We start from the raw sequence: 115,343 nt of genomic DNA, 5'->3' as shown, positions 1-115,343 counted from the left end.
TCAGAAACGCGCGATACAAAGCTTGGGCCTGAAGAAATTACTCGTGAGATTCCAAACGTTGGGGAAGATGCCCTTAAAAACCTTGACGAAATGGGAATTATCCGTATTGGTGCCGAGGTTAAAGAAGGCGATATCCTTGTAGGTAAAGTAACGCCTAAAGGTGAAAAAGATCTTTCAGCTGAAGAACGTCTCTTGCACGCTATCTTCGGAGACAAGTCTCGTGAAGTGCGTGATACTTCTCTTCGTGTACCACACGGTGCCGATGGTGTCGTTCGTGATGTTAAGATCTTTACACGTGCAAATGGAGATGAGTTGCAATCAGGCGTTAACATGCTGGTTCGCGTCTACATCGCTCAAAAACGTAAGATCAAGGTCGGAGATAAGATGGCCGGACGTCACGGAAACAAAGGGGTTGTCTCTCGTATCGTTCCTGTAGAAGACATGCCTTACCTTCCAGACGGAACTCCAGTTGATATCATGTTGAACCCACTTGGGGTGCCATCACGTATGAATATCGGTCAGGTTATGGAGCTCCACCTTGGTATGGCAGCACGTACTCTTGGTATCCACATCGCAACACCAGTCTTTGACGGAGCAAGTTCTGAAGACCTTTGGGACACTGTCAAAGAAGCAGGTATGGATAGCGATGCCAAGACAATCCTTTATGATGGCCGTACTGGTGAACCATTTGACAACCGTGTATCAGTTGGTGTCATGTACATGATCAAACTCCACCACATGGTTGATGATAAATTGCACGCGCGTTCAGTCGGGCCTTACTCAACCGTTACTCAACAGCCACTCGGAGGTAAAGCTCAGTTTGGTGGACAACGTTTCGGTGAGATGGAGGTTTGGGCCCTTGAAGCCTACGGTGCGTCAAATGTCCTTCAAGAAATTTTGACTTACAAGTCTGACGATATTAACGGACGTTTGAGAGCTTATGAAGCTATTACAAAAGGAAAACCAATTCCAAAACCAGGTGTTCCAGAATCATTCCGAGTTCTTGTGAAAGAATTGCAATCTCTTGGTCTTGACATGCGTGTCCTTGACGAAGATGACCAAGAAGTGGAACTTCGCGACTTGGATGAAGGAATGGACGAAGATGTCATCCACGTAGATGACCTTGAAAAAGCCCGCGAAAAAGCAGCTCAAGAGGCTAAAGCAGCCTTTGAAGCTGAAGAAGCAGAGAAAGCAACAAAAGCGGAAGCAACAGAAGAAACTGCTGAACAAGAATAAGCAGTTCACTTAGAATAGAAAGGGAAGAAATAGTGGTTGATGTAAATCGTTTTAAAAGTATGCAAATCACCCTAGCTTCTCCAAGCAAAGTCCGTTCATGGTCTTATGGAGAAGTCAAAAAACCTGAAACAATCAATTACCGTACGTTGAAACCAGAACGTGAAGGACTCTTTGACGAAGTCATCTTTGGTCCTACAAAAGACTGGGAATGTGCTTGTGGTAAGTACAAACGCATTCGTTACAGAGGGATTGTTTGTGACCGCTGTGGGGTTGAAGTAACGCGTACAAAAGTTCGTCGTGAGCGTATGGGGCACATCGAGTTGAAAGCTCCTGTATCTCACATCTGGTATTTCAAGGGGATTCCAAGCCGTATGGGCTTAACCCTTGATATGAGCCCTCGTGCCCTCGAGGAAGTTATCTACTTTGCGGCTTATGTGGTGATTGATCCTAAGGATACACCACTTGAGCACAAGTCTATCATGACAGAGCGCGAATACCGTGAGCGCTTGCGTGAGTATGGCTATGGATCATTCGTTGCCAAGATGGGTGCCGAAGCCATCCAAGACCTTTTGAAACAAGTAGATCTTGAAAAAGAAATTGCTGAACTCAAAGAAGAGTTGAAAACAGCTACTGGACAAAAACGTGTCAAAGCTATCCGTCGTTTGGATGTTTTGGATGCCTTTTACAAGTCTGGGAACAAACCTGAATGGATGGTTCTTAACATCCTCCCAGTTATTCCACCAGATCTCCGTCCAATGTTGCAGTTGGATGGTGGCCGTTTTGCCTCATCTGACTTGAACGACCTTTACCGTCGTGTTATCAACCGTAACAACCGTTTGGCTCGTTTGCTTGAGTTGAATGCACCAGGTATCATCGTTCAAAATGAGAAGCGTATGCTTCAAGAAGCGGTTGACGCTTTGATTGACAATGGCCGTCGTGGCCGTCCAATCACAGGACCAGGTAGCCGTCCACTGAAATCATTGAGCCACATGCTCAAAGGGAAACAAGGACGCTTCCGTCAAAACTTGCTCGGCAAACGTGTTGACTTCTCAGGACGTTCCGTTATCGCCGTTGGTCCAACTCTTAAGATGTACCAATGTGGTGTGCCACGCGAAATGGCGATCGAGCTCTTTAAACCATTTGTCATGCGCGAAATCGTTGCCCGTGACATCGTGCAAAACGTGAAAGCGGCTAAACGCTTGGTGGAACGTGGAGATGAACGTATCTGGGATATCCTCGAAGAAGTTATCAAAGAACACCCAGTACTTTTGAACCGCGCACCGACCCTTCACCGTTTGGGTATCCAAGCCTTCGAGCCAGTCTTGATTGATGGTAAGGCCCTTCGTTTGCACCCGCTTGTCTGTGAAGCCTACAATGCCGACTTTGACGGGGACCAAATGGCCATCCACGTACCGCTTTCAGAAGAAGCCCAAGCAGAAGCTCGTATCTTGATGCTCGCTGCTGAGCACATCTTGAATCCGAAAGATGGTAAACCAGTTGTTACCCCATCTCAGGACATGGTTTTGGGTAACTACTACTTGACGATGGAAGAAGCTGGTCGTGAAGGTGAAGGAATGGTCTTCAAAGACCGTGACGAAGCTGTTATGGCTTACCGCAATGGCTATGTTCACCTCCACTCACGTGTTGGTATCGCGACAGACAGCCTTAATAAACCATGGACAGAAGAGCAAAAACACAAGGTCTTGCTTACAACAGTTGGTAAAATCCTCTTCAACGACATCATGCCAGAGGGCCTACCTTACTTGCAAGAACCAAATAATGCGAACTTGACAGAAGGACTCCCAGCTAAGTACTTCTTGCCACTAGGTGGCGATATCAAGGAAGCCATTCGCAACCTTGAACTCAATCCTCCATTCAAGAAGAAAAACCTTGGAAATATCATCGCTGAGATTTTCAAACGTTTCCGTACAACAGAAACTTCTGCATTCTTGGACCGATTGAAAGACTTAGGTTACCATCATTCAACACTTGCTGGATTGACAGTGGGGATTGCTGATATCCCAGTGGTTGAAGACAAGGCTGAAATCATCGAAGAATCTCATAAGCGTGTAGAGCAAATCACAAAACAGTTCCGTCGTGGTTTGATCACTGATGATGAACGTTACAATGCCGTTACAGCTGAATGGCGTGCAGCTCGTGAGAAATTGGAAAAACGCTTGGTCGATAATCAAGATCCGAAGAACCCAATCGTTATGATGATGGACTCAGGAGCCCGTGGTAACATCTCGAACTTCTCACAACTTGCCGGTATGCGTGGTCTGATGGCTGCTCCGAACGGACGTATCATGGAATTGCCAATCCTTTCAAACTTCCGCGAAGGTTTGTCAGTACTCGAAATGTTCTTTTCAACTCACGGTGCCCGTAAAGGTATGACCGATACGGCCCTTAAGACAGCCGACTCAGGTTACTTGACTCGTCGTTTGGTTGACGTTGCCCAAGACGTTATCATCCGTGAGGACGACTGTGGAACAGACCGTGGTCTCTTAATCCGCTCTATCGCAGAAGGAAAAGAGATGATCGAGTCTCTCGAAGAACGTCTCAATGGTCGTTATACTAAGAAAACTGTTAAACACCCAGAAACTGGCGAAGTCATCATTGGTCCAAATGAGTTAATCACAGAAGACAAGGCGCGCGAGATTGTCAATGCTGGTGTGGAAGAAGTGACTATCCGTTCCGTATTTACATGTAACACTCGTCATGGTGTCTGCCGTCACTGTTACGGTATCAACTTGGCGACTGGTGATGCGGTTGAAGTTGGTGAAGCAGTTGGTACAATCGCTGCCCAATCTATCGGGGAACCTGGTACACAACTTACAATGCGTACCTTCCACACGGGTGGAGTTGCCTCAAATACCGATATCACTCAAGGTCTTCCTCGTGTCCAAGAAATCTTTGAAGCCCGCAATCCAAAAGGGGAAGCGGTCATCACAGAGGTCAAGGGACAAGTTACCGCCATTGAAGAAGACGCGTCAACTCGTACGAAGAAAGTCTTTGTTAAGGGTGAAACTGGCGAAGGTGAATACGTCGTTCCATTTACAGCACGTATGCGTGTTGAAGTTGGAGACCAAGTTTCTCGTGGTGCAGCATTGACAGAGGGTTCTATCCAACCAAAACATCTCCTTGCTGTTCGTGATGTCTTGTCAGTTGAAACCTACCTTCTCGGTGAAGTCCAAAAAGTTTACCGTAGCCAAGGGGTAGAAATCGGTGACAAACACATCGAGGTTATGGTTCGTCAAATGATCCGTAAAGTCCGTGTCATGGATCCAGGTGATACAGATCTTCTCATGGGTACCCTTTTAGACATTAACGATTTTACAGATGCTAATAAAGATGTCCTTATCGCAGGTGGGGTTCCAGCGACTGGTCGCCCAGTTCTTATGGGAATTACCAAAGCCTCACTTGAAACAAACAGTTTCTTGTCAGCGGCTTCCTTCCAGGAAACAACTCGTGTCCTTACAGATGCGGCCATCCGTGGTAAGAAAGACCATCTCCTTGGACTCAAGGAAAATGTTATTATTGGTAAGATCATCCCAGCAGGTACTGGTATGGCTCGCTACCGTAATCTTGAACCACAGGCAATCAATGACGCAGAATATCTGGCTCCTGAACAAGAAAAGACAGAACTTGCACCAGTAGATGAAACTGTGGAAATCCAATCTGAAGAAACTGTAGAATAAAAGTAAATAAGAGAACCTTCGGGTTCTCTTTGCTTTGTTTCAGAAAATTTTCCCACTTTTTCATAAAGTGTGGTAGAATAGAAGAACTAAAATGACAAGGGGATTTATATGGAACAAACATTCTTTATCATTAAGCCAGATGGTGTGAAGAGAGGTCTAGTTGGCGAGGTTTTGAAAAGAATTGAGCGACGTGGTTTCAAACTCGAAAAATTAGAGTTACGTTCAACAGTTTCAGAAGATTTGATTGACCAACACTATCGCGACTTAGTTGGAAAAAGTTTTTATCCTCCTATCCGCCAATTTATGACCTCAGGTCCAATAATTGTGGGAATCATTTCAGGTCCCAAGGTAATTGAAAGCTGGCGTGACATGATGGGGGCTACTCGTCCAGAAGAGGCTCTTCCGGGGACCATCCGGGGAGATTTTGCTAAGGCGGCAGGAGAAAATCAAGCCATTCAAAACGTCGTACATGGATCAGATTCAGAAGAGTCAGCTAAACGAGAAATCGCCCTCTGGTTTAAGGATTAGATTAGAAGAGAACAGTTCTGTGAATGACGGAACTGTTTTTTGTACCGTTCAGCGTCCTAATGTGACATTTCGGAAGTCATTTATCATTTTCTAATCCTGTCAGAGTATAATTTCTTATACGGAGGAAGAAAAGGAAATGATGAAATCAATTCGTGTTTTATTATTATTAGCTGTCGCTCAAATTTTATTTGGAAGTTGTTTATTGTGGAAGGAATCATTTTTATCCTTAAGAGAAGGAAATGTCTATTTTTTAATTCTCATAGTGGGAGTTTCTGGTTTTTGTGCTGGGATTAATTACTTCCATACCTTGGGTCAGAAAAGTCATAGTATTTTGCATTCTGCAGAGAAAGTGAAGCTTATCCATAATCTTCTTTTAATCATCAATCTTTTAGCCAGCTGTTTCATTTTATCAGAAAGTATCCAAGTTGGTACTGAGCTTCAGCAGGATCTAGTTGACCTTTTTTTGCCTTCGTTCTTTTTCTTGCTGGGAGTAGATCTATGGATTTTCTTACCTTTTGATAAATATATTCGGGATATGGACAACCATCTCAACAAGAAGAGAACGGTTGTGATTTCCGTTTTAGGCACGATTATTTTCTTGAGAAATCCCGTAACGATCTCCTCCATTCTCCTTTATATCGGTCTCGGTTTTTTATGTGCGCGTTTCCTCTTTCCAAAATCCGTGCAAAGGGAAATTTCATTTTACGGACATGTGATTCGCGATGTTTTATTTGTTATTTGTATTTTTACCTTTTTCTGAGAAAGGCAAGGAGAACTATAAATTTAGCATAGTAAGTCTATAAAGAAAATTCACACAAAAGAAAACTTTTTGGTATAATAGTAACATGTACACAAAAAATGAAGAAGAGCTTCGAGCTCTCGGAGAAAGATTAGGTCATTTGCTTCAAAAAGACGATGTTCTGATCTTGACGGGAGAGTTGGGTGCGGGTAAAACAACCTTTACAAAAGGCCTTGCCAAGGGTTTGGATATCCGTCAGATGATTAAAAGTCCAACTTATACTATCGTGAGAGAGTATGAAGGGCGTCTGCCACTTTACCACTTGGATGTCTACCGTATCGAAGGAGATGCTGATTCTATTGACTTGGATGACTTTCTCTTTGGTGGCGGCGTGACTGTTATTGAGTGGGGGCATCTTTTGGGTGAGGATTTACCAGATTCCTATTTGGAATTGGAAATTTTGAAAGAAGCTGAGGGTCGTTGTCTTCATTTTACGGCTCATGGCCCTCGGGCTGAACAACTCATCAAGGAGCTTCATGATGGAGTATGAGTTGTGCATTCGTGAGGCAGAGACTTCAGATGCTACAGCTTTGATTGCATTTTTATATTGTGCCGGTCAAGAGACAGACCTCACTAGCCTAGATGAAAATGGTATCATGATGACAGCGTCTGAAATGGCTCTTTTTATCGAAAAACAAGCTGCATCGGAGAATCAAATTACTCTTCTCGCCTTACTGAATGATGAGATTGCAGGTATCTTAAATATCACAGCGGATCAACATTTAAGAGTTCGGCATATTGGAGATGTTTTTCTAGCAGTTCGCAAGAAATTTTGGAACCAAGGCTTGGCGACAATACTCCTAGAAGAAGGTATCGAGTGGGCTAAAGCCAGTGGTGTCTTGCGCCGTTTGCAACTTAGTGTACAAAAACGAAATGAGGCTGCTATCCACCTCTATTCAAAAATGGGATTTATCATAGAAGGCTTGCAAGAAAGAGGAGCCTATTTAGCAGAAGGGATATTTTTAGATGTTTGTCTGATGGGCAAATTGATAGATGAATAACAAGATGATTAAAAAATTAATTGGAATGGTTCTAGGTTTCCTAGCAGTAACAGTTTTAGGTGTAGCGGTTTATGGCTATACCATCTACCAACAGGGAACAGAAACCCTAAGTAAAAAGACTTACAAAAAAATCGGGGAAGAAACCAACGTTATCGAAGCGACGGAGCCACTGACTATCCTCTTGATGGGGGTAGATACGGGAAATTCGGAACGTACAGATCCGTGGGCAGGGAATAGTGATTCTATGATACTCCTGACGGTTAATCCCAAAACAAAGAAAACCACTATGATGAGTTTGGAACGGGATATTTTGACTAAGATCGAGAATGAAAATGGCCAAGTTCAGGAAGCCAAACTCAATGCGGCCTATGCCAATGGTGGTGCAGAGCTTGCAATTTCTACTATTCAAAAGATGATGAATATCCACATTGACCGCTATGTAATGGTTAACATGCAGGGACTTCAACAATTGGTGGATGCAGTTGGTGGGATCACCGTCAACAATACACTTGGTTTTCCAATTTCTATCACTGACCAAGAAGAGTTTAATAAGATTTCCATTGGTGTTGGGGAACAAAACTTGAATGGTGAGGAAGCCTTGGTGTATTCACGGATGCGTTACCAAGACCCTGAAGGAGACTACGGTCGTCAAAAGCGTCAACGTGAAGTCATTCAAAAAATCGTTGAGAAGGTTTTGAGCCTAAACAGTGTGAGTCATTATCAAGGTATCCTCAAAGCTTTGAGTGATAACATGCAGACCAATGTGGACTTATCAGCTAAGAGCATTCCACAATTGCTCGGCTATCAAGATTCTTTCAAAAATATTGAGACGCATCAATTGCGCGGAGAAGATGCTGAGCTACAAGGGATTTCTTATCAGATTGTCACTTCAGAACATATGCTCGAAATGCAAAATCTCTTGCGTAGTTCACTGGGTAAAGAGCCAGTGACAGAATTGGAAACCAATGCGGTACTGTACGAAACAGCCTTTGGTCGGACAGCGCCTTCAACCAGTACTAGTGTTTCAAACGAAGAGGTAGAATAAAACAAAGAATCAAATCGTGGGAAATTTCCTGCGATTTTTTCAAAAAAATTCGAATAGATAAATAGGAGGAAAAATGAAAGCAGAAATTATTGCTGTCGGAACAGAAATTTTAACAGGGCAGATTGTCAATACCAATGCTCAGTTTTTATCAGAGAAACTAGCCGAAATCGGGGTAGATGTCTACTTCCAAACGGCTGTTGGAGATAATGAAGCTCGTCTTTTGTCCCTGCTTGAGATTGCGAGTCAACGTAGCAATCTTGTGATTTTGACAGGGGGTTTGGGACCAACCGAGGATGATTTGACCAAACAAACTCTGGCAAAATTTTTAGGAAAAGCTCTAGTGTTTGACCCTCAAGCACAAGAGAAATTGGATATTTTCTTTGCTCATAGACCTGACTATGCTCGGACACCGAATAATGAGCGCCAAGCCCAAATTGTAGAAGGGGCAACTCCACTGCCAAATGAGACAGGTTTAGCAGTAGGAGGAGTGTCGGAAGTGAATGGCGTGACCTACGTAGTCCTTCCAGGACCGCCAAGTGAGTTGAAATCCATGGTCTTAAATCAACTTTTACCCAAGCTGATGACTGGCACCAAACTATATTCCCGAGTGCTTCGTTTCTTTGGGATTGGGGAGAGTCAGTTGGTGACCATTTTGGCGGATTTGATTGACCATCAAACGGATCCGACTTTGGCGCCTTATGCCAAGACGGGAGAAGTGACCTTGCGCTTGTCCACAAAAGCAGTCAGTCAAGAAAAGGCTGATCGAGTGCTGGATATCCTAGAAAATCAAATCTTGGATCGTCAGACTTTCGATGGACATTCACTGGGAGACATCTGTTATGGATATGGGGAAGAAACCAGTCTCGCAAGTGTCGTTGTAGAAGAGCTAAAGAAGAGACAGAAAAGCATTACTGCGGCAGAAAGCTTGACGGCGGGTCTCTTTCAAGCTACTTTAGCAGACTTTTCGGGCGTCTCAGCAATCTTTAATGGCGGTTTTATCACTTACAGCCTAGAAGAAAAGTCTAAGATGTTGGATATTTCCGAGCAAGAGCTAAAAGAACACGGGGTCGTTTCTGAGTTTACGGCTCGAAAAATGGCAGAGCAGGCACGGCTCAAGACTCAGTCTGATTATGGAGTCAGTCTGACAGGTGTAGCTGGGCCAGATAGCCTAGAGGGGCATCCAGCCGGCACAGTTTTTATTGGACTGGCACATGCAAAAGGGACAGAGGTGATCAAGGCTAATATCGCAGGACGGAGTCGAGCAGATGTACGTCACATCGCGGTTATGCATGCCTTTAACCTAGTTCGCAAGGCTTTATTAAGTGACTAAATTTTGATATAATAGTAAGTAGGTCTAAGGACCAGTAGAATATAGGAGAACAGAATGGCGAAAAAACCAAAAAAATTAGATGAGATTTCAAAAAAGTTTGGAGCGGATCGTGAAAAAGCCTTGAACGATGCTCTTAAATTGATTGAGAAAGACTTTGGTAAAGGCTCAATCATGCGTTTAGGCGAGCGCGCGGAGCAAAAAGTGCAAGTCATGAGTTCAGGGTCCTTGGCTCTTGACATTGCTCTTGGTTCAGGTGGTTATCCTAAGGGACGTATCATCGAAATCTATGGACCAGAATCATCTGGTAAGACAACGGTTGCCCTTCACGCTGTTGCGCAAGCACAGAAAGAAGGTGGTATTGCAGCCTTTATCGATGCGGAACATGCTCTTGACCCAGCCTATGCTGCAGCCCTTGGTGTAAACATTGACGAATTGCTCTTGTCACAACCAGACTCAGGAGAGCAAGGTCTTGAAATTGCTGGAAAATTGATTGACTCAGGTGCAGTTGACCTTGTTGTTATTGACTCAGTTGCGGCCCTTGTACCTCGTGCAGAAATTGATGGGGATATTGGAGACAGCCACGTTGGTTTGCAGGCTCGTATGATGAGTCAGGCCATGCGTAAACTTGGTGCTTCTATCAATAAAACCAAAACAATTGCCATCTTTATCAACCAGTTGCGTGAAAAAGTTGGGGTCATGTTTGGAAATCCAGAAACAACACCTGGTGGACGTGCTCTGAAATTCTACGCTTCAGTCCGTTTGGATGTTCGTGGAAGCACACAAATCAAAGGAACTGGTGACCAAAAAGATACCAATGTCGGTAAGGAAACCAAAATCAAGGTCGTGAAAAACAAGGTAGCTCCACCATTTAAGGAAGCCTTTGTTGAAATCATGTACGGAGAAGGGATTTCTAAGACTGGTGAGCTCTTGAAGATCGCAAGTGATCTCGATATCATCCAAAAAGCAGGAGCATGGTACTCTTACAAGGGTGAAAAAATCGGACAAGGATCTGAAAATGCTAAGAAATACTTGGCAGATCACCCAGAGATTTTTGATGAGATTGACCATCAGGTTCGTGTTCAATACGGTTTGATTGAAGATGAAGAGGGAACCGTTCCTACTTCTGTCGCAGAAGATCTAGCACCTAACCAAGAAGTGACGCTTGACCTAGGCGATGGACTTGAAATCGAAATTGAAGAATAAAGATAAAACTAGGGAAAGATTTCAAAATTATAAAAACGCATAATATCAAGTATTCATAACCTTGATATTATGCGTTTTATCGTGAGAAAGTTCATTAGACTTCTCTTCCTTGAAACAACTAATGATCACTAAAGCGTCTGTATTTGATATGAAAGTCAAAATAATGTTCATCTTGTAATTTTTGGAAGATGTCGCGATAGGCTTCCTCGTCGAAATGGTCACCGCGGTAGAGAATTTCAAAACTCAAGCCATCATACTCTAGAAAAGCGTTAGCTGTTTTAAAGCCATTTTGTTGATAGAAGCTCATACGAGCTTTTCTTTGTTCCAAGTTATCGCATTCTTCATCCAATCGCTCCACTTCAAGCAACATGGTCCGCTGGTAAAAATCAGTTAGTTTGTCGATAATTTCCTTCCCGTACCCGTGACTTCTTAAGTGAGGCATGATGGCAAAAAAGCTAATATAGAAGGCATTTTGGTTGGAGATGGCAAAAGCAAAGCCAACAAATTCTTCTTCGTTATAAAAAGCAAAAAAGTGGGCGTCATCTCGGTCCTGATAGCGCAAAAACTCAGAAAGAGGGACTCGTTCTTCCTCGGGGAAAGCTTCGTTATTTAGCTTTTCAACTTTATCAAGATCTGGAAACACATCGGTTATTAATTGACTGGTCAAACTCATAAATGACCTCCTTTTCTTGATTATAGCAAATTGTCTCTCTGTAAGCAATTGATTTCAGGATTCGTTAAAGAATCTTGTCGGTCCTCTGGAAAGCTGATATAATATCTTTATGAATAAAAAACGAACAGTGGACCTGATTCATGGCTCCATTCTTCCCTCACTTTTGAGCTTCGCCCTTCCAATTCTGTTGTCCAATATCTTCCAACAACTATATAATACAGCTGACGTCTTGATTGTAGGGCGGTTCCTTGGACAAGAATCCCTAGCAGCAGTAGGAGCAACGACGGCTATCTTTGATCTGATTATCGGCTTTGCCCTCGGAGTTGGAAATGGGATGGGAGTTGTCATCGCTCGTCTTTACGGTGCTCGTAATTTTGCTAAGATTAAAGAAGCTGTTGCAGCAACTTGGATTCTGGGTGCCATCCTGAGTGCTCTTGTCATGCTGATAGGTTTCTTCGGTCTTTATCCACTCTTGCAATATTTAGAGACACCTGTAGAAATCCTTCCTCAATCCTATGAGTACATCTCCATGATTGTTACCTGTGTAGGGGTTAGTTTTGCTTACAATCTTTTTGCAGGCTTACTGCGCTCGATTGGCGATAGCCTTGCGGCTCTTGCTTTTCTTATCTTTTCAGCTATCGTTAATGTGATCTTGGATTTATATTTTATTACGCAACTGCATCTGGGAGTTCAGTCTGCGGGTCTTGCAACCATTATCTCGCAGGGTTTGTCAGCAATCCTCTGTTATTTTTATATTCGTAAGAGTGTTCCAGAGCTTCTTCCGGGTCTCAAACATTTCAAATGGAATAAGGCTCTCTATGTGGATCTCTTGGAGCAGGGACTAGCCATGGGTCTGATGGGGTCAATCGTCTCTATCGGAAGTGTCATTTTGCAATCCTCTGTCAATAGTTTTGGTGCAGTCATTATCAGTGCTCAAACGGCAGCACGGCGAATCATGGCCTTTGCCTTATTACCAATGACAGCTATTTCAGCATCGATGACGACTTTTATCTCTCAAAACTTTGGAGCGAAACGTCCCGAACGTATTGTTCAAGGTCTTCGTTTAGGGAGCTATTTGAGTATGTCTTGGGCAGCCCTTGCCTGTATTTTCCTTTTTTTTGCCAGTCCTAGCCTAGTTTCTTTCCTAGCAAGTTCGACAGACAGCTACTTGGTAGAAAACGGGACCTTGTACTTACGTATCAGTTCTGTATTTTATCCATTTTTAAGTCTTTTATTGATTTATAGAAATAGCTTGCAGGGACTAGGCCAAAAACTTTTGCCCCTTATATCTAGCTTTATCGAGTTGTTTGGGAAAATTATTTTCGTAGCTTGGATTATTCCTTGGACAGGCTACACAGGTGTTATTCTCTGTGAACCGCTACTCTGGGTTGTGATGACTGTCCAACTTTACTTCTCCCTTTCCCGACACCCTTGGATAAAAGAAGGCAAGAAAATCGTGGCAGTCGGAGGGAAATCCTAGCTTGCTTTGCAAAAGAAAATCCATTTCCTCTAGTGAAAATCAGCTAGACTTGTGTTATAATAAGAAAGATTAAAATGTGAAAAAAGGAGATTCCTAATGGGACGTAAATGGGCCAATATCGTAGCCAAGAAAACGGCTAAAGATGGAGCTAACTCTAAAGTATATGCAAAATTTGGTGTAGAAATCTATGTAGCAGCTAAAAAAGGGGAACCAGATCCAGAATCAAACACTGCTTTGAAATTCGTTATCGATCGTGCTAAACAAGCGCAGGTGCCAAAACACGTTATTGATAAGGCTATCGATAAGGCAAAAGGGAACACAGACGAAACCTTTACAGAAGGACGTTACGAAGGATTTGGACCAAATGGTTCTATGCTGATTGTGGATACCTTGACTTCAAACGTCAACCGTACAGCTGCGAACGTTCGTGCTGCTTTTGGTAAAAATGGCGGTAACATGGGAGCTTCAGGTTCTGTTTCTTACCTCTTTGATAACAAGGGTGTTATCGTATTTGCTGGTGATGATGCGGATGCTATCTTTGAGCTTTTGCTTGAAGCAGACATTGATGTGGATGATGTAGAAGCAGAAGAAGGAACAATCACTGTTTACACAGCTCCAACTGACCTTCACAAGGCTATCGTTGCTTTGCGTGAGTCTGGTATCGAAGAATTTCAAGTTACTGAACTGGAAATGATTCCTCAGTCAGAAGTTGAGTTGTCAGGTGAAGATTTGGAAACCTTTGAAAAACTTTACAGCGTTCTTGAGGATGATGAGGACGTCCAAAAGATCTACACAAATGTCGATGGATTCTAATAAAAAAGCGAACAGCTAGCAAGTCTGTTCGCTTTTTATATTGGAACTTAGACTCTGGTTCCAGAATCTCTTTGCTGCTGGCTTTCTCCTAGGCCTACAGCTATTTTATGAACTAGTAAGAGTTGACCATTATCCTGTTTTACAAAGGTTAGAGTAACGGTCTTGATTCTATCATCAATGCCAATATAGGTAATTTTCTTTGTGTCGTAGCCCTCAATAGTGGAATCAAACTCGGAGTCTGGCAGTCCGTGTTTTTTGATAATATCCTTGTAGTTGGTACCACCTTTTCCTTTGTTATCAAGGTCACCTTCAATTAAAGCGTCGAACTGTTCTTGTGTCCAAGTGAAGGTATCGTCTTCTTCCTCCTCTTCAGGGAGTGAATCAATGGTATCATCTGTCAAGTCGCGTTCCATTGAGGAGCTAGCTTCTCTATAGGAACGGTTAAACTCTCTGATAAAATCTTTGTAGACATTAGCGTACAGTATCTGGGTCGTAAAGAAAAGTACAACAGAGGCAACTGCGAGAGATGTTCCGATAATGGCCATTGTTTTCCGTTTTTTGAGATTGGCAATAAGTCCGATAATACCTAAGATCAACGCGACAATAGCGATGAAAAACGATAGATAGTTAATAAACGGGATCCAGGACCCTAAAAGTGCGATGGCTCCAAAAATGGTTGCTAAAATCCCTAAAACTTTTTGTTCTTCTGGTTTCATTTGAACGTTTTCTCCCTTCATCAAGTGAATGGATTCCTATCCACGGTAGCTAGTGCTTATTATAGAGAAAATATTCTCCAATGTCAATTCAGACTAAAATAGTTCTCTAGGAAACTTTTTTCTTGACATCTCTTCTGAAAGTGATAAAATAGTTCTCATGGAAACTTAATTAGTTCTCCTGAGAACTATATTCAATCGTGAGAAAGGAGCAATCATGGACAAGCCGATGTTGATTTTTAAACGCTTTGGGCACCAGGTTCACCTGATGGTACAGAAAGAAGCTAAGAGATGTGGCATTGAATTTATGGGTGGACCGCAAGGGCAGGTTCTGCGTTTTTTAGATCATTGTGAACAAAAAGAGGAACTGGTCTTGATTAAGGATATCGAGCAGGAACTCAATATTACCAAATCTGTTGCGAGTAATTTAGTCAAGCGTATGGTGCAAAATGGTTTGGTCGAGTTAGAGGCGAGCCCGAGCGATAAGCGGGCAAAATTTGTTCGCTTGACGGATAAATCGCGTTCGCAGATGCAAAAAGTTAAGGCTTTTTTTGATCGGATTGATCAGAGCCTGCTAGAGGGTGTTTCAAAGTCAGACTTGGCAATCTTTGAAAAGGTACTCGGGCAATTGCAAGAAAATGTTGAGAAGATAGGAGGAGAGAATGAAGAAACTCGCTAAACGTATTACAGGAAAAGAGTGGGGAATGATCGTCCTTACGATTCTTTTCACTTGTTTCTCGGTCTATCTCGAGTTAGAGGTACCGACCTACATTTCACAAATTACAGAGTTACTCGGAACGTCTGGAACGCAGTTGGGTGAACTCTGGTTACCAGCTGCGAAGATGATTGGCTTGTCTTTATTGGCTTTCTTTTCATCTGTTATGGTTGGTTTCTTTGCCGCTCGCGTTGCAGCATCCTATACAACCCATCTACGCACTGATGTATTTCATCAGGTTTTGGATTTTTCGCAGACAGAGATCAAACGTTTTTCAATCCCAAGTCTTTTGACTCGGACGACCAATGATATCACTCAGATTCAGATGCTCTTTACTATGGGCTTACAGGTAGTGACTCGTGGGCCTATCATGGCCATCTGGGCCATTGGAAAAATCCTTGGGAAGTCGGAATACTGGCTCTGGGCAGTAGTGGTGGCAGTCATTGTCAATGTCTTGATGACCACTATTCTCATGACTCTGGCCTTTCCAAAACAATCTGTCATCCAAAAATTGACAGATAAACTTAATAGCATCACTCGTGAAAGCTTGACTGGGATTCGAGTTGTTCGTGCATACAATGCGGAAGATTACCAAGACAAGAAATTCGAAGAAGCTAATGATGAGTTGACTCGACTTAATCTCTTTGTCAACCGTTTGATGGCCATTATGAATCCCATTATGATGGGGATTTCGAGTGGATTGAGTTTAGCCATTTACTGGATTGGTGCCTATATCATCAACGACGCAAGTTTGGCAGAACGTTTGCCACTCTTTAGTGATATGGTGGTCTTCATGTCCTATGCTATGCAGGTCGTGATGGGCTTCCTTCTCATGGGAGCACTCTTTATCGTTCTTCCTCGTACCTTGGTTTCGGCAGGACGTATCAATCAAGTATTGGATCTGCATCCTTCTATTGAGAATCCTAGTCATGCACAGACGGCGGATCCTTCAATTCAGGGGCAGGTGGAATTCCGTGATGTGACTTTCCGCTACTCTAAAAATTCTGAAGCAGTCGTGGAACAGGTCACTTTCAAAGCAGAAACGGGTCAAACCGTAGCCTTCATTGGATCGACTGGATCAGGTAAGTCCACGCTTGTCAACCTCTTGCCTCGTTTTTACGACGTTTCAGATGGAGAAATCCTAGTGGACGAAGTTAATGTTCAAGACTATGACTTGGAAGATTTGCGCAACAAGGTTGGTTATATTCCTCAAAAAGCTGTGCTCTTCTCTGGAGATGTCAAGGGAAACTTGGACTTTGGCAAAAGCAAAGAAACTCCTCTAAGCGAAGCTGCTATGTGGCAAGCCCTTGAATTGGCCCAGTCTAAAAGCTTCATAGAGGATAAGGAAGCAGGACTTGCATCAGAAGTAGCCCAAGGTGGAACCAACTTCTCAGGAGGTCAAAGACAGCGTTTGGCCATTGCGCGTGCCTTGGCTCGTAAACCAGAGATTCTCATTTTTGATGACTCCTTCTCAGCCTTGGACTACAAGACGGATCGTGTCCTACGCCAAGAGCTAGCTGAGGAAACAAAATCCATGACCAAGCTCATCGTAGCGCAGCGCATTTCTACCATTATGGATGCTGACTTGATCTTAGTTTTGGATCAAGGTAAAGTCGTGGGACAAGGTACCCACAAGGAACTTCTTGCTACCAACGAAGTTTACCAAGAAATTGCCTACTCACAACTATCGAAGGAGGAATTGGAACATGGAAAATAAGAAAATGTCTTTTTGGAAATATTATAAACCTTTTCTAGCAGGTCTCCAAATTCCCCTACTAGTAGCGGTTGTAGCAGCTGTATGTTCAAGCATCATCACTGTTTATGGACCAACCAAGATTAAGGAAATTACCAACTTGATTTCAGATGGTTTGATGACAGGAATTGATTTAGAGGCTGTTTCAAGTATTGCTAGCTTTTTAGTGATTCTCTATGTACTTGGTGCTATCCTTAACTATACACAGGCCTATATCTTTTCATCGAGCATTCAGCATTTTTCAAAACGCTTGCGGACAGCAATCGCTGAAAAAATCAATCGTTTGCCACTTGGCTATTTTGACCGTCATTCACAAGGAGACACCCTTTCGCGCGTGACCAATGATGTGGATACAGCGGCGCAATCTCTCAACCAAAGTCTCGGAACAGTTATCTCAGCCAGCTTCTTGTTGATTGCTGTTTTGGTGACCATGTTTAGTATGAACTGGATTTTAGCTCTGGTAACGGTTGTTTCTACGTTTGTTGGTTTTGCGGCGGTTTCAGTAATTATGGCCAAGTCACAGGGTTATTTTAAAGCCCAACAAAATAATCTAGCAGCCGTCAATGGTTATGTGGAAGAGATGTACTCTGGCCACAATGTAGTGACCAGCTACAACGCAGTGGACACCTCCAAAGCGAGATTTGCAGGTTTAAACCAAGACTTGCATGATAGTATCTGGAAATCTCAGTTTATCTCTGGTATCATGATGCCAGCCATGTTCTTTGTTGGGAATTTTAGTTATGTTTTGGTCATCATCGTTGGGGCCGCGCTTGCTCTAGAAGGGCATATCACTATAGGGATTATTGTAGCCTTTATGGTTTACGTACGGACCTTCTCCCAACCCCTGTCACAGATTGCCCAAGGGATTACGAGCTTACAACAAGCGAGTGCAGCCATGGGACGTGTCTTTGAATTTCTAGGTGAAGCTGAGATGCAGGATGAATCCCATAAGGAAAGACAATTGACTGGCATGAGAGGAGAAGTGGTCTTTGATCGCGTATCCTTTGGTTATACACCAGAACGCACCATCATCCATGACTTTTCTGCGACAGCTCATGCAGGCCAGAAGGTCGCTATCGTTGGGCCTACTGGAGCTGGTAAGACAACCATTGTCAATCTTTTGATGAAGTTCTATGAGATTGATAAGGGAAGTATCCGTATCGATGGTGTCGATACCAAGGATATGAAGCGCTCAGAAGTACACGATGCCTTTTCAATGGTCTTGCAAGATACTTGGCTCTTTGAAGGAACGATTCGAGAAAATCTCATCTACAATCAAACGGGCATCAGTGATGAACGAATGATGGAAGCAAGCAAGGCTGTGGGAATCCACCACTTTATCATGACTTTGCCAGATGGCTACGATACTGTTTTGGATGACACCGTGACCTTGTCTGTTGGACAAAAACAGCTCTTGACCATTGCTCGTGCCCTTCTCAAGGATGCACCGCTCTTGATTTTGGATGAAGCGACATCCTCAGTCGACACACGTACAGAGGAATTGATCCAAAAAGCCATGGACCGTTTGATGGAAGGTAGAACTTCCTTTGTCATCGCCCACCGCTTGTCAACGATTCGTAATGCAGATTTGATTCTTGTCATGAAAGATGGAAATATCATCGAGCAAGGCAATCACGAGGAGCTGATGGCGCAAGGTGGCTTCTATGCGGATCTCTACAATAGTCAATTTACAGAAGACGAAGCAGAAGAATAAATCAAAAGAAGGCTTGACGGCCTTCTTTTTCTGCACTATACTAGAAGATAAACGTCTCACCAGTAGACGAAAACAAGGTAATGAATGAGAATTATAAATGAAAAATTATCAAGAATGGTATCGAAATATCAGCTCCAGACTAACTAGTCATCCCCCTCTTTTATTTCTGTTACGCAGTTTCAATCGTTTGATGACAGTCGCCATGCCCCTAGTCTATCTGATCTTGCTAGTCACCACTTGCCTGAAACTAGAACTTGGTCAGCAAGTTGGGGTTTATGTGCTTATTCCTGCATCAGGATTTGTGGTCTTGTCCCTGTTTCGTAAGAAAATCAATCACCCGCGACCTTATGAAACTTGGGATATCAGTCCCCTGCTTGAAAAAGATAGTTCGGGAAAGTCTATGCCTAGTCGCCATGTCTTTTCGGCAACCATCATCTCCATGGCCTGTCTGCATGCTAGTCTACCTGTTGGCTTAGCATGCTTGCTCTTCTCAGCTTTGCTGGGATTGGTGAGGGTTTTAGGGGGTGTTCATTATACCAAGGATGTCTTGGTTGGCTATGCTTGTGGTCTGGTGTGGGGATTCCTTTTCTTCCTATTCTGACATGTAAGTTAAGCTAGTCCTACAACCACTTACTGCTTCAAATTGACCACTTGCTTTTTTGCCCTTGTATTCCTAACTTAGCTTTGATATAGTAGAGTCAGAAAGGAGATGTGATGAAGTTACGAATTGAGATTGACGGCAATTTAGAGGAGACTGAAATTGTCATCAAGACCCCTGCTTTGACAGATGAAATTGCAGATTTGCAACGGCTCTTGCAAGAGTCAAAGGCTCCGAGGTTGACTTTTTACAAGGGGACAGGTGAATATTATCTAGACCTTTCAGAAATTCTCTTCTTTGAAACAGAAGGGAGCAAGATCTACGCTCATAACCAGAAGGAAGCCTATGAAGTTCGTCTCAAACTTTATGAGTTGGAGTCCATCTTGCCTCGTTATTTTAGTCGAGTGTCCAAGTCAACTATCGCAAACATCCGTCAGATTTACTCAGTGGACAAGTCCTTTTCAGGAACGGGCACCATTTCCTTTTATCAGACGCACAAGGAGGTTCATGTCTCACGACATTACCAATCCCTCCTAAAAGAAAATCTAAGAAACATGAGGTAAAAAACATGAAAAAGAAAGCATTTGGTATTGTTTTATTGGTTTTAGCAGCTTGGATCTTGCTGCAAGGGAATTTTGGCATTCCTTCTTTGGATGGTAAGATATGGCCTTTGATTGGTATCGCCTTTTTTGCTTACCAATCAGTTGAAGCTTTGCTTCGTCGTCATCTAACATCAGCAGTTTTTACCGCTCTAGTAGCCTTAATGATTGCGAATCATTTTTATAACATTTTTCCTATTCCAAACCAGTCTTTGTTTTGGGCTAGTATCTTAGCAGTGCTAGGAGTTGGCTATCTCACTCACTCAAGTAAGTTTTGGTATGGCAAAAAATGGTGGTACAACGGTGAACGAACAGTCGTTACGGATAAGGAAGTCGCTTTTGGTAGTGGGACCTTCTATAAGCAAGATCAAGATCTCGTAGATGACCAAGTTGAAGTTGCTTTTGGAGATGCAAAAATCTACTATGATAATGCAGAGATGTTAGGTGATTTTGCAACTTTAAATATTGAAGTGGCCTTCGGGAATGCAACTGTCTATGTTCCACAACACTGGCGTGTCGATTTGAAAGTAGAAACCTCCTTTGGTGCAGCTAAGGCAGATGCTCCTGTAGCGCCAACAAACAAAACCTTGATTATCCGTGGGGAAGTCGCTTTTGGTAAACTTGGAGTTGTTTACGTTAAATAAAAAAATAGTTTAGGCCCTTGATAAATTCGAGAAAGTGTGATAACATAGTACGGTATGTGGTGCTAGCACATCCGCTATATTAGATCTAATAGGAGGAAAACACAATGGCTAAAGTATGTTACTTTACAGGTCGTAAGACTGTATCAGGAAACAACCGTTCACACGCGATGAACCAAACAAAACGTGCCGTAAAACCAAACCTTCAAAAAGTTACTGTTCTTATCGATGGTAAACCTAAAAAAGTTTGGGCTTCAGCTCGTGCTTTGAAATCAGGTAAAGTTGAACGCGTTTAATAAAGATGAAAAGACCTCTTAGGTCTTTTTCTTTTGCTCCATGGATAAAATCATTTGAAAAATAGAGTAAATATCCGCCGATACAGCATTCTGCTTTTACACTTGGGCTGAAATATGATAAAATAGAGTATCAACTAGTTGAGGTAAAAAAAATGACTGTAAAAATTAATACAAAAGATGGTCAAATCGAACTGACAGATGAAGTGATTGCAACCGTAGTAGGTGGTGCCGCAACTGAGATTTTTGGAGTGGTCGGTATGGCTAGTAAAAATGCCCTCAAAGACAATTTCCAAGCCCTCCTTGGTAAAGAAAATTATTCTAAGGGTGTTGTCGTGAAGGCAGCCGAAGATGGTAGTATCGCAGTTGATGTTTATACCGTGTTGAGCTACGGAATAAAGATAAGCGAAGTGTCAAAAAACATTCAAGAGCGTGTTCGTTTTAGTCTAGAAAATCAACTAGGAATTACTGCTCAGACTGTGAATGTCTACATTCAAAATATCAAAGTTGTAGGAGAATAATCGTGTCAAAAATTACTACCAGTTTATTCCAAGAGATGGTGCAGGCTGCATCAACTCGTTTGAATAAGCAAGCAGAATATGTCAATTCATTGAACGTCTTTCCAGTTCCAGATGGAGATACTGGGACAAACATGGGAATGACCATTGAAAATGGTGCGAAAGAAGTAGCAGACAAGCCTGCTTCTACAGTTGGAGAAGTAGCGAGCATTCTTGCCAAAGGGCTCTTGATGGGTGCGCGTGGGAACTCAGGGGTTATCACTTCTCAGCTCTTCCGTGGCTTCTCTCAGGCTATCAAGGGAAAAGATGAATTAACAGGTCAAGACTTGGCTCTTGCCTTCCAATCCGGTGTCGAAGTAGCTTATAAAGCAGTTATGAAACCAGTCGAAGGAACTATTTTAACAGTTTCTCGTGGAGCTGCCATTGGGGCTAAGAAAAAAGCCGAGGAGACAGATGATGCTGTTGAGGTCATGCGTGCAGCCTTGGAAGGCGCGAAAGCAGCTTTGGCTAAGACACCAGAAATGCTTCCAGTCCTTAAGGAAGTTGGTGTGGTAGACTCAGGTGGTCAAGGTTTGGTCTTCATTTACGAAGGCTTCCTTTCAGCTCTTACTGGTGAATACAGTGCTTCTGAAGACTTTGTAGCGACTCCTGCCAACATGAGTGAAATGATCAATGCAGAGCACCACAAGTCTGTAGCAGGGCATGTGGCAACTGAGGATATTACCTTCGGTTACTGTACAGAGATCATGGTAGCTCTCAAACAAGGTCCAACTTATTCTAAGGACTTTGACTACGATGAATTCCGTAACTACTTGAATGACTTAGGTGACTCTCTACTTGTTGTCAATGATGATGAAATCGTCAAAGTTCACGTCCATACAGAAGATCCAGGTCTTGTCATGCAAGAAGGTCTTAAATATGGTAGCTTGATCAAGGTAAAAGTGGACAATATGCGTAATCAACACGAGGCGCAAGTTGAAAAAGAAGCAACTCAAGGAAACAAGCCTGCTGAAACAAAAGAGTATGCCCTTATCGCAGTAGTAGCTGGTCAAGGTTTAGCAGATATCTTCCGTGCCCAAGGTGTGGATTATGTCATCGAAGGTGGGCAGACGATGAACCCTTCAACAGAAGACTTTATCAAGGCTGTTGAACAGGTCAATGCTCGCAACATCATCTTCTTGCCAAACAACAAAAATATCTTTATGGCAGCTCAGTCTGCGGCTGAAGTGCTTGAACAACCTGCTGTTGTTGTAGAAGCACGTACAATTCCTCAAGGGTTGACCAGTCTTCTTGCCTTTGATCCAAGCAAATCAATCGAAGAAAACAAAGAACGTATGACTGCAGCCCTTGGTGATGTCGTAAGTGGTAGTGTAACAACAGCCGTTCGTGATACAACTATCGATGGATTAGCAATTCATGAAAATGACAATCTTGGTATGGTCGATGGGAAAATCCTCGTGTCAAACCCTGACATGCATCAAACCTTGACAGAAACATTGAAACATATGTTGAACGAAGATAGTGAAATCGTAACCTTCTATATTGGTGAAGATGGAAGTGAAGAATTGGCTAACCAAATCGCCCAAGAAATCACAGAAGAATTCGAAGATGTAGAAGTAGAAATCCACCAAGGACAACAACCTGTATATCCATATCTTTTCAGTGTAGAATAAAAATTTAATCGATTAAAAAGAAAGTTGATTTTGCAACTTTCTTTTTTTATGACATTTGTCATATTTCCTAGTGACAGAAGCATCTAGCTCCGCTAACTTCAAAAGGCTATAATTGAAGTATGAAATGGAGGAAGAAGAAATGAAAAATAAAATGATTGTAGCAGTGAGTTTAGTAGCAGCAGGAGTTATGACCTATCTCATGTTTTCAGGATTGGACAAGGGTTTCTATCATTTTCCTTGGGAGCTCTTTGCTGGCTTTGGAATGATGTCTTGGCTTGTCAGAGAAGGTTTGAAATTGGTCAGAGATGTGAAAAAGGAGTTTGAGGAATGAAAAAAGCGATCGTCTATCTCTTTATCGGCCTGTCACTCTTGGTATGGTTAGTGGAAATGTTTACTGGTTGGTTTGACCAAACCTTGCTTCGGCAATTCATTCGTGGTGCTTGGGGTTTTGGGTTTATGATTTTCGTTGTTTTCCCTATAGGAATGAAGTGGTTGAAAGGAGAATCTCATGACTGTGATTAAAGTTGAGAAATTGAGTAAGAAAATAAAAGACAAGGAGATCTTGCGGAACATCTCCTTTGAAATCAACGATGGTGAATGTGTCGCCTTGATAGGACCTAATGGAGCAGGAAAGACAACTTTGATTGATTGCCTCTTGGGTGACAAGTTCGTGAGCTTAGGTCAGGTAACCATTCAAGGATTTGCGCCAATCGATCCTCGATTAAAGCAGCTTGTTTCTGTCTTGCCTCAAGAAAATGCAGTTGTCCAAAGCTTGAAAGTGAAAGAACTTCTATCATTTTTCAAGTCACTTTATCCTAACAGTCTTTCAGACAAAGAAATTGATGATTTGCTAAGGTTTTCGGACAAGCAGAAAAATCAGCTAGCGGGCAAGCTATCTGGTGGGCAAAAACGTTTGTTCTCTTTCGTATTGGCTCTAATTGGTCGTCCCAAAATTCTATTCTTAGATGAACCAACTGCTGCCATGGATACCTCAACACGTCAGCATTTTTGGGAGATTATTGATCAGTTAAAGAAAAATGGTGTGACCATTGTCTATTCTTCTCACTATATCGAAGAGGTAGAACATACGGCTGACCGCATCTTGGTCCTCCACAAGGGTGAATTGATTCGTGACACGACGCCTTATGCCATGCGTGGTGAAGAACAAGAAAAACACTTTACGGTGCCTCTAACCTATCAGGATTTTATCAGCACTTTGGATCAGGTTCAAGAGATTGAAATCAAGCAAAATGCTCTTTCCTTCACCACCAAAGAAGCCAGCCAGGTATGGAAAGCCTTGCAAGAACAGGGCTGCACGATCGAAGAAATTGAAGTTCGCAATCGAACTCTCTTAGACAGCATCTTCGAAACGACTCAAGACTAAAGGAGATTGACGATGAAAAATATGACAAGTCTCATGAAAGTGGAAATCATTCTGATGAAACGGCAAGCCGTATACTACTTGCTTTCCATCGGACTTCCAAGTGTGTTTTACCTTATATTTTCTGGTATGATGTCAGGGTCAGATATTCCAGAGATCGCTCTTCAAGCCTATCTTTTTGCAATGACGCTCTTTAGTATCATGTCAAGCGCCTTTTTCAGTATCCCTAGTACACTCGAGTCTGACAAGACAAACAACTGGCAAAAATTGATTCAACATTCTCCCGTATCTATGGTAGAATATTATGTATCAAAACTGTTCAGTACGCTACTGACTTTCTTGTTATCAATTATAGTTGTCTTTTCAGTTGGTCATTTTGTCCGTGGAATTACGCTACCTTGGCTTGACTGGTTAGTAATCGGAGTTATTTTGCTGGTCGGAAGCGTTGTCTTTATCAGCATGGGGGTCTTGGTGAGCTTGCTTCCCAGTGCTCAATTGATGACGGTTATTGGAAATATTGCCTATATTGCTTTGGCTGTCCTAGGTGGACTCTGGTTCCCTTTGAGTTCCTTCCCAGAATGGCTCCAATCCATTGGAAAACTGACCCCAACCTATCAACTGATGCAGGTCGTCTCTACTTATTTGGAGCACCACGAATTTAATATTCTTGCTACCTTGGTTGTACTAGGTTATACAGTTTTCTTTGGTGTCTTGGTTATTCAACTGAAAAAACGGATCGAGGTAAAATAAATCTATGTTGGAAAAATTAAAAAACACTCATTATATGTTTCATATTTCAACAGTGTTTATCATCTTTCCTATAGCGGGTGTCATCATTGGAGAGTACCCGCTTTTAACCTTGTTATGGACTCTACTATTTGTCCTGGCTTTCTATTCGGTTTTAGTCAGTCAGAATCGCACCGTGCAGTGGCTAGCTTGGTGGATCATGCTTGCTTACATTTTTTACAGTTCCGTTTGGCTGAATGGGAGCTTCGCTTGGTTTATCTTTTATTTATCAAACCTCCTCATTTACCAACTGGATGAGATCTCTTTTCACTCTTGGCGTTTTGTCAGCTTTATTGTCTTACAACCGCTGATTTTGACAGGGATTTATATGGTCGATCAAGTTAGTCCCTGGCAACTGCTCTTTTTCTTGGTGACCTTTGTCTTTTCTGATGCCTTGACTTTTGGTCTCTATCGAATTCGGATGGCAGAAGAACTAAAAGAAGAAAAGAGAAAACAAAATGCAAAGCTCAATCTCTTCTTGGCTGAAAATGAACGCAGTCGTATCGGCCAGGATCTCCATGACAGTCTAGGCCATACTTTTGCTATGTTGAGTGTGAAGACGGATCTTGCCCTCCAGTTACTTCAAATGCAGGCCTATCCTCAAGTGGAAAAAGAATTAAAAGAAATTCATCAGATCAGTAAGGAATCCATGAATGAAGTCCGTACTATCATTGAAAATCTTAAAACTAGAACCCTTGCCTCCGAGTTTGCAACTGTTAAAAAAATGCTGGAAATTGCAGGAATTGAAACGGAAATTAACCACCAATTAGATACTGCTAGCTTAACTCAAGAATTGGAGTCAACAGCTTCCATGATTTTGCTTGAGTTAGTGACCAATATCATCAAACACGCCAAAGCGTCTAAAGCCTACTTAAAATTAGAACGGACAGAGAAAGAACTCATTTTAACAGTGAGAGATGATGGCTGTGGCTTTCCTTCACTAAAGGGGGATGAACTCCATACAGTCCGAGATCGTGTCCTTCCATTTTCGGGAGAGGTAAAGGTGATCAGTCAGAAGTATCCAACAGAAGTGCAAGTACGACTACCTTATAAGGAGAGAAACTAAGATGAAACTACTTGTTGCAGAAGACCAAAGTATGTTGCGAGATGCCATGTGCCAGTTGCTAGCCTTTCAAGCGGATGTGGAGTCTGTCCTACAAGCCAAGAATGGACAAGAAGCCATCCAACTCTTAGAAAAGGAGTCTGTAGATATCGCCATCCTTGACGTAGAAATGCCTGCTAAGACAGGCCTCGAAGTCTTGGAGTGGATACGAGCAGAAAAGCTAGAAACAAAGGTAGTTGTAGTAACGACCTTCAAGCGCCCCGGCTATTTTGAACGCGCGATTAAGGCAGGAGTGGATGCCTATGTCTTGAAAGAAAGAAGCATTGCAGACCTCATGCAAACCTTGCACACTGTCCTCGAAGGGCGCAAGGAGTATTCGCCTGAATTGATGGAAGTGGTTATGACGCATCCCAATCCATTGACAGAACAAGAGATTGCTGTCTTAAAGGGAATCGCTCAGGGATTATCCAATCAAGAGATTGCAGACCAACTCTATCTATCAAACGGAACTGTCCGAAACTATGTCACTAATATTCTTTCCAAGCTAAATGCAGGCAATCGAACAGAGGCAGCCAACATCGCAAAAGAATCAGGTTGGCTTTGATAAGAATGCTAAAAACATCTCAAACGAATGTTTAATCGAAGGAAATCCATACAAGAAAGGAGGAGGCAATTTTGCCTCCTTTTTGGTTTAGAAAAGCGGTTAGAACTAGTGTCAAAGAGATAAAAGATCAGAATAAAAACGAAAAAAATATTGACAAGGAAAGAAAAAATGTGTTACAATAATAGACGGTACTTTTTACTTTTGGTCTCTCAAAAGTGTACAGGGACGTGCTGACAAATGTTGCAAAAGTACACACAGATGGTAGCTGTCACCAAGTGTATCATCACCAAAAATAAAAAAACACAGGAGAATGTAGATGCCTACAATTAACCAATTGGTTCGCAAACCGCGTAAATCAAAAGTAGAAAAATCTAAATCACCAGCTTTGAACGTTGGTTACAACAGTCATAAAAAAGTTCAAACAAACGTTTCTTCACCACAAAAACGTGGTGTTGCAACTCGTGTGGGAACAATGACACCTAAAAAACCTAACTCTGCCCTTCGTAAATTCGCTCGTGTACGTTTGAGCAACCTTATCGAAGTTACTGCCTACATCCCAGGTATCGGACACAACTTGCAAGAGCACAGCGTGGTGCTTCTTCGTGGTGGACGTGTAAAAGACCTTCCAGGGGTACGTTACCATATCGTCCGTGGTGCACTTGATACTGCAGGTGTTAACGATCGTAAACAAGGCCGTTCTAAATACGGTACTAAACGTCCAAAAGCATAAGGAAAGGGGATAAAGAGAAATGAGTCGTAAAAATAGAGCTCCAAAACGTGACGTATTGCCAGATCCGCTTTACAATTCACAACTAGTTACTCGTCTTATCAACCGCGTTATGCTTGATGGTAAACGTGGTACAGCTGCTTCAATCGTTTACGGTGCTTTTGAGCAAATCAAAGAAGCTACTGGTAACGATGCACTTGAAGTATTTGAAACAGCTATGGAAAACATCATGCCTGTACTTGAAGTACGTGCACGTCGTGTTGGTGGATCTAACTACCAAGTCCCAGTTGAAGTTCGTCCAGAACGTCGTACAACACTTGGACTTCGTTGGTTGGTAACCATCGCTCGCCTTCGTGGTGAACACACAATGCAAGACCGTCTTGCAAAAGAAATCTTGGATGCTGCGAACAACACTGGTGCAGCAGTTAAGAAACGTGAAGACACTCACCGTATGGCTGAAGCTAACCGTGCCTTCGCACACTTCCGTTGGTAAGATAGGATGCGAAAGCGTTAAGAAAGTCCCAGAGAAAATAGGGAATCGAAGCAGGTTGCGATTGCAACCAATGAGATTCATCTTTTTCTCCAGACTTTTAGCTTGAGCTCAACTAGATCATGATGCTAGGAACGGTAAGGATGCAAGGTGAAAATAGGAAACTGACGCAGTATTCGACGAATACAAGGAAGTTTATCTTTTTCACACAGCATCCCGTTCCGGCTCAAATCGGCTAGCTAACTTTAGCCCGAGTTCAATTCAACTTGTCTACAAGTTGAAACCAACAAAAACAAGATAAACATTGAGAACGGGTAGGTCCTGCCTATCCGTTTTTATTAAAATCGTGTTATAATAGAATAGAAATTAAAAATAAATAGGAGAAACAAACCTCATGGCACGCGAATTTTCACTTGAAAAAACTCGTAATATCGGTATCATGGCTCACGTCGATGCCGGTAAAACAACAACTACTGAGCGTATTCTTTACTACACTGGTAAAATCCACAAAATCGGTGAAACTCACGAAGGTGCGTCACAAATGGACTGGATGGAGCAAGAGCAAGAACGTGGTATCACTATCACATCTGCTGCGACAACAGCTCAATGGAACAACCACCGCGTAAACATCATCGACACACCAGGGCACGTGGACTTCACAATTGAAGTACAACGTTCTCTTCGTGTATTGGACGGTGCGGTTACTGTTCTTGACTCACAATCAGGTGTTGAGCCTCAAACTGAAACAGTTTGGCGTCAAGCAACTGAGTACGGAGTTCCACGTATCGTATTTGCCAACAAAATGGACAAAATCGGTGCTGACTTCCTTTACTCAGTAAGCACACTCCACGACCGTCTTCAAGCAAACGCACACCCAATCCAATTGCCAATCGGTGCTGAAGATGATTTCCGTGGTATCATCGACTTGATCAAGATGAAAGCTGAAATCTATACAAACGACCTTGGTACAGATATTCTTGAAGAGGATATCCCAGCTGAATATCTTGAACAAGCACAAGAATACCGTGAAAAATTGATCGAAGCAGTTGCTGAAACTGATGAAGATTTGATGATGAAATACCTCGAAGGTGAAGAAATCACTAACGAAGAATTGAAAGCGGGTATCCGTAAAGCTACTATCAATGTTGAATTCTTCCCAGTATTGTGTGGTTCTGCCTTCAAAAACAAAGGGGTTCAATTGATGCTTGATGCGGTTATCGACTACCTTCCAAGCCCACTTGACATCCCAGCGATCAAAGGTGTTAACCCAGATACAGATGAAGAAGAAACTCGTCCAGCATCTGACGAAGAGCCATTCGCAGCTCTTGCCTTCAAGATCATGACAGACCCATTCGTAGGTCGTTTGACGTTCTTCCGTGTTTACTCAGGTGTTCTTCAATCAGGTTCATACGTATTGAATACTTCTAAAGGTAAACGTGAACGTATCGGACGTATCCTTCAAATGCACGCTAACAGCCGCCAAGAAATCGACACTGTTTACTCAGGTGATATCGCAGCTGCCGTTGGTTTGAAAGATACGACAACTGGTGACTCATTGACTGATGAAAAAGCTAAAATCATTCTTGAATCAATCGATGTTCCAGAACCAGTTATCCAATTGATGGTTGAGCCAAAATCTAAAGCAGACCAAGATAAGATGGGTATCGCCCTTCAAAAATTGGCTGAAGAAGATCCAACATTCCGTGTTGAAACAAACGTTGAAACTGGTGAAACAGTTATCTCAGGTATGGGTGAGCTTCACCTTGACGTCCTTGTTGACCGTATGCGTCGTGAGTTTAAAGTTGAAGCGAACGTAGGTGCTCCTCAAGTATCTTACCGTGAAACATTCCGCGCTTCTACTCAAGCACGTGGATTCTTCAAACGTCAGTCTGGTGGTAAAGGTCAATTCGGTGATGTATGGATTGAATTTACTCCAAACGAAGAAGGAAAAGGATTCGAATTCGAAAACGCAATCGTCGGTGGTGTGGTTCCTCGTGAATTTATCCCAGCGGTTGAAAAAGGTTTGGTAGAATCTATGGCTAACGGTGTTCTTGCAGGTTACCCAATGGTTGACGTTAAAGCTAAGCTTTACGATGGTTCATACCACGATGTCGACTCATCTGAAACTGCCTTCAAGATCGCGGCTTCACTTGCCCTTAAAGAAGCTGCTAAGACTGCACAACCAGCTATCCTTGAACCAATGATGCTTGTAACCATCACTGTTCCAGAAGAAAATCTTGGTGATGTTATGGGTCACGTAACTGCTCGTCGTGGACGTGTAGATGGTATGGAAGCGCACGGTAACAGCCAAATCGTTCGTGCTTACGTTCCACTTGCTGAAATGTTCGGTTACGCAACAGTTCTTCGTTCTGCATCTCAAGGACGTGGTACATTCATGATGGTATTTGACCACTACGAAGATGTACCTAAGTCAGTACAAGAAGAAATCATTAAGAAAAACAAAGGTGAAGAATAATCTGTCTTCGCAATAGAAGGAAGTCACTTAGTGGCTTCCTTTTTTTGTCTTTAACTATTCATTTTTGCTGAATATAGTATACAAATTTGGTCGCTAAGTGAGAGAGTTACTAATTTTATCCAGAAAGAAAATATTCTAATTTGATAAATTAAAGTAAATAAAGGTTCCTAATTCCGTAGAAAAGTTAATAAAAATGAGAAAAAGATTCATAAATACACTTTTAGATAGAAAATTCAGAAAATTGCTTCTTTTATCTTGAAAAATTTTGAAAAAATGGTATGATAGTAACAAGCTATTTTTAAGAGAAGAGAAAGGGGAACAATGGAGAAAATCAGTTTAGAATCTCCTAAGACGGGGTCGGACCTAGTTTTGGAAACACTTCGTGATTTAGGAATTGATACCATATTTGGCTATCCTGGTGGTGCAGTCTTGCCTTTTTATGATGCGATATATAATTTTAAAGGCATTCGCCACATTCTAGGACGCCATGAGCAAGGTTGTTTGCACGAAGCTGAAGGATATGCCAAATCAACTGGAAAGTTGGGTGTTGCTGTCGTCACGAGTGGACCGGGAGCTACAAATGCCATTACAGGGATTGCAGATGCCATGAGCGATAGCGTTCCCCTTTTGGTCTTTACAGGTCAGGTGGCGCGTGCAGGGATTGGGAAGGATGCCTTTCAGGAGGCAGACATCGTGGGCATTACCATGCCAATCACTAAGTACAATTACCAAGTTCGTGAGACGGCAGATATTCCTCGCATCATTAGGGAAGCTGTCCATATCGCAACGACAGGTCGTCCAGGGCCCGTCGTGATTGACCTACCAAAAGACGTATCTGCCTTAGAGACAGATTTCATCTATTCACCCGAAGTGAATTTGCCAAGTTATCAACCGACTCTAGAGCCAAATGACATGCAAATCAAGAAAATCTTGAAGCAATTGTCAAAAGCCAAGAAACCTGTTTTATTGGCAGGTGGTGGAGTTAGTTATGCAGAAGCAGCTACAGAACTCAGTGAGTTTGCTGAACGTTACCAAATTCCAGTCGTGACCAGTCTTTTAGGGCAAGGTACGATTGCAACGAGTCATCCCCTCTTCCTAGGGATGGGAGGCATGCACGGTTCTTTCGCGGCCAACATTGCAATGACTGAAGCGGACTTTATGATTAGTATTGGTTGCCGTTTCGATGACCGATTGACTGGAAATCCCAAGACCTTCGCGAAGAATGCTAAGGTTGCTCACATTGATATTGACCCAGCTGAGATTGGTAAGATTATCAGTGCAGATATTCCTGTGGTGGGGGATGCTAAGAAAGCCTTGCAGATGTTGTTGGCAGAGCCAACTGTTCATAACAATACCGAAAAATGGATTGAAAAAGTCACTAAAGACAAGAACCGCGTTCGTTCTTATGATAAGAAAGAACGTGTGGTTCAACCCCAGGCTGTTATTGAACGAATCGGTGAATTGACAAATGGAGATGCCATTGTTGTCACAGACGTTGGTCAACACCAAATGTGGACAGCTCAGTATTACCCATATCAGAATGAACGTCAATTGGTAACTTCAGGTGGCTTGGGTACCATGGGCTTCGGAGTTCCTGCAGCTATTGGAGCCAAGATTGCAAATCCAGAAAAAGAGGTTATCCTTTTTGTCGGTGATGGTGGCTTCCAAATGACCAACCAAGAACTAGCTATTTTGAACATTTACAAGGTACCGATTAAGGTCGTGATGCTGAATAACCACTCCCTAGGAATGGTTCGTCAGTGGCAGGAATCCTTCTATGAGGGTAGAACTTCCGAGTCAGTCTTTGATACACTTCCTGACTTCCAGCTGATGGCACAGGCTTACGGCATCAAAAACTATAAATTTGATAATCCAGAGACGATAGAGAAGGATCTAGAAGTCATTCTGGAGGATGCGCCGATGTTTATCGAGGTGGATATTTCTCGTAAGGAACAGGTTTTACCGATGGTACCGGCTGGTAAGAGCAATCATGAGATGTTGGGGGTGAAGTTCCATGCGTAGAATGTTAACTGCAAAACTACAAAATCGTTCGGGAGTCCTCAATCGCTTTACAGGTGTCCTATCTCGTCGTCAGGTCAACATTGAGAGTATCTCAGTTGGTGCGACAGAGAACCCCAATGTATCTCGTATCACCATCATTATTGATGTAGCTTCTCATGATGAAGTAGAGCAAATCATTAAACAACTGAATCGACAGATTGATGTGATTCGCATTCGAGATATCACAGATAAACCACACTTGGAAAGAGAAGTTATCTTGGTGAAGATATCTGCTCCTGCTGAAAAACGTGCAGAAATCTTGGCCATTATCCAACCTTTCCGTGCAACGGTAGTAGATGTGGCTCCAAGCTCCATCACTATCCAGATGACTGGAAATGCTGAAAAGAGTGAAGCTTTATTGCGAGTGATTCGACCATACGGTATTAAAAATATCGCTCGTACGGGTGCAACTGGATTTACCCGCGACTAAAAATCCAACTTAAATTTGTTAAACCAGCCTATGAGGCAATAAAAAATAGAAAAGAGAGAAAAACTATGGCAGTTCAAATGGAATACGAAAAAGATGTTAAAGTAGCAGCGCTTGATGGTAAAAAAATCGCCGTAATCGGTTATGGTTCACAAGGACATGCGCATGCGCAAAACTTGCGTGACTCAGGTCGTGATGTCATCATCGGTGTACGTCATGGTAAATCTTTTGACAAAGCAAAAGAAGATGGATTTGACACTTATACAGTAGCAGAAGCAACTAAATTGGCTGACGTTATCATGATCTTGGCACCAGACGAAATCCAACAAGAATTGTACGAAGCAGAAATCGCTCCAAACTTGGAAGCTGGAAATGCAGTTGGATTTGCTCATGGTTTCAATATCCACTTTGAATTTATCAAAGTACCTGCAGACGTGGATGTCTTCATGTGTGCCCCTAAAGGACCAGGACACTTGGTACGTCGTACTTACGAAGAAGGATTTGGTGTTCCAGCTCTTTATGCAGTCTACCAAGACGCTACAGGAAATGCTAAAAACATTGCTATGGACTGGTGTAAAGGTGTTGGAGCAGCTCGTGTTGGTTTGCTTGAAACAACTTACAAAGAAGAGACTGAAGAAGATTTGTTTGGTGAACAAGCCGTACTTTGTGGTGGTTTGACTGCCCTTATCGAAGCAGGCTTTGAAGTCTTGACAGAAGCAGGATACGCCCCAGAATTGGCTTACTTTGAAGTTCTTCATGAAATGAAATTGATTGTTGACTTGATCTATGAAGGTGGATTCAAGAAAATGCGTCAATCAATTTCTAACACTGCTGAATACGGTGACTATGTATCAGGTCCACGTGTGATTACTGAGCAAGTCAAAGAAAATATGAAAGCTGTTTTGGCAGATATCCAAAATGGTAAATTTGCAAATGACTTTGTAAATGACTACAAGGCTGGACGTCCAAAATTGACTGCTTACCGTGAACAAGCAGCTAACCTTGAAATTGAAAAAGTTGGTGCTGAATTGCGTAAAGCAATGCCTTTCGTTGGTAAAAACGACGACGACGCATTCAAAATCTATAACTAATTCTTGTGAAGAAAAACAGAAGGCGAGTTGGGGGTACCTGACTCGCTTTTTATCTTAAAAAGTATTTGAGGAGGAGACAATGCTAAGTGCAAAAGACGTGGTGAAAGCCCACAAAGTATTGAGTGGTGTAGTAGTCAATACTCCACTTGATTATGATCATTATTTATCGGAGAAGTATGGTGCTAAGATTTATTTGAAGAAGGAGAATGCCCAGCGTGTTCGTTCCTTTAAGATTCGCGGAGCCTATTATGCCATTTCTCAATTAACAAAAGAAGAACGTGAGCGTGGTGTAGTCTGTGCCTCTGCAGGAAATCACGCCCAAGGTGTCGCCTATACTTGTAATGAGATGAAAATTCCTGCAACCATCTTTATGCCCATCACAACACCTCAACAAAAGATTGGACAGGTCCGCTTTTTTGGTGGTGATTTTGTGACAATTAAGTTAGTTGGGGATACCTTTGATGCTTCTGCTAAGGCAGCACAAGAATTTACAGTTTCTGAAAGCCGCACCTTCATTGATCCTTTTGATGATGCGCATGTTCAGGCTGGTCAAGGAACAGTAGCTTATGAGATTCTTGAAGAAGCCCGTAAAGAGTCTATTGATTTTGATACAGTACTTGTACCAGTAGGCGGTGGCGGATTGATTGCCGGTGTTTCTACTTATATTAAGGAAACCAACCCGACTATTGAAGTGATTGGGGTAGAAGCCAATGGAGCCCGCTCTATGAAAGCTGCCTTTGAGGCTGGGGGACCAGTTAAACTCAAAGAAATTGATAAGTTTGCTGATGGGATAGCTGTACAGAAAGTTGGACAATTAACCTATGAAGCGACCCGTCAGAATGTTGAAACGCTGATTGGGGTGGACGAGGGCTTGATTTCTGAAACCTTGATTGATCTTTATTCCAAACAAGGAATTGTAGCAGAACCAGCCGGGGCTGCTAGTGTTGCAGCCTTGGAAGTTTTATCAGACTATATCAAAGGCAAGACGATTTGTTGTATTATTTCTGGAGGAAATAACGATATCAACCGCATGCCAGAGATGGAAGAACGTGCCTTGATTTACGATGGAATCAAGCATTACTTTGTAGTGAATTTCCCACAGCGCCCAGGAGCTCTCCGAGAGTTTGTAAATGACATTTTGGGGCCAAATGATGACATCACTCGTTTTGAATATATCAAACGAGCAAGCAAGGGGACAGGCCCTGTATTGATTGGGATTGCTCTTGCCAATAAGCATGATTATGCTGGATTGATTCATCGTATGGAAAAGTTTGACCCGTCTTATATTAATTTGAATGGAAACGAAACATTGTATAACATGTTAGTTTAAACTAAAATAAAATTATTATCATATTATTTGCGTAATGATAACGATGGTGTTATAATGAGGGTGATGAAAGGGGGAGATTCCCATGGTTTTACAAATTTTACTTGTTTTATTGTTTTTAGTGGTGATTGCATCAGTGATTACGATTAGTTCTGTATATGTGGTTCGACAACAATCTGTCGCTATCATAGAACGCTTTGGTAAATACCAAAAGTTGAGCAATAGTGGTATCCATTTGCGGGCTCCCTTTGGGATTGATAGGATTGCGGCAAGAGTTCAACTACGCTTGTTGCAAAGTGAGATTGTTGTAGAGACAAAGACGCAAGATAATGTATTTGTGACGATGAATGTGGCAACTCAGTATCGAGTGAATGAAAATAACGTCACAGATGCCTATTATAAATTGATGCGTCCAGAAGCCCAAATTAAATCCTATATTGAAGATGCTTTGCGTTCATCTGTACCAAAGCTAACCCTAGATGAGTTGTTTGAGAAGAAGGATGAAATCGCCTTAGAAGTTCAAAAACAAGTGGCTGAAGAAATGTCTACGTATGGGTATATCATTGTCAAAACGCTGATTACTAAGGTTGAACCTGATGCTGAAGTAAAACAATCCATGAATGAAATTAACGCAGCTCAACGTAAGAGAGTTGCAGCGCAAGAACTTGCTGAAGCAGATAAGATTAAAATTGTGACCGCAGCAGAAGCAGAAGCAGAAAAAGATCGCCTACATGGTGTAGGGATTGCAGAGCAGCGTAAAGCAATTGTTGACGGACTAGCTGATTCTATCAAAGAGTTAAAGGGAGCTAATGTTGAGCTAACTGAAGAACAAATCATGTCTATCCTATTAACGAACCAGTATTTAGACACATTGAATAATTTTGCAGAAAAAGAAGGAAATAATACAATCTTCCTACCAGCAAATCCTAATGGAGTTGAAGATATAAGAACTCATATATTATCGGCTTTAAAAGCCAAATAAAAATATGCAGAATAATATAGTTGTGATGAATATATGTTTTTTTATTGACAGATAAAATAAAAACGTATACAATTAGGAATTGTAAAGAATAATTCAGGAGAAGAACATGGTTAAGTCAAACTTTGAAAAGGTAGAAGCAGTTGTTGGCTGGGTTCGTGATAAGAAGATCACAGGTTACCGTATCTCTAAAGAAACGAATGCGCGTGAAATGTCTATCATTGCCCTAGCGCAAGGACGCGCAAAAGTTAAAAATATTTCATTTGAAACAGCTCTTAGTTTAATCGATTTCTATGAAAAAAATCATGAAAAATTTGAAGATTGAACTGTGGTTACAGGCAGATTTCTGAATCGAGTCTGCCTTTCCTTTACAATTACAAACTAAAAAGACTGCATTCTGTATGCAGTCTTTATTTATTAATTGAGATAACGCTGAAGGAATTCTTTTGTCCGTTCTTCTTTAGGGTTCGTGAAGAGTTCTTCAGGTTTACCTTCTTCTGCAATGATTCCCTTGTCCATGAAGATGACACGATGGGAGACGTCGCGAGCAAATTCCATTTCGTGGGTTACAACAATCATGGTCAAGCCTTCTTGAGCTAGGTCCTGCATAATTTTGAGGACTTCTCCGACCATTTCGGGGTCAAGGGCAGATGTTGGTTCGTCGAAGAGAATGGCGTCAGGATTCATGGAGAGTGCACGAGCGATAGCTACACGTTGCTTTTGTCCACCTGAAAGTTGCTTCGGCTTGGCTTGCCAGTAACGTTCTCCCATACCAACTTTTTCAAGATTCTCTTTGGCAATTTTTTCAGCTTCAGAGCGTTCTCGTTTAAGGACAGTCGTTTGGGCGACGATGGTATTTTCGAGGACATTCAGATTTTCAAAGAGATTGAAAGATTGGAAAACCATACCGAGCTTTTCACGATAATGGGTGAGGTTATAGCCTTTTTCCAGGACATTTTCTCCGCGATAGAGAATCTCTCCTCCTGTAGGTGTTTCTAGTAAATTAATCGAACGAAGGAAGGTTGATTTTCCGCTTCCCGAGCTTCCGATGATGGAAATAACCTCTCCTTTATGGACGGTGAGAGAAATGTCTTTTAGCACTTCATTTTGTCCATAGGATTTTTTTAGGTGTTTGATTTCAAGGATTGGTTGTGTCATTTTTTCAAATCCCCCGTTTGCATTTGGTTAGCACCTGTAGTGTAAGTGTCCATGTCCATATAGCGTTCGATAAAACGTAGGACACGGGTCACAGTGAAGGTGAGGACAAAGTAAATCACTGCAATGATGGTAAAGGTCTGGAAGTATTGATAGGTTTGAGTCGCTACAGTATTTCCTGAGAAATAAAGCTCGACAACTGAAATAACGTTCAATACAGAGGTATCTTTGATATTGATGACAAACTCATTACCAGTAGCAGGTAGAATATTACGGACAACCTGAGGAAGGACAATCTTACGCATGGTTTGATTGTGGGTCATACCAAGAGCAGTTGCAGCTTCGAACTGTCCCTTGTCAACTGCTAGAATACCACCACGAACGATTTCTGTCATGTAGGCACCCGTGTTGATTGAGACGATAAAGATAGCAGCCAGTGTCCGGTCGAGATTGATACCGAAAGCTTGAGCAGTCCCATAGTAGATAACCATGGATTGAACAATCATCGGTGTACCACGGAAGATTTCAATATAGACATTGAGAATCCAACCGACTAGTTTTTGTAGGCCGTAAATGGCTTTGTTTTCAGAGAGAGGAGCCGTACGGAAGACACCAATGGCAAGACCGATAATGAGACCTACGATAGTTCCGATGATTGAGATTAAAAGAGTGACACCTGCACCACGCAAGAGCTGTTGCCAGTTTTCAGAAAGAATTTTAGCAACTTGGCTGAAGAAATTACTGCTACTTTCTTCAGTTGCTGTTGCTTCGGCAGGTTGCTCCTGAATCATACGATCCATCAGTGCAACTTGTTCATCTTTGGAGATGGTTTCAATACTAGCATTAATTTGGCTGATACGACTGTCATCTTTACGAAGTCCAATGGCAATAGCAGTATCTTCTTCTCCAGTCTTGAAACCTGGTTCTACTTGGACCATCTTGAACTTAGAGTTAGCGGCTTCGGCAGTCAGTGCTTCAGGGCGTTCCGAAACATAGGCATCAATAACACCAGCCTCAAGAGCTTGGCGCATTTGGGCAAAGTCGCCCATAGCTGTTTCTTTCTTGACACCAGGGATTTGGGAAATCAAATCATAAAGGTAAACACCTTGTTGAGAAGTGATTTTTGCTCCGCTAAAGTCCTCTAAAGATTTGGCATTCGCATAGGCAGAGTCCTTTTTGACCAATAGAACTGGCTCGCTAGTATAGTAACTGCTTGAAAAAGCAATTTCTTGTTTGCGTTCAGCGGTTGGGCTCATACCGGCAATGATCATATCGATTTTGCCAGAAGTAAGGGCTGGAACAAGTCCTTCCCACTTGGTTTTCACGACCAAAGGTTCCTTACCCAGATCTTTGGCAATCTTTTTAGCGATTTGAACATCATAGCCGTTGGCATATTGGTTGGTACCGTCGATTTTGACAGCACCATTACTATCGTCGTCTTGGGTCCAGTTGAAGGGAGCGTAAGCTGCCTCCATTCCGATGCGTAAATATTCGTCGGCTTGGACTTGGCTAGCTAGTCCTAATGTAAGGGCTAGGCTAGCAAGAATAGATAAGCATAATTTTTTCATGTTTTCTCCTATTTCTGGTCTAAAAATGACTTCTCTCTATTGTATCTAAAAATGGTGAGATTTTCAATACAAGTAAGCCTTTACTTATAAAAAATGATATAATGATAGCAAAGATAAAAAGGGGGATTGTGTTGTGAAAAAGAATTTTTTCGTGCTTTTATTTAGCTTGTTTTGTATTTTACCACTCTCTGTTTTTGCGGTTGATTTTAAGATTCGCTCTTATCAAGGTGATTTGTATATTCATGCAGATAATACAGCAGAATTTAGGGAGAAAGTAGTCTATTATTTTGATGAAGACTTTAATGGACAACTAGTAGGACTTGGCCGTTCTGGTAAGATGCCAAAGGGCTTTGAAATAGATTCCAGTCCGAAGATTCAGGTATGGAAAAATGCTAGCGCCATTGAAAATGTCAATAGTGAAGTAATAGAAGGAACAGAAGGGTATACTGTAAAAGTGTATAATCCAGGCCAAGAAGGGGATACCGTTGAAGTGGTAATCACATGGCAACTAAAAAACCTCCTATTTCTATATGATGATATCGCGGAACTTAATTGGCAACCCTTGACAGATAGTTCAGAACCTATCGAAAATTTTGAGTTTCGGGTAACAGGCTTTAATGGAGCTGAAAAACTTTTCTTTCATACAGGGAAACTCTTTACAGAGGGCAAGGTAGAGAAGACAGGTGGTGATTATCGTGTTCATTTGCAGAACCTACCTCGTCAGCGTGGGGTTGAATTGCATGCCTATTGGCCTAGAAAAGATTTTGGAACAGCTTTGGATCAGGGATTGAAGGGCAATCGTTTAGCAGAATTTGAAAAAATAGAGGAGTCCATTGCTGCTGAAAAAGCTCAAAGCAAAGCTCTGGTTACGTGGGTTATCCCTTTTTTACTCTCGCTTTCTTTAGTCTTTAGTGTCATTTTCTATCGCATTTACCGAAGAAAAACCTCCCCATCGAAGAAACATGCTAAAAATCACCGTCTCTACGAACCGCCAATGGACTTAGAACCGATGGTTTTATCGGAATCTGTTTACTCCACTTCTTTAGAGGAAGTCAGTCCCTTGACCAAGGGAGGAGGGAAGTTCACCTTTGACCAACTCGTTCAGGCAACCTTATTGGATGTGATCGACCGTGGAAATATTTCAATCATCTCAAATGGAGATGAGGTCCGTCTAAAAGTCGTAAAAGAAAAAGGATTGGCAAGTTTTGAAAAAGATTGTCTTAATTTGGCCTTTTCAGGAAGAGAAGAAGTGCTTGTTTCAGACTTGTTTGCAGATTACCAAGTGTCAACTAGTCTTTACCAAGGTGCAAAAGCAGCTGATGAAAAAAGGATTCAGAAAACAGGACGTAAGCTTAAGTCTTCTTTCGAGCAAGCTCTGAAGCAGATGCAGGATGGGGTGAGAAAGCGGGTTTCCTCTTTGCAACTTCCAGATTATTATCGTCCACTGAGTAATGGGGAAAAAATCCTGCGATTGACGATAGGTGTCTCTACACTTCTACCTGCTTTCGTTGGTTTTGGCTGGTTCTTGTACAGTTTGGATGCTCACGGGTATCTTTCCCTGCCACTTCCTATCCTTGGGTTTGTGAGCTTGATGTTAGCTGCCGTCTATTATTGGACAACCCGATTTGATACTCGTGATGGTGTTTTAAACGAAGAAGGACTAGAAGCGTACTATCTCTGGACTAGTTTTGAAAACATGCTTCGCGATATCGCCCATCTAGACAAGGCAGAATTAGAGAGTATTGTTCTTTGGAATCGCCTCCTTGTCTATGCTACTTTATTTGGTTATGCGGACAAGGTGAGCCATTTGATGAGATCTTATCAGATTCAGGTCGAGAACCCAGATATCAATCTTTATGTAGCTTATGGCTGGCACAGTATGTTTTACCATTCAACTGCTCAAATGAGCCACTATGCTAGTATTGCAAATACAGCAAGTACCTACTCCGTCTCTTCTGGAAGTGGAAGTTCTGGCGGAGGATTCTCAGGAGGCGGAGGCGGTGGTAGCATCGGGGCCTTCTAGAAAAATCTATCACAGAATCTGAAATTATGCTATAATAGAGGACAGAAAAAGGAGTAATACATGTATCTTATTGAAATTTTGAAGTCAATCTTTTTTGGGATTGTTGAAGGAATTACGGAATGGTTGCCCATTTCAAGTACTGGCCACTTGATCTTGGTTGAAGAATTTGTGCAATACAAGGACCAAAATGAAGCCTTTATGTCCATGTTTAATGTTGTCATTCAGCTTGGTGCCATTTTAGCAGTTATGGTCATTTACTTTAATAAGCTTAATCCTTTCAAACCTGGTAAAACTAAGGTAGAAGTTCGTAGAACTTGGCAATTGTGGTCAAAAGTTCTCGTTGCAACCTTGCCTTTACTATTGGTCTTTAAGTTAGATGATTGGTTTGATGCCAACTTCCATAACATGGTTTCGGTTGCCATTATGTTGATTATCTATGGTGTTGCCTTTATCTATCTTGAAAAACGAAATAAGGCGCAAGCCATTGAACCAACAGTAACAGAGCTAGACAAGTTGCCTTATAAAACAGCTCTTTACATTGGGCTCTTCCAAGTCCTCGCCCTCTTCCCAGGAACGAGCCGTTCAGGTGCGACTATCGTTGGTGGTTTGTTGAATGGAACAAGTCGCTCTGTCGTAACAGAGTTTACCTTCTATCTCGGAATTCCTGTTATGTTCGGAGCCAGTGCTTTAAAGATTTTCAAATTTATTAAAGCAGGTCAACTCTTGAGTTTTGAGCAACTGTTCTTGCTCTTGGTTGCTATGGGTGTTGCCTTTGCGGTCAGCATGCTTGCTATTCGTTTCTTGACCAGCTATGTGAAGAAGCACGACTTTACACTCTTTGGTAAATACCGTATCGTACTCGGTAGTGTCTTGTTGCTTTATAGTTTTGTGCGTTTATTTGTATAAGAAAAAGCTTGAAGGGAGATTCCTTCAAGCTTTTTAAAATCCTGTCACTGTAATTCCTAGTAGACGAACGCCTTTCTCTTTTTCAGCTAGTTCTTCGTAGAGTTGAAGGGCAGTTTGAGAAATCTGACTAGCATCCTGTGTTGCTTGTGGGAGGCTTTTCCGTCTAGTTAGAGTAGAGAAGTCAGCATATCGTATTTTTAGGATAATGATTTTTCCAGCTTTGCCTTGTTGGCTGAGATTGTGAGCTACCTTTTCTGAGAGAAGAGTTAGCTCTTTTTTGATGTCTTCTTCTACTTGCAGGATTTTTCCGTAGGTTTTTTCCTTGCCAATGGACTTGCGAATACGATTGGCCTTGACCGGTGAATTATGAATGCCCCTAGCCTTTCGATAAAGATCAAAACCGAGTCTGCCAAACCGATCGATTAAAGTGACTTCAGAAACAGCCAATAAGTCTTCACCAGTATAAATGCTCATTTCATGAAGGCGTTCAACTGTTTTTTTGCCCACACCGTGAAATTTAGCAATGTCCATTTGTTTGAGAAAATCCTCAGCCTGATCTGGGAGGATGACTGTTAAACCATGTGGTTTTTGATAGTCACTAGCCATTTTAGCTAGGAATTTGTTATAAGAAACACCTGCAGAAGCAGTCAGGTGTAGTTCCTGCCAGATATCTTGTTGGATGAGACGGGCTATTTTGACGGCCGACTTGATACCGAGTTTATTTTCCGTCACATCTAAGTAAGCCTCGTCAATACTCATAGGTTCGATCAAATCCGTGTAGCGTTTAAAAATAGCTCGAATCTGAAGACCCACTACCTTATACTTTTCATAATTTCCAGAGATAAAGACGGCTTGAGGACAACGTTCATAAGCTTCTTTAGAACTCATGGCTGAATGAACACCAAAAGCTCGCGCCTCATAGCTACAGGTAGAAACGACGCCACGCCCACCTGTTTGTCTGGGGTCACTCCCGATGATGACAGGTTTGCCCTTTAACTTAGGATTATCTCTGATTTCCACCGCAGCAAAAAAGGCATCCATGTCGATATGGATGATTTTTCTTGACAAATCATTAATCAATGGAAATATGAGCATTTGGCTTCCTTTCTAGTGTCGTTTTCTATTCATTATACCTTTTTTTCTGAAAAAATGGAAAAGAGTAATTTTCCTTTCAAATATATAATACAGATTGTATTGAAAAACAGACTGTATTATAAAAGAAAGCGCTAAAAAGGCTGTTTTCCCCTTGATGAAATCGGTTACTGTATGGTATACTTGTCTCATGAATGTAACAGATACTTGTTACTAGAAAGAAAAATGAGGACATTAACATGGTTGTTAAGACAGTTGTTGAAGCGCAAGATATTTTTGATAAAGCTTGGGAAGGCTTCAAAGGCGTAGATTGGAAAGAAAAAGCAAGTATTTCTCGCTTCGTTCAAGCTAACTACACACCTTACGATGGAGATGAAAGTTTCCTTGCTGGACCAACAGAACGTTCACTCCACATCAAAAAAATCGTAGAAGAAACAAAAGCACACTACGAAGAAACTCGTTTCCCAATGGACACTCGTCCAACATCTATTGCTGATATTCCTGCTGGATTTATCGACAAAGAAAACGAATTGATCTTCGGTATCCAAAACGATGAACTCTTCAAATTGAATTTCATGCCAAAAGGTGGTATCCGTATGGCTGAAACTACTTTGAAAGAAAATGGATACGAACCAGATCCAGCTGTTCACGAAATCTTCACTAAATATGTGACAACAGTTAACGACGGTATCTTCCGTGCTTACACTTCAAACATCCGTCGTGCTCGTCACGCTCACACTGTAACTGGTCTTCCAGATGCATACTCACGTGGACGTATCATCGGTGTTTATGCACGTCTTGCTCTTTACGGTGCAGACTACTTGATGCAAGAAAAAGTAAACGATTGGAATGCAATTGAAGAAATCGATGAAGAAACAATCCGTCTTCGTGAAGAAGTAAACCTTCAATACCAAGCATTGCAACAAGTCGTTCGCTTGGGTGACCTTTACGGAGTTGATGTCCGCAAACCAGCGATGAACGTTAAAGAAGCCATCCAATGGGTTAACATCGCCTTCATGGCTGTCTGCCGTGTTATCAACGGTGCTGCTACATCTCTAGGACGTGTGCCAATCGTACTTGATATCTTTGCAGAACGTGACCTTGCTCGTGGTACATTTACTGAATCAGAAATCCAAGAGTTTGTTGATGATTTCGTTATGAAACTTCGTACAGTTAAATTTGCTCGTACAAAAGCATATGACCAATTGTACTCAGGTGACCCAACCTTCATCACAACTTCTATGGCAGGTATGGGTAACGACGGTCGTCACCGTGTTACTAAGATGGACTACCGTTTCTTGAATACTCTTGATAACATCGGTAACTCACCAGAACCAAACTTGACAGTTCTTTGGACTGACAAATTGCCATACAACTTCCGTCGCTACTGTATGCACATGAGCCACAAACACTCTTCTATCCAATATGAAGGTGTAACAACAATGGCTAAAGACGGATATGGTGAAATGAGCTGTATCTCATGCTGTGTGTCACCACTCGACCCAGAAAACGAAGAACAACGCCACAATATCCAGTACTTCGGTGCTCGTGTAAACGTATTGAAAGCCCTTCTTACTGGTTTGAATGGTGGTTACGACGATGTTCACAAAGACTACAAAGTATTTGACATCGATCCTATCCGTGACGAAGTTCTTGAATTTGAATCAGTTAAAGCGAACTTTGAAAAATCTCTTGACTGGTTGACTGACACTTATGTAGATGCTTTGAACATCATCCACTATATGACAGACAAGTACAACTACGAAGCTGTTCAAATGGCCTTCTTGCCAACTAAACAACGTGCAAACATGGGATTCGGTATCTGTGGATTTGCCAACACTGTTGATACATTGTCAGCAATCAAGTACGCTACAGTTAAACCAATCCGTGACGAAAATGGCTACATCTACGATTACGAAACAATCGGTGAATACCCACGTTGGGGTGAAGATGACCCACGTTCAAACGAATTGGCAGAATGGTTGATCGAAGCTTACACAACTCGTCTACGTAGCCACAAACTTTACAAGAACGCAGAAGCTACAGTATCACTTTTGACCATCACATCTAACGTTGCTTACTCTAAACAAACTGGTAACTCACCAGTCCACAAAGGTGTATACCTCAACGAAGATGGTTCTGTGAACTTGTCTAAACTTGAATTCTTCTCACCAGGTGCGAACCCTTCTAACAAAGCTAAAGGTGGATGGTTGCAAAACTTGAACTCACTTGCTAGCCTAGACTTTGGTTACGCAGCTGACGGTATCTCATTGACAACTCAAGTTTCTCCACGTGCTCTTGGTAAGACTCGTGATGAGCAAGTTGATAACTTGGTAACAATCCTTGATGGTTACTTCGAAAACGGTGGACAACACGTTAACTTGAACGTTATGGACTTGAACGATGTTTATGAAAAGATCATGTCAGGTGAAGATGTTATCGTGCGTATCTCTGGATACTGTGTAAACACTAAATACCTCACTCCAGAACAAAAAACTGAATTGACACAACGTGTCTTCCACGAAGTTCTTTCAATGGATGATGCATTGAGCTAAGATTCAATTAGAATAGAAAGAAAGCCAGTTAATCTAACTGGTTTTCTTGTGCTCTAAAAACTTTTTAAAAATAGTCAAATTTGGTCAAAAAGTTATTGACTTTTACTGACCAATGTGATATAGTAGAAACATAAGGAAAATGAACTCCTTAGAAAGCTTCGTTTTCAATGAACCATTCCTTGAGAATGAGGTATAGAATCCCAAGAAAGGGGTGAGGCCTATGTTTAATCTAACAGACTTTGAAAAGAAGATGATAAAAGGCTTATTTAAAAAAGAAAAACCAGAAATTATTCTTAGGGTAGCAAGTTAGCTAGTCTAAATTTTTTAAAACAAAGGTCAAAGATAGTCAATATCAGAAATCGCAAATCATAAACAATAAATGAGGTAAAAAATATGAACAACAACTTTAATAACTTTAACAACATGGATGATTTATTTAACCAATTGATGGGTGGTATGCGAGGATACAGTTCTGAAAACCGTCGCTACTTGATTAATGGACGCGAAGTGACACCTGAGGAATTTGCTCAGTATCGTGCAACTGGGCAATTGCCAAGAAATGCAGAGTCTGATGCGCAAATGCAACAACACGCTTCAGGTATGAAACAAGACGGTGTCCTTGCTAAATTAGGTCGTAACTTGACAGCGGAAGCTCGTGAGGGTAAGTTGGATCCTGTTATTGGACGAAACAAGGAAATTCAAGAAACATCTGAAATCCTCTCACGTCGTACCAAGAACAATCCTGTTCTGGTAGGAGATGCAGGTGTTGGTAAGACAGCTGTCGTTGAAGGATTGGCGCAAGCCATTGTGAACGGAGATGTTCCAGCTGCTATTAAGAACAAGGAAATCATTTCCATTGATATCTCAGGTCTCGAGGCTGGTACTCAATACCGTGGTAGCTTTGAAGAAAACATTCAAAATCTTGTTAGTGAAGTGAAAGAAGCGGGAAATATCATTCTCTTCTTTGATGAAATTCACCAAATTCTTGGTGCTGGTAGCACTGGTGGTGATAGTGGCTCTAAGGGACTTGCAGATATTCTCAAGCCAGCTCTCTCCCGTGGTGAATTGACTGTTATTGGGGCAACAACTCAAGACGAATACCGTAACACTATCTTGAAGAATGCGGCTCTTGCTCGTCGTTTCAACGAAGTTAAGGTCAATGCTCCTTCAGCAGAGGATACCTTTAAAATTCTTCAAGGAATTCGTGACCTCTACCAACAACACCACAATGTCATCTTGCCAGACGAAGTTTTGAAAGCAGCAGTAGATTATTCTGTCCAATACATTCCTCAACGTAGCTTGCCAGATAAGGCTATTGACCTTGTCGATGTTACAGCAGCTCACTTGGCAGCTCAACATCCAGTAACAGATGTTCATGCTGTTGAACGTGAAATTGAGGCAGAAAAAGACAAGCAAGAAAAAGCAGTTGAAGCAGAAGACTTCGAAGCAGCTCTTAATGCCAAAACACGTATTGCAGAATTAGAAAAGAAAATCGAAAACCACACAGAAGATATGAAGGTAACTGCCACTGTCAATGATGTGGCCGAATCTGTGGAACGGATGACAGGTATTCCAGTATCACAAATGGGAGCTTCAGACATCGAACGTTTGAAAGATATGGCTCATCGCTTGGAACACAAGGTTATCGGCCAAGATAAAGCGGTTGAAGCTGTAGCTCGTGCTATCCGTCGTAACCGTGCTGGTTTTGATGAAGGCAATCGCCCAATCGGTAGCTTCCTCTTTGTAGGTCCTACTGGGGTTGGTAAGACAGAACTTGCTAAGCAATTGGCGCTCGATATGTTTGGAACTAAGGATGCTATCATTCGTTTGGATATGTCGGAATACAGTGACCGAACAGCTGTATCTAAGCTGATCGGTACAACTGCCGGTTATGTGGGGTATGATGACAATAGCAATACCTTGACAGAACGTGTTCGTCGTAATCCTTACTCTATCATTCTATTGGACGAAATTGAAAAGGCGGATCCTCAAGTCATTACCCTTCTCCTCCAAGTTTTGGATGATGGTCGCTTGACAGATGGCCAAGGAAATACCGTTAACTTTAAAAACACTGTCATTATCGCAACATCAAATGCTGGCTTTGGCTATGAAGCCAACTTGACAGAAGATGCGGATAAACCAGAGTTGATGGATCGCTTGAAACCATTCTTCCGTCCAGAGTTCCTCAACCGCTTTAACGCTGTTATCGAGTTCTCACACTTAAATAAGGAAGATCTTTCTAAGATTGTGGACTTGATGTTGGCTGAAGTCAACCAAACCTTGGCTAAGAAAGATATTGATTTGGAAGTCAGCCAAGCCGCTAAGGACTTTATCACAGAAGAAGGTTATGACGAAGTCATGGGTGTTCGTCCTCTCCGACGCGTGGTTGAACAACAAATCCGTGATAAAGTAACGGACTTCCACTTGGATCACCTAGATGCCAAACACCTAGAAGCAGATATGGAAGATGGCGTTTTGGTCATTCGTGAGAAAGCCTAACTCGAGATTTTGAGAATAAAAAAGAACCAGTTATTGTAACTGGTTCTTTTTCTTTTAGATGACATGACGTTCAAAGGCATCATCTGAGATCCCTTGTTCTAGGATAAGTTTCGCCCATTCTTTAGCAGAAAAGAGGCTGTGGTCCTTGTAGTTTCCACAAGATTCGATAGTTGTTCCAGGAACATCTTCCCAAGTAGTGGTCTCAGCGATTTCCTTGAGCGAATCCTTGATAACAGCAGCAATCTCAGCACTGGTATGGCGCCCCCACATAATCATATGGAAACCAGTACGGCAACCGAAGGGCGAACAGTCAATCATGCCGTCAATGCGGGTACGGATGAGTTTTGCCAAGAGGTGCTCGATAGTGTGAAGACCAGCGGTAGGGATAGAATCCTCATTTGGCTGCACCAAGCGAATATCAAAGTTGGAGATGATGTCTCCCTTTGGCCCTGTTTCTTCCCCAATCAAGCGGACATAGGGTGCTTTGACAATGGTGTGGTCAAGTTCAAAACTTTCAACAATAACTTCTTTTGACATGGTAAATCCTTTCAGTTTTCTTCTTTCATTATATCATAAAGCTAGCTCATGAAACAGAGAGAAAACCTCTCCGAGCGTGGAGAGGTTCGAATCGTTACTTACGATACAAGCGGTCGTATTGGTAGAATGGGTCGAAGGTCACGTTGATACCTAGTTTACGAAGGACGTTCTTGTCTTCATCGGTCAAGATGATGGTAGAGTGGGCTTCGCTACCTTTGAGGTTACCAAGTTCTTCCATGGCACGCGCGGCGTCAGGATTTTCCATAGCTGTGATGGCAAGTGCAATCAAAATTTCATTTGAGTGGAGTCGCGGATTGCGGCTACCTAGATGATTGATTTTAAGACCTTGAATTGGTTTGACGACTTCAGGCTCGATTAGTTTTACTTCCTTAGCGATGTCAGCTGATTTTTTAATAGCATTTATCAAGGCAGCAGCTGTAGGACCAAAGAGTTCAGAGTTTTTACCAGTTACAATGTCGCCAGATGGCAATTCGAGAGCAAGGGCAGGCCCGCCGGTTTCTTCAGCTTTTTGACGTGCAGCGACAGCAACCTTACGGTCTGCAGGTGTGATACCGAGGTCGTTCATGAGAAGTTCAATCTTCTTGACAGCAGTTTCTCCGACTTTTTCAGCTTTAAAATCAAGAACAGTTTGATAGTAGCGACGGATGATTTCTTGTTTAGAGGCTTCGATAGCAGCCTCATTATCTGTAATAGCGAAGCCAACCATGTTGACACCCATGTCTGTTGGTGAAGCGTATGGAGATTCACCGAGAATGCGTTCCAACATACGTTTGAGTACTGGGAAGATTTCGATATCACGGTTGTAATTGACAGTGGTTTCTCCGTAGGTTTGGAGATGGAAGGGGTCAATCATGTTGACATCGTCAAGGTCTGCTGTGGCAGCCTCATAGGCCAAGTTGACTGGATGATGAAGGGGCAGGTTCCAGACTGGGAAGGTTTCAAATTTAGCGTAACCAGACTTGATGCCATTGATTTGGTCATGGTACATGTTTGACATACAAGTTGCCAATTTTCCAGAACCAGGTCCAGGAGCGGTTACGACAATCAAGTTGCGACTGGTTTTGATGTAGTCGTTTTTTCCCATGCCTTCTGGAGAGATGATGTGGTCCATATCAGTCGGGTATCCTTTGATCGGATAATGAAGATAGGAATCAATCCCGTTTTTATCTAACTGGTTGCGGAAGGCATCTGCAGCGGGTTGGCCAGCGTATTGTGTGATGACAACCGAACCAACAAAAATTCCCAGTTCATTGAATTTGTCAATCAAACGAAGAACTTCTTGGTCATAAGAAATGCCTAGGTCACCACGTGCTTTAGAATGTTCGATGTTGCTAGCATTAATGGCGATAACAACCTCAACCTGCTCTTTCAATTCTTGCAAGAGCTTGATTTTATTGTCAGGCTCATAACCAGGAAGTACACGAGCAGCGTGGAAATCTTCTAACATTTTGCCACCAAACTCCAAATAGAGCTTGCCATCAAATTGGTTAATGCGCTCCAAAATGTGGTCGCGCTGTAGATTCAGATATTGTTCAGAACTAAAAGCTTGTTTTTTCATTTTTTTACCTCTGACCTCTATTATAATAAAAAATTGGAAGTTAGGAAACTACGGAGCCAAAAAAGAAATTAAAAAGATTAGGCAAACGCTTGCACTAAGTTTTAAAAAGCGCTATCATAGACTATAGATTATTAAAATAATGAGGTAAACAGATGCAAGAAAAATGGTGGCATAATGCCGTAGTCTATCAAGTCTATCCAAAGAGTTTCATGGACAGTAACGGAGATGGAATTGGCGATTTGCCAGGAATTACTAGTAAGTTAGACTACCTAGCTAAGTTAGGAATTACAGCGATTTGGCTTTCTCCCGTTTATGACAGTCCGATGGATGATAATGGCTATGATATTGCTGATTATCAAGCGATTGCAGCTATTTTTGGGACTATGGAGGACATGGACCAACTCATCGCAGAAGCTAAGAAGCGTGACATTCGAATTATCATGGACTTGGTGGTCAATCATACCTCGGATGAACACGCCTGGTTTGTTGAGGCTTGTGAAAATCCTGGCAGCCCCGAGCGAGACTACTATATCTGGCGGGATGAGCCCAATGATTTGGAGTCTATCTTTAGTGGGTCTGCCTGGGAATACGATGAAAAATCGGGTCAGTACTATCTCCACTTTTTCAGCAAGAAACAGCCTGATCTCAACTGGGAGAATGAAAAACTTCGCCAGAAAATCTATGAGATGATGAACTTCTGGATTGATAAAGGAATTGGCGGTTTCCGTATGGATGTCATTGACATGATTGGCAAGATTCCTGATGAGAAAGTAGTCAATAATGGTCCCATGCTCCATCCCTATCTCAAGGAGATGAACCAAGCAACCTTTGGAGATAAGAATCTCTTGACAGTAGGAGAGACCTGGGGAGCAACGCCAGAGATTGCTAAACTGTACTCTGATCCCAAGGGACAAGAATTGTCTATGGTCTTCCAGTTTGAGCACATTTGTCTTCAATATCAGGAAGGGCAACCTAAATGGCACTATCAAAAAGAGCTGAATATCAGTAAGTTAAAAGAAATCTTCAACAAATGGCAGACAGAGTTAGGAGTTGAAGACGGCTGGAATTCCCTCTTCTGGAACAACCATGACCTTCCTCGTATCGTCTCTATCTGGGGAAATGACCAAGAATACCGTGAGAAATCTGCCAAAGCCTTTGCAATCCTACTTCATCTTATGAGAGGGACTCCCTATATCTACCAGGGTGAGGAGATTGGGATGACCAACTATCCATTTGAAACACTGAATCAAGTAGAAGATATTGAATCCCTCAACTATGCGCGTGAGGCTCTTGAAAAAGGCGTTCCGATAGAAGAAATCATGGACAGCATTCGTGTCATTGGTCGTGATAATGCCCGTACCCCAATGCAATGGGATGAGAGTAAAAACGCTGGCTTCTCAACAGGTCAACCTTGGTTGGCAGTTAATCCAAACTACGAAGAAATCAACGTTCAAGAAGCACTGGCAAATCCAGATTCAATTTTCTATACTTATCAAAAACTCGTTCAAATCCGTAAGAAGAACAGCTGGCTGATTCGAGCTGATTTTGAATTGCTGGATACAGCTGACAAGATCTTTGCTTATATCCGTAAGGATGGTGACCGTCGTTTCCTAGTTGTGGCGAACTTGTCCAATGAAAAACAAAACTTTTCAGTAGAAGGAAAAGTTAAATCTGTCTTGATTGAAAACACTACAGCTAAAAAAGCAGTTGAGAAACAGACCTTGGCTCCATGGGATGCCTTCTGTGTGGAAATGACTGACTAAAATGAGAGAACTTCAAGCTTCAAAAGCTTGAGGTTTTTTACTAAAAATTATATAGAAAACCCTTTAAAATATATTTGTTAGAATTTTCTAAAAAATCTGGCGAAAGTCCTTGCTTTTATGAAAAAATAGGGTATAATGGTGAAAACACTATCTTTAAGGAGATTACTTATGAAATCGAAAAAGTGGCTCTTAGGAGCAGGTGCTGTTTTGAGTGCGGCCCTACTGTTAACTGCTTGTGGGCAAAGTGAAAAGAAGGCGGATGCTCCCAAGACATTCTCTTATGTCTATGCAATAGACCCATCATCTTTGGACTACAGCGTGACGAGCAAGAGCTCAACATCTGACGTTATAGCAAACGTTGTTGATGGTCTTTTGGAAAATGATAAGTATGGGAACTTAATTCCATCACTTGCAGAAGACTGGTCTGTTTCAAAGGATGGTTTGACTTACACCTACAAACTGCGTAAGGGTGTAAAATGGTATACTTCTGATGGAGAAGAATACGCTGAAGTTAAAGCTAAAGACTTTGTTACTGGGCTTAAACATGCTGCTGACGGAAAATCAGATGGTCTTTCTTTGATTCAGGATTCTATCAAAGGTTTGGCAGAGTATGTTAGTGGTGAGAGCAATGATTTCTCTACAGTAGGAGTTAAGGCTGTTGATGATTACACGGTAGAATACACGCTCAACAAACCAGAAAGTTTCTGGAACTCTAAGGTCACAACTGCAACCATGCTTCCAGTTAATGAAGAATTTTTGAATTCTAAAGGGAGCGACTACGGTGCACCAACCCCATCAGGTATCCTATATAATGGCCCTTATTTCTTGAAATCATTGACTTCAAAATCAGTCATTGAATATGAAAAGAATCCAAACTACTGGGATAAGGACAATGTTAAGATTGACAATATTAAACTAACTTTCTACGATGGATCAGACCAAGAATCTTTGATTCGTAGCTTTACACAAGGAGCTTATACAACAGCCCGTCTCTTCCCAACAAGTTCAAATTTTGAGTCAACTAAACAAGAGTACGGCGATAAGATTGTCTACAGTCCACAAGAAGCGACTAGCTACTACCTCACTGTTAACGTAAACCGCCAATCTTACAATAAAACAGCCAAAACAGACGAAGCTCAAAAAACATCAACGAAAGAAGCTCTTCTCAACAAGAACTTCCGTCAGGCGCTGAACTTTGCCCTTGACCGTCATTCTTATACTGCTCAGTTGAATGGTGAAGAAGGTGCGAACAAGATTATCCGTAACAGCCTAGTGCCACATGACTACGTTCAAGTTGGTGAAAAAACCTTTGGAGAGTTGGCACAGGCAGAGCTCGTTTCATATGGAGACCAGTGGAAAGATGTAGCCCTTACAGATGGCAAGGATACGATTTACAGTCCTGAAAAAGCTAAGGCAGCCTTTGCTAAAGCCAAGGAAGAATTGCAGGGCAAAGGGGTTACCTTCCCAATCCATTTGGATATCCCCGTTGAACAAACAGATGTAATCGCGGTTCAACAAACCAACTCACTCAAGCAGTCAATCGAATCATCACTTGGTACAGAGAATGTCATTGTCGATGTCCTTCAAATGACCGATAATGAGAAAATGAGCATTACATCTCAAGCCAAGGTTCCATCCCAAAAAGACTATGACTTGAACGGAACTGGTTGGGGACCAGACTATCAAGACCCAGCTACCTACCTCAACATTCTTGATGCTAAGAAGGGTTCTGCCCTTAAACACTTGGGGATCAATCGCGGAAAAGATCCAGAAGTGATGGCTCAAGTTGGACTGGACAAATACAAGAAACTCCTGGATGATGCTGCAGCTGAAACCAGCGACCTTAATAAGCGTTATGAAAAATACGCTAAAGCTCAAGCTTGGGTGTCTGATAGCTCACTATTAATCCCAGTTGCTTCTTCAGGTGGTTCTCCAACGGTTAGCCGTACTGTACCATTTACAAAAGCTTACTCTCAAGTCGGGATCAAGGGGGATCCATTTGTGTTCAAAGGATTGGAGTTACAAAATGACGTTGTGACTGCAAAAGAATACGAAGAAGCCTTCAAGAAATGGCAACAAGAAAAAATCGAGACAAATGCCAAATACCAAAAAGAACTTGAAAAACACGTTAAGTAATCTATAAACAGGAAAGGAAGTTGCAGGGAACTGTGCTTCCTTTTTTGTTTTGAGACACCAGTTGTCATAAAAGTAGTAACTTTACATTTTTGAATAAATTTGATAAAATACGGTTATGTTATAAAACGTAACATTGAGGAGTAATTGAGGAGTAGATGATGAAAATGAAAAAAAGACTAATCGGGACAGGTCTTGTCTTAGCGACAGGGATTTTGCTTTCGGCATGTGGACAGTTCAACACAAATACTAGCACTTATTCATCAACATTTAGTGCGAATCCAACAACTTTCAACTATCTTCTAGATTATTATGCAGATAACACTGCCGTTATTACCAATCTCGTAGATGGTTTGCTAGAAAATGACAGCTATGGGAACCTCGTACCTGCTCTTGCGGAGGATTGGTCTGTTTCATCAGATGGTTTGACCTATACCTACAAGCTTAGAAAAGATGCCAAATGGTATACAGCTGACGGTGAGGAATATGCATCAGTCAAGGCTCAGGATTTTGTTGCTGGGATCAAATATGCTGCGGACAACAAGGGGCAAGCCATGGATCTGATCCAAAATTCAATCAAGGGATTGAATGACTATGTGACGGGTGTGACTAATGACTTTTCAACTGTTGGTGTCAAAGCTTTGGATGATTACACAGTCGAGTACACTTTAACTCGACCAGAACCGTACTGGAATTCAAAAACAACCAATAGTATCCTTTTCCCAGTCAACGAAGAGTTCTTGAAATCAAAGGATAAAGACTTTGGTACCTTGACACCAGACAGCATCCTTTATAACGGTCCATATCTGTTAAAAGATTTCACATCAAAATCTTCGATCGAATATGTGAAGAATCCACACTATTATGACCATGATAAAGTAACCATTGAAAAAGTTAAGTTAGCCTACTTTGATGGGTCAGATCAGGAGATGACCATTCGAAACTTTGAAAATGGCGCCTACTCGATTGCGGGAGTCTATCCAAATAGTTCGAACTATGCCAAGACAAAAGAAAAATACCAAGACAATATCGTTTATAGCTTGCAAGACAAGACATCTTGGTACTTTAACTTTAACGTCAACCGCAAAACCTATAATCATACCGCTAAAACAACGGACGAACAAAAGAAATCAGCTCAAACAGCTATCTTAAATAAAAATTTCCGTCAGGCTATCAACTTTGGTATTGATCGAACAGCCTACTCTGCTCAATCTAACGGTGAAGAGGCAGCGAGCAAAACCCTTCGTAATACTTTGGTTCCACCAACATTTGTTCAGGTGGGAGATAAGACCTTTGGAGAAGTGACAGCTTCTAAGCTTGTGAACTACGGAACTGAGTGGTCAGGTATCAATTTGGCAGACGCTCAAGATGCTTACTTTAACAAGGAAAAGGCCCAAGCAAAATTTGCGGAAGCTAAAAAGGAATTGGAAGCCCAAGGCGTGACTTTCCCAATCCATTTGGATGTCCCTGTTGATCAGACAAATAAAAATGCGGTTTCTGGTATGAACTCGGTTAAACAAACCCTTGAAACAGTACTAGGTTCTGACAATATCGTCATTGATGTTCAACAGCTTTCTACAGATGACTTTGGAAATGTTGCCTTCCTAGCGCCAAATCCAGCATCTCGTGACTACGACTTAAACTTTGATGGTTGGGTTGGTGATTACCAGGATCCATCAACTTATCTAGATCCCTTCAATGCTGAAACCGGCTTCTATCTCAAGATTTTTGGCCTTGATGCCAAGGAAGACCAAGAGCTCATCAAGAGTCTGGGGCTCGATACCTATACACAACTCCTGAAAGAAGCAGATGCCGAGAATAAAGATGTCGCTAAGCGTTATGAAAAATACGCTGAAGCCCAAGCTTGGATGATTGACAATTCTCTAATCATGTCTGCTATGTCAAATGGTGGGACAGCCTCTGTAACTAAAGTAACTCCGTTTACACGTGCCTACTCCCTAGTGGGTATTAAGGGTGACGGAAATAATTATAAGTACATGAGATTGCAAAAGGACCCTGTTACCAAGAAACAATTCGACGAAGCCAAGGCTAAGTGGGAAGCAGAAAGTAAAAAGGCTATTGAAAAGAGCCAAAAAGAATTTGAAAATCATATCAAATAAAAAGTTGAAATAAGGTCTCTTGCAAGGGATCTTATTTTTGTTTGTTCAAGCTCCTAAATAATGAAAGCGATCACTCTAAAATATAGTTAAAAAAATGAATGAAAACGCTGAGAATTAGGGGAATAAATGGAATTTATCCTACTTCTGTGGTATAATTAACTTAATTATTAACGTATAGGGGAATACCATGACTAAACGTTCAAAGCGATCTCGCTCGGGGAAAGTAAAGCGAAGTATTAATATAGCCTTATTAGCCATTTATTTATTATTGAGTGGCTCTTTGTTGTTCTTAATTTTTAGACATAACATCCTAGCCTTTAGGCATCTCAATATCTTAGCTGCAGTTCTGGTTTTACTATCTGCTGTCGCAGCTCTACTTTTAATAGTATATAAGAAAGCCGAAAAGTTCACGATTTTCTTTTTGGTACTTGCGGTGCTGACTAGTTCAGTTTCTCTCTATGCTTTGCAACAGTTTGTCGGTTTTACCAATCATATCAATTCGACGTCAAATTACTCAGAGTATTCAATCAGTGTGGTCGTTTTGAAAGATAGTGAAATAAATAATGTGACTCAACTGGATACGGTTACGGGGCCTACAGAGACAGACAATGACAATATTCAAAAGTTGTTAGCAGATATTAAAACCAGCCAAAGCAAGGACTTGACAGTTGAGAATGCGACTTCCTACCTAGCAGCTTATAAGAGTCTGCTTTCTGGTGAAGCCAAAGCAATCATCTTAAATAGTGTCTTTGAAAATATCATTGAAGCAGAGTATCCTGACTATGCTTCTAAAATCAAGAAAATATACACTAAAAAATTGACTAAAGAAGTTGCTGCGCCTAAGGTATCGAAGAATAAAGCTTTCAATATTTATGTGAGTGGTATTGATACCTATGGTCCGATTAGCTCAGTCTCACGTTCAGATGTAAATATTTTGATGACAGTGAACCGTGATACCAAAAAAATCCTTCTTACTACAACGCCTCGTGATTCCTATGTTCCGATTGCGGATGGAGGAAATAATCAAAAGGACAAATTGACTCACGCGGGGATTTATGGAGTAGACTCGTCGATTCATACCCTGGAAAACCTATACGGAGTTGATATCAATTACTATGTTCGTTTGAACTTCACTTCGTTCTTGAAGTTGATTGACCTTTTAGGTGGCGTAGATGTTTATAATGACCAGGATTTCACCTCTCTACACGGGAAGTTCCATTTCCCAGTTGGAAATGTCCACTTAGATTCTGAGCAGGCTCTGGGATTTGTTCGTGAGCGCTACTCTCTAGCAGATGGAGATCGTGATCGTGGACGCAACCAGCAAAAAGTCATTGTTGCTATCATTCAGAAGCTAACATCAACAGATGCTTTAAAGAATTATGACAATATTATTCAAGGATTGCAAGATTCTCTTCAAACCAATATGCCTTTGGAAACCATGATGGACTTGGTTAATACACAGTTGGATAGTGGTGGTCAGTATAAGGTCAATTCCCAAGACTTAAAAGGAACTGGAAGAACGGATCTTCCATCCTACGCTATGCCAGATAGCAACCTTTATATGATGGAAATTGATGAAAGTAGCTTGGCTGCTGCAAAAGCTGCTATCAATGATGTGATGGAGGGGAAATAGCATGATAGACATCCATTCGCACATCGTTTTTGATGTGGATGATGGCCCGAAGTCGATAGAGGAAAGTAAAAACCTTCTAAGAGAAGCCTATAGTCAAGGAGTGCGAACAATCGTTTCAACATCGCATAGACGAAAAGGTATGTTTGAAACTCCTGAAGAAAAGATCGCAACCAACTTTCTCATGGTGCGAGAAATGGCTAAGGAAGTTGCTGATGACCTAATCATTGCCTATGGGGCTGAAATCTACTATACGCCGGATGTCGTTGAGAAGTTAGAAAAGAAATTAATTCCCACGCTCAACGATAGTCGCTATGCTTTGATTGAGTTTAGCATGAATACACCTTATCGAGATATACATAAGGGATTGAGTGATATTCTAATGCTGGGTATTACTCCAGTCATTGCCCATATTGAACGCTATGATGCTTTAGAAAATAATGAAAAGCGCGTGCAAGAGCTGATTGACATGGGATGTTATACTCAAGTCAATAGTTCTCATGTCTTGAAACCGAAACTCTTCGGAGAAACTTATAAATTCATGAAAAAGAGAGCTCAGTATTTTTTAGATCGTGACCTCGTTCATGTAATCGCTAGTGATATGCACAACTTGGATCGTAGACCTCCTCATATGGAAGAAGCCTATGATATTATTGCCAAAAAATATGGTGAAAACAAGGCCAAGGAACTCTTTAAAGAGAACCCAAGAAAAATCATAATGGATCAACTAATTTAGGAGAAAAAATGAAAGAACAAAATATGATGGAAATTGATGTATTCCACTTGTTAAAAATTCTATGGAAACGAAAATTGCTGATTGTCTTAGTAGCATTCGTGACAGGAGCAGTAGCCTTTGCCTATAGTAGCTTTATCGTAAAATCCGAATATACCAGTACTACCCGCATTTATGTTGTCAACCGCAATCAGGGAGACAAACCTGGTTTGACCAACCAAGACTTGCAAGCGGGATCTTACTTGGTAAAAGACTATCGTGAAATCATTCTCTCGCAAGGCGTTTTAGAAAAAGTTGCGACTGATTTGAAACTGGATCTTCCTCCAAAAGATCTAGCTGGTAAAATTAAGGTGACAGTTCCAGCGGATACGCGTATTGTTTCTATCTCTGTTACTGATCGTTTGCCTGAAGAAGCGAGCCGTATCGCCAACTCTTTGAGAGAGGTTGCAGCTCAAAAGATTATTAGTGTTACACGGGTTTCAGATGTGACGACACTCGAAGAGGCTCGCCCGGCAACCTCACCATCTTCTCCAAATATCCGTCGCAATACCATGGTTGGCTTTCTTGCTGGAGCGGTTGTAATGGTTGTCACTGTTCTCCTAGTTGAGCTCTTGGATACACGAGTGAAACGTCCAGAAGATGTCGAAGATGTGATGCAAATTGCGCTATTGGGAGTAGTTCCAAATTTGGATAAATTGAAATAGGAGAGAGAGATGCCAACATTAGAGATTGTACAAAAAAAATTAGATTTGGCAAGAAAAGCTGAAGAGTATTACAATGCACTTCGCACCAATATACAGTTGAGTGGGAATAACTTGAAAGTTATTTCGATCACGTCTGTGAAACCGGGTGAAGGGAAGTCAACTACTTCTACAAATATTGCTTGGGCCTTTGCGCGTGCGGGCTATAAAACTCTTTTAATCGATGCTGATATTCGTAATTCTGTCATGTCAGGGGTTTTTAAATCACGCGAGAAGATTACTGGACTAACAGAGTTCTTATCTGGAACGACAGATCTATCACAAGGGCTATGTGATACCAATGTTGAAAACTTGTTTGTTATTCAAGCGGGCTCTGTATCACCAAACCCAACAGCTTTGCTGCAAAGTGAAAATTTTGCAACCATGCTTGATGCCTTACGTAAGTACTTTGATTATATCATCGTGGATACAGCACCAATTGGAGTTGTCATCGATGCAGCTATCATCACTCAAAAATGTGACGCTTCTATTTTGGTAACTGCAGTAGGTGAAACAAATCGACGTGATGTTCAAAAAGCGAAAGGGCAGCTCGAACAAACAAGCAAACCATTCTTAGGAATTGTGCTCAATAAATTGAATACCTCTGTTGAAAAATATGGTTCTTATGGGGCCTACGGTAACTACGGCAAAAAATAAGAAATATGAAATAAGTTAGGGAGATTACGATGAAAGGAAAAGGATTCAAATTGTCTCTGGCGGTGGTTCAGAGTATTCTTGTCATTTTATTGGCTTACTTACTTAGTTTTGTAAGAGAAACGGAGATTGCTTCAACAACAGTAATTATACTTTATCTCCTTCATTACTTCGTGTTTTATATTAGTGATTATGGACGAGATTTTTTTAAAAGAGGTTATCTAATTGAACTTGTCAAGACGTTAAAATATACTATTTTCTTTGCACTAGCGATCAGTATTTCAAACTTTTTCTTGGAAGAACGCTTTAGCATATCAAGAAGGGGCATGATTTATTTCCTGACTTTACATACTTTGCTGATTTACTTCCTAAATTTCCTGATTAAGAAATATTTAAAACAGCTTTATCTCAATTTTAAGGGGAGCCGAAAAATTCTTCTAATTACAGCGGCTTCTCGAATTGATAAAGTGATTGATAAGTTGAACGAATCAAATGATGTATTTGGTAAACTAGTAGCTGTTAGTGTTTTAGACAAACCAGATTTCAAACACGAAAATGTCACAGTAATTCCAGAGGATGAAATAGTTTCTTTTGCAACTCATGAAGTAGTTGACGAGGTATTCATAAATCTTCCGACGGAGCAATACAATATCAGAGAATTTGTATCACAATTTGAGACAATGGGAATTGATGTGATGGTCAATCTGAATGCTTTTGATAGCAGTCTTGCTCTTGACAAGCAAATTCGTGAAATGGCAGGACTAAGTGTTGTTATTTTCTCAACTAAATTTTATAAGATAAGCCATGTGATTGCAAAACGTATTATTGATATTATTGGTTCTATTTTTGGCCTACTAATTTGTGGGATTATTGGCATCATTTTGATTCCCTTAATTCGAAAAGATGGAGGGCCTGCAATTTTTGCTCAGACTCGTATCGGTAAAAATGGGCGTCGCTTCACTTTCTACAAGTTTCGATCAATGTGTGTAGATGCTGAAGAGAAGAAACAAGCACTCCTCGAACAGAACACTATGGAAGGCGGTATGTTTAAGGTAGATAATGATCCTCGTATCACGAAGGTAGGACGTTTTATTCGTAAAACGAGCCTAGACGAACTTCCTCAGTTCTATAATGTTCTCAAGGGAGATATGAGTTTGGTAGGAACAAGACCTCCAACAGTGGATGAGTATGAACAATATACACCTGAGCAGAAACGTCGTCTTAGCTTTCGACCAGGAATCACAGGTCTCTGGCAAGTTAGTGGACGAAGTGAAATAACGAATTTCGATGATGTGGTCAAACTTGACGTAGAGTATATTGATGGCTGGACAATCTGGAAAGATATTGAAATTTTATTGAAGACAGTTAAAGTTGTATTTATGAGAGATGGGGCGAAGTAGGAAATGAAAATATGTTTAGTTGGATCTAGTGGAGGTCACTTGACTCATTTATATCTATTAAAACCTTTCTGGAAAGATAAGGAAAGATTTTGGGTTACTTTTGATAAAGAGGATGCTCGGAGTGTACTCTCTGAGGAAGTTGTATATCCTTGCTATTATCCAACCAATCGTAATATAAAAAATTTAGTAAGAAATTCTTTTCTCGCCTATAAAATTTTAAAAAAAGAGAGACCAGATGTGATTATTTCGTCTGGTGCAGCTGTAGCTGTCCCTTTCTTTTATCTAGGAAAAATATTTGGTGCTAAGACAGTCTATATTGAAGTTTTTGACCGTATTGATGCACCAACCCTAACAGGGAAATTAGTATATCCGGTGACAGATAGGTTCATAGTACAGTGGGAGGAAATGAAAAAAGTATATCCGAAAGCAATCAATCTCGGAGGGATCTTCTAATGATTTTTGTGACAGTAGGTACTCATGAACAACAGTTTAATCGACTTATTAAAGAGGTTGATAGATTAAAAGGTGAGGGATTTATTCAAGATGAAGTATTTATTCAAACAGGATATTCCAGTTATATTCCGCAATATTGTGAGTGGGAAAAGATAATTTCTTATGAAAAAATGAATAAATTAATTGAGGGATCAGATGTTATCATTACTCATGGTGGGCCAGCGACGTTTATGGGGGTTTTTGCTAAAGGGAAAACCCCGATAGTTGTTCCTAGACAAAAAAAATTTGGAGAGCATGTGAATGATCATCAGATGGAATTTGTTGAGAAAGTATTAAATATCTATAATTTAACAGTCATTACGAATATAAGTGATCTTATGGCATGTATTTCAAAAATAAATGAACAACAAAGAACAGATTTGAAAACTAATAATAACCTGTTTATGGAGAACTTTATAGATATGATTGATGATTTAATGGGGACAAGCTATGTTAAGGACGAATAAGTTTATAAATATTTGTATCAAGTTGCTATTCATATATTCGTTATGTAGTGAGTTAATATATTCCTATTTTCCTTCATCACTATTGTTTACGATACCAGATTTATTGCTATTGGTATCGGTTTTATTTGTTATATTTGATTCCTATTCTTCGGGTAAGATTAAAATTAAAAATCCTCACGTCAGTATATCCTTTTTTATTTTCTTAATACTATTTTTATTAATTAGTTTTAGTTGGGGAAATCTCAATGTATATGATTTTGTTGCAAGAATAAGATATATACTAGGAGCATTTCTTGTTTATTACATGACGAACAGTTATTTAGATGACAGAACTTTTTCATCTTTAATTGATACTGCTTACGTTGCACAGATATTTAATTTATTGTTAGTTTTATACCAACATTTAGTATTACATTTACATCCTGATTTTACCAATGGTATTTTTGGTTTCACTAATTATGCAAATGGAATTCAAGGATTCTATTGTTTAGCCTTAAGTATTTTATCTATTGTTTATTATCTATATGGCAAATGGAAAGCTATGAAGTCGTTAATATTGATTGCTATTTCCTGTATAATATGTGCATTGGCAGAAATAAAGATTTTTTTTGTTATTTTTATATTCTCTATTTTCCTAATTTTCATATTTCAAAAGTCAAAAGCAGTTAGAAAAGCACGTATAATTAGTACAACTGTAGGAATATCTCTTCTTTTTTTGGTTGCCTATAAAATTATTGAAATGGTTTTGCCTGATAATTTGTATACTTTTTTTAATGTTACAAAGGCATTATCCTATGAAAACCGAACAGACTTTGCGGGACGAACCAATACTATTTCCTTTTTATGGGATAACTTATTTTATCATGATTATGTTAGTGCCATATTTGGAAAAGGTTTGGGGTCATACTCTGTTAATTATATCTATGAACTAGGTAAAATGCTTGCAGATGGTGGTTTTATTTCTGTAGTCCTTCTTTATTTATTTTTGTTATCATTATTTATAAGAGGAACTTTTACTAGAGATAAAGATATGCAATGTGAAAGACTGATTGTATCAATAATAGCTTTTGTAGTGATGATGAGCATTGTTGTGTGGAATAGTACATTTACGAGGTCTACATATATTGTATTTTTCTTTCTTGGATTAGGTAATGTTGTTTATAAATCTACTAATTCAATCAGAGGAGATTTAGATGAAAATTGAAGTATCAGTGGTTATACCAATATACAATGCTGAAAAAACAATAAAAAATTGTGTTGATAGTGCCCTAAAGCAAAATTTAGAATCTCTTGAAGTGATTCTGGTGAATGATGGGTCCAATGATTCTACAGCAGAAATTTTAGAACAGTATAATAGTAATCCCAAAATTAAGATTTTTCATCAGCTTAATAAAGGGGTATCTGCTGCTAGAAATAAGGGATTATCTCATGCAAGTGGAGAGTATGTATTTTTCCTAGATTCAGATGATGTTTTAGATGATGGTATACTTTATAAAATGTATCAGTTTGCTAAAAAAAATAAAATTGATCTTTTATCTTGTTGGCATAAAGAGCCTAATACAACACAATATGGTGGAAACGAGAACTGTTCAGCTTCATTTATTGCACGAACAAAAGAGGAAATAGGAAATCATTTTGTGGATATTTTTCCGAGAAGTGTTTGGGCTAAATTATTTCTTCGTAGAAGGATTGAGGAAAATAACATTACTTTTTCGACTGAGATGTCACTTGGGGAAGATATGTCATTTGTCTATCAATACTTGATGGTCTCAAGAAGTATTGCAGTAATTGATGGTGTGTATTATAATGTTCAAAATGTTAATCCCAAGTCATTATCTAAGCGTTATGTGAATAATATTGAACACTCCTTATTGATTCAGAATCAATTATGGAATCAATTATTAGAAGTTTATCCTAAAATTGAGGAGAACTACTATAAGCAACATATGGATTTTAGATTTTACCTTGCTAGTTTATATGTAAATAACTTATTTAAATTCGATTCTCCGTATTCCTCAAAAGAAAAATGGGATAATATTGCACAACAATTAAAAAAATATAGACCATTTTTAGATGAGAAAGTGAGTAAAGAAAAGAAGCCTAAAAATCTGAATGAGATGATTATTTTTTATTTGCTGAAGTCTAAAATTCCCTTATTAATCTATTCTTTTTACTCATTCAAAGAATGGTGGAAGAAAAAGCGATTAAAATATTGAAGGATGAATCATTTATGGAAGATTTAGTAAGCATTATCGTCCCAGTCTATAATGTAGAAAAATATTTAAAAAAATCAGTAGAAAGCATTTTGAATCAAACTTATGACAATATTGAGATACTATTGGTTGATGATGGAAGTACAGACAATAGTGGAAATATTTGTGATTCGTTTATTAAAATTGATTCTAGAATAAGAGTGTTTCATAAAGAAAACGGTGGTTTATCAGATGCTCGAAACTTTGGAATAGAACATATAAGAGGTCAATATGTATCGTTTATTGATAGCGATGATTATATATCTAAGGATTATGTGTGGAAGTTGTATCATTCTCTAAAAAACAATAATTCAGAGGTGTCTATATGTTCTTTTTCATTGGTTGATGAAACGGGTGAAAAGATAAAAGATGAGATACTAGATAATGATAAAATATGTTTATCTGGTCAACAAGTATTAGAAAAAGTGTTAACGTCAAATGGTTATCGTTATGTTGTTGCTTGGAATAAGCTTTATCGATCAACTTTATTTGAAAAGTTAAAATTTAAAAAAGGCATGTTGTATGAAGATGAATTTCTTAACTATCCTCTGTTTTGGGAGTGTAAAAGGGTATCAATTGTAGAGGAGCCGTTATATTTATACGTTCAACGAAAAGGAAGCATTGTACAAAGTAATATGACTTTAGAAAAAATAAAGATGAAGGATAAAATGCATACATCGCGTATTGAATTTTATGCAGAAAAAAAGAATTCCTTTTTACACCAACGTTCGTGTCAACAGTATTGTAATTGGATTGTTACAACAACCGCTAGTCATTACAATGTCTTGAATGTAGCTTTTTTAAAATACTTGCAACAACAGTTTAGAAAAATTGTTAAATATACACAGAACGACGATAAGAAGCTAATTGTACAGAATATTTTAGGATATATAAATATTCGTTTAGCAGCTTATGTAAAATCAAAAGTAATGTAGGGTGTGAGGAGAAATAATGCTGGAAAAAATTTTAGCTTCTATTAACAATCGCTCTTTTTTTAGTAAATTGAAAAATAAAATTCATAGAATGTTTCCGATATATGTTATCAGTAATCAAAATATAGCTTTTCAACAAGATATTGATATTGCTTATAGAAAAATGAAGCGACAATTTAGCCATATTTCGTTGACTGAAAGTGAACAGAAAAATGATATGAACATTTCGAATAAAGTTTGGATTTGTTGGTTTCAAGGTGAAGAAAGCGCTCCAGAGTTAATTAGAACATGTATTCAATCAATGAGAACATATTTTCCTGGAAGAGAGATTATAGTACTAACAGAAGAAAATATTAGTGATTATACAGATATCCCAGATTATATCATTGATAAATATAAAAAGGGCTGGATTTCTCGTGCTCACTATTCTGATATTCTTCGGGTAGAACTTCTATGTCGTCATGGTGGATTATGGGTGGATGCAACTGTGTTGAATACCGGAGGAGATTTTACAAATCTTGAATTACCCCTTTTTGTATATAAATCGTTAGATTTATCTCGGAAGGATTCCCAAGCCGTTGTTGCATCAAGTTGGTTAATTTCGTCATTTAGTAACCATCCTATATTACTGTATACGAGAAAACTTCTCTGGGAGTATTGGAAGAGAAATAATAGTTTATGTAATTATTTTTTATTTCACATATTCTTTACAATTGCTACGGAACATTATCCAGCAGAATGGATTGCTGTCCCTACCTTTAATAATCATTCTCCCCACACACTTCACTTTGAGCTAAATAATCAATTTTCGGAAAAACGATGGGAACAAATAAAAAATATATCAGTGTTTCATAAATTAAACCATCACCTCGATTATTCTAGTGGTATGGATACCTTTTATAAGTTTATAATTTCTTCGAAAGTTGAGACAAATGAGTAATAAGATCAGTAAAAATTTAGCTTATAATATGGGATATCAGTTGGTTGGTATTGCTGTTCCTTTAATAACTTCTCCCTACTTATCACGAGTATTAGGTGCTGAAAATCTAGGTATTCATTCTTTTACGATGTCAGTTGCACTTTACTTTATGATGTTTATGCTCCTGGGGATTGCAAATTACGGGAATAGAACAATTGCGACTGTTAAGCGAGAAGGAGAAGATATTCTATCAAAAACATTTTGGAGTATCTATTCTATCCAGTTAATAATGTCTATTCTGGTAACTATAACTTATATTGCTTATCTATATTTTGGGGCAGTACATTACAAGGTTATTGCAATATTACAACTCTTTTTATTGTTATCAAATGCTGTTGATATTACTTGGTTTTTCTATGGATTAGAAAATTTTAAACAGATAGTTTTTAGGAACACATTAGTTAAACTTTTAGGATTATTTTTAATTTTTTTATGTGTACGTCAAAGTACAGATCTATGGAAGTATACATTTATAAATGGGTCAGTAACTTTAGTTGGTCAACTTTTACTATGGGGACAATTAAAAGGAGTATTGTCTTGGAAAAAGATTCAATTAAAGGAATTATTACCTCATATCAAGCCAATTTTAATTCTTTTTATTCCTGTACTAGCCATTAGTATTTTTACTAATATGGATAAATATATGCTTGGTTTAATGGTTGACGTAAAGCAGGTTGGATTTTATGACAATGCAGGTAGAATTATTGAAATTCCTAAAGCTTTGATTGCGGCCTTAGGGGCTGTTATGTTGCCGAGAACTTCCTATTTACTAGCAGAAGGACAAGAAGAAAAGAGTAAATACTACATAGAGGTAACAATTTTATACGTGATGATTATTTCTAGTGTATTGATGTTTGGACTAATATCGGTATCTGATATTTTTTCCATTATATTTTGGGGAGAAGAGTTTCTTGAATCAGGAAGATTGATTGCTGCTATGTCTCCGGCTTTTGTCTTTTCTGTTTTAGGAAATATTATTAGAACTCAGTATTTGATTCCTAGAGCTAAAGATAAAGATTATGTAGTGTCTCTAATCGCGGGAGCGGTTGTTAATCTAGTGTTAAACTGTTTTTTTATAAAACCTTTTGGTGCTATGGGAGCAACAGTTAGTACAGTATTGGCAGAATTTGTGTTGTCTGGAATGCAGTTTTGGTCAGTTAGAAGAGACTTAAATTTAAAAAGATATTTGAAAAACGGTTTGATATTCTACCTATTTGGTCTGATTATGTACCTGGTTATTATAGCGCTCAAAACTCATTTACCCTATAATATAGTGAGTCTTATTTTACTCATAGCTTTGGGCGGATTCGTATATGTTGCTTTCAGTTGTAGCTATATTTTAATGTCAAGAAACTTACATTTTAAGTTATTGAGGGAAAAGATCAAACGAAAGATTGGATATGAAAAGATATTATAAATTATTATTAAAAAGATTAATGTTTTACCCATTTAGTTGGCTACCTTTAAATAAAAGAAAGCTAGTATTTGATAACTTTGGTGGTCGAGGATATGGGGACAATCCAAAGTATATTGCTGATGAACTATTAAAGCAGGATAAGAATCTTGATATAGTTTGGTTAACAAAGGATATGAGTACTTCTGTGCCTGATGGGGTTAGAAAGGTACGATATGGAAGTTGGAGAGCTTTTTTGGAGTGGAGTACAGCTAAAATTTGGGTCGATAATATCAGAAATTCCGATCGTCCTTGGAAAAGAAAAAAGCAAATCTACTTACAGACGTGGCATGGATCTGATGGCGTTAAATTAGTCGAAAAGGATGTAGAATCAACACTTTCAAAATCCTATCTTGTAATGGCGAAATACGATGGTAGGATATCTGATGGAATCATTTCTAGTTGCCAATTGCAAACAGAACAGTTTAAAAAATCATTTTGGCTAGATGACAATGTTGAAATTTTGGAATATGGTTTACCAAGAAATGATGATTTCTTTTATAGTGAGAAAGTAAGTCACACAAATCAAATCGTCAGAGCTAGATATAATATCTCTTTAGATGAACTAGTCGTTTTATATATGCCTACTTTTAGGGATAATGGATCAACAAAAGCGTATAATCTCGATTATGATAAGGTAATCAGTTCGTTTCAAAAATTCTATAATAAAGAAGTTAGAGTGTTGATTCGTTTTCATCCAAATGTTGATAATACATTTTTTAAAAATGATGATGAAAGATTAATTAATGTGACAGATTATCCGGATCCGCAGGATTTGATGTTTGCAGCTGATATTATGATTTCAGACTATTCATCAGCACCGATAGATTTTATGTTGTTAAATAGAACTATATTTTTGTATATGCCAGATTATGAGGAGTATACAAAATTAAGACCACTAAATCCAAATTTCAACAATCTTCCATTTATTAAATGTTATACAAATCTTGAATTAGTTGAACAAATTTCTAGATTTTCAAAAATGGATTATCATGAATGTATCGATGATTATAAGTTAAAGAACAGACGATTTGATGATGGAGATGCTGCAAGGAAGTGTGCAGAGTGGATAGTGAATCAATTATAAAGAAACTAAAAACGAAAGTTAGACAAGAGGAATAGGATATGAAAAGAGTAATTACTTATGGGACTTTTGATTTGCTCCATTATGGGCATATTAATTTGTTAAAAAGAGCAAAGCAATTAGGCGATTATTTAATTGTAGTTGTTTCAAGTGATGAGTTCAATTTAAAAGAAAAAATAAAATTTGTTATTTTAATTATGAACATAGAAAAAATTTAGTTGAGGCAATACGATATGTAGATCTAGTAATACCTGAAACTAGTTGGGAACAAAAAAAATCAGATGTAAAAGAGTATCATATTGATACTTTTGTAATGGGCGATGATTGGAAAGGTAAATTTGATTATCTAAAAGAAGAAGGCGTTGAAGTAGTCTATTTGCCCAGAACGAAAGAAATTTCAACAACTAAAATTAAAGAGGATTTAGCAGACTAAATATAGAGTGAAAATGTTGCATTTATATTTTTAATAATTTATTATAGAGAGCACATTGAGTCTAGAGTTTTGCGTTTTTAGGTGGAGGAAGATGGAGACTAAAGAGAATAAAGCAATGGATAATACCACTTTACATGCTATTAAAACATTAGCCTGTTTTAGTGTGGTTGCTATACATATATGGCTACCAGGAAAAATTGGAGCTGTTTATCAGATAATTGCACGATTTGCAGTACCAATGTTTTTTTTGATTTCTGGTTTTTATTCATATAATATTTCAAAGTCTAAAATACAGCAAAGAATAAAAAAAATATTTAGATTAACATTAATAAGTACATTTTTTTATGCAGCTATTTTTATCTATACATTATGGAAAGAAAATAATTTGCAATTTCCTTTTCAGACTTTTAGTTTCACGAATATCATAAGGTTTATATTTTTTAATAGAATATCAGATTTAATAGGTTCTCTGGCTACACCACTTTGGTATCTATATGCTATACTATATATCTATATTTACCTTTATTTTTCTAACAAGAGATTGCTGTTTAGGAAACAAGTGATTGCTATACTTTTGCTACTTACTTTTATTATTGAATTCATGATTAATGATTCAATTTTTTACAGAAATTTTTTGTTTATGGGAATACCGTTCTTTGGAATAGGGAATTTCTTGGCACAGATAAAAAAGAGGATCATTAATTGTCGAGTGATCAATAAATTATTAATCTTGGGAATGATTATATATCCAATGCTAGTATTTTTTGAGTATTACAGTTTAGGTAATTCTTTTGAACTTTATATAAGTTCAATACTTGCTGTAATAATGTTGATGTTATTTGCAATAAAAAAACCTAATGCTATTGACATTGGAATACTGAATGAAATTGGAGAAAAATACACCACTTTTATTTACATAACGCACCAGTTTGTTATTTTGATATTTACAGTGTTAATTTCTAATACTTACATTCTTAAATTTGGGACTATTTTTGTTTTTCTAATATGCTATGGTTTAGGAAAGCTATTTCAATTTGTAAAACAAATCAGATGAAAATAAATAATAGTTGAAAAAATGCAAAACGGATTATTAGTTGAGATCAAATTAGATTTCGTCATGATTATGATTTGTGTACAATGTAGAATATTATATAATCGAAAAGAGGGTTCTGGTGAACTTTCTTTTTGATTATTCCTAGAAGATTAAATATTTTCGGAAAAATGAAAAGGAAAAGTATGCAAAAAATTATAAGTACCCTAATTGTCAAGTCAAGTGCAACAAAGTTGTTCTTCTGATTAAGTGAGTATCTTTCAAGCTGTTTGAGTTAGCTCAAACAGCTTTTTTGCGGACTGATAGCCATGGATTCGTCTAGATCCTTCATTGATAGCCTTTGTATAGTCCTCTAAAAGATTCTGATTTAGTTCTTTTAACGAACACCCCTTCGGAATGAACTCTCTTAGTAGTCCATTGAAATTCTCATTTGTACCTCGTTCATAAGATGAATAGGCATGTGCAAAATAAACATCTAATCCCTCTATCTTACTCAATGATGAAAATTCGTTTCCATTATCTGCAGTTATGGACTTAATGGGATAAAGTTTCATACACTCTAAGACTGCTTGATTGACATACTCTGCTTTCTTTTCGACGAGTTTCTTTGTGACAGCATAGCGTGTTTGTCGTTCTACCAAGGTCAGAATAGAAGGTTCTCCTATTGTCTTTCCACCCAGAACAGAATCGATTTCCCAATCTCCAAAACGGGAACGATTATTGATTTCTTCTGGTCTTTCTTCAATTGACTTTCCTAGGAGTTTCTTGGTAGAGGGGCGCTTGGTAAATTTCTTGCAGATCCGCACCGCTCTTGGCAAATCAATGACCTTAATCTCTAACAATCCTTGATGGATATAGTTATAGAGCGTCTTGGTTGAAGGAACAACTGCATCTACATGTTGGAGTCTATAGGTATGAACAAAGGTATCCACGCTATGCACCCTTGGTTTCTCTCTCATTGCTTCTGTAAATTCTCTCAGAAAGTCATCCGATACACAATCCAGTTTCAGATAATAGCTGGCTTCTCTAGCATGACGATAACGGTTATGGGCAGCATCTGCATAATAGTGTTGGTAATAGACCTTCTGCCCATTTACTTTTTTCACTTGTGTTATGGCACGATTAATTTCACGAGTAATAGTAGAGCGATTTCTCCCTAGTCTACGAGCAATCTCAGCAGGTTTTAGTCCTACGCTTAAATAAGCTTCAATTTCCCCTCGCTCAGCTTCAGATAAGTGCTTGTATGATTGATTTGTGGTAGAATAATTAGTGGACATGTTCATCTTCCTTTATACTGTTTTTCGCAACTCTAGTATATCAGATGAACATGTCCTTTTTGTTGCACTTCATTTTACAACAGGGCATTTTTCAGAAAATGCTAAAATCATTCAAAAATTCTGAAAATTCTGTTGACAACTTTGTGAAAAGGGTCTATAATGGGATGTAAATTTTAAAGGAGAAAATGATGAAAAGTTCAAAACTATTTGCCCTTGCGGGTGTAACCTTGTTGGCAGCTGCGACCCTAGCTGCTTGCTCTGGATCAAGTTCAAGTGCTAAAGGTGAGAAAACATTCTCATATATCTATGAAACAGACCCTGACAACCTCAACTATTTGACAACTGGTAAGGCAGCAACTGCTGACATTACTAGTAATGTGATTGATGGATTGCTTGAAAATGACCGCTATGGTAACTTTGTGCCATCTATGGCTGAGGATTGGTCTGTATCTAAGGACGGCTTGACTTACACATATACGCTTCGTAAGGATGCAAAATGGTATACCTCTGAAGGTGAGGAATACGCAGAAGTCAAAGCTCAAGACTTTGTAACAGGGCTTAAATATGCTGCTGATAAAAAATCTGATGGTCTTTATCTTGTTCAGGAATCAATCAAAGGCTTGGATGCTTATGTGAAAGGTGAAATTAAAGATTTCTCACAAGTTGGTATTAAGGCTCTTGATGATCAAACAATTCAGTACACTTTGAACAAGCCAGAAAGCTTCTGGAATTCTAAGACAACGATGGGAGTTTTGGCTCCAGTAAATGAAGAGTTCTTAAACTCTAAAGGGGATGATTTCGCTAAAGGAACAGATCCAAGTAGCATCCTATACAATGGACCATTCTTGCTCAAATCTATCGTAGCTAAATCTTCTGTTGAGTTTGAAAAAAATCCAAACTACTGGGATAAGGACAATGTCCATATCGATAAGGTTAAATTATCATTCTGGGATGGTCAAGATACCAATAAACCGACTGAAGCTTTCAAAGATGGCAGCTTTACAATGGCGCGTCTCTTCCCAACAAGCGCTAGCTACCCAGAGACTGAAAAAGCATTTAAAGACAATATTGTTTACACACAACAAGATTCTACTACTTATTTAGTAGGTACTAATATTGATCGCCAGTCTTATAAGTATACTTCTAAGACAACGGATGAAGAAAAAACATCAACCAAGAAAGCTCTTCTAAACAAAGATTTCCGTCAAGCTCTTGCCTTTGGTTTTGATAGAACCGCCTATGCCTCTCAAGTAAACGGTGCAAGTGGTGCGACTAAACTGCTTCGTAACTTGTTTGTTCCTCCTACGTTTGTACAGGCAGATGGAAAGAACTTTGGCGAAATGGTCAAAGACAAATTGGTGACTTATGGTGATGAGTGGAGCAACGTGAACTTGGATGATGCTCAGGATGGACTCTACAATCCAGATAAGGCCAAAGCAGAATTTGCCAAAGCTAAGACAGCTCTTCAAGCAGAAGGTGTGAAATTCCCAATCCACTTGGATATGCCAGTAGACCAAACAAACACGACGAAAGTCCAACGTGTTCAATCCTTCAAACAATCGCTTGAAGCTACTCTAGGGTCAGAGAACGTCGTTGTCGATATCCAACAACTTCAAAAAGATGATGTCTTGAATATCACTTACTTTGCTGAAACTGCAGCTGGAGAAGACTGGGATATCTCAGATAACGTGGGATGGTCTCCAGACTTTGCAGACCCATCTACTTACCTTGATATCATCAAGCCATCTGTCGGAGAAAATACAAAGACTTACCTAGGATTTGACTCTGGAACAAACAACGCTGCAGCTAAGCAAGTTGGTTTGGAAGACTACGAAAAAATGGTTGTGGAAGCCGGGGAGGAAGTGAGTGACGTTTCAAAACGTTATGAGAAATATGCTGCTGCCCAAGCTTGGTTGACCGACAGTGCCTTGATCATCCCAACAACTTCTAAAACTGGTCGTCCAATGTTGTCTAAGATGGTACCATTCACACTTCCATTTGCATACTCTGGTAACAAGGGTACGAGCGAAGCCCTCTTGTATAAATACCTTGATGTACAAGATAAACCAGTGACAGCAGAAGAGTACCAAAAAGCCCAAGAAAAATGGATGAAAGAAAAAGAAGAGTCTAACAAAAAAGCTCAAGAAGATTTAGCAAATCATGTGAAATAACTTTTTAAAAATTAAAGGATTTAGCCATTGAGATGATGGTTAGGTCCTTTTTTATCTTTGCTATAAGACTCGGCACGATGAGAAATAGAATTTTTCAGAATAGAGAAAAAATTCTTCATTTTTAGGTTTTTCCTATTGCTTTCCTTTGCATTATTTGTTATATTAAAAGTACAATTATTTTTTATTTATGACACTTAAGCATTGCACTTTCGGAGGAAGGAGTATTTTTTAAAAAAGAAATGTAAACGCTTACGTGAAAATGAAAGGATTTAGGAGTTAATGGATAAACGATTTTTTGAAAAACGCTGTAAGTTCAGTATTCGTAAGTTTACACTTGGAGTAGCTTCGGTAATGATTGGGGCGACTTTCTTTGCTGCTACCCCAGTATTGGCTGATCAAGCAAGAGTTGGCTCAACAAATAATTTACCGAGCGAACTGGCTGATTTGGACAAGCGGGCTAGTGATGAGGGAAAAGATTTTGATCAGGAAGCTGCTGCTCTTGCAACAGCAAAAGAGAATGATGGGCGTGATTTTGAAGCACCAAAGGTGGGAGAAGACCAAGGGTCTCCAGAAGTTACGGATGGACCTAAGACAGAAGAAGAACTATTAGCACTTGAAAAAGCAAAATCAACTGGTTCAGATAAGTTACCAGAAGGCTTAGAGGGCAAATTAGATAAGGCTGAAGATAAAGGGAAAGAAGTTGATAAGGATCAATTAGCTAAGGATACTGAGAATCTCGTTCCAGAAGATGTGGCTAAGACTACCAACGGGGAATTAAACTACGGCGCGACTGTTAAGATCAAGACGCCATCAGGAGAAGGTAGCGGTATTGTCGTTGCAAAAGACCTTGTCTTGACGGTTTCCCATAACTTTATCAAGGACAGCCAAGATGGAAATATCCGTAAGGTTGTTGACAATGATCAAGGGGATGGAGATATTTATAGCATTTCCTACCCAGGTATGCCAGATGTTAAGTTTGGCAAGAAAGACGTCATCCACTGGGATCGTGAGGGCTATCTAAAAGGCTTCAAGAATGATTTGGCACTTGTGAGATTGCGTACGGTTCTTGAAAACACTCCAGTAGAAGTGACTAAAAAGCCAGTTGTTAAGAAAATCGGAGATAAACTCCATGTCTTTGGTTATCCAGAAGGGAAATTGGATCCGATTGTAAATACTACAGTTGATTTTGCAGAACCATATGGAGAAGGTGTTCAAGGAATCGGTTACCAAGGAGGTAAACCTGGTGCTAGCGGCGGTGGTATCTTTGATACAGAAGGAAAACTCGTCGGTGTTCACCAAAATGGTGTAGTTGGAAAACGTAGCGGAGGCATTCTCTTCTCACCAGCTCAACTAAAATGGATCCAAGACCACATGCAGGGAATTTCAAGTGTTAAACCAGCAGACTTGGAAGAGAAAGAAAAACCGGCTGAAAAAAAACCAAAAGAGGATAAACCAGCAGCTACTAAACCTGAAACACCTAAGACAGTGACTCCTGAATGGCAAACAGTAGCTAATAAAGAGCAACAAGGAACTGTCACTATTCGCGAAGAAAAGGGTGTTCGTTACAATCAATTGTCTTCAACAGCCCAAAATGACAATGCAGGCAAACCAGCCTTGTTTGAAAAACAAGGATTGACAGTTGACGCGAATGGAAATGCGACTGTTGATCTAACCTTCAAAGAAGATTCTGAAAAAGGCAAATCACGTTTTGGTGTCTTCTTGAAATTTAAAGATACCAATAACAATGTTTTTGTAGGATACGACGCAGGTGGTTGGTTCTGGGAATACAAAACCCCAGGAAATAGCACTTGGTATAAAGGCAACCGTGTAGCGGCGCCAGAAATAGGTTCTGTAAACCGACTTTCTATCACTCTTAAGTCAGATGGCCAGCTCAATGCCAGCAACAACGATGTCAATCTCTTTGATACAGTGACTTTGCCAGCAGCTGTTAATGAAACTCTCAAAAATGAGAAGAAAATCGTCCTAAAAGCTGGTTCCTATGGCAATGAGCGTACAGTTGTCAGCGTTAAAACAGACAATCAAGAAGGCGTAAAAGCGGATGATACTCCTGCCCAGAAAGAAACAGGTCCAGTTGTTGACGATAGCAAGGTGACTTATGATACAATCCAGTCTAAGGTACTTAAGGCAGTAATTGACCAAGCCTTCCCTCGTATTAAAGAATACAGTTTGAACGGGCATACCTTGCCAGGACAAGTCCAACAATTCAATAAAGTATTTATCAACAAACACGAAGTCACACCTGAAGTTACTTACAAAAAAATCAATGAGACAACTGCAGAGTACTTGATGAAGCTTCGCGATGATGCTAATCTTATCAATGCAGAAATGACGGTCCGTCTGCAAGTTGTTGATAATCAGTTGCACTTTGATGTGACCAAGATTGTCAACCACAATCAAGTCACTCCAGGTCAAAAGATTGATGATGAAAGAAAATTGCTCTCTACTATTAGTTTCCTTGGTAATGCTTTAGTCTCTGTTTCAAGTGATCAAGCTGGGGCTAAGTTTGATGGGGCAACCATGTCAAACAATACGCATGTCAGCGGGGATGATCATATCGATGTAACCAATCCAATGAAAGACCTAGCTAAGGGTTACATGTATGGATTTGTTTCTACAGATAAGCTTGCTGCAGGTGTCTGGAGCAACTCTCAAAACAGCTACGGTGGGGGTTCTTATGACTGGACCCGTTTGACAGCCTACAAGGAAACGGTCGGAAATGCCAACTATGTAGGAATCCACAGCTCTGAATGGCAATGGGAAAAAGCTTATAAGGGCATTGTCTTCCCAGAATACACCAAAGAACTTCCAAGTGCCAAGGTTGTTATCACCGAAGATGCCAATGCAGACAACAAAGTCGACTGGCAAGATGGTGCCATTGCTTATCGTAGCATTATGAACAACCCTCAAGGTTGGGAAAAAGTCAAGGATATCACTGCTTACCGTATCGCGATGAACTTTGGTTCACAAGCCCAAAACCCATTCCTTATGACCTTGGATGGTATCAAGAAAATCAATCTCCACACAGATGGTCTTGGGCAAGGTGTTCTCCTTAAAGGATATGGTAGTGAAGGCCACGACTCTGGTCACTTGAACTATGCTGATATTGGTAAACGTATTGGTGGTGTCGAAGACTTCAAGGCCTTGATTGAAAAAGCGAAGAAATATGGAGCACATCTAGGTATCCATGTTAACGCTTCTGAGACCTATCCTGAGTCTAAATACTTTAATGAAAATATTCTTCGTAAGAATCCAGATGGCAGCTACAGCTACGGTTGGAACTGGCTAGACCAAGGGATCAACATTGATGCTGCTTATGACTTGGCACATGGACGTTTGGCTCGCTGGGAAGACTTGAAGAAAAAACTTGGTGAAGGTCTCGACTTTATCTATGTGGACGTTTGGGGCAATGGCCAATCAGGTGATAACGGTGCCTGGGCTACCCACGTTCTTGCTAAAGAAATTAACAAACAAGGCTGGCGTTTTGCGATTGAGTGGGGCCATGGTGGTGAATACGACTCTACCTTCCAACACTGGGCAGCTGACTTGACCTATGGTGGCTACACTAATAAAGGTATCAACAGTGCCATCACACGCTTTATCCGCAACCACCAAAAAGATTCATGGGTTGGGGACTACAGAAGTTACGGTGGTGCAGCCAACTACCCACTTCTAGGTGGCTACAGCATGAAAGACTTTGAAGGCTGGCAAGGAAGAAGTGATTACAATGGCTACGTGACTAACCTCTTTGCCCATGATGTCATGACCAAGTACTTCCAACACTTCACTGTAAGTAAATGGGAAAATGGTACACCAGTTACCATGTCTGATAACGGTAGCACCTATAAATGGACTCCAGAAATGCGAGTGGAATTGGTAGATGCTGACAATAATAAAGTGGTTGTGACTCGTAAGTCAAATGATGTTAATAGCCCACAATACCGTGAACGTACAGTAACTCTCAACGGACGTGTGATCCAAGATGGTTCAGCTTACTTGACTCCTTGGAACTGGGATGCGAATGGTAAGAAACTTCCTACTGATAAGGAAAAAATGTACTACTTCAATACGCAGGCTGGTGCAACAACTTGGACCCTTCCGAGCGATTGGGCAAAGAGCAAGGTTTACCTTTACAAGCTAACTGACCAAGGTAAGACAGAAGAGCAGGAACTCACTGTAACAGATGGTAAGATTACCCTAGACCTTCTCGCAAATCAACCATACGTACTTTACCGTTCAAAACAAAGCAATCCTGAAATGTCATGGAGCGAAGGTATGCATATCTATGACCAAGGATTTAATAGCGGAACCTTGAAGCATTGGACTATTTCAGGAGATGCATCTAAGGCAGAAATTGTCAAGTCTCAAGGGGCAAACGATATGCTTCGTATTCAAGGAAACAAAGAAAAAGTTAGTCTCACTCAGAAATTAACTGGTTTGAAACCAAATACCAAGTATGCCGTTTATGTCGGTGTTGATAACCGTAGTAATGCCAAGGCAAGCATCACTGTAAACACTGGTGAAAAAGAAGTAACTACTTATACCAATAAGTCTCTCGCTCTCAACTATGTCAAGGCCTACGCTCACAATACACGTCGTGACAATGCTACAGTTGACAATACAAGTTACTTCCAAAACATGTACGCCTTCTTTACAACTGGATCGGACGTCTCAAATGTTACTCTTACTTTGAGTCGCGAAGCTGGTGATGAAGCAACTTACTTTGATGAAATTCGTACCTTTGAAAATAATTCAAGCATGTACGGAGAAAACCATGATACAGGTAAAGGCACCTTCAAACAAGACTTTGAAAATGTTGCTCAGGGTATCTTCCCATTCGTAGTGGGTGGTGTCGAAGGTGTTGAAGACAACCGCACTCACTTGTCTGAAAAGCATGATCCATATACACAACGTGGTTGGAACGGTAAGAAAGTTGATGATGTTATCGATGGAAATTGGTCACTCAAGACAAATGGACTGGTTAGCCGTCGTAACTTGGTTTACCAAACCATCCCACAAAACTTCCGCTTTGAAGCTGGTAAGACCTACCGTGTAACCTTTGAATACGAAGCAGGATCAGACAATACCTATGCTTTTGTAGTCGGTAAGGGAGAATTCGAGTCAGGTCGTCGTGGTACTCAGGCAAGCAACTTGGAAATGCATGAATTGCCAAATACTTGGACGGATTCTAAGAAAGCTAAGAAGGCAACCTTCCTCGTGACTGGTGCAGAAACAGGCGATACTTGGGTAGGTATCTACTCAACAGGCAACGCAAGCAATACTCGTGGTGATTCTGGTGGAAATGCCAACTTCCGTGGTTATAACGACTTCATGATGGATAATCTTCAAATCGAGGAAATTACCCTAACAGGTAAGATGCTGACAGAAAATGCACTGAAGAACTACTTACCAACTGTTGCCATGACCAACTACACCAAAGAGTCTATGGACGCCTTGAAAGAAGCAGTCTTTAACCTCAGCCAAGCAGATGATGACATTAGCGTAGAAGATGCGCGTGCAGAGATTGCCAAGATTGAAGCCTTGAAGAATGCTTTAGTTCAGAAGAAAACAGCCTTGGTAGCAGAAGACTTTGAAAGTTTGGATGCGCCAGCTCAACCAGGTGAAGGTCTAGAGAATGCCTTTGATGGCAATGTATCTAGCCTATGGCATACATCTTGGAATGGTGGAGATGTAGGCAAACCTGCAACCATGTTCTTGAAAGAACCAACTGAAATCACAGGCTTCCGCTATATACCACGAGGTTCAGGTTCAAACGGTAACTTGCGGGATGTGAAACTGGTTGTCACAGATGAGTCTGGTAAGGAACATACCTTCACTGCAACGGACTGGCCTGATAACAATAAGCCAAAAGACATTGACTTTGGTAAGACAATCAAGGCTAAGAAGATTGTCCTTACTGGTACCAAGACATACGGAGATGGTGGAGATAAATACCAATCTGCAGCAGAACTCATCTTTACTCGTCCACAAGTAGCAGAAACACCTCTTGACTTGTCAGGCTATGAAGCAGCTTTAGCTAAGGCTCAGAAATTGACAGACAAAGAAAATCAAGAGGAAGTGGCTGGAGTTCAGGCGAGCATGAAATATGCGACGGATAACCATCTTTTGACGGAAAGAATGGTGAAATACTTTGCAGATTATCTCAATCAACTACAAGATAAGGCTGCTAAACCAGACGCTTCTACAAGCAGCAAGGGTGAAGAACAACCTCCAGTTCTTGAAGTTCCTGAATTTAAGGGAGGAGTCAATGCGGCAGAAGCGGCTGTACATGAAGTCCCTGAGTTCAAAGATGGCGTCAATGCAGCGGAAGCAGCTGTACATGACCTAGCTGAGTTTAAGGGCGGTGTCAATACGGCAGAAGCAGCTGTTCATGACTTACCTGAGTTCAAGGGAGGAGTCAATGCAGTTCAAGCCTTGGTACACGAATTGCCAGAATACACTGGTGGTGTTAATGGAGTTGAGCCAGCCGTACATGAAAAACCAGAGTACACAGGCCCACTAGGTACAGCAGGCGACCAGCCAGCACCAACCGTCGAGAAACCAGAGTATAAATTAACACCAGCTCCACTAGCTGATTCAAAGACTCCAAAAGTTAAAGATACTCTGAAAAATGAAGAAAGCAAGAAGGCTCTTCCAGAAACAGGAGCAGAGCAGTCTGATACAGCCCTCTTCCTTGCAGGAATCAGCCTAGCATTGTCAGCAGCCCTCTATGCTGCTAAAAGTAAAAAAGAATAGATATTCTATACTATACTTACCTTGTTTGGATAAATGACTCGAACTCTATAGAAATCAGAGTCGGAAAATGAATCAAACACCCGGAGAGGACCTCTTGGTTCTCTCCTTTTTTCAAAGGAGAAATGATACCGCTTACTCATGTATGCGGATGAAAGGAATAGGAGAAAGATGGATAGACATTTTTTTGAGAAACGCTGTCACTATAGTATAAGAAAATTTGCAATCGGTGCAGCCTCAGTTATGATTGGTGCTAGTATCTTTGGAGCCAATATGGTTCAGGCAGCAGAAACAGTAGCACCTTCAGAAACAGAGGGAAGTATCACCCATGTTCAAGCACTGGATAAGTTACCCGATGATTTAGCTACTGCTCTTGAAAAGGCGGATGCAGAAGCTACAACAGCAGCAAGTCATGAGGAGACTCCAGCGACTGACGAAGGAACCAATCCTACACCAAGTGAAGAGGCAAAACCTGAGACAAGTCCTGCAAGTCCCAAGCCAGCAGAAACGCCGAAACCGGTTGAAACACCAAAGGCAGACAATCAACCTTCGGAAACCACTACACCGGCAGTAAAACCAGCTGAAACTGCTACTCCCGCACCACAACCAGCTGAAAAGCAAATCGAAGATAGAGAAGATGTCAACCATCTCGAAGGTGCTACTGCTCAGGCAAGCAACCATGAGACTGGTACCAACTTTACTGCGGATAAAGCTATCGACGGAGATGACAATACTCGTTGGGCTACGGACAAAGATGTACCAAAACCAACCTTCGAATTAACTCTTCCAAAAACTACCCTCATCAAACATGTAGAAATTGACTGGGATCGTCGTCTTCGCAATGGGCAAAATGACCCCAATATCAAATCTTGGAGTCTCTACTATGCAGGTCAAGAAGACGTGGGCGCTAATGGAGAAAAACAATGGAAACTCGCTCATACCAAGATTGGAGATCCAGTTTTAGACGAGAAAGTAGACCTAGCTGACAGTATCAAAGCTAAGTATCTCAAACTTGAGGTCAATGATTACCAAGCGGGAACAATGAACTGGAGAAACGTTGGAATCCAAGAAATTCGAGCCTATTCTAACGTTCCGGACCATAGTAAGGTAACGGATATCCGCCAAGTAACAGAACTAACAGTAGCAGAAGACGGACAGTCTCTTGTCTTGCCTAGTCTACCAGGGGAAGTTAGTCTTATCGGAAGCAATAAACAAGGTGTAATTGACCTTCAAAATCGTATCCATAAACCTCTGACAGATCAACGCGTTAAGGTTATGGTGCAACAAATCAAAGACAGCCATACTTTCACTAAGGAATTTGAAATAGTCATCAAGGGGCTACATCAGGACGAGGGTGTGGGTGTCAAACCAAAAGTAGCACCAGTTGTTCAACAATGGTATGGAAAAGAAGGTCAATCTTCTATCACTTCAGATACAGTTCTTGTGACAGGAGATTCGGGCTTTGATCAGGCTGCAAGCTTCTACCAGTCAGACCTTGCAAGCCGTGGATTGGAACTTGCAACAGGTGACAAACAGGCTCAAAAACGAATCGAGTTTAAAAAGGTTGAAAACAAAGGTTATGGCAAGGAAGGCTATGGCATCACTATCCAAGATGATGTGATTACCATCGAAGCTGCAACGAATACAGGAGCCTTCTACGCAACTCGTACTCTTCTTCAAATGGGAGAAACAGACCTACAAAATGGCGAAATTCGTGATTTCCCAAGTTTCAGCCACCGTGGCTTTATGCTGGACACAGGTCGTAAATTTATCCCTTATGACACTCTTGTAGACATCATGCTCAACATGGCCTACTACAAGATGAACGACTTGCAGTTGCACCTTAATGATAACTATATCTTCCTCAAGGAACACTTGGCAGGTAAGAATTTAACTCCAGAAGAACAACTCAAGTATGTACTTGAACATGCCAAAACTGGTTTCCGTTTGGAGACAGATATTGTCGGTGAGAATGGTCAAAAATTAACATCAGATGAGCATTATACCAAGGAAGAAATGCAAAATCTGATTAAATTGGCCAAGGCTCTTCATATCAACCTAGTACCAGAAATTGATACACCAGGACATGCACTGTCCTTTGTCAAAGTTCGTCCAGACCTCATGTATCAAGGACAACTAAGTACTAATAAGCATAATGTAGAGCGTGTAGCTATGCTAGACTTGGATAATAAGTACGAAGAAACTCTGGCTTTTGTCAAATCTGTCTATGACAAACTCCTAGATGGACCAGATGCTCCTTTGCATGGTGTATCCACTGTTCATATCGGAACGGATGAATACTATGGCAGCCGAGAAAGCTATCGTCGCTATGTCAATGACCTTATCAAATACATTAAAGGAAAAGGCTATACCCCTCGTATCTGGGGCTCGCTCAGTGCGAAACGTGGGAGCACTCCTGTTGATTGGAACGGAGTAGAAGTTGATATTTGGAGTATTCATTGGCAACGACCAAATGAAGCCATTGCTCAGGGAGCTAAGATTATCAACATCACGGATGTGCCTACCTATAGTGTACCAAGTGGAAGCAATAGTCAAGCAGCCTACGGGGACTATGCTAACTACGAACGTCAGTACAATAGCTGGACACCGAATGATTTCAGAACAGGTGGAGGTCCGCTTCTAGCAGCTTCTCATCCAAACATTCTTGGTGGTGGACACGCAGTTTGGAATGACAATATCGATCTTCATGAGACAGGTTTGACCTCTTATGATATCTTTAAACGCTTCTTCAAGAGTATGCAAACTACTGCAGAACGTACTTGGGGATCTGATCGTGCAGCTGCGACCTTTGCAGAACGTACCCTACCAACTAGCCCTTATGCCCCACAGTCAAATCCTGATAGAGCGATTGATCAAAGTGATTTGTTTACCATCAATCCTAAGACAGTGAAGGACTATGCAAGCAAGAAGGTGAAGACAAGCGAGCAAGGATTGGCATTTGAGAAAGACAGCAGCATCGAAGGCTTGGCTGGTGATGTTGGTCCAAGTCATGTCTTGAAGTTTGATGTGACTGTCACTGGTGACGGTGAACAAACCTTCTCAACAAGTGGGGACAATCGTATCTATCTAGCTGATAAAGATGGCTATCTTGCTTATCAATTTGAACAGTTCCATATCCAGTTCAAGAAAAAACTTGAAAAGAACAAACGTTATCAAATCTCTATCGTGACCAAACCACAATCAACGGAAGTTTATGTGGATGGTGAGAAGATTGAGCGTATCGCAAATCCAGAACACCCTCGCCTTGCTCACAATAGCTTGGTTCTACCGCTTGAAAGAATCGGTGGTTTCAAAGGAATCTTGCATAGTGCAGAGTTGTCAGACAAACCATTTGTAAATCCTCGTTTGATTTCAAATGATAAGATCACTGCAACCGCAAGCAGTCAGCAACTTCCAGGAAACGCGACTGAAGGCGCTGTTGAAAAGGCCTTTGACAATGATCCAAATACTTTCTGGCATACTAAATGGACTGGTGACACTGCGCCATTCACCCTTACTATGACCTTGAAAGAAGCAGAAAAAGTCAATGGCTTGACTTATCTCCCACGTCCAGGTGGTGGAAATGGTGTCGTTACTCGCTACGAAATCTACGCACAAAAAGATGGCCAAATGGTCAAGGTTTCAGAAGGAAACTGGGACAACAATGCCCAAGAAAAAACAGTTAACTTTGTGGCAGTACATACCAACAAGATTGAGTTGAAAGCATTAGAAGGCGTTGGTGGCTTTGCAAGTGCAGCCGAAGTTCATCTATTGAAACCTGCCAAAGAAGGACAAGAAACACCTGAACCAAGTCAGCCTCAACCACCATCTACTCCTGAAAAACCACAAGTAGACCAAACGGGTGATGGAACAGTTGAATTGGCAGATCAATTCACTGCAAGCAAGCCTGCTAGTGATGAGAGCATTGCAGCTGCTAGCAAGAGCAATGACTATCTTAAGAAAGAGTACAAGGTCTTCCCGACTCCACAAAAAGTGACCTATGGCGAAGGTGTTACGGCTCTTCGTAAGCAAGTCAATCTGGTTATGGGGGATCAACTCGATATCTATACTCGCAATCGCTTGAAGAGTGTCTTGCAGGACAATCAAGTATCTTATACAACTGGTAAATCTGCAGTTGCTGGCGCAACCAATATCTATCTTGGAGTACATGGACAAGGTTCACAAGCAGAACAAAACTTGTCAAAGGTTTCAGCAGGTCTCTTTGACAAGATTGATGCCTATGTTTTGAGCATCAAGGATAACTCGATTTCTATCGTCGGGAAAGATACAGATGCGGTCTTCTATGGTTTGACAACCTTGAAACATATGCTCAAGGAAAGTCAAGTGCCAGTCCTTCGCAATGTGACAGTAGAAGATTACGCAGAGCTCAAGAACCGTGGTTTCATCGAAGGTTACTATGGAAACCCATGGTCTAATGCAGATCGCGCGGAACTCATGCGTTTTGGTGGCGATTTGAAATTGAACCAATACTTCTTTGCACCAAAAGATGATCCATACCACAACAAGAAATGGCGTGAACTCTATCCAGAAGAAAAACTAGCTGAAATCCGTGAACTTGCTCGCGTCGGAAATCAAAGTAAAACTCGCTATGTCTGGACCATCCATCCATTCATGAACAACCGCATCCGCTTTGGCAATGAAGCGCATTACCAAGAAGATTTGGCAACTATTAAGGCTAAATTTACCCAGTTGATGAAAGTGGGTGTCCGTGAATTTGGTATCCTAGCAGATGATGCACCAAGTCCAGTAGGTGGTTACAATAGTTACAACCGCTTGATGAAGGATATGACGGATTGGTTGACAGAAATGCAGGGAACCTACAGTGGTCTTCGCAAAGAAATGATCTTTGTTCCTGGTCAGTATTGGGGCAATGGACGTGAGGATGAGTTGAAATCCCTCAATGAAAATCTCCCACGTTCAACATCCATGACCTTGACTGGTGGTAAGATTTGGGGTGAAGTCTCTGAAAGCTTCCTTTCAACCCTCAAGAATAATCTAACCGCAGGTGGTAAGACCTATCGCCCAGTTTCACTTTGGATTAACTGGCCAGTAACAGATAACTCCAAACAACACTTGATTTTAGGTGGTGGTGAGAAATTCCTTCATCCAAATGTGGATCCAAGCTTGCTATCTGGTATCATGTTGAACCCAATGCAACAGTCTGAACCATCTAAGATTGCCCTCTTTTCAGGAGCTCAATACTCATGGAAACAGTGGAAATCAGAAGAAGAAGCTAAGAAAATCAATGACATTGCCTTCAACTTTGTTGAAAATGGTCATTTTGAAGATAGCAAGGTATCGGCAGCCTTCCGTGAACTTGGTAAGCATATGATCAACCAAAACATGGATGGCCGTGTCGTCAAACTAGAAGAATCTGTAGACTTGGCTCCAAAATTGACAGACTTCATGACCAAGCTCAAAGCAGGTCAGGATGTGACTGCCGAACGTGCAGCCTTGCGAGCTGAATTTGCCAAGATTAAAGAAGCAGCCGAACTTTACAAAGCATCAGGCGACCAAAAGATGGTTGCCCAAATCCACTATTGGTTGGATAATGCAATCGACCAAATGAATGCTCTCGATGCCTTCCTTACAGGAGCTGAAGCCATGGCTACAAACGATGCAGCTAAACTCTGGGATAGCTACTATAAAGGTTTGAAATTGTACGAACAGTCTCAAACTCACACCTTCCATTATGTAGACCATATGGAAAAGGCTGAATTGGGTGTTCAACATATTCGTCCATTTATCCTATCCCTGAAAGAAGTTCTAGCGTCTGAAGTTCAAAAAGTCTTGCATCCAGATCAAATCATCAGTACCTTTATTACCAATCGAACAGGTGTAGAAGGTGGTTTGGCAGAAGTAACGGATGGCGACTTGGCAACCCATGCGATTATTAAATCACCAAACAGCATCAAGACAGGTGATTATATTGGTATGAAGTTCAACAAGCCGGTAGCGATCCAAACCTTGACCTTTGCAATGGGAACGCAGGCAAATCCACGTGATACCTTTAGTAAGGCCAAAGTGCAGTATTTAGATGAAAATGACAACTGGGTAACTTTGAAAGAGCCAAGCTATGTCGGAAATGAATCCCTGCTTAAGTTTGAGAATCTCAACATCAAGGCTAAGGCAGTTCGCATGATTGCGACAGCAGACCGCGAGAACACTTGGTTTGCAGTTCAGGAAATTGCAGTTAACCGTTCAGTTGAAAAATCTCGTAGCCAACAAGCAACGACAGTTAGTCTAAGCTCAAACTTAGTTTACAAACTAAATACCTCAGCCCGTCAAATCACTGATGGCAAGGATAATACAGAAGCCATGATGGCAAATGCTGACGGTAGCAATACGACACCAGTAGATGCTTGGGCACAACTTGACCTCGGTGAAGTCAAGTCAATCACTAAAGTTCGTCTTCGCCAAGGAACGGGTGATAAGCTTGCCGCAGGTGTACTTGAGTACTCTACAGATGGAACTTCATGGCAAGAGTTGGATCGCCTATCAGGAGAACAAACCAAGGAAGTGACCAGAGCGATCAATGCTCGTTACATCCGAGTACGCAATACCAAGGCCCTCGACCTCTGGTGGCGTATCCAAGACTTCTCTGTTGAGACACGCTCTGGAAATAGTGAGTTAACAGACACCAACGTCGACGCCTTGAAGGAAACACCAGTAGTGGATAGCTTGGGCAGTTACGAACTTCAAATTCCAGCTGGAACTAAACTCCCTGCTCATAGCTATCTAGGTATGAAGCTTGACCGTATCCATCAAATCAAGAGCATCCAGCTCCAAGGTCAGGCAAACCCTGCTCTTACTCTAGAGTACTCTGCAAATGCGCAAGAATGGATGCCAGCTAGCCAGTTGACTGATAGATCTGCAGCAAGCCACTTAGTACGTTATGTGCGTCTGGTCAATAAAACAGATCAGGAACAAGCTGTGACAGCCACTTCTCTCCTTGTAACAACCAAAGAAGTGCAACCAACCAAACTAGAATCTACAACTATGGGAATTCACCCAGCATATGGTAGCAATGATGTTCGTAAACTGAACAACCTAGATCAATTATTTGATGGTGTTTACAACAACTTCGTTGAATTTTCAGACTATGCTCGTAAAGATGGTCATGTGACCTTGAAACTTGGTAGCGAACGCACCATCAAGAAGATTAGAGCCTACATCCAAGACGGAACTCAAAACTATCTTCGTGATGGTAAGATTCAAGTCAGCCAAGACGGTAAAACTTGGACTGATGTCGTTACAGTAGGAGATGGTGTGGCCAATAGCACACACGATGATTCATTGACAGATGGTTGGACACATGATTCTAAGATGCCAGGAAATCGCTACATCGAGGGGGAATTGACAACACCAGTCAAAGCCAACTATCTCCGTGTCCTCTATACAGCAGACTATGATGCCCGTTTTGTAGGCTTTACAGAATTGGTCATCAACGATGGTGAATTTGTCAAACCAATCAATGATCCAACAGTAGAAGGAAGTGGTGGAGAAAGCCAAGGCAACCTTTATAATAATCTTGTAGACGGAAAAGTCTTGACTAGCTATAAGTCTGAAAAAGACAAGGGCGAGTTGGTTTATCACTTGTCTGAGCCGACCAATGCCAACCACCTTCGTCTTGTTTCCAGTCTTCCTGAAGGAGCGAAAGCACGTATTCTTGCTAGAACACTCAAGGATGGTCAAGACAGTTGGACAGACCTCGGTGCCATTACATCTAGTCTCCAAACCTTCGCTATCCGAAATGGTGGCTCTCTTCTAGACGTCAAATTAGTCTGGGAAGGTGGCAAGGCCGAGTTTTATGAATTGGCGAGCTTCTATCAAGAATTAACAGAAGAATCGGTTCAATCAAGTAAGGGCGAAGAGCCAGCACCTGTTCTTGAGGTTCCTGAATTCACAGGCGGTGTCAATGCAATTGAAGCCTTGGTACATGAACTTCCAGAGTACACAGGCCCAGTAGCAACGGTAGGCGACCAAGCCGCTCCAACAGTAGAGAAACCTGAGTTCAAGGGCGGTGTCAATGCAGTTGAAGCCCTAGTACATGAACTTCCAGAGTACACAGGTCCAGTAGCGACAGTAGGTGACCAAGCTGCTCCGACAGTAGAGAAGCCTGAGTTTAATGGTGGTGTCAATGCAGCTGAAGCCTTGGTACATGAGCTTCCAGAGTATACAGGCCTAGTAGCAACAGTAGGCGACCAACCAGCTCCGACAGTTGAGAAGCCTGAGTTTAATGGTGGTGTCAATGCAGCTGAAGCCTTGGTACATGAGCTTCCAGAGTACACAGGACCATTATCGACAGTAGGCGATCAAGCCGCTCCAACTGTAGAGAAACCTGAGTTTAAACTTAGCTCATTTGCTTCAGATGAAGATAAGACACCGGCACCGGATCTAAAACAAGAAGTGACGAAGCAAGAAACTGCTGAACAAAGCTTGCCAGCAACAGGTGAGAGCCAATCTGACACAGCCCTCTTCCTAGCAGGTGTTAGCCTAGCCCTATCTGCTCTCTTTGTAGCAAGAACAAAGAAAGACTAGTATTCAACAAAACCTCTTAACAAGATTACGAAATCAGTTTCCTATCTTTCCCAATGAGGTTTATAGTACGCAGAAAGCCTGAGAAGAAATCTTCTCAGGCTTTTGCTAATCATATAAATACGATACTGCTATGAAAAAATCACCCAGAATACTCTGAGTGATAAATGTTATGGTTGTGCTGGTTGCGGATTCTGGTTTTGTTGGCCAGGGGTTGTATTTGATTGTTGCGTATTATTGTTAGGATTGGTAGTCGTACTATTATTTGTGCTTGTATTTGTGCTTGGAGTAGTCGAGCTTGACTGAGAAGTCGAGCTCTCAGATGTTGAGCTAGAACTTTCAGGTGTTGGGGCTTGCTGTGGAGCAGGTGTAGTCCATGTAGAACGAGCACCATTTTTAAAGACAAATTCTCCACCTCTGTAGAGTCCTTCTGGCATAGTCCAGTCACCAGGATGATCATCTTCAGATAGATAAGTCATCATCGAACGGTAGACCTTAGCTGCAACATAGAAGCCATCACCAACGATAGGAGTAAGGCGGTTCGAGTAACCAGTCCAAACGGCCATTGAATATTTACGAGTATAGCCAACGAACATTTCGTCCGGAGCTACATAACCCGTATTTTTAATGTAGTTTTCAATCTCATCATCTGTATAGTTTGACGTACCAGTTTTACCAGCTTGTGGTAGCCAAGGGAGGTAGGCTCCTCGACCAGTTCCGTATGCCAAAACGGTTTTCATCATATCTGTCATCATATAGGCTGTCGTTTCTTTCATAGCACGTGTACCAGAATCAGAGAATTCTTTTGAACTGCCATCACTAAAGACAATCTTATTGATATACATAGGTTTGCGGTAGATACCGCCATTGGCAAAAGCAGCATAAGCCGCAGCCATCTTCTCGCTGCTTGCTCCATACTTTTTGTCAGATTCGGTTGTATTACTTGAAATAGCATTAGCATAGTGTATGCTTGGGTAGTCAATACCGAGTCCATTTAGAAACGTCTTGGCACGATCAAGTCCTACTTTCTCTAGCGTTTCTACAGCCGGCACATTCCGTGATTGCTGGAGAGCATACTGGAGTGTTATGTTTCCAAAGTAACTCTTATCCCAGTTATAGACAGGGGTAGAGGTTCCAGGATAATTATAAGGACTATCGTGAACAATCGAAGCAGTTGAATCATAAACGCCGTATTCCAAAGCAGGAGCATAGTCTGTAATAGGCTTCATGGTAGAACCCCAGTCACGGTTAGTTTCTACAGCCTGGTTTATTCCAAAGGAAACGTTACTTGATTGGTGGCGAGCACCTAATTGGGCAATGACTTTCCCGTTTGTGACATCAACGATAGTAGAGGCTACCTGTAACTCATCATCTGGATAGTTGACATACTCGTCCGTATTGTAAATATCCCAGAGACGTTGTTGGACCTTAGAATCAACATTTGTGTAGACTTCCATACCCGTAGTTAAAAGGTTGTAACCTGTTTCCTGTTCAACTTGGTCAATTACCTCTTTGAGGTAATTATCCATGTAAGGAGGATAACTGTTAGCTGATTTTAGGCTTTGAAGTCCATCTGTAATCGGAGTATTAATAGCTTTTTCGTATTGTTCGGCTGTAATGTAACCTTGCCCCTTCATCTCAGAGAGGACGAGATTACGGCGTTCTTGGGCGGCCTCCGGATGCGAGTATGGATCATACTGGTTTGGAGCCTGAGGCATTCCGGCAAGGAGGGCCAATTGGGGGATACTCAAATCTTTGAGGTCTTTGCCATAGTAACTTTGAGAAGCCGTTTGCATTCCGTAGTTCCCGTTTGACATGTAAACCTTGTTGATGTAGTAGGTCAAGATCTCTTGTTTAGTCGCTTTTTGTTCTAGCTGGACGGCGAGCCATGCTTCCTGAGCCTTACGAGAAAGGGTTTGGTCAGAAGTTGACGTAGAGAAATAGGTTAACTTGATCAACTGCTGCGTCAAAGTTGAAGCTCCTTGAAGGCCTCCGCCACCACGAAGATTTCGTAGGGTAGCACCTAGGATACGGATAGTATCGATTCCTCGGTGATTAAAGAAGCGATGGTCTTCAATCGAAACAATAGCGTTGACCAAATCGGTCGGTATTTCGTTTGCTTGCGCATTGACTCGACGTTCTGATCCAAGATCAGCGATGAGTTCATCGTTATTGTCATAAATTTTGCTGGACGTTGTAGCGACCAGTTTACTTTCAGATAGGGCTGGAGCATTGCTAACATAGTAGAGAAAGAGACCTCCGCCCAGCATAATAGCTGCGATAAATACAGTTAAGAAGCAGATACTGATATATTTAGCTATTCGCAGGATAGTTTGTTTGTTCATCTTGTTTTACCACCTAGTAAATGTTCTTTGATAATATCGAGATAGGGAATCTGGGGAAAGGCACCTAGCTCAATCCTATATCCATTTTCTCGAATATATCCAAGTGGCATTGACTTTTGTCCCTTATCTTGATGATAGAAACGAATCAGGTCAACAGCCGGCAATAAATAAGTTTCTTGCTGAGAAGCAAAGTGAAGAAGGACAAAGCAGATTCCTCGCTGGGCAAGGACCTGTTCCATATGCTGAATCTGATGGTGATGGAAATTCTTCATCGGAATCGCATGTTTTTGCCTAGTTTCCTTTGCTTCAAAGTCGATGTAATATCCATCATAAACCCCTGAATAGTCTGTGGTTGAAGCTTGTCTAAAGTAGGCTTCAACAATCTTTGCTCGACTTCGTTGGGGATAGTCGACACGTACGATTTGGATGGGAGTTGGTTTCTTGTGAATCACTGCCAACCCATGCGACAAGTAATAATCGTTCGTAGCGTTGATCATCTTTTCAAAAGACATTCCCCGATTTGCGAAATTTTTAGTTTGTGACGGGGGGGCTTGTCTCTTCTGTGATGAAATTTTATGTGGATAGTTGACCATAATTCTCCTTATTGGTACAATAACATCACTCTATTATATCATAAATTTACAAAGAAAGGGTTAAAAATGACAACAGCCTTGATTTTAGGCTATTCAGCCTTCGACCTTGGTCTCTTTAATGACAAGGATATTCGTGTTGATATAATCAAAACAGCCATTCGGAGAGACCTGGAACGTCTAGCAGAGGAAGGGGTGACCTGGCTTGTCTTTACAGGGACTTTGGGCTTTGAGTACTGGGCGCTTCAGGTGGCGAAAGACATGACAAAAGACTACGGATTTCAGCTGGCGACTATTTTTGATTTTGAAACCCATGGCAGTAATTGGAATGAAGCCAATCAAGTTAAGTTGAGCGAATTCAAACAAGTTGATTTCGTTAAATATGCCTACCCACAATATGAACACAAGGGACAACTACGTGATTATCAGAAATTTTTACTGGAGAATACCGATATTTGCTATCTTTTTTATGATGAAGAAAACAAAACTAAGTTACAATATTTTTACCAAATGATGAAAAATCAAGCGGACTATGTTACAAGGCAATTAACATTTGATGAGTTAAATGAATTAGCAGAAAATTTTTCTGAAAAGTAACCCTTTGACCTTGATTTTTACTTGTCTTTTTTTATATAATAATACTAGTAACCCAGAATGGAGAGAGACATGGCAAGTATTATATTTTCAGCAAAAGATATTTTTGAACAAGAGTTTGGACGCGAAGTACGTGGATACAGTAAAGCAGAGGTGGATGAATTCCTCGATGATGTGATTAAGGATTATGAAACTTACGCGGCTTTGGTTAAATCCCTTCGCCAAGAAATTGCTGATTTGAAGGAGGAGTTGTCTCGTAAACCACAGGCGGCTCCAACTCAACCAGACTCTATTGAAGTAACAGCTTCTACTTCAATGACAAACTTTGATATTTTGAAACGCTTAAATCGTCTCGAAAAAGAAGTATTTGGTAAGCAAATCTTAGACAACCAAGATTGATAATTGACTAAGGAATGAGTGCAATTTTTGGATAATCGCGTGAAGAGGTTCTCTTTTCATGAGGAAAGTCCATGCTAGCACAGGCTGTGATGCCTGTAGTGTTTGTGCTAGGCGAATTCATAAGCCTAGGGACGAGTGATCGTTACGGCAGTCGAAATGGCTAAGTCTTCGGATAGGTCAGAATAGGCTTGAAAGTGCCACAGTGACGGAGTCTTTCTGGAAACAGAGAGAGTGGAACGCGGTAAACCCCTCAAGCTAGCAACCCAAATTTTGGTCGGGGCATGGAGTGCACGGAAACGAACGTAGTACTCTGACTGCTAGCAGCTCCATGCTGTTAGCGGTAGACAGATGATTATCGAAGGAAGTGGTCCTAGTCACTTCTGGAACAAAACATGGCTTATAGAAAATTGCATATAGGTTGGGGCTGAGAATCTTTCTCAACCTCATTTTTTAAAGTGAACAAGAGAAAGGTCTTGCAAGACTAGAAATGAAAGAACAATTTAATTTAATCGCAACTGCTGCGGCGGGTCTCGAGGCTGTCGTTGGACGTGAGGTGCGAGACCTTGGTTATGATTACCAGGTTGAAAATGGGCGTGTCCGCTTCCAAGGAGATGTGAAGGCAATCATTGAGACCAATCTTTGGCTTCGTGCAGCGGATCGCATCAAGATTGTGGTCGGAAGTTTTCCAGCTAAGACCTTTGAAGAGCTTTTTCAAGGTGTTTTTGCTCTAGATTGGGAAAACTATCTCCCGCTAGGAGCACGTTTCCCGATATCAAAGGCAAAATGTGTTAAGTCTAAACTTCATAACGAGCCCAGTGTTCAGGCTATTTCTAAAAAAGCTGTTGTGAAGAAATTACAAAAACACTATGCCCGCCCAGAAGGAGTTCCTTTGATGGAAACTGGTCCTGAGTTTAAAATCGAGGTGTCCATTCTTAAGGATGTGGCAACTGTTATGATTGACACGACAGGTTCTAGCCTCTTTAAACGTGGATATCGTACGGAAAAAGGTGGAGCTCCTATCAAGGAAAATATGGCAGCGGCCATTTTACAACTCTCTAACTGGTATCCAGACAAGCCCTTGATTGATCCAACCTGTGGTTCAGGAACTTTCTGTATTGAGGCGGCTATGATTGCCAGAAAGATGGCGCCGGGTCTTCGCCGTTCCTTTGCTTTTGAGGGATGGAACTGGGTCAGCGATCGGTTAATCCAAGAGGTCCGTACTGATGCTGCTAAGAAAGTCAATCGTGAGATAGAGCTGGATATCATGGGCTGTGATATTGATGCTCGTATGGTAGAAATTGCCAAGGCAAATGCCCAAGCAGCAGGTGTTGCAGGAGATATCACCTTTAAGCAAATGCGGGTACAAGATTTGCGCTCAGACAAGATCAATGGCGTTATCATTTCCAATCCACCATATGGGGAGCGCTTGTCCGATGATGCAGGAGTTACGAAACTTTATGCTGAGATGGGACAGGTCTTTGCACCACTGAAAACCTGGAGTAAGTTTATCCTGACGAGTGACGAAGCTTTTGAAAGTAAGTACGGAAGTCCAGCAGATAAAAAACGAAAACTCTATAACGGGACCTTAAAAGTGGATTTGTATCAATACTTTGGTCAGCGTGTCAAACGCCAAGAGGTAAAATAGAAAGGTAAACTCATGAGCAAGAAAAGACATAATCGTCATAAAAAAGAACAGCAAGAGCCACAATTCGACTTTGACGAAGCAAAAGATTTGACTGTTGGTCAAGCAATTCGTAAGAATGAAGAGGTTGAGGCTGGAGTATTGCCTGAAGACAATATCTTGGACAAATACATCAAACAGCACCGCGAAGAGATCGAGGCAGATAAGTTCGAAACTCGTCAGTTTGAAAAAGAAGAATTGGCTTCTACTCGAAACTTAGAGGAATTGATCCAAGAAGTTCGTGAAACAAGTGAACTTTCTGGAGAGGTAGAAGGTTCAGATGTGGTTTCCGAGGAATCTGAGGAATCTATTGAAGAGATAGACAATGAAGAAACTACTCAGTTTGTTCCTCCACTTCAAGATGAAGAAAGTACTGAAATAGAGCCTCTCGTTTTAACAGAAACAGCATCCAAGGAAATGAATGAGGAAAATGAGGAACAAGAAGAAACCTATACTTCCCTATCACGATCAGTACAGACGGAACCTGAAACAGGCTCTAAAAAGAAACGTCTGATTACTATCGTTTCTGTGGTAGCTGCGATTCTTGTTCTTGCTGGGACGTATTATGTCTACCGTCAGGTATCTCGTTCAAACCAAGAAATTCAGTCTTCTCAAGCATCTTCAGGAAATCAAGAATCGCAAACCGACTTGCAAGAGTTCAATACGCTTTATGATGCCTTCTATACAGATGCCAATAAGACTACTTTAAAAAATAGCCAGTTCGATAAGTTTAGCCAGCTAAAAAACTTGCTAGATAAGTTAGAAGGTAGCCGTGATTATACACTAGCTAAGTCAAAATACGATAGCCTAGCAACTCAAATCAAGGCCATTCAAGATATCAATGCCCTCTTTGAAAGTCCAGCTATTACTGACGGTGTCTTGGATACCAATGCTAAAGCCAAGGCGGATGCTAAGTTCACGGAAGTTAAAACGGGAAATACAGAGCTTGATAAACTGTTAGCTCAGGCGATTAGCCTTGGTAAGAGCCAACAAACCAGTGCTTCCAGCTCAAGTTCCAGCTCAAGTCAAGCAAGTTCAAGTTCCGCTACAGAAAACAATGCAAGCAGTACGACGCCTTCAACAAGCACTACGGCACCAGCTAGAGATACAAATGGTGGTTTATCTGGTGATGGTGTAAATCTACAGAGAGGACTTAGTCGTGTACCGTATAACCAATCAGCTGTAGACGATAGCAACAATCCTGCCTGGACGTTTGCAGATGGTGTATTGGAACAGATCCTAGCAACATCACGTGCACGTGGCTACATCACTGGCAACCAATACATTCTCGAACGTGTCAATATTGTAAACGGAAACGGCTATTACAACCTCTACAAACCGGATGGAACCTACCTCTTCACTCTCAACTGTAAGACGGGTTACTTTGTAGGGAATGGTTCTGGTCATGCAGATGACTTGGACTATTAGGAGTCCATTACAAAATTCTTTCCTTTCATAGGTAAAAATGATAAAATAAAACAAATGAAATAAGAGGAGTGTCACATGACAAAAGCTAACTTTGGTGTCGTAGGTATGGCCGTAATGGGTCGTAACCTTGCCCTAAATATCGAATCTCGTGGTTATACAGTTGCCATTTACAACCGTAGTAAAGAAAAAACAGAAGACGTGATTGCTTGCCATCCTGAAAAGAACTTTGTGCCAAGCTATGACGTGGAAAGCTTTGTAAACTCAATCGAAAAACCTCGTCGTATCATGCTCATGGTTCAAGCTGGACCTGGTACAGATGCTACAATTCAAGCCCTTCTTCCACACCTTGACAAGGGTGATATCTTGATCGACGGAGGAAACACTTTCTACAAAGATACAATCCGTCGTAATGAAGAATTGGCAAACTCAGGGATTAACTTTATCGGTACTGGAGTTTCCGGTGGTGAAAAAGGTGCCCTTGAAGGTCCTTCTATCATGCCTGGTGGACAAAAAGAGGCCTACGAATTGGTTGCTGATGTTCTCGAAGAAATCTCAGCCAAAGCACCAGAAGATGGCAAACCATGTGTGACTTACATCGGTCCTGATGGAGCTGGTCACTATGTGAAAATGGTTCACAACGGTATCGAGTATGGTGACATGCAATTAATCGCAGAAAGCTATGACCTCATGCAACACTTGCTAGGCCTTTCTGCAGAAGATATGGCTGCAATCTTTACTGAGTGGAACAAGGGTGAGTTGGACAGCTACTTGATCGAAATCACAGCTGATATCTTGAGTCGCAAAGACGATGAAGGCCAAGATGGACCAATCGTAGACTATATCCTTGATGCTGCAGGTAACAAGGGAACTGGTAAATGGACTAGCCAATCAGCACTTGACCTTGGTGTGCCATTATCACTCATCACTGAGTCAGTATTTGCTCGCTATATCTCTACATACAAAGAAGAGCGTGTGCATGCTAGCAAGGTTCTTCCAAAACCAGCTGCCTTCAAATTTGAAGGAGACAAGGCTGAGTTGATTGAAAAGATCCGTCAAGCCCTTTACTTCTCAAAAATCATTTCATACGCACAAGGTTTTGCCCAATTGCGTGTGGCTTCTAAAGAAAATAGCTGGAACTTGCCATTTGCAGACATCGCATCTATCTGGCGTGATGGCTGTATCATCCGTTCTCGTTTCTTGCAAAAGATCACAGATGCCTACAACCGTGATGCAGACCTTGCAAACCTTCTCTTGGATGAGTATTTCTTGGATGTTACTGCCAAGTACCAACAAGCAGTTCGTGATATCGTAGCTCTTGCTGTTCAAGCTGGTGTACCAGTGCCAACTTTCTCAGCAGCTATTACTTACTTTGATAGCTATCGTTCAGCAGACCTTCCTGCTAACTTAATCCAAGCACAACGTGACTACTTTGGTGCCCATACTTACCAACGTAAAGACAAAGAAGGAACCTTCCACTACTCTTGGTATGACGAGAAATAAGTAGGTCTGCCATGGGGAAACGGATTTTATTACTTGAGAAAGAACGAAATCTCGCTCGTTTTCTCAGTCTGGAACTCCAAAAAGAGCAATACCGTGTTGATCTTGTAGAGGAGGGGCAAAAAGCCCTCTCAATGGCTCTCCAGACAGATTATGACTTGATTTTACTGAATGCTCGTCTGGGGGATATGACAGCCCAGGATTTTGCAGAGAGGCTTAGTCGGACAAAACCAGCCTCGGTGATCATGGTCTTGGACCATCGCGAAGAATTGCAAGACCAGATTGAGACAATCCAGCGCTTCGCCGTTTCTTACATCTATAAGCCAGTGATTATTGATAATCTAGTTGCTCGTATTTCAGCGATTTTCCGAGGTCGGGACTTTATCGACCAACACTGTAGTCAGATGAAGGTCCCAACGTCATACCGTAACCTACGTATGGATGTAGAACATCATACTGTTTATCGTGGCGAGGAGATGATTGCTCTGACGCGCCGTGAGTATGACCTTTTGGCCACTCTCATGGGAAGCAAGAAGGTCTTGACTCGTGAGCAGTTGTTGGAAAGTGTTTGGAAGTACGAAAGTGCGACAGAGACCAATATCGTGGATGTTTATATCCGTTATCTACGTAGCAAGCTTGATGTAAAAGGTCAAAAAAGCTACATTAAAACCGTGCGTGGTGTTGGGTACACCATGCAAGAATAGAAAAGCAGTTGCAGTTATGTAACTGCTTTTTTTGAGAAGTTTCTATATATTGACATACAGTAAAGTCTTTGCTACAATCAGTTATGGAGGAAAGATCGAATGAAAAAATTTAAAATAATGATGCAAGTTGGACTCGCGGTCTTTTGCTTTGCTTTGCTAGCGACAAGCACCGTCTTTGCGGATGATACTGATTCAGAAGGCTGGCAATTTGTCCAAGAAAATGGTAGAACCTACTATAAGAAGGGAGAACTCAAAGAAACCTACTGGCGAGTGATTGATGGGAAGTACTATTACTTTGATTCTTTATCTGGAGAGATGGTTGTCGGCTGGCAATATATCCCGTTTCCATCTAAAGGTAGTACAATTGGTCCTTACCCAAATGGTTTAAGATTAGAATATATGCCAATGCCAAAATGGTATTACTTTGGTCAAGATGGGGTACTACAAGAATTTGTTGGCAAGCAAGTTTTAGAAGCAAAAACTGCTACAAATACCAACAAACATCATGGGGAACAATATGATAGTCCAGCAGAGAAACGAGTCTATTATTTTGAAGATCAGCGTAGCTATCACACTTTAAAAACCGGTTGGATTTATGACGAAGGGTATTGGTATTATTTACAGAAGAGTGGTGGCTTTGATGCTCGTATCAACAGTTTAACGGTTGGGGAGCCAGTGCGTGGTTGGGCCAAGGATAACTCAACTTGGTACTATCTAGATCCAGAAACTGGTATCATGCAAACTGGTTGGCAACAACTTGGCAATAAGTGGTACTACCTCCATTCATTAGGAGCCATGGCAACTGGTTGGTACCAGGAAGGCTCAACTTGGTATTATTTAGATGCTGAAAATGGTGATATGAAAACGGGCTGGCAATACCTTGGGAACAAGTGGTACTACCTCCGTTCATCAGGAGCTATGGCGACTGGCTGGTATCAGGAAGGTTCGACTTGGTATTATCTAAACGCAAGTAATGGTGATATGAAGACTGGTTGGTTCCAGGTTGGAGGGAAATGGTACTATGCTTATAGTTCAGGTGCTTTAGCAGTGAATACGACTGTAGAAGGCTATTACGTCAATTATAATGGCGAATGGATCCAATAATGAAAGGGGCGATTGTGAAGGAAACAATCGCTTTTTTTGTGAAAATATAATAAAATAGATAGGAGGAAATACTACTGTATGAAAAGCAAGACGGTCTTTCCGTCTGGTTAAAGGAAAACATGATAAAAAAAGTTGGTGTCGGTCAGGCACATAGTAAGATTATTTTAATAGGAGAGCACGCTGTTGTATACGGCTATCCTGCCATTTCTCTGCCTCTCTTAGAGGTAGAGGTGACATGTAAGGTAGTTCCTGCAGCGAGTCCGTGGCGTCTTTATGAGGAGGATACTTTGTCCATGGCAGTTTATGCTTCGTTAGAATATTTAGAGATTAAAGAGGCCTGCATTCGCTGTGTGATTGACTCAGCTATTCCTGAAAAACGAGGGATGGGTTCGTCTGCGGCTATCAGCATAGCGGCCATTCGTGCGGTTTTTGACTACTATCAAGCCGATCTGCCTCATGACGTATTAGAAATCTTGGTCAATCGGGCTGAGATGATTGCCCATATGAATCCAAGCGGTTTGGATGCCAAGACCTGTCTCAGTGACCAGCCCATTCGCTTTATCAAGAATGTTGGTTTTACAGAACTTGAGATGAACCTATCTGCTTATTTGGTGATTGCTGACACGGGCGTGTATGGTCACACTCGTGAAGCTATCCAAGTGGTTCAAAGTAAGGGTAAGGATGCTCTGCCGTTTTTGCATGCCTTGGGAGAATTGACCCAGCAGGCAGAAGATGCGATTAGACGAAAAGATGCTGAAAAACTGGGACAAATCCTCAGTCAAGCGCATTTACATTTAAAAGAAATTGGTGTCAGCAGCCCTGAGGCAGACTCCCTCGTTGAAACGGCTCTTAGCTATGGTGCTCTAGGTGCCAAGATGAGTGGTGGTGGGCTAGGAGGCTGTATCATAGCCTTGGCAACCAATTTGACACACGCTCAAGAACTAACAAAACGATTAGAAGAGAAAGGAGCTGTTCAGACATGGATCGAGAGCCTGTAACAGTACGTTCCTACGCAAATATTGCCATTATCAAATACTGGGGAAAGAAAAAAGAAAAAGAGATGGTTCCTGCTACTAGCAGTATTTCTTTAACTTTGGAAAATATGTATACAGAGACGACCTTGTCGCCTCTACCGAAGGATGCGACGGCTGATGCATTTTATATCAATGGTCAGCTCCAGAGTGAGGCTGAGCATGCTAAGATGAGCAAAATCATTGACCGTTACCGTCCGGCTGGGGAAGGTTTTGTCCGTATCGATACCCACAACAACATGCCTACTGCAGCGGGCCTGTCCTCTAGTTCTAGTGGTTTGTCCGCCTTGGTCAAGGCTTGCAATGCTTATTTCCAGCTTGGTTTGGATCGGAGTCAGTTGGCACAGGAGGCTAAGTTCGCTTCAGGTTCTTCCTCTCGTAGTTTTTATGGACCACTCGGTGCCTGGGACAAGGATAGTGGAGAGATTTACCCTGTAGAGACAGACTTGAAACTAGCTATGATCATGTTGGTGCTAGAGGACAAGAAAAAACCAATTTCTAGCCGTGATGGGATGAAACTCTGTGTGGAAACCTCGACGACCTTTGATGACTGGGTACGCCAGTCTGAGAAGGATTATCAGGATATGCTGCTTTATCTCAAAGAGAATAACTTTGCCAAGGTTGGGGAACTAACGGAGAAAAATGCCCTTGCTATGCACGCCACGACCAAAACAGCATCGCCAGCCTTTTCTTATCTAACGGATGCGACTTATGAAGCGATGAACTTTGTTCGCCAGCTTCGTGGGCAAGGAGAGGCCTGCTACTTTACCATGGATGCTGGTCCCAATGTCAAGGTTCTCTGTCAGGAGAAAGACTTGGATCATCTATCTGAAATCTTTGGTCAACGTTATCGCTTGATTGTGTCAAAAACAAAGGATTTGAGTCAAGATGATTGCTGTTAAGACTTGTGGAAAACTCTATTGGGCTGGTGAGTACGCCATTTTAGAGCCAGAACAGCTGGCCTTGATAAAGGCGATACCTATCTATATGAGGGGAGAAATTGCCTTTTCTGATAGCTACCGTATCTATTCAGATATGTTTGATTTCGCAGTGGACTTGACGCCAAATCCTGCCTACAGCTTGATTCAAGAAACGATTGCTTTAGTGGAAGATTTTTTGACCTATCGAGGTCAGGATTTAAGGCCTTTTTCTCTAGAAATCAGTGGAAAAATGGAACGGGAAGGCAAAAAGTTTGGTCTGGGTTCTAGTGGTAGCGTCGTTGTCTTGGTGATCAAGGCCCTACTGGCCCTATATGATATTACGGTTGATCCGGAACTCTTGTTCAAGCTGGCTAGCGCGGTCTTGCTCAAGCGAGGCGACAATGGTTCTATGGGAGACCTTGCCTGTATTGTGGCAGAGAATTTGGTTCTCTACCAGTCGTTTGATCGAAAGAAGATAGCTACGTGGTTGGAAGAAGAAAACTTGGCGACAGTTTTGGAGCGCGATTGGGGTTTTTCTATCTCACAGATAAAACCAGGTCTAGAATGTGATTTCCTAGTGGGATGGACCAAGGAAGTGGCTGTATCGAGTCAAATGGTTCAGCAAATCAAGCAAAACATAGACCAGAATTTTTTAACATCCTCAAAAGCAATGGTGTCTGCTTTGGTAGAAGCCTTGGAGCAGGGGAATGCAGAAAACATCATCGAGCAGGTGGAAACAGCCAGCCAGCTCTTAGAAGGCTTGAGCCCAGATATATACACACCTTCGCTGAGACAGTTGAAAGAAGCCAGTCAAGATTTGCTGGCTGTTGCCAAGAGTAGTGGTGCTGGTGGTGGTGACTGTGGCATTGCCTTGAGTTTTGATGAGCAATCAACTGAAACCTTTAAAAATCGCTGGGCCGATCTGGGGATTGAGCTCTTATACCAAGAAAGGATAGGACATGACGACAAATCGTAAGGACGAGCACATCCGCTATGCCCTTGAGCAAAAAAGCTCCTATAATAGCTTTGATGAGGTTGAGTTAATCCACTCTTCGCTACCGCTCTATGACCTAGATGAGATTGATTTGTCTACAGAATTTGCAGGTCGAAAGTGGGACTTTCCTTTTTATATCAATGCCATGACGGGTGGGAGCAAAAAAGGTAAAGAAATCAATCAAAAGCTGGCTCAGGTGGCAGAAGCCTGTGGGATTTTATTTGTGACGGGTTCTTATAGCGCAGCCCTAAAAGATCCAACAGATGGCTCTTTTTCTGTCAAATCTAGCCATCCAAATCTCCTCCTTGGAACCAATATTGGATTGGACAAGCCTGTTGACCTAGGACTTCAGACTGTGCAAGCAATGGATCCTGTTCTCCTGCAGGTGCATGTCAATGTCATGCAGGAATTGCTCATGCCCGAGGGAGAAAGGAAGTTCAGAAGCTGGCAATCGCATCTAGCAGATTATAGCAAACGCATCCCTGTTCCTCTTGTTTTAAAAGAAGTCGGTTTTGGCATGGATGCCAAGACCATCGGGAGAGCCTATGAACTGGGTGTTCGAACCTTTGACCTGTCAGGTCGTGGTGGTACCAGTTTTGCCTACATTGAAAACCGTCGTAGTGGTCAGCGTGACTACCTCAATCAATGGGGACAATCCACCATGCAAGCCCTTCTCAATGCCCAAGGCTGGAAAGACAAGGTCGAACTCTTGGTCAGTGGAGGTGTTCGGAACCCGCTTGATATGATTAAGTGCCTGGTCTTTGGAGCCAAGGCTGTGGGACTGTCACGTACCGTTCTAGAGTTGATTGAAACCTATTCCGTCGAAGAGGTGATTGGCATTGTCCAAGGCTGGAAAGACGATCTGCGTTTGATCATGTGTGCCCTTAACTGTGCCACCATAGCGGATTTGCAAAACGTAGACTATATTCTTTATGGCAAACTCAAAGAAGCAAAAGATCAGATGTAGAGAGGTCGGGACAAGAATCCCGCCCTTTTTTGTAGCCTTTTGTCAACTGTAGTGAGTTGATGAAACCAAGCTTGTACGAGCGATTTCTGTCCCATCTCCTTTTTCCATCCTCAGACCGAGGTGACTTTTTTGAATTGTGATAAAATAGAAGGGAGAGGATGCAGCTATGAAAAAATTTCAAATCTTTTTATTTATTGAAGCCTGTCTATTGACGGGAGCTCTGATTTTGATGGTATCAGAGCATTTTTCGCGTTTTCTGCTGATTCTATTCCTCTTTTTGCTCTTGCTCCGTTATTATACAGGTAAAGAAGGCAATAACGTTTTCCTCCTTGTGGCGACCATACTCTTCTTTTTCATCGTTATGCTTAATCCCTTTGTGATTCTAGCCATCTTTGTGGCAGTTATCTATAGCCTCTTTCTTCTCTATCCAATGATGAACCAAGAAAAAGAGGAGACTGACCTGGTTTTTGAAGAAGTCGTGACGGTAAAAAATGAACGCAATCCTTGGTTTGGCAATCTCCATCATTTCTCTAGTCACCAGACCTGCCAATTTGATGATATCAACCTCTTTCGCCTCATGGGCAAGGACACCATTCATCTAGAAAGAGTTATCCTAACCAATCATGACAATGTCATTATCCTTAGAAAAATGGTCGGAACGACTAGGATTATCGTACCTGTAGATGTGGAAATCAGCCTCAGTGTCAACTGTCTTTATGGAGATCTTACCTTCCTTCATCAACCTAAGAGATCCCTTCGTAATGAACACTATCATCAGGAAACCAGAGACTACCTCAAGAGTAACAAGAGCGTCAAAATTTTCCTAACCAGTATGATTGGAGATGTGGAGGTGGTTAGAGGATGAAAAAGCAATCCTATCTATTAATCGGGCTGACTTCTCTCCTTTTTATCCTCTTTTTGACCAATAGTCTACTGGATATTCTCAATCTTGATTGGTCCTATTTGCTACAAGATATCGAAAAACTGGAAAAGTTAATCTTCTTGATCTTTGTCTTTAGTCTTTCCATGTCCTTCTTTTTTGTCCTCTTTTGGAGGGTGATGGAAGAAATTTCTCGCAGAAAAATGCAGGTCAATCTCAAGCGCTTATTAGCAGGGAAAGAACTAGTTTTTTTTGCAGATCCAGACTTGGATGCCAGTTTCAAGTCCTTATCTGGTAAGCTCAATCTTTTGACAGAAGCTGTTCAAAAGGCTGAAAACCAAAGCCTAGTCAAGGAAGAAGAAATCATCGAGAAAGAACGGAAGCGGATAGCGCGTGACTTACATGATACGGTTAGTCAGGAGTTGTTTGCGGCGCATATGATTTTATCAGGTGTCAGTCAGCAGGCTTTGAAGCTTGATAGAGAAAAGATGCAGATCCAGTTGCAAAGTGTCGCAGCCATCCTCGAAACAGCCCAGAAAGATCTACGGGTCTTGCTCTTGCATTTGCGACCCGTTGAGTTGGAAGACAAGAGTCTGGTTGAAGGGATTCAAATTCTCTTAAAAGAACTTGAGGACAAGAGTGATCTCAAGGTAAGTCTCAAGCAAAATGTGTCTAAATTGCCTAAGAAAATCGAAGAGCACATCTTCCGCATTATTCAGGAGTTGATCAGCAATACCCTTCGCCATGCTCAGGCATCTTGTTTGGATGTCTATCTCTATCAGACAGATGTTGAATTGCAGCTGAAAGTGGTGGACAATGGGATTGGCTTCCAGTTAGGGAGTTTAGACGATTTGAGTTATGGACTGCGAAATATTAAGGAGCGGGTTGAAGATATGGCTGGAACAGTTCAACTCTTGACAGCACCTAAGCAAGGACTGGCGGTTGATATCCGTATTCCCCTGCTCGACAAGGAATCATAAAGGAGTAGAGATGAAAATTTTACTGGTAGATGACCATGAAATGGTCCGATTGGGCTTGAAAAGCTACTTTGACCTCCAAGAAGATGTAGAAGTTGTGGGTGAGGCGGCCAATGGGTCTCAAGGTATTGACTTGGCCTTGGAATTACGTCCAGATGTCATAGTCATGGATATCGTCATGCCTGAGATGAATGGGATTGATGCTACCTTGGCCATCCTCAAAGAATGGCCTGAAGCCAAGATTTTGATAGTGACCTCTTACCTAGACAATGAAAAAATCATGCCGGTCTTGAATGCTGGTGCCAAAGGTTATATGCTCAAGACTTCTAGTGCAGACGAATTGCTCCACGCTGTCCGTAAGGTGGCTGCTGGCGAGCTGGCCATTGAACAAGAGGTCAGCAAGAAAGTCGAATACCACCGCAATCATATCGAGCTTCATGAGGACTTGACTGCGCGTGAACGAGATGTGCTTCAACTCATTGCCAAGGGCTACGAAAATCAACGGATCGCAGATGAACTCTTCATCTCTCTCAAGACGGTCAAGACCCATGTGTCCAACATCCTTGCCAAGCTTGAGGTTAGCGATCGCACCCAGGCAGCGGTCTATGCCTTTCAGCACCACTTGGTCGGGCAGGAGGACCTTTAGATGAGTCTTGCAGAGTTACTTGAGGAGCTAGAAGCAGCAAAAGACCCTGAGAAAGCAGACCCAATGGAAGCCTATATGCGCCATCAATTTCCCTTTCTAGGCATTGCGGCGCCAGAAAGAAATGCGCTCTATAGAAAATACTTTCCAAGCGCGAAAAAAACAAAGATTATCGATTGGGATTTTGTAGACACTTGCTGGGAAAAGGAGCCTAGAGAATACCAATATGTGGCTGCCAACTATTTGAAAGCCATGCAGTCTTATCTAACGAAGGACGATTTGCCTAAGCTTGAGCGCCTGGTCGTGATCAAGTCTTGGTGGGACACGGTAGATATTCTAGATCGAGTAGTAGGAAGTTTGGTGGCTAACCATCCGGAACTTGAAGAAGTGCTTTTAAAATGGAGCCTATCAGACAATATCTGGCTGAGACGAGTCGCTATTGACCACCAGTTGTTAAGAAAAGAGAAAACAAATGTCCAACTGATGGAAAAGATCCTGCTCAACAATCTGGACCAGACAAAATTTTTTATCAACAAAGCCATCGGTTGGGCCCTAAGAGACTACTCTAAAACCAATCCCGAATGGGTAGCACGTTTCATTGAAAAAAATAAGAAACGAATGGCTGAACTCAGTATCAGGGAAGCGAGCAAGTACCTTTAGCATCATTGAAAAGCGCATTCATTACTTGAAAATTAACCGTAGTTTATGCTATAATAGACTGTATTTAAAAAATTTTAAGGAGAAATGACAGAATGTCTGTATCATTTGAAAACAAAGAAACAAACCGTGGAGTCTTGACTTTCACTATCTCTCAAGACCAAATCAAACCAGAATTGGACCGTGTCTTCAACTCAGTAAAGAAAACTCTTAACGTTCCAGGTTTCCGTAAAGGTCACCTTCCACGTCCTATCTTCGACCAAAAATTTGGTGAAGAGTCACTTTACCAAGACGTTATGAACGCTCTTTTGCCAAACGCTTATGAAGCTGCAGTAAAAGAAGCTGGTCTTGAAGTGGTTGCGCAACCAAAAATTGACGTAACTTCAATGGAAAAAGGTCAAGACTGGGTTATCACCGCTGAAGTCGTGACAAAACCTGAAGTGAAATTGGGTGACTACAAAAACCTTGAAGTATCAGTAGATGTAGAAAAAGAAGTAACAGACGCTGATGTTGAAGAGCGTATCGAACGCGAACGCAACAACTTGGCTGAATTGGTTATCAAAGAAGGCGCTGCTGAAAATGGCGACACTGTTGTGATCGACTTCGTTGGTTCTATCGACGGTGTTGAATTTGACGGTGGAAAAGGTGAAAACTTCTCACTTGGACTTGGTTCAGGTCAATTCATCCCTGGTTTCGAAGACCAATTGGTTGGACACTCAGCTGGTGAAACTGTTGATGTTCTTGTAACATTCCCAGAAGACTACCAAGCTGAAGACCTTGCAGGTAAAGAAGCTAAATTCGTAACAACTATCCACGAAGTAAAAGCTAAAGAAGTTCCAGCTCTTGATGATGAACTTGCAAAAGATATCGACGAAGAAGTGGAAACACTTGCTGAATTGAAGGAAAAATACCGCAAAGAATTGACTGCTGCGAAAGAAGAAGCATACAAAGATGCCGTTGAAGGTGCAGCAATCGATAAAGCTGTAGAAAATGCTGAAATCGTAGAACTTCCAGAAGAAATGATCCACGAAGAAGTTCACCGTTCAGTAAATGAATTCCTTGGAAACTTACAACGTCAAGGGATCAACCCTGACATGTACTTCCAAATCACAGGAACTACTCAAGAAGACCTTCACAAACAATACGAAGCAGAAGCTGAGTCACGTACGAAGACTAACCTTGTTATCGAAGCAGTTGCCAAAGCTGAAGGATTTGACGCTTCAGAAGAAGAAATCCAAAAAGAAATCGAGCAATTGGCAGCAGACTACAACATGGAAGTTGCACAAGTTCAAAACTTGCTTTCAGCTGACATGTTGAAACACGATATCGCTATCAAAAAAGCTGTTGAATTGATTACAAGCACTGCAACAGTTAAATAATCTTAAAAGAGAAAAGAGCCCACCTGACTAGGTGGGCTTTCTGCTGTACTATTTTCCAAAAATCTCTTTTAAGTCTGCATCTGTAATCCCAATCATGGCTGGGATGCTAGACCAGTTTTCCTCGGTGAGGATGTAGGAGAGTTCAGAGTCACTTGCTGTGGCAGTTTCAGAGAAGGCTTGTTTACTTTCTTCAATATTATTTTCAATTAGATCACTGAAGCGCTCAATCAGATAGGTCTTACGGGCAGTTCCGATATGTTTAACTGCATAGTCAAATGCCTGTAATTCGCCAAGAAGGATGAGTTTGCTCTTGGCCCGTGTGATAGCTGTGTAGATGAGATTGCGTTCCAGCATGCGCTTACTGGCACTGGTAATAGGCAGGATGACAACGGGAAACTCACTCCCCTGCGACTTATGAATACTCATGGCATAAGCCAGGCGGATCTTGTACCATTCGTTACGTGGGTAGATGACCTCATTTCCATCAAAATCAATGACAATCTCGTCTTGTTTGGACTCGGTGTATTTTCCAGGAATCAAATCTGTGATGTAGCCTAGGTCTCCATTAAAGACATTGACTTCGGCGTCATTGACTAGGTGAATGACCTTGTCACCCTTGCGATAGAAGCATTTGGGAGCTTCAAAACTGAGTTGGTCTTTTTGTGGTGGATTGAGCAGGTCTTGCATGAGCTGGTTGATGGCGTCAATGCCAGCAGTTCCTCGATACATAGGCGCTAGCACCTGAATATCACGAGCCGGAATGCCACTTCTGAGGGCAGCACCAAGAATTTTCTCAATCGTAGCTGGGATATGGCCACTAGCGATTTCAAAGTAGGAACGGTCAGCTTTTTTCTGGGTAAAGTCAGCTGGCAAGATGCCTTGTCGAATTTGACTCGCCAAGGTAACGATAGTTGATTCTTCGCTCTGACGGTAAATCCGTTCCAAGCGAGTCTGCGGAATCAGTTGAATCTGGAGTAGGTCAGCTAAGACTTGTCCAGGACTGACAGAAGGTAACTGGTCGCTATCACCCACGATGAGAATTTTACTATTTGAGGAGATATTGGAGAAGAGTTGGTTAGCTAGCCAAGTGTCCACCATAGAAAACTCATCCACGATGATGAAGTCGGCATCCAGATAATCTTCCAGATGGCTGGTATCATCATCTCCCGTCATTCCCAAATGGCGGTGTATGGTAGCACTTGGCAATCCTGTCAATTCATTCATGCGCCGAGCGGCTCGACCAGTTGGGGCAGCGAGAAGAATAGGTAAGTTGCTCTTTTTCTTGAGATTGAGTCCTTCAAGCAGGGCATAGACAGCGATAATCCCATTGATAACAGTGGTTTTACCTGTACCAGGTCCACCTGTCAGGATAAAGACCTTGTTCTGGATGGCGTCACAGATAGCTTGCTTTTGGATACTATCGTATTGGATACCCAGTTCTTCCTCAACACTAGCGATATGCTTTTGAATGGCTTCCAAATCATGACTCTTTTGCTTTCCTTTTTCGAGGATACGAACCAAGTTATTGCGGATGCCTTCTTCGGCGAAAAAGAGGCTGTTATCAAAGATTTTGGTATCTACCTGTTGGATTTTATCTTCTTCGATCAAATGAGCTAATTCCTGAGCTACTTGGCTGGGATCGAGTTCCACGGGACGGGAAGACTCGAGGAGAGTAAGTGTCTGTTCCAGCAAATCTCGAGCCTCCATATAGGTATCGCCCGTATCCATACAACCTTGAAAGAGACTGTGGACAAGGCCAGCACGGAAGCGTTCAGGAGCTTGACTTTCGATGCCTAGTTCGGCAGCTAATTGGTCGGCGATGGTAAAACCCAAGCCTTTGATATCCTCGACCAGCTGGTAGGGATAATTTTCAACCACATCCAGAGTTTCCTCCTTGTAAAAGTCTTGAATCTGAAAGGCTAGTTTATTGGGAATGCCGTAGTTGGCAAGTTTAGCCAAGACCATTTCTGTCCCATAGTTGAGACGGAGGGTGGAGACAAAAGCCTCACGGTTTTTGGTAGAGAGTCCAGCAATGCTTTCCAGCTTTTCAGGATGCTCCAGAATTTCGTCTATGGTATTGTCACCATAGCTATCCACGATTTTTTTGGCCGTTTTGAGACCAATCCCCTTGAAATGGCTACTGGAAAAGTACTTGACCAGCCCATTTTTGGTTGGTTTTGCCCGCTCATAACGGCTGAACTGAAGCTGTTCTCCATACTTGGAGTGCTGAACAATTTGCCCCCAAAAAGTGTAGTCTTCCCCTTCAATCACGTCCGCCATGGTTCCTGTAACGATGATTTCAAAATCGTCAAAGTCCTCCACATCGGTATCTTCGATATCTAAGAGGAGGATGCGATAAAAATTACTGGGATTTTCAAAAATAATGCGTTCAATGGTGCCTGAAAAATAAACTTCCATAGGTTTCCTTTACATGAGTTCGTGAGAATTGGTCTCTTGGCCACTTTGAAAAGCTAGATGACGAAAAGGCCTTCTTCTCGCAATAGAAAAAGAGGCTGAGACTTAGCATTCTCGGCCTCTTCCTTATCTTAAAAAGTTCCGATACGGTTAAGTGGCCAGAAACGGAATTTTGCTTCGCCTTTGATATCGCTGGCCTTGAAAGTACCGACATGGCGGCTGTCGCTAGAGACTAAACGATCGTCACCAAGGAGAAGGTACTCACCTTGAGGGACAGTAAAGCTGAAGCTGGTGTTGGAATTGACATCGACCGTAAAGGCTTGTGCTTTTTGAGCAAGTTCTCTAAAGTAAACTCCCTTATTGCCTTCAAATCCTTTGCCAGTATAGGTATTTTGCAACTTTTCTGTTTTGAACAAGTTGAGATATTCTGCTAGGTAAGGTTCATTCGTTTCTTCACCGTTGATAAAGAGTTTGTCATTTTCGTAGCGGATGGTATCTCCAGGCATGCCGATAACCCTTTTGACAATGTCTTTATTTCCTTCTTCCTCATGCGCAACCACGATGTCGAATCGGTCAATTGGGAGATGTTTAACAACGAAGAGAACTTCTCCATCGGCTAGGGTAGGGTCCATCGAGTGTCCTTCCACGCGGACATTGCTCCAAAGAAAGATACGGCTAAGACCTACCAGCGCGATAATCAGGAAGAAAACTCCCCATTCTTTTAGAAATGTTTTAAACGAATTCATAATTTACCTTTCTAGAAGTGCTTTGGCTTTTTCAGTATTTTTAAAATGCAGTTTGGCACAGAAATGAAGTCCTTTCATGCCATAGGCTTGAAGGATTTTGCTAGCAACCTTATCAGATGCAGTTCCAGCGCCACTTGGCAGTTGATAGCCTAGTTCTCGTCCAAGATTTTCTAAGTTTTCGAGGAAGAGATCCCGCGCGATGATGGAGCTAACCGCAACAGCCAGGTATTTGCCCTCAGCTTTTTCTTCCAAAGTGATCTTGTTTGGAAAATGATTGGCTTCTTGCGCCAAGTACTTGTCATAGTTTTTAGCGCTTGTAAAAGCATCAATGACGATTTTTTCTGGCTGGACTCCTTTTTGAAGCAGGAGAAAAATAGCCTGATTGTGAAGGGCAACTTTTACAGAAACAGCATTGTAACGCTCTCCGATAACTTCGTTGTACTTGCTCGGTGAAAGGAGAAGCGCTTGGTGCTGGATTTTTTCCTTGAGAATAGGGGCAATTTGACGAATCTTTTGATCTGTCAGAGTCTTAGAATCCCCCACACCGAGTTTTCGCAAGAAGTCGTGCTGATCAGGTGTCACGAAGGAAGCCACGACAGCCAGAGCACCAAAGTAGGAACCATTTCCCACCTCATCAGTCCCAATCATAGGAAAATCTTGTCCACTGGTTTCCTCTACAACTTGATAGCCAAAGAAACTGGCGTATTGCTCAGCAGCTTCGCCCTGCAGGAGGACTTTTCCAGAAGTATAGATGGAAACTGTTGCCTGAGGGAATCGCAAAAAAAAGCGAATATAGGGATTTTTACTAGGACTGAGAGCCTTCTGATACTGACTTAAAAAGCTCTGAATTTCCTGTTCACTTGGTGTGAGTGTGATACTTGCCATAGTCTCTATTGTACCACAAAAGCAGGAGAATTGGTAAAAACTGACAAAGTTAGCGAAATTTGGTATAATATCGTGAGGTGAATTTTATGGCAAATCTAAATCGATATAAGTTTACATTCGGGAAAAAGACATTAACCTTGACAACCGAGCATGACAACCTCTTTATGGAGGAAATTGCCAAGGTTGCGACTGAAAAATACCAAGCAATTAAAGAACAAATGCCTGGGGCGGATGATGAAACCATTGCGCTTCTTTTGGCGGTCAATTGTCTGTCTACACAACTCAACCGTGAGATTGAATTTGATGACAAGGAGCAAGAGTTGTTAGAACTCCGCCACAAGTTGATTGCTGTTAAACAAGAACAGAGCAAGATTGAGGATTCCCTATGATTTCAATCCTACTCTTATTGGTTCTGGCTTGGGGTTTTTACATCGGCTACCGTAGAGGCTTGGTCCTGCAAGTTTATTATTTCCTCGTTGCAGTGATTTCAGCCTTTGTTGCGGGACAGTTTTATAAATCACTGGGAGAACACTTCCACTTGCTTGTCCCTTATGCCAATCCTCAGGAAGGACAGGGCACCTTTTTCTTCCCTTCAGACCAGCTGTTTCAGCTAGACAAGGTCTTTTATGCGGGTCTGGCCTACCTTCTAGTTTTCGGAATTTGTTACAGTATCGGACGTTTTATCGGTTTGTTCCTACACTTGATTCCAACTAAAAAGCTCGATGTCAAATGGTTCCGTATCGGAGCAGGCCTATTGTCGCTATTGGTAACCTTATTTGTCTTGCAAATGGCTCTGACCATTCTTGCAACGGTGCCTCTGGCAGTCATTCAAAATTCACTCGAAAAAAGTATAGTAGCCAAAAACATCATCCAAAGTGTCCCTTTTACGACAAACTTCATCAAACAACTCTGGGTGACAAATTTAATCGGATAAAAAGGGCGGGATTTTTCCTAGCCCTTTGTTTACAGATTGGACAACTAGGGACAGGTAAAGTCCAAAAATCTCTAGGTACAACAATCTTGTAAACAAGTATACAAGGAAAAAATATGAATACAAAAATACTAGAAACCTTAGAATTTAATAAAATCAAAGCCTTGTTTGAATCGCATCTCCTGACAGAACAAGGGCTAGAGGAGTTAAAAGCCTTGGCTCCAACTGCCAAGGCGGATAAGATCAAGCAAGCCTTTACAGAGATGGAGGAAATGCAAGCCCTATTTGTGGAGCAGCCTCACTTTACAATCCTAGCGACACGTGAAATCTCAGCTGTCTGCAAGCGTCTGGAGATGGGGGCGGACCTCAATATTGAGGAGTTCCTACTTCTCAAACGAGTCTTGCTTGCTAGCAGAGAGTTGCAAGGTTTTTATGCCAATCTTGAAAATGTACGCTTGGAACAGTTGGCGAGATGGTTTGAAAAACTGCATGATTTTCCACACTTGCAAGGGGGTCTCCAAGCCCTAAATGATGCAGGATTTATCGAGAATTTCGCCAGTGAAGAACTGGCACGCATCCGTCGGAAAATCCATGATAGCGAGAGTCAAGTTCGAGATGTCTTGCAAGACTTGCTCAAGCAAAAAGCTCAGATGTTGACGGAAGGCATAATCGCTAGCAGAAATGGCCGTCAAGTCTTACCTGTGAAAAACACTTACCGCAACAAGATTGCAGGTGTTGTTCATGACATCTCTGCCAGTGGAAACACGGTCTATATCGAGCCACGTGAGGTCGTCAAGCTGAGCGAAGAAATCGCTAGTCTGCGAGCTGATGAGCGCTATGAGATGATTCGTATCCTGCAGGAACTATCGGAACGGGTTCGTCCTCATGCTGCAGAGATTGCTAATGACGCTTGGATTATCGGCCATCTGGATCTGATTCGTGCCAAGGTGCGTTTTATTCAAGAAATGCAAGCGGTTGTTCCTCAACTTTCAGAGAATCAAGAGATTCAACTCCTTCATGTTCGCCATCCTTTGGTCAAAAATGCTGTCGCAAACGATGTACACTTCGGTAAGGAATTAACGGCCATTGTCATTACAGGTCCCAATACTGGTGGGAAGACCATCATGCTCAAAACCTTGGGCTTGACCCAACTCATGGCCCAGTCGGGCTTGCCCATTTTAGCTGATAAGGGGAGTCGTGTCGGTATTTTCGAAGAAATCTTCGCAGATATTGGGGATGAGCAGTCTATCGAGCAAAGCCTGTCTACCTTCTCGAGCCACATGACCAATATCGTAGATATTCTTGGCAAGGTCAACCAACATTCGCTTTTATTGCTAGATGAGCTCGGGGCTGGTACCGATCCACAGGAAGGTGCAGCCCTTGCTATGGCTATTTTGGAGGATCTTCGTCTCCGTCAGGTCAAGACTATGGCGACGACCCACTATCCAGAGCTCAAGGCCTACGGTATCGAAACAGCCTTTGTGCAAAATGCCAGCATGGAGTTTGATACTGCGACTCTTCGCCCGACCTATCGCTTTATGCAGGGAGTTCCTGGCCGAAGCAATGCCTTTGAAATTGCCAAACGTCTGGGCTTGTCAGATGTCATCGTAGGAGATGCCAGCCAGCAGGTCGATCAGGATAATGATGTCAACCGCATCATTGAGCAACTGGAAGAGCAGACGCTAGAGAGTCGCAAACGCTTGGACAATATTCGTGAGGTCGAGCAAGAAAACCTTAAGATGAACCGAGCTCTTAAAAAGCTCTACAACGAACTCAATCGTGAAAAAGAAACTGAGCTCAACAAGGCGCGTGAACAAGCTGCCGAGATTGTGGAACTCGCTCTAAGTGAGAGTGACCAGATTCTTAAGAACCTTCATAGCAAGTCTCAACTCAAACCCCATGAAATCATTGAAGCCAAGGCTAAACTGAAAAAACTAGCTCCTGAAAAAGTCGACTTATCTAAAAACAAGGTCCTTCAAAAAGCCAAGAAAAAACGAGCTCCGAAGGTGGGGGATGATATTGTGGTCCTCAGTTATGGACAACGTGGAACCTTGACCAATCAGCTTAAGGACGGCCGTTGGGAAGCCCAAGTCGGTTTGATCAAGATGACCTTGGAAGAGAAAGAATTTGACC

The 115,343-nt window shown here is 41.3% G+C and carries 91 protein-coding genes, 1 other RNA gene and 1 pseudogene (2 of these 93 running past the window's edge); 80 read left to right on the top strand and 13 right to left on the bottom strand.

Annotated elements, in window-relative coordinates:
- The 9 genes from rpoB to recA all read left to right on the top strand — a co-directional run.
- On the top strand, positions 1-1,236 hold the final stretch of the coding sequence (gene rpoB / locus HMPREF9189_RS09510; protein ID WP_000907177.1) for a DNA-directed RNA polymerase subunit beta. It extends 2,376 nt beyond the left edge of the window; the window shows 1,236 of its 3,612 coding nt (coding positions 2,377-3,612); the start codon falls outside the window, past its left edge; it ends in the stop codon at positions 1,234-1,236.
- Between the two features lie 32 nt (positions 1,237-1,268).
- Complete coding sequence (gene rpoC / locus HMPREF9189_RS09505) at positions 1,269-4,934, top strand: DNA-directed RNA polymerase subunit beta' (protein ID WP_000228781.1); 3,666 nt, start codon at positions 1,269-1,271, stop codon at positions 4,932-4,934.
- A 108-nt stretch (positions 4,935-5,042) separates the two neighbouring features.
- A complete protein-coding gene (gene ndk / locus HMPREF9189_RS09500; RefSeq protein WP_000438306.1) occupies positions 5,043-5,462 on the top strand; it encodes a nucleoside-diphosphate kinase in 420 nt (139 codons plus the stop codon).
- 136 nt (positions 5,463-5,598) lie between these two features.
- Positions 5,599-6,222, top strand: a complete 624-nt coding sequence (locus HMPREF9189_RS09495; RefSeq protein WP_000978030.1) for a hypothetical protein — start codon at positions 5,599-5,601, stop codon at positions 6,220-6,222.
- An 85-nt stretch (positions 6,223-6,307) separates the two neighbouring features.
- A complete protein-coding gene (tsaE, locus tag HMPREF9189_RS09490) occupies positions 6,308-6,751 on the top strand; it encodes a tRNA (adenosine(37)-N6)-threonylcarbamoyltransferase complex ATPase subunit type 1 TsaE (RefSeq protein WP_000288251.1) in 444 nt (147 codons plus the stop codon).
- On the top strand, positions 6,741-7,262 hold the full coding sequence (locus HMPREF9189_RS09485) for a GNAT family N-acetyltransferase (RefSeq protein ID WP_000455524.1): 522 nt from the start codon (positions 6,741-6,743) through the stop codon (positions 7,260-7,262). Before tsaE ends, HMPREF9189_RS09485 begins: the two co-directional genes overlap by 11 nt.
- A 4-nt stretch (positions 7,263-7,266) precedes the next feature.
- Entirely contained in the window at positions 7,267-8,307 is a 1,041-nt protein-coding gene (locus tag HMPREF9189_RS09480; RefSeq protein ID WP_000592173.1) for an LCP family protein, read from the top strand.
- Positions 8,308-8,380: 73 nt separating this feature from the next.
- Positions 8,381-9,637 (top strand): competence/damage-inducible protein A, encoded by a 1,257-nt coding sequence (locus HMPREF9189_RS09475; RefSeq protein WP_000642668.1) that lies wholly within the window; start codon positions 8,381-8,383, stop codon positions 9,635-9,637.
- 54 nt (positions 9,638-9,691) lie between these two features.
- Complete coding sequence (gene recA / locus HMPREF9189_RS09470; protein ID WP_001085448.1) at positions 9,692-10,840, top strand: recombinase RecA; 1,149 nt, start codon at positions 9,692-9,694, stop codon at positions 10,838-10,840.
- A 118-nt stretch (positions 10,841-10,958) separates the two neighbouring features.
- On the opposite strand, the gene HMPREF9189_RS09465 is transcribed toward recA, so the two are convergent.
- On the bottom strand, positions 10,959-11,513 hold the full coding sequence (locus tag HMPREF9189_RS09465) for a GNAT family N-acetyltransferase (protein WP_000060288.1): 555 nt from the start codon (positions 11,511-11,513) through the stop codon (positions 10,959-10,961).
- Between the two features lie 109 nt (positions 11,514-11,622).
- Between HMPREF9189_RS09465 and HMPREF9189_RS09460 the strand changes: the two genes are divergently transcribed.
- Positions 11,623-12,993: an MATE family efflux transporter gene (locus HMPREF9189_RS09460; protein WP_001036289.1), complete on the top strand. Its 1,371-nt coding sequence runs from the start codon at positions 11,623-11,625 to the stop codon at positions 12,991-12,993.
- Positions 12,994-13,089: 96 nt separating this feature from the next.
- Positions 13,090-13,806, top strand: coding sequence for a YebC/PmpR family DNA-binding transcriptional regulator (locus HMPREF9189_RS09455; protein ID WP_000532898.1), 717 nt, complete (start codon positions 13,090-13,092; stop codon positions 13,804-13,806).
- A 47-nt stretch (positions 13,807-13,853) separates the two neighbouring features.
- On the opposite strand, the gene HMPREF9189_RS09450 is transcribed toward HMPREF9189_RS09455, so the two are convergent.
- The gene (locus HMPREF9189_RS09450; RefSeq protein WP_000675589.1) at positions 13,854-14,543 is read right to left on the bottom strand and encodes a DUF308 domain-containing protein; all 690 of its coding nucleotides are present in this window, start codon (positions 14,541-14,543) and stop codon (positions 13,854-13,856) included.
- A gap of 193 nt (positions 14,544-14,736) precedes the next feature.
- Here HMPREF9189_RS09450 and HMPREF9189_RS09445 point away from each other — a divergent pair, with 193 nt between their 5' ends.
- The 24 genes from HMPREF9189_RS09445 (at position 14,737) to HMPREF9189_RS09330 (ending at position 36,760) form a co-directional block, all read left to right on the top strand.
- Positions 14,737-15,198: a MarR family winged helix-turn-helix transcriptional regulator gene (locus tag HMPREF9189_RS09445; RefSeq protein WP_000360513.1), complete on the top strand. Its 462-nt coding sequence runs from the start codon at positions 14,737-14,739 to the stop codon at positions 15,196-15,198.
- Positions 15,182-16,951, top strand: coding sequence for an ABC transporter ATP-binding protein (locus HMPREF9189_RS09440; protein ID WP_000731801.1), 1,770 nt, complete (start codon positions 15,182-15,184; stop codon positions 16,949-16,951). Before HMPREF9189_RS09445 ends, HMPREF9189_RS09440 begins: the two co-directional genes overlap by 17 nt.
- Positions 16,941-18,701, top strand: coding sequence for an ABC transporter ATP-binding protein (locus HMPREF9189_RS09435; protein WP_000428266.1), 1,761 nt, complete (start codon positions 16,941-16,943; stop codon positions 18,699-18,701). Before HMPREF9189_RS09440 ends, HMPREF9189_RS09435 begins: the two co-directional genes overlap by 11 nt.
- A gap of 97 nt (positions 18,702-18,798) precedes the next feature.
- Complete coding sequence (locus HMPREF9189_RS09430; protein ID WP_000800934.1) at positions 18,799-19,302, top strand: phosphatase PAP2 family protein; 504 nt, start codon at positions 18,799-18,801, stop codon at positions 19,300-19,302.
- 113 nt (positions 19,303-19,415) lie between these two features.
- Positions 19,416-19,862 carry a LytTR family DNA-binding domain-containing protein gene (locus HMPREF9189_RS09425; protein WP_000776582.1) on the top strand — a complete coding sequence of 149 codons (447 nt, stop codon included), beginning with the start codon at positions 19,416-19,418 and terminating at the stop codon, positions 19,860-19,862.
- A gap of 5 nt (positions 19,863-19,867) precedes the next feature.
- Entirely contained in the window at positions 19,868-20,542 is a 675-nt protein-coding gene (locus tag HMPREF9189_RS09420) for a hypothetical protein (protein ID WP_000725731.1), read from the top strand.
- Positions 20,543-20,646: 104 nt separating this feature from the next.
- A complete protein-coding gene (rpmB, locus tag HMPREF9189_RS09415) occupies positions 20,647-20,835 on the top strand; it encodes a 50S ribosomal protein L28 (protein ID WP_001140948.1) in 189 nt (62 codons plus the stop codon).
- A gap of 152 nt (positions 20,836-20,987) precedes the next feature.
- Positions 20,988-21,353 carry an Asp23/Gls24 family envelope stress response protein gene (locus HMPREF9189_RS09410; RefSeq protein ID WP_000216435.1) on the top strand — a complete coding sequence of 122 codons (366 nt, stop codon included), beginning with the start codon at positions 20,988-20,990 and terminating at the stop codon, positions 21,351-21,353.
- Positions 21,354-21,355: 2 nt separating this feature from the next.
- Positions 21,356-23,023 (top strand): DAK2 domain-containing protein, encoded by a 1,668-nt coding sequence (locus HMPREF9189_RS09405; RefSeq protein WP_000036691.1) that lies wholly within the window; start codon positions 21,356-21,358, stop codon positions 23,021-23,023.
- Between the two features lie 124 nt (positions 23,024-23,147).
- Positions 23,148-23,354, top strand: coding sequence for a hypothetical protein (locus HMPREF9189_RS09400; RefSeq protein WP_000390702.1), 207 nt, complete (start codon positions 23,148-23,150; stop codon positions 23,352-23,354).
- A complete protein-coding gene (locus HMPREF9189_RS09395; protein ID WP_000709344.1) occupies positions 23,351-23,545 on the top strand; it encodes a hypothetical protein in 195 nt (64 codons plus the stop codon). The genes HMPREF9189_RS09400 and HMPREF9189_RS09395 overlap by 4 nt, the downstream gene beginning before the upstream one ends.
- Positions 23,532-24,407, top strand: coding sequence for an ABC transporter ATP-binding protein (locus tag HMPREF9189_RS09390; protein WP_000216044.1), 876 nt, complete (start codon positions 23,532-23,534; stop codon positions 24,405-24,407). The genes HMPREF9189_RS09395 and HMPREF9189_RS09390 overlap by 14 nt, the downstream gene beginning before the upstream one ends.
- A 12-nt stretch (positions 24,408-24,419) precedes the next feature.
- Positions 24,420-25,154 carry an ABC transporter permease gene (locus HMPREF9189_RS09385; RefSeq protein WP_000794221.1) on the top strand — a complete coding sequence of 245 codons (735 nt, stop codon included), beginning with the start codon at positions 24,420-24,422 and terminating at the stop codon, positions 25,152-25,154.
- A gap of 4 nt (positions 25,155-25,158) precedes the next feature.
- Positions 25,159-26,256 carry a sensor histidine kinase gene (locus HMPREF9189_RS09380; RefSeq protein ID WP_000890467.1) on the top strand — a complete coding sequence of 366 codons (1,098 nt, stop codon included), beginning with the start codon at positions 25,159-25,161 and terminating at the stop codon, positions 26,254-26,256.
- Between the two features lies 1 nt (position 26,257).
- Positions 26,258-26,857 carry a response regulator transcription factor gene (locus tag HMPREF9189_RS09375; protein ID WP_000772039.1) on the top strand — a complete coding sequence of 200 codons (600 nt, stop codon included), beginning with the start codon at positions 26,258-26,260 and terminating at the stop codon, positions 26,855-26,857.
- Between the two features lie 316 nt (positions 26,858-27,173).
- Positions 27,174-27,587 carry a 30S ribosomal protein S12 gene (gene rpsL / locus HMPREF9189_RS09370; RefSeq protein ID WP_001142332.1) on the top strand — a complete coding sequence of 138 codons (414 nt, stop codon included), beginning with the start codon at positions 27,174-27,176 and terminating at the stop codon, positions 27,585-27,587.
- A 19-nt stretch (positions 27,588-27,606) separates the two neighbouring features.
- Complete coding sequence (gene rpsG / locus HMPREF9189_RS09365; RefSeq protein ID WP_000087873.1) at positions 27,607-28,077, top strand: 30S ribosomal protein S7; 471 nt, start codon at positions 27,607-27,609, stop codon at positions 28,075-28,077.
- A gap of 391 nt (positions 28,078-28,468) precedes the next feature.
- Positions 28,469-30,550, top strand: a complete 2,082-nt coding sequence (fusA, locus tag HMPREF9189_RS09360) for an elongation factor G (RefSeq protein WP_000090343.1) — start codon at positions 28,469-28,471, stop codon at positions 30,548-30,550.
- 321 nt (positions 30,551-30,871) lie between these two features.
- Positions 30,872-32,572, top strand: a complete 1,701-nt coding sequence (locus HMPREF9189_RS09355; RefSeq protein ID WP_000411734.1) for an acetolactate synthase large subunit — start codon at positions 30,872-30,874, stop codon at positions 32,570-32,572.
- A complete protein-coding gene (gene ilvN / locus HMPREF9189_RS09350) occupies positions 32,565-33,041 on the top strand; it encodes an acetolactate synthase small subunit (RefSeq protein WP_001253807.1) in 477 nt (158 codons plus the stop codon). Before HMPREF9189_RS09355 ends, ilvN begins: the two co-directional genes overlap by 8 nt.
- Before the next feature lie 65 nt (positions 33,042-33,106).
- Positions 33,107-34,129, top strand: coding sequence for a ketol-acid reductoisomerase (gene ilvC, locus HMPREF9189_RS09345; RefSeq protein ID WP_000290680.1), 1,023 nt, complete (start codon positions 33,107-33,109; stop codon positions 34,127-34,129).
- 79 nt (positions 34,130-34,208) lie between these two features.
- Positions 34,209-35,459 carry a threonine ammonia-lyase IlvA gene (ilvA, locus tag HMPREF9189_RS09340; protein WP_000947306.1) on the top strand — a complete coding sequence of 417 codons (1,251 nt, stop codon included), beginning with the start codon at positions 34,209-34,211 and terminating at the stop codon, positions 35,457-35,459.
- An 82-nt stretch (positions 35,460-35,541) separates the two neighbouring features.
- On the top strand, positions 35,542-36,438 hold the full coding sequence (locus HMPREF9189_RS09335; RefSeq protein ID WP_000244063.1) for an SPFH domain-containing protein: 897 nt from the start codon (positions 35,542-35,544) through the stop codon (positions 36,436-36,438).
- A gap of 106 nt (positions 36,439-36,544) precedes the next feature.
- Positions 36,545-36,760, top strand: a complete 216-nt coding sequence (locus HMPREF9189_RS09330; protein ID WP_000241003.1) for a hypothetical protein — start codon at positions 36,545-36,547, stop codon at positions 36,758-36,760.
- Positions 36,761-36,852: 92 nt separating this feature from the next.
- On the opposite strand, the gene HMPREF9189_RS09325 is transcribed toward HMPREF9189_RS09330, so the two are convergent.
- Both HMPREF9189_RS09325 and HMPREF9189_RS09320 read right to left on the bottom strand, forming a co-directional pair.
- Entirely contained in the window at positions 36,853-37,593 is a 741-nt protein-coding gene (locus tag HMPREF9189_RS09325; RefSeq protein ID WP_000193357.1) for an amino acid ABC transporter ATP-binding protein, read from the bottom strand.
- Positions 37,590-39,158, bottom strand: a complete 1,569-nt coding sequence (locus HMPREF9189_RS09320) for an ABC transporter substrate-binding protein/permease (RefSeq protein WP_000732038.1) — start codon at positions 39,156-39,158, stop codon at positions 37,590-37,592. The genes HMPREF9189_RS09325 and HMPREF9189_RS09320 overlap by 4 nt, the downstream gene beginning before the upstream one ends.
- Positions 39,159-39,291: 133 nt before the next feature.
- Here HMPREF9189_RS09320 and HMPREF9189_RS09315 point away from each other — a divergent pair, with 133 nt between their 5' ends.
- Positions 39,292-41,181, top strand: coding sequence for a DUF2207 domain-containing protein (locus HMPREF9189_RS09315; protein ID WP_000739199.1), 1,890 nt, complete (start codon positions 39,292-39,294; stop codon positions 41,179-41,181).
- Between the two features lie 60 nt (positions 41,182-41,241).
- Positions 41,242-42,087 (top strand): undecaprenyl-diphosphate phosphatase, encoded by an 846-nt coding sequence (locus HMPREF9189_RS09310; RefSeq protein ID WP_000280788.1) that lies wholly within the window; start codon positions 41,242-41,244, stop codon positions 42,085-42,087.
- Positions 42,088-42,120: 33 nt separating this feature from the next.
- Here the strand turns inward: HMPREF9189_RS09310 and dinB are convergent, their stop codons facing one another.
- A complete protein-coding gene (gene dinB / locus HMPREF9189_RS09305) occupies positions 42,121-43,182 on the bottom strand; it encodes a DNA polymerase IV (protein ID WP_000904553.1) in 1,062 nt (353 codons plus the stop codon).
- Positions 43,183-43,418: 236 nt separating this feature from the next.
- Here dinB and pflB point away from each other — a divergent pair, with 236 nt between their 5' ends.
- Positions 43,419-45,734 (top strand): formate C-acetyltransferase, encoded by a 2,316-nt coding sequence (pflB, locus tag HMPREF9189_RS09300; RefSeq protein WP_000260612.1) that lies wholly within the window; start codon positions 43,419-43,421, stop codon positions 45,732-45,734.
- Between the two features lie 393 nt (positions 45,735-46,127).
- Positions 46,128-48,233 carry an ATP-dependent Clp protease ATP-binding subunit gene (locus HMPREF9189_RS09295; RefSeq protein ID WP_001063450.1) on the top strand — a complete coding sequence of 702 codons (2,106 nt, stop codon included), beginning with the start codon at positions 46,128-46,130 and terminating at the stop codon, positions 48,231-48,233.
- Between the two features lie 54 nt (positions 48,234-48,287).
- Here HMPREF9189_RS09295 and HMPREF9189_RS09290 read toward each other — a convergent pair whose 3' ends face one another.
- Both HMPREF9189_RS09290 and HMPREF9189_RS09285 read right to left on the bottom strand, forming a co-directional pair.
- Positions 48,288-48,770 (bottom strand): S-ribosylhomocysteine lyase, encoded by a 483-nt coding sequence (locus HMPREF9189_RS09290; RefSeq protein ID WP_000032544.1) that lies wholly within the window; start codon positions 48,768-48,770, stop codon positions 48,288-48,290.
- A gap of 94 nt (positions 48,771-48,864) precedes the next feature.
- Positions 48,865-50,349 (bottom strand): DUF1846 domain-containing protein, encoded by a 1,485-nt coding sequence (locus tag HMPREF9189_RS09285; RefSeq protein WP_000743583.1) that lies wholly within the window; start codon positions 50,347-50,349, stop codon positions 48,865-48,867.
- A 152-nt stretch (positions 50,350-50,501) separates the two neighbouring features.
- Here HMPREF9189_RS09285 and HMPREF9189_RS09280 point away from each other — a divergent pair, with 152 nt between their 5' ends.
- The 18 genes and pseudogenes from HMPREF9189_RS09280 to HMPREF9189_RS09190 all read left to right on the top strand — a co-directional run bounded on the left by HMPREF9189_RS09280 (position 50,502) and on the right by HMPREF9189_RS09190 (position 70,668).
- Positions 50,502-52,112 (top strand): alpha-glucosidase, encoded by a 1,611-nt coding sequence (locus tag HMPREF9189_RS09280; RefSeq protein WP_001156797.1) that lies wholly within the window; start codon positions 50,502-50,504, stop codon positions 52,110-52,112.
- Between the two features lie 168 nt (positions 52,113-52,280).
- Complete coding sequence (locus HMPREF9189_RS09275) at positions 52,281-54,248, top strand: peptide ABC transporter substrate-binding protein (RefSeq protein ID WP_000837388.1); 1,968 nt, start codon at positions 52,281-52,283, stop codon at positions 54,246-54,248.
- Positions 54,249-54,403: 155 nt separating this feature from the next.
- Entirely contained in the window at positions 54,404-56,365 is a 1,962-nt protein-coding gene (locus HMPREF9189_RS09270; protein WP_009755429.1) for a peptide ABC transporter substrate-binding protein, read from the top strand.
- Positions 56,366-56,552: 187 nt separating this feature from the next.
- Positions 56,553-57,998, top strand: coding sequence for an LCP family protein (locus HMPREF9189_RS09265; RefSeq protein ID WP_000166969.1), 1,446 nt, complete (start codon positions 56,553-56,555; stop codon positions 57,996-57,998).
- Between the two features lies 1 nt (position 57,999).
- Positions 58,000-58,731 carry a capsular polysaccharide biosynthesis protein Cps4B gene (cps4B, locus tag HMPREF9189_RS09260; protein ID WP_000565338.1) on the top strand — a complete coding sequence of 244 codons (732 nt, stop codon included), beginning with the start codon at positions 58,000-58,002 and terminating at the stop codon, positions 58,729-58,731.
- Between the two features lie 8 nt (positions 58,732-58,739).
- The gene (gene cpsC, locus HMPREF9189_RS09255) at positions 58,740-59,432 is read left to right on the top strand and encodes a capsular polysaccharide biosynthesis protein CpsC (protein WP_000664130.1); all 693 of its coding nucleotides are present in this window, start codon (positions 58,740-58,742) and stop codon (positions 59,430-59,432) included.
- Positions 59,433-59,441: 9 nt separating this feature from the next.
- Positions 59,442-60,125: a tyrosine-protein kinase gene (locus HMPREF9189_RS09250; RefSeq protein ID WP_001142578.1), complete on the top strand. Its 684-nt coding sequence runs from the start codon at positions 59,442-59,444 to the stop codon at positions 60,123-60,125.
- A 29-nt stretch (positions 60,126-60,154) separates the two neighbouring features.
- A complete protein-coding gene (locus tag HMPREF9189_RS09245) occupies positions 60,155-61,522 on the top strand; it encodes a sugar transferase (protein WP_000676582.1) in 1,368 nt (455 codons plus the stop codon).
- A 3-nt stretch (positions 61,523-61,525) separates the two neighbouring features.
- A complete protein-coding gene (locus HMPREF9189_RS12345) occupies positions 61,526-61,975 on the top strand; it encodes a UDP-N-acetylglucosamine--LPS N-acetylglucosamine transferase (RefSeq protein WP_000686640.1) in 450 nt (149 codons plus the stop codon).
- Positions 61,975-62,481 carry a glycosyltransferase gene (locus tag HMPREF9189_RS09235; protein WP_000578435.1) on the top strand — a complete coding sequence of 169 codons (507 nt, stop codon included), beginning with the start codon at positions 61,975-61,977 and terminating at the stop codon, positions 62,479-62,481. Before HMPREF9189_RS12345 ends, HMPREF9189_RS09235 begins: the two co-directional genes overlap by 1 nt.
- Before the next feature lie 304 nt (positions 62,482-62,785).
- A complete protein-coding gene (locus tag HMPREF9189_RS09230; RefSeq protein ID WP_232194154.1) occupies positions 62,786-63,685 on the top strand; it encodes a beta-carotene 15,15'-monooxygenase in 900 nt (299 codons plus the stop codon).
- Positions 63,675-64,697, top strand: a complete 1,023-nt coding sequence (locus HMPREF9189_RS09225; protein WP_000687911.1) for a glycosyltransferase family A protein — start codon at positions 63,675-63,677, stop codon at positions 64,695-64,697. The genes HMPREF9189_RS09230 and HMPREF9189_RS09225 overlap by 11 nt, the downstream gene beginning before the upstream one ends.
- Before the next feature lie 14 nt (positions 64,698-64,711).
- A complete protein-coding gene (locus tag HMPREF9189_RS09220; protein ID WP_009729797.1) occupies positions 64,712-65,668 on the top strand; it encodes a glycosyltransferase in 957 nt (318 codons plus the stop codon).
- Positions 65,669-65,684: 16 nt separating this feature from the next.
- Positions 65,685-66,605 carry a capsular polysaccharide synthesis protein gene (locus HMPREF9189_RS09215; protein WP_000890356.1) on the top strand — a complete coding sequence of 307 codons (921 nt, stop codon included), beginning with the start codon at positions 65,685-65,687 and terminating at the stop codon, positions 66,603-66,605.
- Complete coding sequence (locus tag HMPREF9189_RS09210; protein WP_000066243.1) at positions 66,598-68,061, top strand: flippase; 1,464 nt, start codon at positions 66,598-66,600, stop codon at positions 68,059-68,061. The genes HMPREF9189_RS09215 and HMPREF9189_RS09210 overlap by 8 nt, the downstream gene beginning before the upstream one ends.
- On the top strand, positions 68,045-69,184 hold the full coding sequence (locus HMPREF9189_RS09205) for a CDP-glycerol glycerophosphotransferase family protein (RefSeq protein ID WP_000833457.1): 1,140 nt from the start codon (positions 68,045-68,047) through the stop codon (positions 69,182-69,184). Before HMPREF9189_RS09210 ends, HMPREF9189_RS09205 begins: the two co-directional genes overlap by 17 nt.
- A gap of 38 nt (positions 69,185-69,222) precedes the next feature.
- Positions 69,223-69,614: pseudogene (tagD, locus tag HMPREF9189_RS12135) on the top strand (glycerol-3-phosphate cytidylyltransferase).
- A 91-nt stretch (positions 69,615-69,705) separates the two neighbouring features.
- A complete protein-coding gene (locus HMPREF9189_RS09190; RefSeq protein WP_000448233.1) occupies positions 69,706-70,668 on the top strand; it encodes an acyltransferase in 963 nt (320 codons plus the stop codon).
- 257 nt (positions 70,669-70,925) lie between these two features.
- Here the strand turns inward: HMPREF9189_RS09190 and HMPREF9189_RS09185 are convergent, their stop codons facing one another.
- Positions 70,926-71,942 carry an IS30 family transposase gene (locus HMPREF9189_RS09185; RefSeq protein ID WP_000106436.1) on the bottom strand — a complete coding sequence of 339 codons (1,017 nt, stop codon included), beginning with the start codon at positions 71,940-71,942 and terminating at the stop codon, positions 70,926-70,928.
- 188 nt (positions 71,943-72,130) lie between these two features.
- Between HMPREF9189_RS09185 and HMPREF9189_RS09180 the strand changes: the two genes are divergently transcribed.
- The 3 genes from HMPREF9189_RS09180 (at position 72,131) to HMPREF9189_RS09170 (ending at position 89,446) form a co-directional block, all read left to right on the top strand.
- Positions 72,131-74,113: a peptide ABC transporter substrate-binding protein gene (locus HMPREF9189_RS09180; RefSeq protein WP_000842555.1), complete on the top strand. Its 1,983-nt coding sequence runs from the start codon at positions 72,131-72,133 to the stop codon at positions 74,111-74,113.
- Positions 74,114-74,392: 279 nt separating this feature from the next.
- Positions 74,393-80,887 (top strand): SpGH101 family endo-alpha-N-acetylgalactosaminidase, encoded by a 6,495-nt coding sequence (locus HMPREF9189_RS09175; RefSeq protein ID WP_000361148.1) that lies wholly within the window; start codon positions 74,393-74,395, stop codon positions 80,885-80,887.
- Between the two features lie 168 nt (positions 80,888-81,055).
- Positions 81,056-89,446, top strand: coding sequence for a YSIRK signal domain/LPXTG anchor domain surface protein (locus HMPREF9189_RS09170; protein WP_000373813.1), 8,391 nt, complete (start codon positions 81,056-81,058; stop codon positions 89,444-89,446).
- A 167-nt stretch (positions 89,447-89,613) separates the two neighbouring features.
- On the opposite strand, the gene pbp1a is transcribed toward HMPREF9189_RS09170, so the two are convergent.
- Together pbp1a and recU are read right to left on the bottom strand one after the other, a co-directional pair.
- The gene (gene pbp1a, locus HMPREF9189_RS09165; RefSeq protein ID WP_001041852.1) at positions 89,614-91,788 is read right to left on the bottom strand and encodes a penicillin-binding protein PBP1A; all 2,175 of its coding nucleotides are present in this window, start codon (positions 91,786-91,788) and stop codon (positions 89,614-89,616) included.
- Positions 91,785-92,381, bottom strand: coding sequence for a Holliday junction resolvase RecU (recU, locus tag HMPREF9189_RS09160; RefSeq protein ID WP_000248760.1), 597 nt, complete (start codon positions 92,379-92,381; stop codon positions 91,785-91,787). Before recU ends, pbp1a begins: the two co-directional genes overlap by 4 nt.
- 66 nt (positions 92,382-92,447) lie before the next feature.
- Between recU and HMPREF9189_RS09155 the strand changes: the two genes are divergently transcribed.
- The 17 genes from HMPREF9189_RS09155 (at position 92,448) to tig (ending at position 108,233) form a co-directional block, all read left to right on the top strand.
- On the top strand, positions 92,448-92,975 hold the full coding sequence (locus tag HMPREF9189_RS09155) for an SLOG family protein (RefSeq protein ID WP_000205315.1): 528 nt from the start codon (positions 92,448-92,450) through the stop codon (positions 92,973-92,975).
- Positions 92,976-93,044: 69 nt separating this feature from the next.
- Positions 93,045-93,371 (top strand): cell division regulator GpsB, encoded by a 327-nt coding sequence (gene gpsB / locus HMPREF9189_RS09150; RefSeq protein WP_000146527.1) that lies wholly within the window; start codon positions 93,045-93,047, stop codon positions 93,369-93,371.
- A gap of 23 nt (positions 93,372-93,394) precedes the next feature.
- Positions 93,395-93,776, top strand: an RNA gene (rnpB, locus tag HMPREF9189_RS12130) — RNase P RNA component class B.
- A gap of 82 nt (positions 93,777-93,858) precedes the next feature.
- Positions 93,859-95,016 (top strand): class I SAM-dependent RNA methyltransferase, encoded by a 1,158-nt coding sequence (locus tag HMPREF9189_RS09145; RefSeq protein WP_000662909.1) that lies wholly within the window; start codon positions 93,859-93,861, stop codon positions 95,014-95,016.
- Positions 95,017-95,028: 12 nt separating this feature from the next.
- On the top strand, positions 95,029-96,480 hold the full coding sequence (locus HMPREF9189_RS09140; protein ID WP_000039120.1) for a cell division site-positioning protein MapZ family protein: 1,452 nt from the start codon (positions 95,029-95,031) through the stop codon (positions 96,478-96,480).
- A gap of 75 nt (positions 96,481-96,555) precedes the next feature.
- Positions 96,556-97,980: an NADP-dependent phosphogluconate dehydrogenase gene (gndA, locus tag HMPREF9189_RS09135; protein WP_000158762.1), complete on the top strand. Its 1,425-nt coding sequence runs from the start codon at positions 96,556-96,558 to the stop codon at positions 97,978-97,980.
- 11 nt (positions 97,981-97,991) lie between these two features.
- A complete protein-coding gene (locus HMPREF9189_RS09130; protein ID WP_000518037.1) occupies positions 97,992-98,681 on the top strand; it encodes a response regulator transcription factor in 690 nt (229 codons plus the stop codon).
- A gap of 99 nt (positions 98,682-98,780) precedes the next feature.
- The gene (gene cbpF / locus HMPREF9189_RS09125) at positions 98,781-99,785 is read left to right on the top strand and encodes a choline-binding protein CbpF (RefSeq protein WP_000713617.1); all 1,005 of its coding nucleotides are present in this window, start codon (positions 98,781-98,783) and stop codon (positions 99,783-99,785) included.
- 119 nt (positions 99,786-99,904) lie between these two features.
- The gene (gene mvk, locus HMPREF9189_RS09120) at positions 99,905-100,783 is read left to right on the top strand and encodes a mevalonate kinase (RefSeq protein WP_000592864.1); all 879 of its coding nucleotides are present in this window, start codon (positions 99,905-99,907) and stop codon (positions 100,781-100,783) included.
- A complete protein-coding gene (gene mvaD / locus HMPREF9189_RS09115; RefSeq protein WP_000373463.1) occupies positions 100,765-101,718 on the top strand; it encodes a diphosphomevalonate decarboxylase in 954 nt (317 codons plus the stop codon). The genes mvk and mvaD overlap by 19 nt, the downstream gene beginning before the upstream one ends.
- The gene (locus HMPREF9189_RS09110) at positions 101,705-102,712 is read left to right on the top strand and encodes a phosphomevalonate kinase (protein ID WP_000562383.1); all 1,008 of its coding nucleotides are present in this window, start codon (positions 101,705-101,707) and stop codon (positions 102,710-102,712) included. Before mvaD ends, HMPREF9189_RS09110 begins: the two co-directional genes overlap by 14 nt.
- Positions 102,696-103,697, top strand: a complete 1,002-nt coding sequence (fni, locus tag HMPREF9189_RS09105) for a type 2 isopentenyl-diphosphate Delta-isomerase (RefSeq protein WP_000210658.1) — start codon at positions 102,696-102,698, stop codon at positions 103,695-103,697. Before HMPREF9189_RS09110 ends, fni begins: the two co-directional genes overlap by 17 nt.
- 166 nt (positions 103,698-103,863) lie before the next feature.
- Positions 103,864-104,562 (top strand): cell wall-active antibiotics response protein LiaF, encoded by a 699-nt coding sequence (gene liaF / locus HMPREF9189_RS09100; protein ID WP_000714482.1) that lies wholly within the window; start codon positions 103,864-103,866, stop codon positions 104,560-104,562.
- Positions 104,559-105,557, top strand: a complete 999-nt coding sequence (locus HMPREF9189_RS09095; RefSeq protein WP_000744935.1) for a sensor histidine kinase — start codon at positions 104,559-104,561, stop codon at positions 105,555-105,557. Before liaF ends, HMPREF9189_RS09095 begins: the two co-directional genes overlap by 4 nt.
- A gap of 10 nt (positions 105,558-105,567) precedes the next feature.
- Complete coding sequence (locus HMPREF9189_RS09090; protein WP_000698447.1) at positions 105,568-106,200, top strand: response regulator transcription factor; 633 nt, start codon at positions 105,568-105,570, stop codon at positions 106,198-106,200.
- A complete protein-coding gene (locus tag HMPREF9189_RS09085; protein ID WP_000050070.1) occupies positions 106,201-106,857 on the top strand; it encodes a DNA alkylation repair protein in 657 nt (218 codons plus the stop codon). It begins immediately after the preceding gene.
- 92 nt (positions 106,858-106,949) lie between these two features.
- A complete protein-coding gene (tig, locus tag HMPREF9189_RS09080) occupies positions 106,950-108,233 on the top strand; it encodes a trigger factor (RefSeq protein WP_000116509.1) in 1,284 nt (427 codons plus the stop codon).
- Between the two features lie 48 nt (positions 108,234-108,281).
- On the opposite strand, the gene HMPREF9189_RS09075 is transcribed toward tig, so the two are convergent.
- The 3 genes from HMPREF9189_RS09075 to rnhC form a co-directional block, all read right to left on the bottom strand.
- Positions 108,282-110,651, bottom strand: a complete 2,370-nt coding sequence (locus HMPREF9189_RS09075; RefSeq protein ID WP_000454455.1) for an ATP-dependent RecD-like DNA helicase — start codon at positions 110,649-110,651, stop codon at positions 108,282-108,284.
- 128 nt (positions 110,652-110,779) lie between these two features.
- Positions 110,780-111,394 (bottom strand): signal peptidase I, encoded by a 615-nt coding sequence (gene lepB / locus HMPREF9189_RS09070; RefSeq protein ID WP_001083995.1) that lies wholly within the window; start codon positions 111,392-111,394, stop codon positions 110,780-110,782.
- Between the two features lie 3 nt (positions 111,395-111,397).
- On the bottom strand, positions 111,398-112,279 hold the full coding sequence (gene rnhC, locus HMPREF9189_RS09065) for a ribonuclease HIII (protein ID WP_000146894.1): 882 nt from the start codon (positions 112,277-112,279) through the stop codon (positions 111,398-111,400).
- 86 nt (positions 112,280-112,365) lie between these two features.
- On the opposite strand from rnhC, the gene zapA reads away from it, so the two are divergent.
- From zapA to HMPREF9189_RS09050, 3 genes are all read left to right on the top strand, one after another.
- Positions 112,366-112,668 carry a cell division protein ZapA gene (gene zapA / locus HMPREF9189_RS09060; RefSeq protein WP_000002028.1) on the top strand — a complete coding sequence of 101 codons (303 nt, stop codon included), beginning with the start codon at positions 112,366-112,368 and terminating at the stop codon, positions 112,666-112,668.
- A complete protein-coding gene (locus HMPREF9189_RS09055; RefSeq protein WP_000623543.1) occupies positions 112,665-113,213 on the top strand; it encodes a CvpA family protein in 549 nt (182 codons plus the stop codon). The genes zapA and HMPREF9189_RS09055 overlap by 4 nt, the downstream gene beginning before the upstream one ends.
- Positions 113,214-113,326: 113 nt before the next feature.
- Positions 113,327-115,343, top strand: the 5' portion of a protein-coding gene (locus HMPREF9189_RS09050; RefSeq protein WP_001092931.1) for an endonuclease MutS2. The gene runs 320 nt beyond the window's last position; only the first 2,017 of its 2,337 coding nucleotides appear in the window; it begins with the start codon at positions 113,327-113,329; its stop codon lies off the right edge, out of view.

Origin of the sequence: Streptococcus sp. oral taxon 071 str. 73H25AP, from assembly GCF_000146755.1 — a bacterium.
GTDB lineage: Bacteria > Bacillota > Bacilli > Lactobacillales > Streptococcaceae > Streptococcus > Streptococcus oralis_T.
The sequence above is the reverse complement of the archived record's forward strand: the minus strand, read 5'-3'. Positions and strand labels throughout refer to the sequence as shown.

Excerpts from the sequence above, each read along its gene's own strand:
- ndk (WP_000438306.1), top strand. The coding sequence starts at position 5,043 with ATGGAACAAACATTCTTTATCATTAAGCCAGATGGTGTGAAGAGAGGT.
- HMPREF9189_RS09495 (WP_000978030.1), top strand. The coding sequence starts at position 5,599 with ATGATGAAATCAATTCGTGTTTTATTATTATTAGCTGTCGCTCAAATT.
- tsaE (WP_000288251.1), top strand. The coding sequence starts at position 6,308 with ATGTACACAAAAAATGAAGAAGAGCTTCGAGCTCTCGGAGAAAGATTA.
- HMPREF9189_RS09485 (WP_000455524.1), top strand. The coding sequence starts at position 6,741 with ATGGAGTATGAGTTGTGCATTCGTGAGGCAGAGACTTCAGATGCTACA.
- HMPREF9189_RS09480 (WP_000592173.1), top strand. The coding sequence starts at position 7,267 with ATGATTAAAAAATTAATTGGAATGGTTCTAGGTTTCCTAGCAGTAACA.
- HMPREF9189_RS09475 (WP_000642668.1), top strand. The coding sequence starts at position 8,381 with ATGAAAGCAGAAATTATTGCTGTCGGAACAGAAATTTTAACAGGGCAG.
- recA (WP_001085448.1), top strand. The coding sequence starts at position 9,692 with ATGGCGAAAAAACCAAAAAAATTAGATGAGATTTCAAAAAAGTTTGGA.
- HMPREF9189_RS09465 (WP_000060288.1), bottom strand. The coding sequence starts at position 11,513 with ATGAGTTTGACCAGTCAATTAATAACCGATGTGTTTCCAGATCTTGAT.
- HMPREF9189_RS09460 (WP_001036289.1), top strand. The coding sequence starts at position 11,623 with ATGAATAAAAAACGAACAGTGGACCTGATTCATGGCTCCATTCTTCCC.
- HMPREF9189_RS09455 (WP_000532898.1), top strand. The coding sequence starts at position 13,090 with ATGGGACGTAAATGGGCCAATATCGTAGCCAAGAAAACGGCTAAAGAT.
- HMPREF9189_RS09450 (WP_000675589.1), bottom strand. The coding sequence starts at position 14,543 with ATGAAGGGAGAAAACGTTCAAATGAAACCAGAAGAACAAAAAGTTTTA.
- HMPREF9189_RS09445 (WP_000360513.1), top strand. The coding sequence starts at position 14,737 with ATGGACAAGCCGATGTTGATTTTTAAACGCTTTGGGCACCAGGTTCAC.
- HMPREF9189_RS09440 (WP_000731801.1), top strand. The coding sequence starts at position 15,182 with ATGAAGAAACTCGCTAAACGTATTACAGGAAAAGAGTGGGGAATGATC.
- HMPREF9189_RS09435 (WP_000428266.1), top strand. The coding sequence starts at position 16,941 with ATGGAAAATAAGAAAATGTCTTTTTGGAAATATTATAAACCTTTTCTA.
- HMPREF9189_RS09430 (WP_000800934.1), top strand. The coding sequence starts at position 18,799 with ATGAAAAATTATCAAGAATGGTATCGAAATATCAGCTCCAGACTAACT.
- HMPREF9189_RS09425 (WP_000776582.1), top strand. The coding sequence starts at position 19,416 with ATGAAGTTACGAATTGAGATTGACGGCAATTTAGAGGAGACTGAAATT.
- HMPREF9189_RS09420 (WP_000725731.1), top strand. The coding sequence starts at position 19,868 with ATGAAAAAGAAAGCATTTGGTATTGTTTTATTGGTTTTAGCAGCTTGG.
- rpmB (WP_001140948.1), top strand. The coding sequence starts at position 20,647 with ATGGCTAAAGTATGTTACTTTACAGGTCGTAAGACTGTATCAGGAAAC.
- HMPREF9189_RS09410 (WP_000216435.1), top strand. The coding sequence starts at position 20,988 with ATGACTGTAAAAATTAATACAAAAGATGGTCAAATCGAACTGACAGAT.
- HMPREF9189_RS09400 (WP_000390702.1), top strand. The coding sequence starts at position 23,148 with ATGGAGGAAGAAGAAATGAAAAATAAAATGATTGTAGCAGTGAGTTTA.
- HMPREF9189_RS09395 (WP_000709344.1), top strand. The coding sequence starts at position 23,351 with ATGAAAAAAGCGATCGTCTATCTCTTTATCGGCCTGTCACTCTTGGTA.
- HMPREF9189_RS09390 (WP_000216044.1), top strand. The coding sequence starts at position 23,532 with ATGACTGTGATTAAAGTTGAGAAATTGAGTAAGAAAATAAAAGACAAG.
- HMPREF9189_RS09385 (WP_000794221.1), top strand. The coding sequence starts at position 24,420 with ATGAAAAATATGACAAGTCTCATGAAAGTGGAAATCATTCTGATGAAA.
- HMPREF9189_RS09380 (WP_000890467.1), top strand. The coding sequence starts at position 25,159 with ATGTTGGAAAAATTAAAAAACACTCATTATATGTTTCATATTTCAACA.
- HMPREF9189_RS09375 (WP_000772039.1), top strand. The coding sequence starts at position 26,258 with ATGAAACTACTTGTTGCAGAAGACCAAAGTATGTTGCGAGATGCCATG.
- rpsL (WP_001142332.1), top strand. The coding sequence starts at position 27,174 with ATGCCTACAATTAACCAATTGGTTCGCAAACCGCGTAAATCAAAAGTA.
- rpsG (WP_000087873.1), top strand. The coding sequence starts at position 27,607 with ATGAGTCGTAAAAATAGAGCTCCAAAACGTGACGTATTGCCAGATCCG.
- fusA (WP_000090343.1), top strand. The coding sequence starts at position 28,469 with ATGGCACGCGAATTTTCACTTGAAAAAACTCGTAATATCGGTATCATG.
- HMPREF9189_RS09355 (WP_000411734.1), top strand. The coding sequence starts at position 30,872 with ATGGAGAAAATCAGTTTAGAATCTCCTAAGACGGGGTCGGACCTAGTT.
- ilvN (WP_001253807.1), top strand. The coding sequence starts at position 32,565 with ATGCGTAGAATGTTAACTGCAAAACTACAAAATCGTTCGGGAGTCCTC.
- ilvC (WP_000290680.1), top strand. The coding sequence starts at position 33,107 with ATGGCAGTTCAAATGGAATACGAAAAAGATGTTAAAGTAGCAGCGCTT.
- ilvA (WP_000947306.1), top strand. The coding sequence starts at position 34,209 with ATGCTAAGTGCAAAAGACGTGGTGAAAGCCCACAAAGTATTGAGTGGT.
- HMPREF9189_RS09335 (WP_000244063.1), top strand. The coding sequence starts at position 35,542 with ATGGTTTTACAAATTTTACTTGTTTTATTGTTTTTAGTGGTGATTGCA.
- HMPREF9189_RS09330 (WP_000241003.1), top strand. The coding sequence starts at position 36,545 with ATGGTTAAGTCAAACTTTGAAAAGGTAGAAGCAGTTGTTGGCTGGGTT.
- HMPREF9189_RS09325 (WP_000193357.1), bottom strand. The coding sequence starts at position 37,593 with ATGACACAACCAATCCTTGAAATCAAACACCTAAAAAAATCCTATGGA.
- HMPREF9189_RS09320 (WP_000732038.1), bottom strand. The coding sequence starts at position 39,158 with ATGAAAAAATTATGCTTATCTATTCTTGCTAGCCTAGCCCTTACATTA.
- HMPREF9189_RS09310 (WP_000280788.1), top strand. The coding sequence starts at position 41,242 with ATGTATCTTATTGAAATTTTGAAGTCAATCTTTTTTGGGATTGTTGAA.
- dinB (WP_000904553.1), bottom strand. The coding sequence starts at position 43,182 with ATGCTCATATTTCCATTGATTAATGATTTGTCAAGAAAAATCATCCAT.
- pflB (WP_000260612.1), top strand. The coding sequence starts at position 43,419 with ATGGTTGTTAAGACAGTTGTTGAAGCGCAAGATATTTTTGATAAAGCT.
- HMPREF9189_RS09295 (WP_001063450.1), top strand. The coding sequence starts at position 46,128 with ATGAACAACAACTTTAATAACTTTAACAACATGGATGATTTATTTAAC.
- HMPREF9189_RS09290 (WP_000032544.1), bottom strand. The coding sequence starts at position 48,770 with ATGTCAAAAGAAGTTATTGTTGAAAGTTTTGAACTTGACCACACCATT.
- HMPREF9189_RS09285 (WP_000743583.1), bottom strand. The coding sequence starts at position 50,349 with ATGAAAAAACAAGCTTTTAGTTCTGAACAATATCTGAATCTACAGCGC.
- HMPREF9189_RS09280 (WP_001156797.1), top strand. The coding sequence starts at position 50,502 with ATGCAAGAAAAATGGTGGCATAATGCCGTAGTCTATCAAGTCTATCCA.
- HMPREF9189_RS09275 (WP_000837388.1), top strand. The coding sequence starts at position 52,281 with ATGAAATCGAAAAAGTGGCTCTTAGGAGCAGGTGCTGTTTTGAGTGCG.
- HMPREF9189_RS09270 (WP_009755429.1), top strand. The coding sequence starts at position 54,404 with ATGATGAAAATGAAAAAAAGACTAATCGGGACAGGTCTTGTCTTAGCG.
- HMPREF9189_RS09265 (WP_000166969.1), top strand. The coding sequence starts at position 56,553 with ATGACTAAACGTTCAAAGCGATCTCGCTCGGGGAAAGTAAAGCGAAGT.
- cps4B (WP_000565338.1), top strand. The coding sequence starts at position 58,000 with ATGATAGACATCCATTCGCACATCGTTTTTGATGTGGATGATGGCCCG.
- cpsC (WP_000664130.1), top strand. The coding sequence starts at position 58,740 with ATGAAAGAACAAAATATGATGGAAATTGATGTATTCCACTTGTTAAAA.
- HMPREF9189_RS09250 (WP_001142578.1), top strand. The coding sequence starts at position 59,442 with ATGCCAACATTAGAGATTGTACAAAAAAAATTAGATTTGGCAAGAAAA.
- HMPREF9189_RS09245 (WP_000676582.1), top strand. The coding sequence starts at position 60,155 with ATGAAAGGAAAAGGATTCAAATTGTCTCTGGCGGTGGTTCAGAGTATT.
- HMPREF9189_RS12345 (WP_000686640.1), top strand. The coding sequence starts at position 61,526 with ATGAAAATATGTTTAGTTGGATCTAGTGGAGGTCACTTGACTCATTTA.
- HMPREF9189_RS09235 (WP_000578435.1), top strand. The coding sequence starts at position 61,975 with ATGATTTTTGTGACAGTAGGTACTCATGAACAACAGTTTAATCGACTT.
- HMPREF9189_RS09230 (WP_232194154.1), top strand. The coding sequence starts at position 62,786 with ATGACGAACAGTTATTTAGATGACAGAACTTTTTCATCTTTAATTGAT.
- HMPREF9189_RS09225 (WP_000687911.1), top strand. The coding sequence starts at position 63,675 with ATGAAAATTGAAGTATCAGTGGTTATACCAATATACAATGCTGAAAAA.
- HMPREF9189_RS09220 (WP_009729797.1), top strand. The coding sequence starts at position 64,712 with ATGGAAGATTTAGTAAGCATTATCGTCCCAGTCTATAATGTAGAAAAA.
- HMPREF9189_RS09215 (WP_000890356.1), top strand. The coding sequence starts at position 65,685 with ATGCTGGAAAAAATTTTAGCTTCTATTAACAATCGCTCTTTTTTTAGT.
- HMPREF9189_RS09210 (WP_000066243.1), top strand. The coding sequence starts at position 66,598 with ATGAGTAATAAGATCAGTAAAAATTTAGCTTATAATATGGGATATCAG.
- HMPREF9189_RS09205 (WP_000833457.1), top strand. The coding sequence starts at position 68,045 with ATGAAAAGATATTATAAATTATTATTAAAAAGATTAATGTTTTACCCA.
- HMPREF9189_RS09190 (WP_000448233.1), top strand. The coding sequence starts at position 69,706 with ATGGAGACTAAAGAGAATAAAGCAATGGATAATACCACTTTACATGCT.
- HMPREF9189_RS09185 (WP_000106436.1), bottom strand. The coding sequence starts at position 71,942 with ATGTCCACTAATTATTCTACCACAAATCAATCATACAAGCACTTATCT.
- HMPREF9189_RS09180 (WP_000842555.1), top strand. The coding sequence starts at position 72,131 with ATGAAAAGTTCAAAACTATTTGCCCTTGCGGGTGTAACCTTGTTGGCA.
- HMPREF9189_RS09175 (WP_000361148.1), top strand. The coding sequence starts at position 74,393 with ATGGATAAACGATTTTTTGAAAAACGCTGTAAGTTCAGTATTCGTAAG.
- HMPREF9189_RS09170 (WP_000373813.1), top strand. The coding sequence starts at position 81,056 with ATGGATAGACATTTTTTTGAGAAACGCTGTCACTATAGTATAAGAAAA.
- pbp1a (WP_001041852.1), bottom strand. The coding sequence starts at position 91,788 with ATGAACAAACAAACTATCCTGCGAATAGCTAAATATATCAGTATCTGC.
- recU (WP_000248760.1), bottom strand. The coding sequence starts at position 92,381 with ATGGTCAACTATCCACATAAAATTTCATCACAGAAGAGACAAGCCCCC.
- HMPREF9189_RS09155 (WP_000205315.1), top strand. The coding sequence starts at position 92,448 with ATGACAACAGCCTTGATTTTAGGCTATTCAGCCTTCGACCTTGGTCTC.
- gpsB (WP_000146527.1), top strand. The coding sequence starts at position 93,045 with ATGGCAAGTATTATATTTTCAGCAAAAGATATTTTTGAACAAGAGTTT.
- HMPREF9189_RS09145 (WP_000662909.1), top strand. The coding sequence starts at position 93,859 with ATGAAAGAACAATTTAATTTAATCGCAACTGCTGCGGCGGGTCTCGAG.
- HMPREF9189_RS09140 (WP_000039120.1), top strand. The coding sequence starts at position 95,029 with ATGAGCAAGAAAAGACATAATCGTCATAAAAAAGAACAGCAAGAGCCA.
- gndA (WP_000158762.1), top strand. The coding sequence starts at position 96,556 with ATGACAAAAGCTAACTTTGGTGTCGTAGGTATGGCCGTAATGGGTCGT.
- HMPREF9189_RS09130 (WP_000518037.1), top strand. The coding sequence starts at position 97,992 with ATGGGGAAACGGATTTTATTACTTGAGAAAGAACGAAATCTCGCTCGT.
- cbpF (WP_000713617.1), top strand. The coding sequence starts at position 98,781 with ATGAAAAAATTTAAAATAATGATGCAAGTTGGACTCGCGGTCTTTTGC.
- mvk (WP_000592864.1), top strand. The coding sequence starts at position 99,905 with ATGATAAAAAAAGTTGGTGTCGGTCAGGCACATAGTAAGATTATTTTA.
- mvaD (WP_000373463.1), top strand. The coding sequence starts at position 100,765 with ATGGATCGAGAGCCTGTAACAGTACGTTCCTACGCAAATATTGCCATT.
- HMPREF9189_RS09110 (WP_000562383.1), top strand. The coding sequence starts at position 101,705 with ATGATTGCTGTTAAGACTTGTGGAAAACTCTATTGGGCTGGTGAGTAC.
- fni (WP_000210658.1), top strand. The coding sequence starts at position 102,696 with ATGACGACAAATCGTAAGGACGAGCACATCCGCTATGCCCTTGAGCAA.
- liaF (WP_000714482.1), top strand. The coding sequence starts at position 103,864 with ATGAAAAAATTTCAAATCTTTTTATTTATTGAAGCCTGTCTATTGACG.
- HMPREF9189_RS09095 (WP_000744935.1), top strand. The coding sequence starts at position 104,559 with ATGAAAAAGCAATCCTATCTATTAATCGGGCTGACTTCTCTCCTTTTT.
- HMPREF9189_RS09090 (WP_000698447.1), top strand. The coding sequence starts at position 105,568 with ATGAAAATTTTACTGGTAGATGACCATGAAATGGTCCGATTGGGCTTG.
- HMPREF9189_RS09085 (WP_000050070.1), top strand. The coding sequence starts at position 106,201 with ATGAGTCTTGCAGAGTTACTTGAGGAGCTAGAAGCAGCAAAAGACCCT.
- tig (WP_000116509.1), top strand. The coding sequence starts at position 106,950 with ATGTCTGTATCATTTGAAAACAAAGAAACAAACCGTGGAGTCTTGACT.
- HMPREF9189_RS09075 (WP_000454455.1), bottom strand. The coding sequence starts at position 110,651 with ATGGAAGTTTATTTTTCAGGCACCATTGAACGCATTATTTTTGAAAAT.
- lepB (WP_001083995.1), bottom strand. The coding sequence starts at position 111,394 with ATGAATTCGTTTAAAACATTTCTAAAAGAATGGGGAGTTTTCTTCCTG.
- rnhC (WP_000146894.1), bottom strand. The coding sequence starts at position 112,279 with ATGGCAAGTATCACACTCACACCAAGTGAACAGGAAATTCAGAGCTTT.
- zapA (WP_000002028.1), top strand. The coding sequence starts at position 112,366 with ATGGCAAATCTAAATCGATATAAGTTTACATTCGGGAAAAAGACATTA.
- HMPREF9189_RS09055 (WP_000623543.1), top strand. The coding sequence starts at position 112,665 with ATGATTTCAATCCTACTCTTATTGGTTCTGGCTTGGGGTTTTTACATC.